The 113,522-nt window shown below is 71.6% G+C and carries 108 protein-coding genes, 2 tRNA genes, 1 pseudogene and 1 riboswitch (2 of these 112 cut by a window edge); of the genes and pseudogenes, 68 read left to right on the top strand and 43 right to left on the bottom strand.

Annotation, left to right across the window (positions count from 1 at the left end; translation table 11 throughout):
- The 4 genes from B2363_RS14805 to B2363_RS14820 all read left to right on the top strand — a co-directional run.
- Window positions 1–156: the 3' end of an enoyl-CoA hydratase/isomerase family protein gene (locus B2363_RS14805; protein ID WP_286931090.1), read on the top strand. Its footprint begins 654 nt before the window's first position; 156 of the gene's 810 nt are visible here — the last part of the coding sequence; its start codon lies beyond the left edge, outside the window; it ends in the stop codon at window positions 154–156.
- A gap of 41 nt (window positions 157–197) precedes the next feature.
- Window positions 198–998, top strand: coding sequence for a VOC family protein (locus B2363_RS14810; RefSeq protein WP_286931092.1), 801 nt, complete (start codon window positions 198–200; stop codon window positions 996–998).
- On the top strand, window positions 998–1,327 hold the full coding sequence (locus B2363_RS14815; protein ID WP_286931094.1) for a putative quinol monooxygenase: 330 nt from the start codon (window positions 998–1,000) through the stop codon (window positions 1,325–1,327). Before B2363_RS14810 ends, B2363_RS14815 begins: the two co-directional genes overlap by 1 nt.
- A 117-nt stretch (window positions 1,328–1,444) precedes the next feature.
- Window positions 1,445–2,152, top strand: coding sequence for a TetR/AcrR family transcriptional regulator (locus tag B2363_RS14820; protein ID WP_286931095.1), 708 nt, complete (start codon window positions 1,445–1,447; stop codon window positions 2,150–2,152).
- Between the two features lie 107 nt (window positions 2,153–2,259).
- On the opposite strand, the gene B2363_RS14825 is transcribed toward B2363_RS14820, so the two are convergent.
- Window positions 2,260–3,147 (bottom strand): A/G-specific adenine glycosylase, encoded by an 888-nt coding sequence (locus B2363_RS14825; RefSeq protein ID WP_286931096.1) that lies wholly within the window; start codon window positions 3,145–3,147, stop codon window positions 2,260–2,262.
- A gap of 46 nt (window positions 3,148–3,193) precedes the next feature.
- Between B2363_RS14825 and B2363_RS14830 the strand changes: the two genes are divergently transcribed.
- Window positions 3,194–3,916, top strand: a complete 723-nt coding sequence (locus tag B2363_RS14830; protein ID WP_286931097.1) for a hypothetical protein — start codon at window positions 3,194–3,196, stop codon at window positions 3,914–3,916.
- A gap of 25 nt (window positions 3,917–3,941) precedes the next feature.
- Here the strand turns inward: B2363_RS14830 and ispF are convergent, their stop codons facing one another.
- Together ispF and B2363_RS14840 are read right to left on the bottom strand one after the other, a co-directional pair.
- On the bottom strand, window positions 3,942–4,412 hold the full coding sequence (gene ispF, locus B2363_RS14835) for a 2-C-methyl-D-erythritol 2,4-cyclodiphosphate synthase (protein ID WP_286931098.1): 471 nt from the start codon (window positions 4,410–4,412) through the stop codon (window positions 3,942–3,944).
- Between the two features lie 19 nt (window positions 4,413–4,431).
- Complete coding sequence (locus B2363_RS14840; protein ID WP_286931099.1) at window positions 4,432–5,580, bottom strand: peptidase C39 family protein; 1,149 nt, start codon at window positions 5,578–5,580, stop codon at window positions 4,432–4,434.
- A 103-nt stretch (window positions 5,581–5,683) separates the two neighbouring features.
- On the opposite strand from B2363_RS14840, the gene cysS reads away from it, so the two are divergent.
- Window positions 5,684–7,090, top strand: coding sequence for a cysteine--tRNA ligase (gene cysS / locus B2363_RS14845; RefSeq protein ID WP_286931100.1), 1,407 nt, complete (start codon window positions 5,684–5,686; stop codon window positions 7,088–7,090).
- Window positions 7,090–8,034, top strand: coding sequence for a 23S rRNA (guanosine(2251)-2'-O)-methyltransferase RlmB (rlmB, locus tag B2363_RS14850; RefSeq protein WP_181752962.1), 945 nt, complete (start codon window positions 7,090–7,092; stop codon window positions 8,032–8,034). Before cysS ends, rlmB begins: the two co-directional genes overlap by 1 nt.
- A gap of 88 nt (window positions 8,035–8,122) precedes the next feature.
- On the opposite strand, the gene B2363_RS14855 is transcribed toward rlmB, so the two are convergent.
- Window positions 8,123–9,406 carry a D-arabinono-1,4-lactone oxidase gene (locus B2363_RS14855; RefSeq protein ID WP_286931101.1) on the bottom strand — a complete coding sequence of 428 codons (1,284 nt, stop codon included), beginning with the start codon at window positions 9,404–9,406 and terminating at the stop codon, window positions 8,123–8,125.
- The gene (locus B2363_RS14860; protein WP_286931102.1) at window positions 9,403–10,581 is read right to left on the bottom strand and encodes an amino acid deaminase/aldolase; all 1,179 of its coding nucleotides are present in this window, start codon (window positions 10,579–10,581) and stop codon (window positions 9,403–9,405) included. The genes B2363_RS14855 and B2363_RS14860 overlap by 4 nt, the downstream gene beginning before the upstream one ends.
- 24 nt (window positions 10,582–10,605) lie before the next feature.
- On the opposite strand from B2363_RS14860, the gene B2363_RS14865 reads away from it, so the two are divergent.
- Together B2363_RS14865 and B2363_RS14870 are read left to right on the top strand one after the other, a co-directional pair.
- Window positions 10,606–11,382, top strand: coding sequence for a hypothetical protein (locus B2363_RS14865; RefSeq protein ID WP_286931103.1), 777 nt, complete (start codon window positions 10,606–10,608; stop codon window positions 11,380–11,382).
- Window positions 11,383–11,418: 36 nt separating this feature from the next.
- Window positions 11,419–11,494, top strand: a tRNA-Thr gene (locus tag B2363_RS14870).
- 7 nt (window positions 11,495–11,501) lie between these two features.
- Here the strand turns inward: B2363_RS14870 and B2363_RS14875 are convergent.
- On the bottom strand, window positions 11,502–12,434 hold the full coding sequence (locus B2363_RS14875; protein WP_286931104.1) for an MBL fold metallo-hydrolase: 933 nt from the start codon (window positions 12,432–12,434) through the stop codon (window positions 11,502–11,504).
- 60 nt (window positions 12,435–12,494) lie between these two features.
- Between B2363_RS14875 and B2363_RS14880 the strand changes: the two genes are divergently transcribed.
- The 3 genes from B2363_RS14880 to purU are packed head-to-tail and all read left to right on the top strand — an operon-like array spanning window position 12,495 to window position 14,093.
- Window positions 12,495–12,833, top strand: a complete 339-nt coding sequence (locus tag B2363_RS14880) for a LuxR family transcriptional regulator (RefSeq protein WP_286931105.1) — start codon at window positions 12,495–12,497, stop codon at window positions 12,831–12,833.
- Window positions 12,830–13,174 (top strand): DUF488 domain-containing protein, encoded by a 345-nt coding sequence (locus B2363_RS14885; protein WP_286931106.1) that lies wholly within the window; start codon window positions 12,830–12,832, stop codon window positions 13,172–13,174. Before B2363_RS14880 ends, B2363_RS14885 begins: the two co-directional genes overlap by 4 nt.
- Window positions 13,175–13,226: 52 nt before the next feature.
- A complete protein-coding gene (gene purU / locus B2363_RS14890) occupies window positions 13,227–14,093 on the top strand; it encodes a formyltetrahydrofolate deformylase (RefSeq protein ID WP_181752948.1) in 867 nt (288 codons plus the stop codon).
- A gap of 24 nt (window positions 14,094–14,117) precedes the next feature.
- On the opposite strand, the gene B2363_RS14895 is transcribed toward purU, so the two are convergent.
- The 3 genes from B2363_RS14895 to B2363_RS14905 are packed head-to-tail and all read right to left on the bottom strand — an operon-like array spanning window position 14,118 to window position 17,107.
- Window positions 14,118–15,284, bottom strand: coding sequence for an AI-2E family transporter (locus B2363_RS14895; RefSeq protein ID WP_286931108.1), 1,167 nt, complete (start codon window positions 15,282–15,284; stop codon window positions 14,118–14,120).
- 9 nt (window positions 15,285–15,293) lie between these two features.
- Window positions 15,294–15,965, bottom strand: a complete 672-nt coding sequence (locus tag B2363_RS14900) for a uracil-DNA glycosylase (RefSeq protein ID WP_286931110.1) — start codon at window positions 15,963–15,965, stop codon at window positions 15,294–15,296.
- Window positions 15,962–17,107: an MFS transporter gene (locus B2363_RS14905; RefSeq protein WP_286931111.1), complete on the bottom strand. Its 1,146-nt coding sequence runs from the start codon at window positions 17,105–17,107 to the stop codon at window positions 15,962–15,964. The genes B2363_RS14900 and B2363_RS14905 overlap by 4 nt, the downstream gene beginning before the upstream one ends.
- Window positions 17,108–17,159: 52 nt before the next feature.
- Between B2363_RS14905 and B2363_RS14910 the strand changes: the two genes are divergently transcribed.
- A complete protein-coding gene (locus tag B2363_RS14910) occupies window positions 17,160–18,410 on the top strand; it encodes an MFS transporter (protein WP_181752944.1) in 1,251 nt (416 codons plus the stop codon).
- A gap of 1 nt (window position 18,411) precedes the next feature.
- Here the strand turns inward: B2363_RS14910 and B2363_RS14915 are convergent, their stop codons facing one another.
- The 4 genes from B2363_RS14915 to B2363_RS14930 are packed head-to-tail and all read right to left on the bottom strand — an operon-like array spanning window position 18,412 to window position 23,125.
- On the bottom strand, window positions 18,412–18,999 hold the full coding sequence (locus tag B2363_RS14915; protein ID WP_181752942.1) for a GNAT family N-acetyltransferase: 588 nt from the start codon (window positions 18,997–18,999) through the stop codon (window positions 18,412–18,414).
- On the bottom strand, window positions 18,999–20,408 hold the full coding sequence (locus tag B2363_RS14920; RefSeq protein ID WP_286931112.1) for a pyridoxal phosphate-dependent decarboxylase family protein: 1,410 nt from the start codon (window positions 20,406–20,408) through the stop codon (window positions 18,999–19,001). The genes B2363_RS14915 and B2363_RS14920 overlap by 1 nt, the downstream gene beginning before the upstream one ends.
- Window positions 20,398–21,711, bottom strand: coding sequence for an MFS transporter (locus B2363_RS14925; protein ID WP_286931114.1), 1,314 nt, complete (start codon window positions 21,709–21,711; stop codon window positions 20,398–20,400). Before B2363_RS14925 ends, B2363_RS14920 begins: the two co-directional genes overlap by 11 nt.
- Window positions 21,701–23,125, bottom strand: a complete 1,425-nt coding sequence (locus B2363_RS14930) for an alpha,alpha-trehalose-phosphate synthase (UDP-forming) (RefSeq protein ID WP_286931115.1) — start codon at window positions 23,123–23,125, stop codon at window positions 21,701–21,703. The genes B2363_RS14925 and B2363_RS14930 overlap by 11 nt, the downstream gene beginning before the upstream one ends.
- A gap of 111 nt (window positions 23,126–23,236) precedes the next feature.
- Between B2363_RS14930 and B2363_RS14935 the strand changes: the two genes are divergently transcribed.
- The 9 genes from B2363_RS14935 to B2363_RS14975 all read left to right on the top strand — a co-directional run bounded on the left by B2363_RS14935 (window position 23,237) and on the right by B2363_RS14975 (window position 31,379).
- Window positions 23,237–23,527 (top strand): DUF3263 domain-containing protein, encoded by a 291-nt coding sequence (locus B2363_RS14935; protein WP_078699991.1) that lies wholly within the window; start codon window positions 23,237–23,239, stop codon window positions 23,525–23,527.
- Window position 23,528: 1 nt separating this feature from the next.
- Window positions 23,529–24,095, top strand: a complete 567-nt coding sequence (locus tag B2363_RS14940) for a LytR C-terminal domain-containing protein (protein WP_181752934.1) — start codon at window positions 23,529–23,531, stop codon at window positions 24,093–24,095.
- Between the two features lie 30 nt (window positions 24,096–24,125).
- A complete protein-coding gene (gene otsB / locus B2363_RS14945) occupies window positions 24,126–24,899 on the top strand; it encodes a trehalose-phosphatase (RefSeq protein WP_286931117.1) in 774 nt (257 codons plus the stop codon).
- A gap of 68 nt (window positions 24,900–24,967) precedes the next feature.
- Window positions 24,968–25,080, top strand: a riboswitch (SAM riboswitch).
- A gap of 8 nt (window positions 25,081–25,088) precedes the next feature.
- Window positions 25,089–26,354, top strand: coding sequence for a threonine synthase (thrC, locus tag B2363_RS14950; RefSeq protein WP_376785979.1), 1,266 nt, complete (start codon window positions 25,089–25,091; stop codon window positions 26,352–26,354).
- A 32-nt stretch (window positions 26,355–26,386) separates the two neighbouring features.
- A complete protein-coding gene (locus B2363_RS14955; protein ID WP_181752928.1) occupies window positions 26,387–26,665 on the top strand; it encodes a ubiquitin-like small modifier protein 1 in 279 nt (92 codons plus the stop codon).
- A gap of 99 nt (window positions 26,666–26,764) precedes the next feature.
- Window positions 26,765–26,968 carry a cold-shock protein gene (locus B2363_RS14960; protein WP_181752926.1) on the top strand — a complete coding sequence of 68 codons (204 nt, stop codon included), beginning with the start codon at window positions 26,765–26,767 and terminating at the stop codon, window positions 26,966–26,968.
- Window positions 26,969–27,072: 104 nt separating this feature from the next.
- A complete protein-coding gene (gene groL, locus B2363_RS14965) occupies window positions 27,073–28,710 on the top strand; it encodes a chaperonin GroEL (RefSeq protein ID WP_181752924.1) in 1,638 nt (545 codons plus the stop codon).
- Window positions 28,711–28,778: 68 nt separating this feature from the next.
- Window positions 28,779–29,528, top strand: coding sequence for an acyltransferase (locus B2363_RS14970; RefSeq protein ID WP_181752922.1), 750 nt, complete (start codon window positions 28,779–28,781; stop codon window positions 29,526–29,528).
- 402 nt (window positions 29,529–29,930) lie between these two features.
- A complete protein-coding gene (locus tag B2363_RS14975) occupies window positions 29,931–31,379 on the top strand; it encodes a sugar transferase (RefSeq protein ID WP_181752920.1) in 1,449 nt (482 codons plus the stop codon).
- Window positions 31,380–31,457: 78 nt separating this feature from the next.
- Here B2363_RS14975 and cysN read toward each other — a convergent pair whose 3' ends face one another.
- Window positions 31,458–32,702, bottom strand: a complete 1,245-nt coding sequence (gene cysN / locus B2363_RS14980) for a sulfate adenylyltransferase subunit CysN (RefSeq protein WP_181752918.1) — start codon at window positions 32,700–32,702, stop codon at window positions 31,458–31,460.
- Entirely contained in the window at window positions 32,702–33,622 is a 921-nt protein-coding gene (cysD, locus tag B2363_RS14985; RefSeq protein ID WP_286931126.1) for a sulfate adenylyltransferase subunit CysD, read from the bottom strand. Before cysD ends, cysN begins: the two co-directional genes overlap by 1 nt.
- Before the next feature lie 157 nt (window positions 33,623–33,779).
- Here cysD and cysC point away from each other — a divergent pair, with 157 nt between their 5' ends.
- From cysC to B2363_RS15035, 10 genes are all read left to right on the top strand, one after another.
- Complete coding sequence (gene cysC / locus B2363_RS14990) at window positions 33,780–34,970, top strand: adenylyl-sulfate kinase (RefSeq protein ID WP_286931128.1); 1,191 nt, start codon at window positions 33,780–33,782, stop codon at window positions 34,968–34,970.
- 57 nt (window positions 34,971–35,027) lie between these two features.
- Complete coding sequence (locus B2363_RS14995; RefSeq protein WP_286931130.1) at window positions 35,028–36,326, top strand: GAF domain-containing protein; 1,299 nt, start codon at window positions 35,028–35,030, stop codon at window positions 36,324–36,326.
- 94 nt (window positions 36,327–36,420) lie between these two features.
- Window positions 36,421–37,944 (top strand): aldehyde dehydrogenase family protein, encoded by a 1,524-nt coding sequence (locus B2363_RS15000; RefSeq protein ID WP_286931132.1) that lies wholly within the window; start codon window positions 36,421–36,423, stop codon window positions 37,942–37,944.
- A 5-nt stretch (window positions 37,945–37,949) separates the two neighbouring features.
- The gene (locus B2363_RS15005; protein WP_181752911.1) at window positions 37,950–38,390 is read left to right on the top strand and encodes a DUF779 domain-containing protein; all 441 of its coding nucleotides are present in this window, start codon (window positions 37,950–37,952) and stop codon (window positions 38,388–38,390) included.
- 149 nt (window positions 38,391–38,539) lie between these two features.
- Window positions 38,540–40,144, top strand: a complete 1,605-nt coding sequence (locus tag B2363_RS15010) for an AMP-binding protein (protein ID WP_181752909.1) — start codon at window positions 38,540–38,542, stop codon at window positions 40,142–40,144.
- Between the two features lie 3 nt (window positions 40,145–40,147).
- The gene (locus B2363_RS15015; protein WP_286931135.1) at window positions 40,148–40,636 is read left to right on the top strand and encodes a type II toxin-antitoxin system PemK/MazF family toxin; all 489 of its coding nucleotides are present in this window, start codon (window positions 40,148–40,150) and stop codon (window positions 40,634–40,636) included.
- On the top strand, window positions 40,633–41,607 hold the full coding sequence (locus B2363_RS15020; RefSeq protein ID WP_286931137.1) for a YihY/virulence factor BrkB family protein: 975 nt from the start codon (window positions 40,633–40,635) through the stop codon (window positions 41,605–41,607). The genes B2363_RS15015 and B2363_RS15020 overlap by 4 nt, the downstream gene beginning before the upstream one ends.
- Before the next feature lie 75 nt (window positions 41,608–41,682).
- Entirely contained in the window at window positions 41,683–42,078 is a 396-nt protein-coding gene (locus B2363_RS15025) for a cold-shock protein (RefSeq protein ID WP_286931139.1), read from the top strand.
- A 3-nt stretch (window positions 42,079–42,081) separates the two neighbouring features.
- The gene (locus B2363_RS15030; protein ID WP_286931141.1) at window positions 42,082–42,999 is read left to right on the top strand and encodes an AEC family transporter; all 918 of its coding nucleotides are present in this window, start codon (window positions 42,082–42,084) and stop codon (window positions 42,997–42,999) included.
- A 68-nt stretch (window positions 43,000–43,067) separates the two neighbouring features.
- On the top strand, window positions 43,068–43,790 hold the full coding sequence (locus B2363_RS15035) for a DUF3027 domain-containing protein (protein ID WP_286931143.1): 723 nt from the start codon (window positions 43,068–43,070) through the stop codon (window positions 43,788–43,790).
- A 37-nt stretch (window positions 43,791–43,827) separates the two neighbouring features.
- On the opposite strand, the gene B2363_RS15040 is transcribed toward B2363_RS15035, so the two are convergent.
- Window positions 43,828–44,280 carry a hypothetical protein gene (locus B2363_RS15040; protein ID WP_286931146.1) on the bottom strand — a complete coding sequence of 151 codons (453 nt, stop codon included), beginning with the start codon at window positions 44,278–44,280 and terminating at the stop codon, window positions 43,828–43,830.
- A 41-nt stretch (window positions 44,281–44,321) separates the two neighbouring features.
- Here B2363_RS15040 and B2363_RS15045 point away from each other — a divergent pair, with 41 nt between their 5' ends.
- Complete coding sequence (locus tag B2363_RS15045) at window positions 44,322–45,377, top strand: hypothetical protein (RefSeq protein ID WP_286931148.1); 1,056 nt, start codon at window positions 44,322–44,324, stop codon at window positions 45,375–45,377.
- Window positions 45,378–45,381: 4 nt separating this feature from the next.
- Complete coding sequence (locus B2363_RS15050) at window positions 45,382–45,900, top strand: gamma carbonic anhydrase family protein (RefSeq protein WP_181752897.1); 519 nt, start codon at window positions 45,382–45,384, stop codon at window positions 45,898–45,900.
- 75 nt (window positions 45,901–45,975) lie between these two features.
- Here the strand turns inward: B2363_RS15050 and serC are convergent, their stop codons facing one another.
- Entirely contained in the window at window positions 45,976–47,091 is a 1,116-nt protein-coding gene (gene serC / locus B2363_RS15055) for a phosphoserine transaminase (protein ID WP_286931152.1), read from the bottom strand.
- A gap of 74 nt (window positions 47,092–47,165) precedes the next feature.
- On the opposite strand from serC, the gene B2363_RS15060 reads away from it, so the two are divergent.
- From B2363_RS15060 to B2363_RS15080, 5 genes and pseudogenes are all read left to right on the top strand, one after another.
- Complete coding sequence (locus B2363_RS15060; RefSeq protein WP_286931154.1) at window positions 47,166–48,950, top strand: methylmalonyl-CoA mutase family protein; 1,785 nt, start codon at window positions 47,166–47,168, stop codon at window positions 48,948–48,950.
- Window positions 48,951–48,973: 23 nt separating this feature from the next.
- Window positions 48,974–51,055: pseudogene (gene scpA / locus B2363_RS15065) on the top strand (methylmalonyl-CoA mutase); the annotation flags it as partial.
- Between the two features lie 68 nt (window positions 51,056–51,123).
- Window positions 51,124–52,512 carry a hypothetical protein gene (locus tag B2363_RS15070; protein ID WP_286931156.1) on the top strand — a complete coding sequence of 463 codons (1,389 nt, stop codon included), beginning with the start codon at window positions 51,124–51,126 and terminating at the stop codon, window positions 52,510–52,512.
- Window positions 52,513–52,578: 66 nt separating this feature from the next.
- Window positions 52,579–53,562: a methylmalonyl Co-A mutase-associated GTPase MeaB gene (gene meaB / locus B2363_RS15075; RefSeq protein WP_286931158.1), complete on the top strand. Its 984-nt coding sequence runs from the start codon at window positions 52,579–52,581 to the stop codon at window positions 53,560–53,562.
- Between the two features lie 45 nt (window positions 53,563–53,607).
- Window positions 53,608–54,402, top strand: coding sequence for a transglutaminase-like domain-containing protein (locus B2363_RS15080; protein WP_286931160.1), 795 nt, complete (start codon window positions 53,608–53,610; stop codon window positions 54,400–54,402).
- A 155-nt stretch (window positions 54,403–54,557) separates the two neighbouring features.
- Here B2363_RS15080 and B2363_RS15085 read toward each other — a convergent pair whose 3' ends face one another.
- Window positions 54,558–56,627 (bottom strand): acyltransferase family protein, encoded by a 2,070-nt coding sequence (locus tag B2363_RS15085; protein ID WP_286931162.1) that lies wholly within the window; start codon window positions 56,625–56,627, stop codon window positions 54,558–54,560.
- 140 nt (window positions 56,628–56,767) lie between these two features.
- On the opposite strand from B2363_RS15085, the gene B2363_RS15090 reads away from it, so the two are divergent.
- A complete protein-coding gene (locus B2363_RS15090) occupies window positions 56,768–60,097 on the top strand; it encodes a CDP-glycerol glycerophosphotransferase family protein (protein WP_286931164.1) in 3,330 nt (1,109 codons plus the stop codon).
- 109 nt (window positions 60,098–60,206) lie between these two features.
- On the opposite strand, the gene B2363_RS15095 is transcribed toward B2363_RS15090, so the two are convergent.
- Together B2363_RS15095 and B2363_RS15100 are read right to left on the bottom strand one after the other, a co-directional pair.
- Window positions 60,207–61,484 (bottom strand): HNH endonuclease signature motif containing protein, encoded by a 1,278-nt coding sequence (locus B2363_RS15095; RefSeq protein ID WP_286931166.1) that lies wholly within the window; start codon window positions 61,482–61,484, stop codon window positions 60,207–60,209.
- A gap of 142 nt (window positions 61,485–61,626) precedes the next feature.
- Complete coding sequence (locus tag B2363_RS15100) at window positions 61,627–62,742, bottom strand: citrate synthase 2 (RefSeq protein WP_181752881.1); 1,116 nt, start codon at window positions 62,740–62,742, stop codon at window positions 61,627–61,629.
- Window positions 62,743–62,839: 97 nt separating this feature from the next.
- Between B2363_RS15100 and pdxH the strand changes: the two genes are divergently transcribed.
- Together pdxH and B2363_RS15110 are read left to right on the top strand one after the other, a co-directional pair.
- Window positions 62,840–63,475, top strand: a complete 636-nt coding sequence (gene pdxH, locus B2363_RS15105; protein WP_286931169.1) for a pyridoxamine 5'-phosphate oxidase — start codon at window positions 62,840–62,842, stop codon at window positions 63,473–63,475.
- 47 nt (window positions 63,476–63,522) lie between these two features.
- Window positions 63,523–64,788: an MFS transporter gene (locus B2363_RS15110; RefSeq protein ID WP_286931171.1), complete on the top strand. Its 1,266-nt coding sequence runs from the start codon at window positions 63,523–63,525 to the stop codon at window positions 64,786–64,788.
- Between the two features lie 3 nt (window positions 64,789–64,791).
- Here B2363_RS15110 and B2363_RS15115 read toward each other — a convergent pair whose 3' ends face one another.
- Window positions 64,792–65,511 (bottom strand): hypothetical protein, encoded by a 720-nt coding sequence (locus B2363_RS15115; RefSeq protein ID WP_286931173.1) that lies wholly within the window; start codon window positions 65,509–65,511, stop codon window positions 64,792–64,794.
- A 9-nt stretch (window positions 65,512–65,520) separates the two neighbouring features.
- On the bottom strand, window positions 65,521–66,867 hold the full coding sequence (locus B2363_RS15120; protein WP_286931175.1) for a cryptochrome/photolyase family protein: 1,347 nt from the start codon (window positions 66,865–66,867) through the stop codon (window positions 65,521–65,523).
- Between the two features lie 117 nt (window positions 66,868–66,984).
- Between B2363_RS15120 and B2363_RS15125 the strand changes: the two genes are divergently transcribed.
- The 4 genes from B2363_RS15125 (at window position 66,985) to B2363_RS15140 (ending at window position 70,926) form a co-directional block, all read left to right on the top strand.
- Window positions 66,985–67,671 carry a metal-dependent transcriptional regulator gene (locus B2363_RS15125; protein WP_078700024.1) on the top strand — a complete coding sequence of 229 codons (687 nt, stop codon included), beginning with the start codon at window positions 66,985–66,987 and terminating at the stop codon, window positions 67,669–67,671.
- A 63-nt stretch (window positions 67,672–67,734) separates the two neighbouring features.
- On the top strand, window positions 67,735–68,178 hold the full coding sequence (locus tag B2363_RS15130; protein ID WP_286931178.1) for a PGPGW domain-containing protein: 444 nt from the start codon (window positions 67,735–67,737) through the stop codon (window positions 68,176–68,178).
- Between the two features lie 28 nt (window positions 68,179–68,206).
- The gene (locus B2363_RS15135) at window positions 68,207–69,253 is read left to right on the top strand and encodes an LLM class flavin-dependent oxidoreductase (RefSeq protein ID WP_286931180.1); all 1,047 of its coding nucleotides are present in this window, start codon (window positions 68,207–68,209) and stop codon (window positions 69,251–69,253) included.
- 23 nt (window positions 69,254–69,276) lie between these two features.
- On the top strand, window positions 69,277–70,926 hold the full coding sequence (locus B2363_RS15140; RefSeq protein WP_286931182.1) for a cation:proton antiporter: 1,650 nt from the start codon (window positions 69,277–69,279) through the stop codon (window positions 70,924–70,926).
- 3 nt (window positions 70,927–70,929) lie between these two features.
- Here B2363_RS15140 and B2363_RS15145 read toward each other — a convergent pair whose 3' ends face one another.
- The 4 genes from B2363_RS15145 to B2363_RS15160 form a co-directional block, all read right to left on the bottom strand.
- On the bottom strand, window positions 70,930–71,307 hold the full coding sequence (locus B2363_RS15145; RefSeq protein ID WP_286931184.1) for an SHOCT domain-containing protein: 378 nt from the start codon (window positions 71,305–71,307) through the stop codon (window positions 70,930–70,932).
- A gap of 347 nt (window positions 71,308–71,654) precedes the next feature.
- Window positions 71,655–72,314 (bottom strand): response regulator transcription factor, encoded by a 660-nt coding sequence (locus B2363_RS15150; RefSeq protein WP_181752866.1) that lies wholly within the window; start codon window positions 72,312–72,314, stop codon window positions 71,655–71,657.
- A complete protein-coding gene (locus tag B2363_RS15155; RefSeq protein WP_286931187.1) occupies window positions 72,311–74,356 on the bottom strand; it encodes a sensor histidine kinase in 2,046 nt (681 codons plus the stop codon). Before B2363_RS15155 ends, B2363_RS15150 begins: the two co-directional genes overlap by 4 nt.
- A gap of 68 nt (window positions 74,357–74,424) precedes the next feature.
- Window positions 74,425–75,126 carry a hypothetical protein gene (locus tag B2363_RS15160; RefSeq protein WP_286931189.1) on the bottom strand — a complete coding sequence of 234 codons (702 nt, stop codon included), beginning with the start codon at window positions 75,124–75,126 and terminating at the stop codon, window positions 74,425–74,427.
- Between the two features lie 230 nt (window positions 75,127–75,356).
- On the opposite strand from B2363_RS15160, the gene B2363_RS15165 reads away from it, so the two are divergent.
- Window positions 75,357–76,022, top strand: coding sequence for a GAP family protein (locus B2363_RS15165; protein WP_181752860.1), 666 nt, complete (start codon window positions 75,357–75,359; stop codon window positions 76,020–76,022).
- Between the two features lie 88 nt (window positions 76,023–76,110).
- Window positions 76,111–77,688 carry an MFS transporter gene (locus B2363_RS15170; protein ID WP_286931191.1) on the top strand — a complete coding sequence of 526 codons (1,578 nt, stop codon included), beginning with the start codon at window positions 76,111–76,113 and terminating at the stop codon, window positions 77,686–77,688.
- Between the two features lie 6 nt (window positions 77,689–77,694).
- On the opposite strand, the gene B2363_RS15175 is transcribed toward B2363_RS15170, so the two are convergent.
- A tRNA-Arg gene (locus B2363_RS15175) sits at window positions 77,695–77,770 on the bottom strand.
- 124 nt (window positions 77,771–77,894) lie between these two features.
- Between B2363_RS15175 and B2363_RS15180 the strand changes: the two genes are divergently transcribed.
- On the top strand, window positions 77,895–78,785 hold the full coding sequence (locus B2363_RS15180; RefSeq protein ID WP_286931193.1) for an NAD-dependent epimerase/dehydratase family protein: 891 nt from the start codon (window positions 77,895–77,897) through the stop codon (window positions 78,783–78,785).
- Window positions 78,778–78,966, top strand: coding sequence for a hypothetical protein (locus B2363_RS15185; protein ID WP_181752857.1), 189 nt, complete (start codon window positions 78,778–78,780; stop codon window positions 78,964–78,966). The genes B2363_RS15180 and B2363_RS15185 overlap by 8 nt, the downstream gene beginning before the upstream one ends.
- Window positions 78,967–78,969: 3 nt before the next feature.
- Here the strand turns inward: B2363_RS15185 and mscL are convergent, their stop codons facing one another.
- From mscL to B2363_RS15200, 3 genes are all read right to left on the bottom strand, one after another.
- A complete protein-coding gene (mscL, locus tag B2363_RS15190; protein ID WP_181752855.1) occupies window positions 78,970–79,395 on the bottom strand; it encodes a large conductance mechanosensitive channel protein MscL in 426 nt (141 codons plus the stop codon).
- A gap of 47 nt (window positions 79,396–79,442) precedes the next feature.
- The gene (locus B2363_RS15195; RefSeq protein ID WP_286931197.1) at window positions 79,443–80,030 is read right to left on the bottom strand and encodes an SAF domain-containing protein; all 588 of its coding nucleotides are present in this window, start codon (window positions 80,028–80,030) and stop codon (window positions 79,443–79,445) included.
- Between the two features lie 65 nt (window positions 80,031–80,095).
- Complete coding sequence (locus tag B2363_RS15200) at window positions 80,096–80,374, bottom strand: FmdB family zinc ribbon protein (RefSeq protein WP_078700037.1); 279 nt, start codon at window positions 80,372–80,374, stop codon at window positions 80,096–80,098.
- Between the two features lie 74 nt (window positions 80,375–80,448).
- Between B2363_RS15200 and B2363_RS15205 the strand changes: the two genes are divergently transcribed.
- The 9 genes from B2363_RS15205 to B2363_RS15245 all read left to right on the top strand — a co-directional run bounded on the left by B2363_RS15205 (window position 80,449) and on the right by B2363_RS15245 (window position 89,832).
- Window positions 80,449–81,810 carry a hemolysin family protein gene (locus tag B2363_RS15205; protein ID WP_286931200.1) on the top strand — a complete coding sequence of 454 codons (1,362 nt, stop codon included), beginning with the start codon at window positions 80,449–80,451 and terminating at the stop codon, window positions 81,808–81,810.
- Entirely contained in the window at window positions 81,807–82,838 is a 1,032-nt protein-coding gene (locus tag B2363_RS15210; protein WP_286931202.1) for a hemolysin family protein, read from the top strand. Before B2363_RS15205 ends, B2363_RS15210 begins: the two co-directional genes overlap by 4 nt.
- 125 nt (window positions 82,839–82,963) lie before the next feature.
- Window positions 82,964–84,550 (top strand): glutamine-hydrolyzing GMP synthase, encoded by a 1,587-nt coding sequence (gene guaA / locus B2363_RS15215; protein ID WP_286931204.1) that lies wholly within the window; start codon window positions 82,964–82,966, stop codon window positions 84,548–84,550.
- Between the two features lie 124 nt (window positions 84,551–84,674).
- The gene (locus tag B2363_RS15220; RefSeq protein WP_286931206.1) at window positions 84,675–85,106 is read left to right on the top strand and encodes a DoxX family protein; all 432 of its coding nucleotides are present in this window, start codon (window positions 84,675–84,677) and stop codon (window positions 85,104–85,106) included.
- Window positions 85,107–85,162: 56 nt separating this feature from the next.
- A complete protein-coding gene (locus tag B2363_RS15225; RefSeq protein ID WP_078700042.1) occupies window positions 85,163–85,531 on the top strand; it encodes a YciI family protein in 369 nt (122 codons plus the stop codon).
- A 4-nt stretch (window positions 85,532–85,535) separates the two neighbouring features.
- Entirely contained in the window at window positions 85,536–86,786 is a 1,251-nt protein-coding gene (locus tag B2363_RS15230; protein WP_286931209.1) for an RNA polymerase sigma factor, read from the top strand.
- Window positions 86,787–86,795: 9 nt separating this feature from the next.
- Complete coding sequence (locus tag B2363_RS15235; RefSeq protein ID WP_286931211.1) at window positions 86,796–87,443, top strand: hypothetical protein; 648 nt, start codon at window positions 86,796–86,798, stop codon at window positions 87,441–87,443.
- A 73-nt stretch (window positions 87,444–87,516) separates the two neighbouring features.
- Window positions 87,517–88,506 carry a malate dehydrogenase gene (locus tag B2363_RS15240; protein WP_181752835.1) on the top strand — a complete coding sequence of 330 codons (990 nt, stop codon included), beginning with the start codon at window positions 87,517–87,519 and terminating at the stop codon, window positions 88,504–88,506.
- A 168-nt stretch (window positions 88,507–88,674) separates the two neighbouring features.
- A complete protein-coding gene (locus tag B2363_RS15245) occupies window positions 88,675–89,832 on the top strand; it encodes a Fic family protein (protein WP_286931214.1) in 1,158 nt (385 codons plus the stop codon).
- 74 nt (window positions 89,833–89,906) lie between these two features.
- On the opposite strand, the gene B2363_RS15250 is transcribed toward B2363_RS15245, so the two are convergent.
- Both B2363_RS15250 and B2363_RS15255 read right to left on the bottom strand, forming a co-directional pair.
- A complete protein-coding gene (locus tag B2363_RS15250; RefSeq protein WP_181752833.1) occupies window positions 89,907–90,173 on the bottom strand; it encodes a DUF3017 domain-containing protein in 267 nt (88 codons plus the stop codon).
- Complete coding sequence (locus B2363_RS15255) at window positions 90,170–91,033, bottom strand: bifunctional methylenetetrahydrofolate dehydrogenase/methenyltetrahydrofolate cyclohydrolase (RefSeq protein ID WP_181752831.1); 864 nt, start codon at window positions 91,031–91,033, stop codon at window positions 90,170–90,172. Before B2363_RS15255 ends, B2363_RS15250 begins: the two co-directional genes overlap by 4 nt.
- Before the next feature lie 101 nt (window positions 91,034–91,134).
- Here B2363_RS15255 and B2363_RS15260 point away from each other — a divergent pair, with 101 nt between their 5' ends.
- Together B2363_RS15260 and B2363_RS15265 are read left to right on the top strand one after the other, a co-directional pair.
- On the top strand, window positions 91,135–91,749 hold the full coding sequence (locus tag B2363_RS15260; protein WP_286931217.1) for a hypothetical protein: 615 nt from the start codon (window positions 91,135–91,137) through the stop codon (window positions 91,747–91,749).
- A gap of 49 nt (window positions 91,750–91,798) precedes the next feature.
- A complete protein-coding gene (locus B2363_RS15265; protein WP_286931219.1) occupies window positions 91,799–92,479 on the top strand; it encodes a TetR/AcrR family transcriptional regulator in 681 nt (226 codons plus the stop codon).
- On the opposite strand, the gene purH is transcribed toward B2363_RS15265, so the two are convergent.
- The 3 genes from purH to B2363_RS15280 are packed head-to-tail and all read right to left on the bottom strand — an operon-like array spanning window position 92,451 to window position 95,747.
- Window positions 92,451–94,007: a bifunctional phosphoribosylaminoimidazolecarboxamide formyltransferase/IMP cyclohydrolase gene (purH, locus tag B2363_RS15270; protein ID WP_286931221.1), complete on the bottom strand. Its 1,557-nt coding sequence runs from the start codon at window positions 94,005–94,007 to the stop codon at window positions 92,451–92,453. The two genes, B2363_RS15265 and purH, sit on opposite strands and share 29 nt — an antisense overlap.
- Complete coding sequence (purN, locus tag B2363_RS15275) at window positions 94,004–94,648, bottom strand: phosphoribosylglycinamide formyltransferase (protein WP_376785982.1); 645 nt, start codon at window positions 94,646–94,648, stop codon at window positions 94,004–94,006. The genes purH and purN overlap by 4 nt, the downstream gene beginning before the upstream one ends.
- Complete coding sequence (locus B2363_RS15280) at window positions 94,623–95,747, bottom strand: DUF6350 family protein (protein WP_286931226.1); 1,125 nt, start codon at window positions 95,745–95,747, stop codon at window positions 94,623–94,625. The genes purN and B2363_RS15280 overlap by 26 nt, the downstream gene beginning before the upstream one ends.
- A 72-nt stretch (window positions 95,748–95,819) precedes the next feature.
- Here B2363_RS15280 and B2363_RS15285 point away from each other — a divergent pair, with 72 nt between their 5' ends.
- Entirely contained in the window at window positions 95,820–97,634 is a 1,815-nt protein-coding gene (locus B2363_RS15285; protein ID WP_286931228.1) for a hypothetical protein, read from the top strand.
- 88 nt (window positions 97,635–97,722) lie between these two features.
- On the opposite strand, the gene sucD is transcribed toward B2363_RS15285, so the two are convergent.
- Together sucD and sucC are read right to left on the bottom strand one after the other, a co-directional pair.
- The gene (sucD, locus tag B2363_RS15290) at window positions 97,723–98,619 is read right to left on the bottom strand and encodes a succinate--CoA ligase subunit alpha (protein ID WP_286931229.1); all 897 of its coding nucleotides are present in this window, start codon (window positions 98,617–98,619) and stop codon (window positions 97,723–97,725) included.
- A 9-nt stretch (window positions 98,620–98,628) separates the two neighbouring features.
- Window positions 98,629–99,792 (bottom strand): ADP-forming succinate--CoA ligase subunit beta, encoded by a 1,164-nt coding sequence (gene sucC / locus B2363_RS15295; RefSeq protein ID WP_286931231.1) that lies wholly within the window; start codon window positions 99,790–99,792, stop codon window positions 98,629–98,631.
- Window positions 99,793–100,071: 279 nt separating this feature from the next.
- Here sucC and B2363_RS15300 point away from each other — a divergent pair, with 279 nt between their 5' ends.
- The gene (locus B2363_RS15300; protein WP_206679944.1) at window positions 100,072–101,124 is read left to right on the top strand and encodes a M23 family metallopeptidase; all 1,053 of its coding nucleotides are present in this window, start codon (window positions 100,072–100,074) and stop codon (window positions 101,122–101,124) included.
- A gap of 12 nt (window positions 101,125–101,136) precedes the next feature.
- Here the strand turns inward: B2363_RS15300 and pcrA are convergent, their stop codons facing one another.
- The gene (gene pcrA / locus B2363_RS15305) at window positions 101,137–103,470 is read right to left on the bottom strand and encodes a DNA helicase PcrA (protein WP_286931234.1); all 2,334 of its coding nucleotides are present in this window, start codon (window positions 103,468–103,470) and stop codon (window positions 101,137–101,139) included.
- 92 nt (window positions 103,471–103,562) lie between these two features.
- Here pcrA and B2363_RS15310 point away from each other — a divergent pair, with 92 nt between their 5' ends.
- Window positions 103,563–105,698 carry a DUF4185 domain-containing protein gene (locus B2363_RS15310; protein ID WP_286931236.1) on the top strand — a complete coding sequence of 712 codons (2,136 nt, stop codon included), beginning with the start codon at window positions 103,563–103,565 and terminating at the stop codon, window positions 105,696–105,698.
- An 88-nt stretch (window positions 105,699–105,786) separates the two neighbouring features.
- Entirely contained in the window at window positions 105,787–106,980 is a 1,194-nt protein-coding gene (locus tag B2363_RS15315) for a N(5)-(carboxyethyl)ornithine synthase (protein ID WP_286931238.1), read from the top strand.
- Window positions 106,981–106,991: 11 nt separating this feature from the next.
- Here the strand turns inward: B2363_RS15315 and B2363_RS15320 are convergent, their stop codons facing one another.
- The 3 genes from B2363_RS15320 to B2363_RS15330 all read right to left on the bottom strand — a co-directional run bounded on the left by B2363_RS15320 (window position 106,992) and on the right by B2363_RS15330 (window position 109,300).
- On the bottom strand, window positions 106,992–107,243 hold the full coding sequence (locus B2363_RS15320) for an excalibur calcium-binding domain-containing protein (protein WP_206679943.1): 252 nt from the start codon (window positions 107,241–107,243) through the stop codon (window positions 106,992–106,994).
- Window positions 107,244–107,378: 135 nt separating this feature from the next.
- The gene (locus B2363_RS15325; protein WP_181752809.1) at window positions 107,379–108,023 is read right to left on the bottom strand and encodes a LuxR C-terminal-related transcriptional regulator; all 645 of its coding nucleotides are present in this window, start codon (window positions 108,021–108,023) and stop codon (window positions 107,379–107,381) included.
- Window positions 108,020–109,300 carry an ATP-binding protein gene (locus B2363_RS15330; RefSeq protein ID WP_286931242.1) on the bottom strand — a complete coding sequence of 427 codons (1,281 nt, stop codon included), beginning with the start codon at window positions 109,298–109,300 and terminating at the stop codon, window positions 108,020–108,022. Before B2363_RS15330 ends, B2363_RS15325 begins: the two co-directional genes overlap by 4 nt.
- 131 nt (window positions 109,301–109,431) lie before the next feature.
- On the opposite strand from B2363_RS15330, the gene B2363_RS15335 reads away from it, so the two are divergent.
- From B2363_RS15335 to B2363_RS15345, 3 genes are read left to right on the top strand one after another with little or no spacing between them, the layout of a single operon-like run.
- Window positions 109,432–110,709 (top strand): PspC domain-containing protein, encoded by a 1,278-nt coding sequence (locus tag B2363_RS15335; RefSeq protein WP_286931244.1) that lies wholly within the window; start codon window positions 109,432–109,434, stop codon window positions 110,707–110,709.
- The gene (locus B2363_RS15340) at window positions 110,706–110,891 is read left to right on the top strand and encodes a hypothetical protein (protein ID WP_181752804.1); all 186 of its coding nucleotides are present in this window, start codon (window positions 110,706–110,708) and stop codon (window positions 110,889–110,891) included. Before B2363_RS15335 ends, B2363_RS15340 begins: the two co-directional genes overlap by 4 nt.
- Window positions 110,888–111,154: a PspC domain-containing protein gene (locus tag B2363_RS15345; protein WP_181752802.1), complete on the top strand. Its 267-nt coding sequence runs from the start codon at window positions 110,888–110,890 to the stop codon at window positions 111,152–111,154. Before B2363_RS15340 ends, B2363_RS15345 begins: the two co-directional genes overlap by 4 nt.
- Here the strand turns inward: B2363_RS15345 and B2363_RS15350 are convergent.
- Together B2363_RS15350 and B2363_RS15355 are read right to left on the bottom strand one after the other, a co-directional pair.
- Entirely contained in the window at window positions 111,090–112,139 is a 1,050-nt protein-coding gene (locus tag B2363_RS15350; RefSeq protein WP_286931248.1) for a glycerophosphodiester phosphodiesterase, read from the bottom strand. The genes B2363_RS15345 and B2363_RS15350 overlap by 65 nt on opposite strands.
- A gap of 4 nt (window positions 112,140–112,143) precedes the next feature.
- A protein-coding gene (locus tag B2363_RS15355) for a gamma-glutamyltransferase (protein ID WP_286931250.1) crosses the window boundary here: on the bottom strand, window positions 112,144–113,522 show its 3' portion. It continues 97 nt past the right edge of the window; 1,379 of the gene's 1,476 nt are visible here — the last part of the coding sequence; the start codon falls outside the window, past its right edge; it ends in the stop codon at window positions 112,144–112,146.

The raw sequence follows: 113,522 nt of genomic DNA on the forward strand, positions 1-113,522 counted from the left end.
CTGAAGCAGAACTTCATCGACGCGGCGAACCTGACGTTCGCCGAGGCGAGCGCGATCGAGGCCCAGCGTCACGTCGACTGCTCGCGCACCACCGATCTGGTCGAGGCCGCGAACGCGTTCCTCGAGCGCCGGGAACCCCACTTCACCGGCTCCTGAGCTCCCCCACCGACCCAGCCCCCACACCGAAGGATTCGACCATGATTCGACTGCGGCAAGTGTGCATCGCCTCTCCCCAGATCACGGACGCCGACGAGCTCGCCGAGATCTTTGGCGTCAACGTCGCCTACCGCGACCCACTGATCATCGAGTTCGGTCTGGAGAACGCGCTCCTGGGCTTCGGCGGGACCTTCGTCGAGTTCATCGCGCCGTTGAAGGACGGCACCACGGCGACTCGCTTCCTGGCGAAGCACCCCGGTGGCGGCGGGTACATGGTCATCCACGACACCGACGAGTACGAGAAGATCCGCGAGCGGATCGACGCGCAGGGCGTCCGGGTCGCCTTCGAGAGCACCCCCGAGCTGCGTGGGGCCGAGAACAACCAGGCCGACTACGGCTACGACTCGTTCCGGCACGTGCAGCTCGATCCTCGCTCCGTCGGCGGAACCCTCATGGAGTTCAACCAGACGGACGGCAACGAGGACTACTTCGGCGCCTACGCCCCGGCCGGGACCCGCTGGCAGGAGCTGGTGCAGGGCGACGACCTGCCCAAGATCGTCGCGGCAGAGTGCACCAGCACCGATCCCGGCGCGATGGCCACGACGTGGGCGACCCTCATGGACAAGCCGGTCGAGTCCGAGAACGGCCAGGCGGTCATCAACCTCGATGGCGGGGCCGTCGACCGCTTCGTCGCCGGGTCGGCCAACGCCTTCACGCGGGTGTTCATCGAGGCGTCGGACCCCGAGCAGGTCCTCGAGCGGGCGCGCGCCGCCGGACACGAGGTCGCGAAATCGGAGTTCGAGTTCTGCGGCGTCCGGTTCGTCATCGTGCCGCGCGCCTGATGACGATCAACGCCACGGTCGGCTTCACGATCCAGGCGGGCACCAACGAGCAGTTCGAGGCGGCGTTCGCGCAGGCACGCGACGCGTTCCTCGCGGACGAGGGCTGCCTGCGCTACGACCTGCAGCGCGTGCGCGGCTCGGACGTCGACTACGTGCTGCTGGAGGCGTACGCGTCCGAGGACGCCGTCGAGGCGCACGGTGCGAATCCGGCACTGCGCACGCTCGGGCGCGCGTTGAAGGGCTCGCTGCTGTCGGGCCCCGACGTCGTGGTCCTGGACCCGGCCGGCGAGCAGGTCGAGCTCGTGTCCAGTTCGCGGCTGCGCTCGTAGTCCCGGCGCGTCGGGTGATCCCGACGGGTCGTTGGTCGAGCCTGACGTCGATCCCCGGGGCCGGACTCGTAGGATGTGAGCAGATTTCGCGCGCCAACCTGTGACGGGGAGGTCTCCATGGACGAGGACGCCGACGTCCTTGGAGACGGGTCCGAGCCTGCCGCCAACGCCCCCGACGAGCCGCTGCTCAAGCACCCGTCGGTGGTCAAGGAGGTCCCGACGACCGTGCGCGGTCGACGCACCCGCGACTCCCTGATCGCCGGCGCCAAGATCGTCTTCGCGCGCGACGGCTACATCGGGGCGCGGCTCACCGACATCACCGTCGAGGCCGGCTGCTCGACCGGCACGTTCTACACCTACTTCACCGGCAAGGAAGAGGTCATGGCGGCGGTCGTCAACGACGTCCTCGCCGACATGATGCGCCCGGGCGTCGGACGGCTGCGCGACGTCGAGACCGACCCGATCAGCACCATCCGCGCCGCCCACCAGGCGTACTTCGAGTCCTACCAGCGCAACGCGGGCCTGATGGTCGCCTTCGAGCAGGCGTCCACCGTCGACCCTCACTTCGCCGAGATGCGCGCCGTGCGCGGCGACCTCTTCGGCCGGCGCAACGCCCGACGGATCCGGGAGTTCCAGGAGCGCGGACTGGTGAATCCCGACCTGGATCCGTATCTCATCGCCCTGGCGCTGAACGCCATGGTCAGCCGGATGGCCCATCGCGCGATCGCCCTGAAGTCCGACATCGATCTCGACCAGCTGCTCGACGTCGTCACCGAGCTGTGGGCCAACGCGCTCGGACTGGCGCGCTACGAGGGCCCCGCCTGATCCTGACGCCGAGTGGCGCAAACCGGGGTCGCGAGTGGCGCAGAAGTGCCCGCCACTCGACGAGTGGCGGGCGAATTCGCGCCACTCGCGGTGGCGGACGGCGGGGATCAGGCAGGCAGGCTGAGGCGGCCGTCGTCGGTGAGGTCGAGCAGGCCGTCGTCGAGGAGTGAGTCCAGGCAGCGCTCGCGCTGGGCGGCGTCCGACCACGCCGCGGCGACGAGCTCGGGGGCGACGGGGCCGGCCGCGTCGCGGACCACGGCCATGAGGGCGCCGCGGCACTGGCGGTCGGTGCCGTGCCATGCCTGGCCACGCCGGGGCGGTCCGTCGTGCGGGGGATACCCGGCCGCGCGCCACCGGCACGCGTCGGCGATCGGGCACGCGTCGCAGCGGGGTGCCCGCGCCGTGCAGACGACCGCGCCGAGCTCCATCGTCGAGGCGGCCCAGGCGGCGGCGTCCGCATCGTCCTCCGGCAGCAGCGAGGTCGCCAGGTCGCGCTCGGCCCTCAGCACGCCCTGGGACGGGTACTGCACGCCGGACACGACGCGGGCGAACACGCGTCGCACGTTGGTGTCGAGCACCACGGCCCGCCGTCCGTAGGCGAACGACGCGATCGCGGCGGCGGTGTAGTCGCCGACGCCCGGGAGCGTCAGCAGCTCGTCGTAGGTGCCGGGAACCGCGCCACCGTGGCTCTCGACGATCGCCGTCGCGGCCGCGTGCAGGCGCAGCGCCCGGCGCGGGTAGCCGAGCCGGCCCCAGGCCCGTACAGCCTCACCCGCCGGGGACGCCGCCAGATCGGCCGGCGTGGGCCACCGCTCGAGCCACGCCTCGAAGACGGGCAGCACCCGCACGACGGGGGTCTGCTGCAGCATGAACTCCGAGACCATGACGCGCCAGGGATCGGGATCCTCGCGCCACGGCAGCGTGCGGCGATGCGCGTCGTACCAGTCGATGACGCGCCGGTGCAGCTCGGCGGGCGGGGGAGTGGTCGCAGGCATGGCGCGTCGATCCTTTCACGCGGCACCGTGCGGATAACGTGGAGCGGTGAGCAACGGGCGGGTCGGACGCGACGTCTACTGGCGGCGGAGGCTGCTCGTCCTCGCCGCTCTCCTCGCGATCGCGTGGGGCGTCGTCCAGCTCGTCGGCCTCACCCGTGGCGACGACGCGAAGCAGACCGCGGCCACCGAGCCCACACCCACCCCGACCGCGAGCACCGCACCGGCGACGGCCGCCCCCACCGACCAGGTGGCGGTGGCGATCGAGACCGACGCGAAGCCGTGCGAGCCCGACAACGTGAGGATCGTCCCGTCGATCCCCGCCGGCCAGTTTGCCGGTGGCCCAGTCAGGATCGACCTGATGCTGACGGCGCTCGACGGCACTGCCTGCACCTTCCGGCCCAGTGCCAGCGAGCTGCTCGCCGTGGTCGACACCCAGCGCGCGCCGATCTACGACTCGTCGGTGTGCCGGACCGCCTTCTTCGACGAGGCCGTCGCCGTGCCCGCCGGCTGGAGCACCGTCGCTCCCGTCGAGTGGAACGGTCGCGGATCGGGCTCCGGCTGCGGCAGCAGCGAGGGCTTCGCGCCCCCGGGCAGCTACACGCTGAAGATCGGCACCTACGGCGGCGAGCCCGGTGAGGTCACGTTCAAGCTCGCGCGCCGCGCGCCGGAGACGCCCGAGACCAAGGCCACCACGGCACCCACGAAGAAGCCGACGCCGAAGCCCACGCCGACGCGGCCCAAGGCCAGCTCGACGGCCGGCACCGACTGACCGGGCCTCCGGCGGACGCCGCTCGCTAGTGGACCAGGGCGACGGCGATGGCGGCGATACCCTCGCCGCGGCCGGTGAGGCCGAGGCCGTCGGTGGTGGTGCCCGAGAGCGAGACCGGGGCTCCGATGGCCTCCGAGAGGACCTGCGTGGCCTCGTCGCGGCGGCCGGAGAGGCGCGGCTCGTTGCCGATCAGCTGCACGCTCACGTTGCCGACGGACAGCCCGGCCTCGCGGACGAGGTCGGCCGTGGCGCGCAGGAACTCGGTGCCCGACGCTCCGGCGTAGCGCGGGTCGGCCGTGCCGAAGCGGCTGCCGATGTCGCCCAGCCCTGCGGCGGTCAGCACGGCGTCGACCATCGCGTGCGCGACGCAGTCGCCGTCGGAGTGGCCCTCCAGCCCGCGCGGGGCGTCGGGCCAGTGCAGACCGGCCACCCAGAGGGGCCGGCCGTCGACGAGCTGGTGGACGTCGGTTCCGATGCCGACCCGGGGAGCGCTCACGCCTGAACCCTAGTCGGGCTCAGAACGTGAGGCGCTTGTTCCGCGGCGCGATGACGTAGACGACGCCGCCGCTGCCCTTCAGCCACGCGCGCTCGAACTGCGCCCGGTCGTAGGTGCGGCGGACCTGCGAGTTCGTGCGGCCGGCGGGGTCGTTCACCAGGACGTCGCCGCCCTTCGTGAAGCCGCGCACGACCATGAGGTGGCCCGGCGTGGCGCTGATCGGCGAGCCGCTCAGCTGGCCGCGGCCGAACGCCACGGACGTCACGACCGGGACGCCCTTCTTGACGTAGGCCTCGATCTCGCGCAGGTTCACCAGGCGGTGGACCACGGCGTCGGTGCTGTACATCGACGCGTAGGCCGTGTTGAACGGCCAGGTGCCCGTGCCCTTGTAGGACGAGTCGTAGGAGTAGCGCGCGGCGTGGTCGACCCAGCGGTCGGCGCCGGACGCCCACGCGTAGTCGGCGGCCTTCGGGCCGAGGCCGTAGTAGCGCAGCACCATCGAGGTCGAGGTGGGCGAGCACCAGGCCTCGCCGCCGCCGCCGTACTGCGGGTAGTGGCCGGAGTGGATCATCTGCGACGACGCCGGGACCTTGAGGTCCACCGTGCTCGTCATGGTGGTCTTCGACGTGCCCGCGGTCTTGCTCACGTACGTCGACGAGACGCCGGCGACGGTGCGCACGATCGGAGTCTTGGTCTTGACGGTCCTGCGGCCGGCCGACACCTGCACCTGCCACTTCGTGAACGTCTTGCCGGTGACCGCGCGGACGACGTCGGTGTCGACGCGGGCCAGGCGATCGGCCTGCGCGCCGTACGTGCGGCGCTGGCCGCCCGCGAGGGCGTGGCGCCACTGGGCGACGGTCTTCCAGGACGACACGGTGGAGCCGCTGGACACGCGCACCTTGACCTTGATCCAGGTGCCGCTGGGCATGCGCGTGACGTTCCACGAGGGGATCAGCGCCGTGCTGGCCTGCGGGGTCGCGACCCACGGCGAGCGCCAGGACTTGGCCTTCGCGCCGGCGGGAATCGTCAGCTTCGGCGTGAACTGGGTCAGCTTCGGGCGCGGGTAGGAGGCGGCCTCGGCGGGCGCGGTGGCCAGGCCGGGCGCGATCAGGACGGACGTCAGCAGGGCCGTGAGCGCTGCCGCGACGGGGAAGAGTCGGCGGATCACCGGATCAGGCTAAGTGAAAACTGTGGCGGTTGGTAGCGAAGTGACGGCGCTGGTGCGGTTCGTCGCGGTCCGTGGGCCTGTCCGCGGCCGATACGCTGGGGGCGTGACGATGAGCCTCTACGACTCCGCCAGCCGCGAGCTGCGACCGCTCGACCCCGTCGTGCCCGGCCAGGTCGGCATCTACCACTGCGGGCTGACCGTGCAGGGTCCGCCGCACATCGGCCACATCCGCAAGGAGCTGGTCTTCGACGTGCTGCGCCGCTGGCTCGAGCACGCGGGCCTCCAGGTCACGATCATCGCCAACGTCACCGACATCGAGGACAAGATCCTCGCCAAGGGCCGTGAGCAGGGCAAGCCGTGGTTCGAGGTCGCCTACGAGAACGAGCGCGCGCTGCACGCCGCCTACGAGGTGCTGGGCTGCCGCCCGCCCACGTACGAGCCGCGCGCCACGGGCCACGTGCCCGAGATGATCGAGATGATCACCGAGCTCATCGACCGCGGCCACGCCTACCCGGCCACCGACGGATCGGGCGACGTGTACTTCGACGTCCGCTCCTGGCCCGACTACGGCCAGCTGTCCAACCAGCGCCTCGACGACATGCAGGCCGCGCCCGACGCCCCGCCCGAGGGCAAGCGCGACCCGCGCGACTTCGCGCTGTGGAAGGGCCGCAAGACCGACGAGCCCGAGTCCGCCTCGTGGCCCACACCGTGGGGTCGCGGCCGACCCGGCTGGCACCTCGAGTGCTCGGCGATGGCCGCGAAGTACCTCGGTCACGAGTTCGACATCCACGGCGGCGGCCTCGACCTGCGCTTCCCGCACCACGAGAACGAGCTGGCCCAGTCGCGCGCGGCCGGCCAGCGGTTCGCGCGGGTGTGGATGCACAACGCGATGCTCAACCTGGGCAACTCCAAGATGAGCAAGAGCGTCGGCAACACGCTCACGGTCGGGGAGGTCGTCAAGCGCGTCCCGGCGATCGCGGTGCGGTACTACCTCGTCGCCGCGCACTACCGCTCGATCATCGAGTTCAGCGAGCAGTCACTCGCCGAGGCGGCCACGGCGTTCGAGCGCATCGAGGGCTTCTGCGTGCGCGCCGCCGAGCTGGTGGGCGCCGGTGAGCCCGGCTCGGTGCCGGAGGCGTTCGCCGAGGCGATGGACGACGACCTCTCCGTGCCGGCCGCCCTCGCGGTGCTGCAGGCCACGATCGGCGAGGGCAACCGCCAGCTCACCGACGGCGACACCGCCCGGCTCGCCGAGACGCTGGCCTCCGTGCGCGCGATGCTCGACGTCCTGGGGCTCGACCCGCTGACGTGGGGCTCCCAGCGCGAGTCGGGGGCGGCCACCGAGGCGCTCGGCCAGCTCGTCGACGCGCTCGTCGCGGCGCGCGGCGAGGCGAAGGCGGCGAAGGACTGGGCTCGCGCCGACGAGCTCCGCGACCAACTGACTGCTGCGGGGATCGAACTCGAGGACACGCCCTCGGGGACCCGCTGGAACCTGAAGGGTGGCCACTGATGGCCGGCAACAGCAAGCGCAAGGGCGCGATCAAGAAGACCGGCAAGGGCAATCCCACCGCCGGCTCCGGCGGTCGGCGCCGGCAGGGACTCGAGGGCAAGGGCCCCACGCCCCGCGCCGAGGACCGTCCGAACCACAAGAAGTACAAGATGGCCAAGGCGGCCGACAAGCGCCAGTCCGGCCGGCCGAAGCGCCGCAACGACGACGGCCCCGAGCTCGTCGTCGGTCGCAACTCGGTGGTCGAGCTGCTGCGGGCGAACGTGCCCGTGCTGTCGCTGCAGGTGGCCGAGGGCATCGACCGCGACGACCGCGTGCGCGAGATCTTCCAGCTCGCGGCCGACCACCACGTGCCGCTGCTCGAGGTGGCGCGCGTCGAGCTCGACCGCATCACGTCGGGTGCGGTCCACCAGGGCATCGCGGCCAAGCTCGAGGCCTACGAGTACGCCGACCCCGACGAGCTGCTCGAGCTCGCGGCCGAGCGCGGTGAGAAGCCGCTGATCGTCATGCTCGACAGCATCACCGACCCGCGGAACCTGGGCGCGATCGTGCGCTCGGCAGCGGGCTTCGGCGTGCACGGCGTCGTGATCCCCGAGCGGCGCGCAGCGCAGATGACCGCGGCGGCGTGGAAGACCTCCGCCGGTGCGGCCGCACGGGTGCCGGTCGCCCGGGCCACCAACCTGACGCGCCAGATCAAGGCGTACCAGGAGGCTGGACTCATGGTCATCGGCCTGGCCGCCGACGGCGACGTGGCGCTGCCCGACATGGACCTCGGCAACGACCCGCTGGTGGTCGTCATCGGCAGCGAGGGCAAGGGCCTGTCCCGGCTCGTCGGCGAGACCGTCGACCAGCTGGTGTCGATCCCGATGTCGTCGACGCTCGAGTCGCTCAACGCGGGCGTCGCCGCCGGCATCACGCTCTACGCGATCAGCCAGACGCGCGCCTGAGAGCCTGAACCGCTGGCGGTGACGTTCGCGGGGTCGACACGCCGTGCGACACCCCGCGAACGTCACTGCCAGCGCTGCCTGCGCTTCCTCAGCCGCCCAGCACCTGCCGCAGATAGGCGTTGGTGAACTTCCGCTCGGGGTCGAGGCGGTCGCGCACGGCGACGAAGTCGTCGAACCGCGGGTAGACCTTGCGGAAGTGCTCGGCCCCGAGGGTGTGCATCTTGCCCCAGTGCGGCCGGCCCTCGTGCGCGGTGAAGATGTCCTGCATCGCGGCGAAGTACGCCGTGGGGTCGGTGCGGTGGTACTGGTGCACCGCGATGTAGACGTTGTCGCGCTCGTGCCCCGTCGACATCCAGATGTCGTCGGCCGCGGTGAAGCGGACCTCGACCGGGAACGACACGTACTGGTCGGTGCGGGCGTACCAGCGCTGCATCTCGGCGATCGCCTCGGCCGCCGCGGCGCGGGGCAGGGCGAACTCGGACTCGCGGAAGCGGACGCGGCGCGGCGAGATGAACACCTCGTGCGAGGCGTCGGTGTACTCACGCGCACCGAGCAGCGATCCCGACACGGTGTTGATCCTCGGGATCAGCGCGGGCCGTCGCGTGGAGAGGCGCTGGACCCGCTCGTAGACCGTGTTCGAGAGGAACTCGTCGTCGAGCGCGTGCCGCCAGCGCGACAGGGGCCGGGGCTCGGTGCCCTCGGCGACCCGGTTGTTGCGCTTCGTCAGCGCCTTGTCGGTGTGGGGGAAGAAGTAGAACTCGAAGTGGTCGTTGCCGTCGACGAGGGCGTCGAGGTCGGCCACCACGGCCGACAGCGGCATCGGCTCCTCGCGGGCGTGCAGCAGGAATGCCGGGACGCACTGCAGCGTCACCTCGGTGACGATCCCGAGGGCTCCCAGGCCCACGCGGGCGGCGTCGAACAGGTCGTGGCCGGCATCGATCTCGAGCACCTGCCCGTCGGCCGTGACCAGCTGCAGCGCGGTCACCGCGCGGGCGATGCCGAAGAGCCGCGCTCCGGTGCCGTGGGTGCCCGTGGACGTGGCGCCGGCGACCGACTGCGGGTCGACGTCGCCGAGGTTCGGCAGCGCCAGGCCCAACGCGTCGAGCCGGCGGTTCAGGTCGTGCAGCGAGATGCCCGCCTGCACGCGGACGAGGCCGCTCACGGTGTCGGCGTGCAGGACGCGGTTCATGCGGTCGAGCCGCAGCTGCACACCCTCGGGGGCCGCGATGGGGGTGAACGAGTGCCCGGCCCCGACCGCCTTGACCCGCGGGTGGGCGAGCACGAGCGCGACCACCTCGTCGGTGGAGGCGGGGTGCTCGATCGCGTCGGGGCTGGCCGTGACGTTCCCGGCCCAGTTGCTCCACGTGGTCATCCGAAGTTCTTCCCTTCGCCCCGGTAGGTGGGGGTGAGTGAGGCGTGCCCGGCGGCGTCGACGAGGGCCACTCGGTCGAACCGCTCGCACATCTCACCGGCCTTGGCGTGCCGGAAGAGCACGCGATCGCCAATCGAGAGCGTGCGCGCGACCTTCCCGCGCAGGGGCGACTGGACCTCGCCGGCGCCCTCGGACGGGTAGTACTCGAGTCCCTCGGGCCACACGGGCGTGGGCACGCGCGACTTCCCGGCCGGGCCGGAGGCGATGTAGCCCCCGCCGAAGCACGTGGCGGCGTCGCGGGAGGGCTTGCGCACCACCGACAGCGCGAAGAACGCTGCGGGGCGCGGCGTGAAGGCGCGGTAGTCGTCGAAGAGCGTGGGGACGAAGAGGCCCGAGCCGGCGGCCATCTCGGTCACCGAGGGGTCGTCGCGCCAGACGTCGAGGCTGCCCGTGCCGCCGGCGTTCACGATCTGCAGGTCGGTCATGCTCCGGACGGCCTTGACGATCTTGCGCCGGCGGCGGCGCAGCTCGGCGGCCGAGCGGCGCTTGACCAGCGCGATGGCGGGCCCGCCGTCGGGCAGGCCGGCGATCTGCGCGTCGTAGAACATCAGCCCGACGAGGTCGAAGCCCGGGCGGGCGGCGATCGCGGCCGCGACCCGCTTGGCCTCGCGTCCGGTGTGGACGGGGGAGCGGTGGGCGCCCAGGTGCGCCCCGAGCACGCGCAGGGACGAGTCCACGTCGAGGCACACCCGGATCGGCGGGTGGTCCTTCCCGACGACGGAGTCGATGAAGTCGAGGGCCTCCAACGAGTCGACCATCACGGTGATCGACGCGAGCCGGCGCTCGTCGGTGACGAGCTCGGCGTAGGCCTCGCGCTCGACGCTGGGGTACGCCAGCAGGATGTCGTCGACCCCCTGGTCGGCCAGCCAGATCGACTCGGACAGCGAGTAGGTCATGACGCCCCGGAACCCGTCGAGGGTCAGAGCGTTCTTGATGATCGAGCGCACCCGGATCGACTTGGTGGCCAGGCGGATCGGCACGCCACCGGCCCGTCGGACGAGGTCGCCGGCATTGGCCCACAGCGCCTCCTCGTCGATCAGCGCGAAGGGCGTGTCGAGCAGGCTCGTCGCGCGCAGCAGGCGGGGGTACGGGGGCGTCGGGTTGGGAGGGGCCACGGGGTCAGTATGCATACTGGACGGATGCGTCGTCCCGTCCTGCTGCTCGTGTTGGTGACGTTCATGCTGGCCGGTTGCACGGGCGGCTCCGGGGATCCCGAGCCGTCGGCCACGCCCGACCCCCAGCCGGCGCCCACGCAGCAGATCTCCCTCGACGACCTCGGCATCGCCGGCTGGCCCACGCCCGCCGGAGCCGTCCCCGAGCCGCCCCGGCGCCCCGACGGCGTCACGGCGCGGGAGTACGACGAGATGGTGACCGCGGTCCGCACGTGGGCCCTGCAGGCGGCCACCGATCCCGGGGCCGTCGGGAACGGCCTGCCGGCGTCCCTGGGGTCCGCGATCGAGGACGCCGCCGACGCCCAGACCGAGCCGGGCCTGGCCAGGGCGACGGCGCTGGATCCGGCCCTCGCCCCGCGCGACACCCGGATGACGGCGGTCTGGCAGGTCTCGGACGCCGACGGGGCGGTCAACGTGTCGCTGCAGACCCGCACCGCGCACGAGGTCACGACCGAGGACGGCCTTGTGCGCGTCATCGGTGTCCTGCGCACCCAGGGGGTCGTCGCCGGCGAGGGGACCGACGAGTGGGGCACCGTCACGGGCTGGCAGGAGTTCGGCGCCGCCGACTGCGCGATCGTGCTCGACGGGTTCCTCACCCCGGGCGGCGATGCCGACGACCAGGTCACGGACCTGACCCGGTTCGCCGAGATCGGCAACGGCGACGAGGCGATCACCCCGGCCCTCCCCGAGGAGGAGCAGGTCGACGAGGACTTCGCGGAAGCGTGCGAGGCCGGGCGGGTCTGACCGTCGTTAGGATGAGGCGGGCGGCCACACCGCCGCGCCCCTGTAGCTCAGTCGGTAGAGCGCTTCTCTTGTAAAGAAGATGTCGCGGGTTCGAATCCTGTCGGGGGCTCCACGAGGCGTCAGGCCGTCCACGGGTCCTCGCGCCGCCACAGCGTCGGGAAGTGCAGCGACACCCCGTCCCGGCCCGCCAGGTAGCGCAGCTCGCGCATCGTCACGTCGAGGTCGTCGCCCGCGTACGGCAGGGCGCGCAGCGGGCGGGTGAGCGGCCGGAAGAAGTCGTCCCAGTGCGTCACCACGACCCGACGCGCTCCGACCGCCGCGACGGTGTGGGTCCAGTAGTCCTCGACGTACTCCGCGCCGAGGAGCCCGAGCTGCCCGATCCCGAGGTACACCGCGTCGGCTCGCAGGCCCGCCAAAGCGCCGGGCCGGAACCCGGCGCTGCCCTGGACGAGCGTGGCGCCCGCGGACGGGTGCTCGACGAGCAGCGACCATGCCTCGCCGCAGCGGTAGGCGCTCGCTCGCGCCGGCGTCCGCAACGGCTCGTCGATCGTGCCGGGATACCGGTCGGGTGGGCAGTGCTCGGACGGCACGGCGGTGACGGTCCAGGGGCCCAACGCGGTCGGGACTCCCGGCTCGAGACGACGGCGCTGCGCGTCAGGGAGCCCGGCGCCGCGGCCGACGTTGAGCGTGGACGTCCCGCCGGCCAGCAGTGCCTCGGTCCGCCGCGCGACCTCGGCCGAGTCCATGACGTGGTCGAAGTGGCTGTGCACGGGCAGTACGGCCTCGACGCGCGATGCCCCGGCGCCGAGGAGGCCCAGCCGCCGGAGGCCGTCGCCGATCCGCTCGGGAACCGGCGCGATCCGGCCGAGGCCCACCTTGGCGAGGGACGGGCGGGAGAAGAAGCCGTCGACCAGCAGGGCCGAGCCGCTGCACTCGAATGACAGCGTGGATACACCGGCGAAGGTGACCGACGGGGCGTCCGGCGCGGCCGGGGGCAGGTCGAACAGGGCGTCGTACGTCGACAGGTTAGGTCGGCCGAGCTTCATGCGCATGGGTCGAGACTCTCCCACGCGAGCCGCCTTCGCGCACCCGCTTCGGGCTACGGTCGGGGCATGGAATCCACCGACCTGGCGACCCTCGCACACGACCACATCGAGACGGCCACGTCGGCGCCCAGCGGGCGCAGCGCGGTGGCCCTGCATCCGGGGCGCCACCACCGGCTGCGGCAGACGCTCATCGCCCTGGCGGCCGACCACCGCCTCGACGAGCACGACGCGCCCGCGGAGGCGACACTCTTCGTGCTCTCGGGGCGCGTGCGCCTGGCGGCCGGGGACGACGCCTGGGAGGGCGGGCCCGGCGAGCTGCTGGTGATCCCGGACCACCGCCACGACCTCCTCGCGATCGACGACGCCGCGGTGCTGCTGACCACCGTGGTCGACGGGAGCCGATGATCCGGGTCCGCCGCGTCCACGACGACCCGTCGCCCGACGACGGCCTGCGGGTCCTGGTGGACCGGCTCTGGCCGCGCGGCATGACGAAGGAGCGCGCCGCGGTCGACGTGTGGCTCAAGGAGGTCGCTCCCAGCACCGAACTGCGCCGCGCCTTCCACGGTGGGGACTTCGACTTCGTGGCCTTCCGCGACCGGTACGCCGCGGAGCTCGACACGAACCCGGCGCTCGACCGGCTGCTCGAGCTCGTCGACGAGCACGAGGTGGTCACCCTGCTGTTCGCCGCCAAGGACGAGGAGCACAACCACGCGCTCCTGCTGCGCGACCGGCTCGAGGAGTCCTGAGCTACTCCACCTGGGCGTCCTGCTCACGACGCGTACCTGAGACGATGCGTCCATGGAGAGCCCCCGGCCGCACAGCGACTTCATCCTGACCTTCGCCTGCCCCGACCGGGTCGGCATCGTGGCGGCGATCGCGTCCACGCTGGCGCAGGACGGCTGGACGATCACCGAGAGCCAGCAGTACGCCGACCCCGACACGCTGCACTTCTTCATGCGCGTGCGCTTCGCCGCCGACCGCGAGGTCGAGCTCGAGGACATGCGCGCGGCGCTCGCGCCGGTGCTCGAGCCGTTCGACATGGACTGGGACCTGCACGACGCCACCGCGCCCCTGCGCGTCGTGGTGATGGTGTCCAAACAGGGCCACGTCCTGAACAGCCTGCTCTTCCACGTGCGCCAGGGCCAGCTGCCCGTCGAGATCGTCGCGGTCGTGTCGAACCACCCCGACTGGCGCGACATCGTGGAGTGGCACGGCATCGAGTTCCACCAGATCCGGGTCACCCCCGAGACCAAGCGCGACACCGAGCAGTTCGTGATCGACCTGATGGAGAGCCGCGGCGCCGAGGCGCTCATCCTCGCGCGCTACATGCAGATCCTCACCGACCAGATGTGTCGCGACGTGCACGGCCGCGCCATCAACATCCACCACTCGCTGCTGCCCAGCTTCAAGGGCGCTCGCCCCTACGAGCAGGCCCACCGTCACGGCGTCAAGGTCATCGGCGCCACGGCGCACTACGTGACGGCCGACCTCGACGAGGGGCCGATCATCGAGCAGGACTTCCGCCGCGTCGACCACCGCTCGTCGGCGGCCGAGCTGGCGGCCATGGGCCAGGACCTCGAGGCCCGCGCGCTGGTGAGCGCGGTGCGCGCCCACGCCGAGCACCGGGTGCTGCTGAACGGCATGAAGACGGTCGTCTTCGACTGAGACCGGTCGCGGGGCCGGCCCCGCTCAGGTGTCGCGGCCCTGCGCCGCCGACGCGTCGGCGTCGACGTCCGCGACGGTGGGTGCCGTGAGCGCCGCCACGGGATCACCCCCGGCGGTCAGCGACGCGTCGATCCGCTCGTTGGCGTAGCGCAGGATCTCGGTGATCGTGGCGGTGACGGGCACCGCGAGGAACGCGCCCGTGATGCCGAAGATCGAGCCACCGGCGGTGACGGCCATCAGCACGACGGCCGGGTGCAGGTTCATGCTCTTGCCCTGCAGCATCGGCGAGAGCACGTTGCCCTCGAGCTGCTGCACGGCGACGATCACGGCCAGGATGATGAGGGCGTCCCGGGGGGAGTTGGTCACCAGGGTCACCAGCACCGCGATCGCGCCACTGGCGAACGCACCGACGATCGGGATGAACCCGCCGATGAAGGTGATGACGGCGAGCGGCACCCACAGCGGCTGGCCCACGATCGCCAGCGCGGCGCCGATCAGCACGGCGTCGATGAACGACACGAGCGCCTGGGTGCGGATGAAGCCGCCGAGGGTGTTCCAGGCCCGGTAGAGCATCTCGCGCAGGTGGCCGCCGACGCGGTGGCCGCCGAGGCGCTCGACCCACGGCAGGAAGCGGTGGCCGTCCTTGATGAACAGGAAGGTCAGGATCAACACGAGCACCGTGTTGAGGACCACGTTGGTGGCCACGCCGATCGTGGACAGCACGCCGCTGCTGATGTCGCCGGCGCTGTTGCGCAGCCAGTCCTCGACCGAGTTGAGGGCGTTCGAGATCTGTCCCGCCTCGATGGGCAGCGGCCCGTTGACGAGCCAGTCCTGGACCTCGCCGACGCCCTTGGCGGCACGATCGGCGATCTCGGGCGCCTCCTCCACCAGCTGGGGGATGAGGATCGAGAACAGGAAGCCGAGCGCCGCGAGGAACGCGAGCATCACGACGCCGGCCGCGGCGGCCGCGGGGACACCCTGGTCACGCAGGCGCTTGGTCGGCGGGCCGAGCACGGTGGCGAACAGGATCGCCAGCGAGACCGGGAACCAGATCATCCAGGTGCGGCCGACGCCCCAGCCGAGCACGTACAGCGCGGCCGCGACGACGATGATGCGCAGGCCCCAGCGCTGGAGCACGACGAAGCCCTGGTCGATCATCACGGCGCGGTCGCGGATGCGTGTCTCTGTCACTCCACAACCCTATCCGTGCAGTTCCCAATCCACCGGCTCCGCGCCCTGGGCGACCAGGGCCGCGTCGGCCCGGCTGAAGGGGCGCGAGCCGAAGAACCCGCGCGACGCCGACAGCGGACTGGGATGGGCGGACTCGATCCGGGGCACGTCGGCGAGGCGCGGCGCCAGCGACTGGGCGTCGCGGCCCCACAAGATCGCGACGAGCGGGCCGCCGCGCTCGACGAGAGCGGCGATCGCGCGGTCGGTGACCGCCTCCCACCCGCGGCCGCGGTGGCTGGCCGCCTCGCCGGGTCGCACGGTGAGGCAGCGGTTGAGCAGCATGACGCCCCGGTCGGCCCACGCCGACAGGTCGCCGTGCGGTGCGGGCGCGATGCCGAGGTCGGCCTCGAGCTCGCGGTAGATGTTGACCAGGCTCCGCGGCAGCGGTCGCACGTCCGGACGGACCGAGAACGACAGGCCCATCGGATGGCCCGGAGTGGGGTAGGGGTCCTGACCCGTGACGAGCACCCGCACCTGCGCCAGGGGAGTGCGGAAGGCGCGGAAGATCGCGTCCGGCTCGGGCAGGTAGGAGCGGCCGGCGGCGATCTCGGCGCGCAGGAAGTCGCCCATCTCCGCGATCTGCGGCGCGACGGGCTCCATCGCCTCGGCCCAGTCCGGGGCCATCAGGTGCTCGAGGCTCACTCGGGCTTCCTGAGGGCGGTGGGGGCGAGCGCGCTGGCGACCAGGCACAGCGCGAGGGGGACCAGGAAGGCCGTCGTGAGCGGGACCCAGTGGGTCAGCAGCCCGATGATCGAGGGTCCGCTGAGCAGTGCCACGTAGCCCATGCCGGTGACCCGGGCGATGATCGCCGCGCCGTGGCGAGGATCCACGTTGCCCGCCGCGCTGAAGAACTGGGGCACGCACCCGGCGAGGCCGATGCCCACCACGGCCCAGCCGAGGATGGCGACCGCCGGCGTGGGCGCCACGATCGCGATGCCGAGGCCGACCGCCCCGAGGATCGACGCCCAGCGCACGAACGGGCCCGGCCCCGTGACGACGACGATGCGGTCCACCAGGAGCCGGGTCACGAACATCGTCGCGCTGAAGGCGCCGTAGGCCACCGCGGCCACGGCCTCGGTCGTGCCGAGCTCGTCGCGCAGGTGGACGGTGCTCCAGTCGTAGGCCACGCCCTCGGCGAGCATCAGCGCGAACGCGAGCGCGCCGAGGAGCACGATCCGGGCGGTCCACGGCGGCCGCGCGAGACCCTCCTCGCGGTCCTGCACGTCGTGGTCGAGCAGGTGCGGCCGCACGAGGGCGACGAGCACGAGTCCGAGCACCGCGAACACCAGGAAGTCCAGGGGCACGGGCCACCCCAGCGCCAGCATCGTGCCGCCGAGGGCCGAGGCGATGAAGCCGCCTGCCGAGAACCAGGCGTGGAACGAGGACATCACGGGCCGGCCGTACGCCCGCTCGACGGTGACCGCCTGGGCGTTCTGGGCCACGTCGACGACACCGTTGGTGGCGCCGAGGAGGCCCAGCGCGGCGGCCAGCGTCCACACGTCGGTCGCGAGCCCCGGCAGCGGCAGGGACAGGCACATGAGCACCAGGGCGACCGTGACGGCGCGCGCGCTGCCGGTGCGGTCGACGAAGAAGCCGGCGGCCTGCATGCCCAGCCACGCGCAGGCGCCCATCCACAGCAGCAGCGTGCCGAGGGTGGCGGCTGAGATCCCGGTCCGGTCCATGACCACGGGGATGTGCACGATCCAGGCCCCGAGCAGGAAGCCGTTGGAGAACAGGAGGGTGGACGTGGCCACGCGTGCCCGCCCGATCGTCGCTTCCACCACGGCACGAGTGTAGGAGGGCTCCGGTGGGGCCGACCGGTAGCATGGGCGGGTTGTGTCTTCTGCCATCGCCGACTACCGCCGCCTCTGGGGCGCAGCTGGATTCTCCTTCGTCGCGGTGGCGTTCCTGGGGCGCATCCCGCTCGCGATGAGCCAGATGGGCGTACTGCTGCTCGTGGCCCAGTCCACCGGCAAGTACGGCATCGCCGGTGCCACCGCGGGCGCGCTCGCTGTCGCCAGCGCGATCGGCTCGCCGTTCTTCGGTGCCGCCGCCGACCGCGTCGGCCAGCGCCCCGTGGTGCTCACGCAGTCGATCCTCGGGTCGATCGGTCTCGTCGCGATCGTCGTCTGCTCCGACCGGGGCGTCTCCTCGGGCGCCCTCATCGCGGTCGCGGCAGTCACCGGCCTCGTGATGCCGCAGGTCGGGCCGCTGGCCCGCGTACGGTGGCGTCCGGTGCTGGCCAAGCGGGTCGACGAGGGTCGCATCCGCCAGTCCGAGGTGAACCGCTTCGTCGACCTGGCCTTCTCCTACGAGGGCGCGGGGGACGAGGCGTCCTTCGTGCTCGGCCCGGCGCTCGTCGGCATCCTCGGCGTGCTGGTCGGGGCCGACGGAGCGCTGCTGGCCGCCGCCGTGCTGCTCCTCGTCTTCGGCTCGTGGTTCGCCGTGCACCGCACCGCGGCGCTCGTGCCCCGCGGGAGCGAGCACGCGCCCACGCACGGTGTGAAGCTGTGGACCGCCGCGTTCATCGTGCTGGCGTTCGCCGTCTACCTCATGGGCACGTTCTTCGGCAGCATCCAGGCCGGCTCCACGGTCCTGGCCACCCAGCAGGGTCATCCTGACGTGGCCGGCCTCATCCACGCGGTCCTCGGCGTCGGCAGCATGATCGCGGCGCTGTCGCTCGCGGCCGTCCCGGTCAGCGTCCTCTACGCCACCCGCATGCTGTGGGCGTCCGGCGCGATGGTCGCGCTCTCCCTGCCGCTGCTGCTCGTGCAGACGATCCCGCAGGTCGTCGCCGTGATCGCCGTGCTGGGCTTCGCGGTGGCGCCCTACCTGATCAGCGCGTTCGCGCTGGCCGGCCTCATCGTGCCACCCGCGCGGATCGGCACGGCCATGACGTTCATGGCCGGCGCCACCGGACTGGGCTACGCCACCGGCGCGTCGCTCGCGGGACGTGCCGCCGACGGTGCGTTCGGTCCGTCGGGGCCCACGCCGGCCTTCGCCGTCACAATCGGCGCGATGGTCGTGGCGTTCGTGGTCTCGGTCGCCACCCAGCGCATCCTGCGCAACGCCCGCATCGTCTCCTGAGTCAGCGCCGCAGCGCGGCGGTCAGCCGGTCGCGGGCCTGCGGCCACTCGTCGTCGAGCATCGAGAACGTCACGGTGTCGCGCCACGACCCGTCGTCGCGCGGCTTGTGCTTGCGCAGCACGCCCTCGCGCTGGGCCCCGAGGCGGGTGATCGCCGCCTGCGAGCGCTCGTTGCGGATGTCGGTGTGCCACACGACGCGGACGCAGCCGAGGTCGTCGAAGGCGCGGGTGAGCAGCAGCAGCTTCGCCTCGGTGTTCAGGCCGTTGCGCCAGAAGCGGCGACCGATCCAGGTGTGGCCGATCGCCACCGTGCGCAGCTCGTCGTCGACGTCGTAGAAGCACGTCATCCCGGCCACCTCGCCGCTGCGCAGGTCGACCTGCGCCCACGGGACCAGCGACGGGTTGGCCAGGGTGCGCTCGATCCGCGCGGCGGCCACCTCGGGCGTCATGACGTCCCACCCGCGCAGGTGCTCGAAGACGGCGGGGTCGTCGCCGGCCCCGGCGAGGCCGGCGGCGTGCTCGGGACCGAGCGGCTCAAGGCGCACCAGCGTGCCGCTCAGCGTGACGGGCGTCCTCCAGGAATCGGTCATCAGCGGGTCAGCCGGTCGAGGAAGGCGATCATCAGCGCCTCGCGGACGCGCGGGGGAGCGACGTCGACCAGTGCGTTGACGGGGCCGAGGCGCTCGGGGACCGCCACCTGACCGCCCTCACCGGCGAGACCCGCCAGGGCGAGCAGGCCGTCGAACGCCTCGTCGTCGAGCGTGTCCGGGTCCAGGCCGGCCGCGGCCTCGGCCAGCAGCGGGTCGATCCGGATCGGGCCGGAGGCGGCCGCGGCTGCGACGGACTCGCGCAGGGCCTCCAGGAACTCGGGCACGGACGCGGCGGTGGCCGCCGAGATCGTCAGGTGCAGGTTCGCGGGCTCGTCGCCAAAGCGCATCTGCGGCTGGACGAACCAGCCACGGTCGAGCATCAGGTCGCTGATCGTGAACACGTCGACGGCGTCGTCGGTGCCCACCACGACGAGCGAGGTGTCGGGACGCTCCACGAGGTGCAGGTGGTCGATCGCCTCGATGCCCTCGGCTAGCCGCCGCGTGCCGTCGAGCGTGCGCCGGACGAGGTCGCGGTAGCCGTCGTCGCCAATCAGCTGCACCACGGCCCACGCGGCCGCGAGGGGCCCGCCCGACTTCGTGGACTGGGTCGTCGAGTTCAGCATCGTGTAGCCCGGCCAGTCGGCGTGCGCGAAGAACTGGGGGCGGCGCAGGGCGGCGTCGGCGTGCAGCAGCAGCGACACCCCCTTGGGCGTGTAGGCGTACTTGTGGAGGTCCACCGAGATGCTGGTGACGCCCGGCACGGCGAAGTCCCAGGCCGGGGCGTCCGGCGTCCACGGCAGGATCCAGCCGCCGATGCACGCGTCCACGTGGAACCGCAGGCCGCGTTCGCGGGTGACGGCGGCGAGGTCCTCGACGGGGTCGATCACGCCGTGGGCGTACGACGGCGTGGAGGCCGCCACCAGCACGACGCGGTCGCCGAGCCGGTCGATCGTCGCGGCCATCGCGGCGACGTCGGCGCGATGGCCCGGGCCCACGGGCACGGTCACGAGCTCGACGCCGAAGTAGTGCGCCGCCTTCGCGAACGCGGCGTGGATCGTGGTGGGCACCACCAGGGCCGGACGCTCGACCCCGGCCGCGTCGCGGGCGGTCTGCACGGCCAGCAGGATCGACTCGGTGCCCCCCGACGTGACGGTGCCGACCACCTCGTCACCGCCGTGCAGCGCCGACCGGGCGAAGCCGACGAGGTCGGACTCCATCGAGAGCAGACTCGGGAACGCCGTCGGGTCGAGACCGTTCGTGGCGGCGTACATCGCGATGGCCTGCCGGGCGACCTCGTCGGCCTCCTCGAGCCCGGAGTCGTAGACGTAGGCCAGGGTCCTGCCGCCGTGCGTGGGCAGGTCGCCCTGCCGTCGGGCGGCGAGCTCGGCGAGGATCTGGTCAGGTGACATCGAGGCTCCTGAGGCGGTCGTCGAGGCGGTAGCCGCGCAGCAGCACGAGGCTGAGCGCGGCCAGTGCGGCGGGCAGCACCGAGAACCCGAGGGCGATCGCGAGGCGTGCGCTGTCGGGCTGGGTCACCGTGACGTCGCCGGTGGACGACACGTAGCCGCCCGCGGTGAGCACGAGCGCGAAGATCCCGGGCCCGAGGGCCAGTCCCAGCGTCTCGCCGGCGGTCCACACGCCCGTGAAGACGCCGATGCGGTTCGAGCCGCTGCGCTGCGCGTCGTCGGCGGCGACGTCGGGCAGCATCGCCATGGGGAACACCTGGGCGCCGGCGTAGCCGATGCCCACGAGGGCGGCCGCGACGTAGGTCAGGCCCGTCCACCCGGCGTGGGCCGTCAGCAGGGCGGCCATGCCGACCACGAGGAATCCGGTGGCCAGGCCGTACCCCGACCGCTTGCCCCGCGTGGCGGCGTAGCGCTCCCACAGCGGCGTGACGAGCAGCGCCGGACCCACGAAGGCCACGAAGAGGAACGTGTTCGCGGCGGCGCTGTCGAGCAGGTCGTCGGCGACGTAGGCGACGCCGGCGAGCACCGTGCCGATGGCCGCCGCCTGCACGACGAAGGTCAGCAGGACCGCACGGAAGTCGGGGTTGGCGGCCACGAGCCGCAGTTGGTCGGCGAGGGTGCCGGCGGCGGTCTGGGTGGGGTGCTCGGGCGCGCCACGGGTGCCCCACCACGACCCGAGGACGCCGAGTGCGATGAGCACGCCCACGTAGACGCCCATCGCGGCGTGACCGAGCTGGTCGGCCACGATCGGCGCGGTGGCGCCCGACAGCAGGATCGCCAGCGCCAGCACCACCACGCGCCACGTCATGAGCCGCGTGCGCTCGGCGTAGTCCAGCGTCAGCTCGGCCGGCATCGCGACGTAGGGGACCTGGAAGAACGCGTACGCGCTGGCGCAGCCCAGGAACGCCACGGCCACCCACGCGGCGGCCAGCGCGCTCGGCTCGGAGGGGCCGGCGAACATCACGGCGAACAGCACCGCGAGGGTGAGGCCGGCGCGCACGAGGAAGGGCCGGCGGCGGCCCGAGGGATGGGTCGAGCGGTCGCTGATCCGCCCCGCGATCGGGTTGAGGACCACGTCCCACGCCTTCGGTGCGAAGACCAGAACCCCGGCCAGTGCCGCGCCGATGCCGATCTCGTCGGTCAGGTAGGGCAGCAGCAGGAGCCCGGGGACGGTGCCGAACGTCCCGGTCGCGACGCTGCCGAGTGCGTACCCGCGGCGGACCCGGGCGGGAAGCTCAGCCGTCACCGTCGGACGGCCCGATGTCGCGCACGGCCGCGAGCTCGGCCAGGAAGGTGTTGGCCCAGCGCTCGATGTCGTTCTCCATGACCTGCTTGCGCAGGGCGCGCATCCGCTTGCGCAGGTCGACCGGGTTGGCCTGCATCGCGCCGAGCAGCGCGTCCTTCATGCCGTTGATGTCGTGCGGGTTGACCTGGAACGCCTGCTTGAGCTCTCCGGCGGCACCGGCGAATTCGCTGAGCACGAGCGCACCGCGGTCGTCCCAGCGCGTGGCGATGTACTCCTTGGCCACGAGGTTCATGCCGTCGCGCAGGGGAGTGACGACCATGACGTCGGCGGCCCGGTACATCGCGGCCATCTCCTCGCGCGGGAACGACGCGTGCAGGTACTGCACCGGCTGCTGGCCGATGCGCCCCATGTCGCCGTTGATGCGCCCGACGAGGCGGTTGATGTCGTCGCGCAGGACCCGGTACTGGTGCACGCGCTCGCGAGACGGGGTGGCCACCTGGACGAAGACGGCGTCGTCCACGTCGATGACGCCGTCGCTGACGAGCTCGCCGAAGGCGCGCAGCCGCTGCGGCAGTCCCTTGGTGTAGTCGAGGCGGTCGATGCCGATGAGCACGTGGCGCGGATTGCCCAGGCTGTCGCGGATCTCCTGGGCGCGGGCCGTGACCTCGGGGGTGCGCGAGAGCTGCTCGAAGCCGCGGGCGTCGATCGAGATCGGGTAGGCCCGGGCGAGCACCTTGCGCCCGTCGGGCAGGAACACCGTGTCGCGCACCGTGCGGTGGCCGACGCGCTGGCGCACGAGACGGGCGAAGTTCTGCGCGCCGCCGGGCATCTGGAAGCCGACGAGGTCGGCGCCGAGCAGCCCCTCGAGGATCTGGCGCCGCCACGGCAGCTGCTGGAACAGCTCGGTGGGCGGGAAGGGGATGTGGAGGAAGAACCCGATGAGCAGGTCGGGACGCAGCTCTCGCAGCATCTGCGGCACCAGCTGGAGCTGGTAGTCCTGCACCCAGACCACGGCGCCCGGCGCGGCGAGCGTGGCGGCCTTCTCGGCGAAGCGGCGGTTCACCGTGACGTAGGAGTCCCACCACTCGCGGTGGTACTCCGGGGTGACGACGACGTCGTGGTAGAGCGGCCAGAGCGTGCCGTTGGAGAAGCCCTCGTAGTACTCCTCGACCTCCGCCTCCGACAGCGGCACGGGCACGAGGCGCAGTCCGTCGTGCTCGAACTCGTCGAGGTCCTCCTCGGCGGCGCCGTGCCAGCCGATCCACGCGCCGCCGCGCAGCTTCATGACGGGCTCGAGCGCGGTGACCAGTCCGCCGGGCGACGTGCGCCAGGAGATCTCGCCGTCGGCGTCGATCAGGCGGTCCACCGGCAGCCGGTTGGCGATCACGAGGAAGTCAGCTTGCTCCGGCGCCATGGGGCCACCCTAGGGGAGAACGGTGGCCTCCGCCCCGGAGCGGGCGTCCGGGTCCGCCCGATTCTCGCGGGGGAATGACAACCGTGTGATTCCGCCGGTACGATCAGGGGCATGGCAGCGGTGGAGAGTCACGACCAGGTGGTCAGCGCGGGCGCATTGTCCGACCGCGACCGCGAGATGCTCGAGCTCGAACGCCTGTGGTGGAAGTACGCCGGGGCCAAGGAGCAGGCGATCCGCGACAAGTTCGACATGACCTCGACGCGGTACTACCAGATCCTCAACGCGCTGATCGACTCCGAGGACGCCCTCGCGCACGACCCACTGCTGGTCAAGCGCCTGCGCCGCCTCCGCTCGCAGCGCCAGCGTCAGCGCCAGGCGCGACGCACCGGCTCCGATCGCTGAAGTGGACCAGCCTCCCCTCGAACCGCGTGACGACCGGCGTGACCCCGAACGGCGCGGCGCGGCCTGGACCGTGATCGTGCTGCCCGCGGTGTGGCTCGTCCTGGGCGTCGCCGGCGGGTGGGCCATCATCGAGGCCGTCCGCGACGACGAGGCGCCCGCGCGGTCCGCCGAGCGCACCACGACCGGCCCCACGCCCACCGCGAAGGCCACGGCGAAGAAGTCGGCCAAGCCGAAGCCGAAGAAGTCGGCGACGCCTAAGACGGAGCCGACGACGGAGCCCACCACCGAGCCCACGGCGACGCGCTCGATCGGCGTCTCGGTCTACAACCAGATCGGCATCGGCGGTCTCGCGGGGCGTGTGGCCGGCCAGGCGCAGGCGGCCGGGTGGACGATCGGGGCGATCGCCGACTGGCGCGGCAACGTGCCGCAGGACACGATCTACTTCCCGGCGGGCCGCCAGGGCGAGGCGGCGCTGCTCGGCGCCGACCTGGCGATCTCCCGTCTCATGCCCGCCACCGCGGGCATGTCCGGAACCAACCTCACGGTCGTGCTGGCCAGCCCCCGCTGAGTCCTCGTGCCCCCGCGCCATACTTTTCCCATGACCGACCCGGGGCGCACGCTGCTCGCGCTCGACTTCGACGGCACGCTCGCACCCATCGTCCAGGACCCCGCATCGGCCTGGATCCATCCCGACTCGCTGGCCGCCCTGCGCCGTTTGGGTCCGGTGCTCCGTGAGCTGACGATCATCACCGGCCGCCCCGTGGACCAGGTGCGGCGGCTCGGCCGCTTCGAGGACGGGCCGGGGCTCGACCGCATGGTGGTGTGTGGTCAGTACGGGGCCGAGCGCTGGGACGCCGCGAGCGGCGAGGTGCGCCAGCCGCACCGCCCCCAGGCGGTCTCCGACCTCGCCGCGCGGCTGCCGCAGTGGCTCGTGGAGCACGACGCGTCCCGGATCCGGATCGAGGACAAGGGGCTCGCGATCGCGCTGCACACGCGCGGCGTCGCGCCGGGCCTGCTGGACGAGCTGCGTCCCCAGATCGAGGCGCTGGCGGCCGAGGTCGGACTGCACCTCGAGCCGGGCCGCCAGGTGATCGAGCTGCGCTCCGCCGGCACCGACAAGGGTCAGACCCTGCGTCGCGTGGTCGGCCGCGTCGAGCCCGGTGCCGTGATCTACGCCGGCGACGACCTCGGTGACCTGCCGGCCTTCGAGGAGGGCATCGCCCTGCGCGAGCAGGGGATGGACGTCACGCTCGTGTGCTCGGCCTCCGACGAGCAGGACGCGCTGCTCGCGCTGGCCGACGTGGTGCTCGACGGCCCCGACGCCGTGGCCGCGTGGCTCGGCGATCTCGCCGACCGGTTCGCGCCCGCCTGACCCTCCGTTTGCCGTCTCGTCATCCGGACGGAGTGGACGTATCGTGAGACGGCCATTTAGTCTGAAGCCACTCATCCCGAGGGGCAGAGGGACACGGCCCGACGAAGCCCCAGCAACCAGCCGATCACCGGCCAGGTGCTAATTCCGTCCGCGGTCGAACGTCGACCCGGAGAGATGAATGGAGTCTTCGTGAGCGTCACGACCCCCGAGACCACCACCCTCCGCGAGGGTGCCTTCGGCCCCGCCACCGCCCTGAAGTGCCGCGAGTGCGGCGCCACGCGCGAGCTCGGTCCCCACTACGCCTGTTACGAGTGCTTCGGTCCGCTGGAGATCGCCTACGACTTCGGCGCGGTGACGCGCGAGCAGATCGAGGCGGGCCCGGCCAACATCTGGCGCTACAAGGCCCTGCTGCCGGTCCCCGACGACATCGAGAGCAGCCCGAACCTCGAGCCCGGCTTCACCCGGCTGCTCGACGCCCGCAACCTCGCCGCCGAGCTCGGCCTGGCGAAGCTGTGGGTCAAGGACGACAGCACCAACCCCACCAACTCCTTCAAGGACCGCGTCGTCGCGTGCGCGCTGAGCGCGGCCCGCGAGTTCGGCAGCAAGGTCTTCGCGTGCCCCTCCACCGGCAACCTCGCCAACGCGGTCGCCGCGGCCGGCGCGCGGGCCGGCATCCGCACGGTCGTGTTCATCCCGAGCAACCTCGAGACGCCCAAGCAGGTGAACTCGGCGATCTTCACCGAGAACCTCGTCGCGGTCGACGGCAACTACGACGACGTCAACAAGCTGGCCAGCGAGATCGCCGGCGAGGAGGACGGCTGGGCGTTCGTCAACGTGAACGTGCGCCCCTTCTACGCCGAGGGCTCCAAGACGCTCGGGTACGAGATCGCCGAGCAGCTCGGCTGGCGCCTGCCCGACCAGATCGTCATCCCCGTCGCCTCCGGCTCGCAGCTGACCAAGGTGCACAAGGCGTTCGGCGAGCTCATCGCGCTCGGCCTGGTCGAGGACAAGCCCTACCGGGTGTTCGGCGCGCAGGCCACGGGCTGCAACCCCGTCGCCACGGCGTACAAGGACGGCGTCGACGCGATCCGGCCCGTGCGGCCCGACACGATCGCCAAGTCGCTCGCGATCGGCAACCCGGCCGACGGCATCTACGTGCTCGACATCGCCCGCTCCACCGGCGGCGGCGTCGAGGAGGTCGACGACGACCAGATCCGCGACGGCATCGTGCTGCTGGCGCGCACCGAGGGCATCTTCACCGAGACCGCGGGCGGCACGACCGTCGCCGTGCTGAAGAAGCTCGTCGAGACCGGTCAGCTCGACCCCGAGCTGGAGACCGTGGTGATCAACACCGGTCACGGCCTCAAGACGCTCGACGCCGTCGCCGGATCCGTCGGCGCCCGCGCCACCATCGCCCCCACCTACGACGCCTTCACCGCGGCCGGCATCGCCTGAGCCGTCCGACCGAACCACCCGAGGAGACCCCCATGGCCGTGTCCGTCCGCATCCCCACGATCCTGCGCAGCTACACGAACGACGAGTCCCAGGTCAGCGCCGAGGGCGACCGCCTCAGCGACGTGCTGGAGTCGCTCGAGACGACCTACCCCGGCATCCGGGCGCGCATCGTCGATGAGGACGGCAAGCTGCGCCGCTTCGTGAACGTCTACGTGGCGGAGGAGGATGTCCGCTTCGCCGACGGCCTCGACACCCGGACCCCCGACGGCACCCAGATCTCGGTCATCCCGGCCGTTGCCGGCGGCTGCTGAGTCCCTCCCCGGCAATCCCGCGTAGGAGGATCGGGGCTGCTGCCGATACGCTGGCTCTGGTCCGGCCGCGGGCCTTTCCGCGCAGAACAAGGTGGTCTCATGGTGCATGGCACCGTCAAGTGGTTCAACTCCGACAAGGGTTACGGCTTCATCGCCGTCGAGGGCCAGGACGACGTCTTCGTCCACTGGTCCAAGATCGCGATCAACGGGTTCAAGACCCTCGAGGACGGCCAGAACGTCGAGCTGGAGGTCGTCGACGGCCCCAAGGGACGTGAGGCCGAGAACGTGCAGCCCCTGCACTAGCGCTTCGGGCGACCTCGGGTGCGGGGTCGCTTGAACGGTGGGGATTAGCACTCGTATAGTGAGAGTGCTAGTTCCACTTCTACTTATGTCGGAGACACGCACCCATGGCCAAGTCCATCGCATTCAACGAAGAAGCCCGGCGCGGGCTCGAGCGGGGCATGAACCAGCTCGCCGACGCCGTCAAGGTCACCCTCGGCCCCAAGGGCCGGAACGTCGTCCTGGAGAAGAAGTGGGGAGCCCCCACGATCACGAACGACGGCGTCTCCATCGCCAAGGAGATCGAGCTCGAGGATCCCTACGAGAAGATCGGTGCCGAGCTCGTCAAGGAGGTCGCCAAGAAGACCGACGACGTCGCGGGTGACGGCACCACCACCGCCACCGTCCTGGCCCAGGCGCTCGTGCGCGAGGGTCTGCGCAACGTCGCCGCCGGCGCCAACCCGATGGGCCTGAAGAAGGGCATCGAGATCGCCGTCGAGGCCATCAGCGAGCAGCTGCTCGCCATGGCGAAGGACGTCGAGACCAAGGAGCAGATCGCCTCCACCGCCTCCATCTCCGCCGCTGACACCACGGTCGGCGAGATCATCGCCGAGGCGATGGACAAGGTCGGCAAGGAAGGCGTCATCACCGTCGAGGAGTCGAACACGTTCGGCCTCGACCTCGAGCTGACCGAGGGCATGCGCTTCGACAAGGGTCACCTGTCGGGCTACATGGTCACCGACCCCGAGCGCATGGAGACCGTGCTCGAGGATCCGTACATCCTGATCGTCAACAGCAAGATCACCACCGTCAAGGACATGGTCCCGGTGCTGGAGAAGGTCATGCAGACCGGCAAGCCGCTGGCCATCATCGCCGAGGACGTCGAGGGCGAGGCGCTGGCCACCCTCATCGTCAACAAGCTGAAGGGCACCTTCAAGTCCGTCGCCATCAAGGCGCCCGGCTTCGGTGACCGTCGCAAGGCGATGCTGACCGACATCGCGATCCTCACCGGTGGCGAGGTCATCAGCGAGGAGGTCGGCCTCAAGCTCGAGAACGCCGACCTGACGCTGCTCGGCACCGCGCGCAAGGTCGTCACGACCAAGGACGAGACCACCATCGTCGAGGGTGGCGGCGACGAGGCCCAGATCCAGGGCCGCGTGGCGCAGATCAAGGCCGAGATCGAGAACAGCGACTCGGACTACGACCGCGAGAAGCTCCAGGAGCGCCTCGCCAAGCTGGCCGGCGGCGTGGCCGTCATCAAGGTCGGCGCGGCCACCGAGGTCGAGCTCAAGGAGCGCAAGCACCGCATCGAGGACGCCGTCCGCAACGCCAAGGCGGCCGTCGAGGAGGGCATCGTCCCCGGCGGCGGTGTCGCGCTCGTCCAGGCCAGCAAGGCCGCGTTCGAGAAGCTCGAGCTCGAGGGTGACGAGGCCACCGGCGCGAACATCGTCCGCGTCGCCACCTCGGCCCCGCTGAAGCAGATCGCCATCAACGCCGGCCTCGAGGGCGGCGTCGTGGCGGAGAAGGTCGCCAACCTCGAGCAGGGCCAGGGCCTCAACGCGGCCACCGGCGAGTACGTCGACATGATCGCGACCGGCATCATCGATCCGGCCAAGGTCACGCGCTCGGCGCTGCAGAACGCCGCGTCGATCGCCGCGCTGTTCCTGACCACCGAGGCCGTCGTGGCCGACAAGCCGGAGCCCGCGGGCGCGGCCGGCGCGCCCGACATGGGCGACATGGGTGGCATGGGCGGCATGGGCTTCTGATCCCAGCTGTTCCACGGGACCCCGGCACCTCACAGGTGCCGGGGTTCCGTGCGTCCGGGGGTGCGAGGATGTCCGGCGTGACCTCCTGGCTCGACCTGTCCCGGACCGACGACGCGATGACGCCCGACCACCGGGACCGGCTCGTGGCCGCCGGCGTGGACCCCGCCCGCCTCGACGCGCTCGACTGGCGGCGGATGGACGGGCCGCTGCCCTCCTGGTGGAACGACCTCGGCAACGCGCTGTACGCGGCGCCCGGGGCGCGGCTGCCCGACCACGTCGTCGCGGCGCTGACCACCTTCTACTTCCAGGACGCGCTGATCGTGGTCGGTGCGCCGATGGACCACCTGACGTCGCTGCTCGTCGGCGGGAACGAGGCGACCGTCTTCCTCGACGAGCGCGTCGTGCTCACGGCGGGGGAGCTGTACTGCGGTCCGGGCTCCTCGATCGTCCTGCACGGGCCCCTCGTGGCCACCCGGTCGCCCGTCGTCGACGCGCGCAACGGCGGCCGTGTCGTGGCCGCGGGCGACCAGCTGTGGGCGGCCGGGGTCTACATCGCCACCGACGACATGCACCGGCTCGAGGACGCGGTCACGGGGGAGCGGATCAACCCCTTCGGCGCCACGATCCGCATCGGTCACCACGTGTGGCTGTGCCGTGAGTCGGTCGTCTCGGGCCACGTCGAGATCGGCGACCACGTCTGCGTCGGTCTGAGGGCCGTCGTGCGGGGTCAGAAAGTGCCTCCGAACGTGGTGGTGGCGGGGTCACCGGGACGTGTGGTGCGTGAGGGAACCACGTGGTCGTTCGACGACGCCCCATGAGCCCAAAAAATCGCCTCTGATGCTGGAAACTTCAAGTTACCCCTGAGGCTTGTGCGCGAATCGATGCGTTCGCCTGCACGGATCGCGACAAACCGCAGTCTGGGGAAATGTGACGTGCGCTACATGCGGGAATTTGCAGAATGCCCTGACACACGTCCCGGCATGGCCTACTTTCGAGGGGAAAGACAGGGGCATCGCGTCATTCGGTGGCCGTCGGAGGGGGAATCCGGCGGAGGGAGACATCGGGTGCGGGGGAACCGGGCCGGGGGGCTGGCCTACGGGCTTGTATCGGCACCACTCAACGACGCTCTTGGCTGAGTACGCAGACACGACGGCACGTGTGCCGCGGTGAGGCGGAGGGGTCCGCAGCACGTCACCGCAGGTGCGCATTGGGGAGTTGGCATGACTTCAGCGATCGACGGGCGCGATGAAACCGTCCTTCCGCTGCGCCTGGTGGAGCCCATCACCAGCGACCCCGGCACCGGATCACCTTCGGTCCACCGGGAACTCACGGCGATGCCCACGGGGCGTTCGTCACTGGAAGCACTCGTCCGCCAGGGACTCGTCGGGCACCTCGTCGTGCTCGCGGGAACGATCGTCGCCGGCCTCGTCGTCGGCATGGCGCCCGGGGCCCTCACGGCCCTGTCCGCCGGCGTCGTCCTGTGGCTCGGCTTCAGCCTCGCCGCGCTGCCGGCCTACGAGCGGGCGGGTTCGCTGCGTCCGGCCAAGCGACTGATCGCGGTCCTCGCGCTCGGTGCGCTGGCCACCCTCGTCCTGTCCGACGTCGTCTCGGCCGAGCTGCGCGCCGCCGTGGTCGTCCTGAGCGTGACCGCCTCGCTGATCGTGGCCTCCGCGCTCGTGCACCGCACGGCGCTGCGCCGGGTGCCCACGCTGCTGGTGGGTCCCGCCGACGCGGTCAACCGGCTCGCGGCCCGCTGGGAGGACCGTCACGACCTCGTCGTCGTCGGGCGCTGCACGTGGGACTCCACGCAGCCGCTGGGCAGCGCCACGGTGAACTCCGTGGTCCGCGACGTCCCGAAGCTGCTGCGCACCGTCCACGGGGCGCGGGTGGTCATCACGGCCGACCAGGCCCTGGGCGACCCGTCGCTGCGTCACCTCGCGTGGGGCCTGCAGCGGGCCGAGATCGAGTGCCTCGTGCTGACCGACATGAACGACTACGTCGAGTTCGTGCGGCCCACCCGGGTCGGCGACCAGCTGGCGCTGGCCCTGGACCCGCCGAACAGCCACCTCGTGGGCCAGGCGATCAAGGCCTTCTTCGACCGTGCGTTCGCGGTGCTGGCGATCATGTTCGGCGCGCCGCTGATGGCGCTCATCGCGCTGGGCATCCGCCTGGACACGCGGGGGCCGATCATCTACCGGCAGGAGCGCACGGGCAAGGACGGCGTGCCGTTCACGATCTTCAAGTTCCGCACGATGGTGGTGGACGCCGACCAGCGGGTCGAGGACCTGCGTGAGCTCAACGAGGGTGCGGGCCCGTTGTTCAAGATGGCCCAGGACCCCCGGGTCACCCGGGTCGGCCGCATGCTGCGCCAGACGTCGCTCGACGAGCTGCCCCAGCTGTTCAACGTGCTGCTCGGCGACATGGCGCTGGTGGGCCCCCGCCCGGCCATCGAGAGCGAGACGTCGCAGTACAGCCAGTGGGTGTGGCGCCGGCTGCACGTCAAGCCCGGCATGACCGGCCTGTGGCAGGTCAGCGGCCGCTCGAACCTCTCGTGGGACGAGTCGATCCGTCTCGACCTGATGTACGTCAACAACTGGAACCTGCGGATGGACCTGACGATCCTGCTCAAGACCGTCGGCGTGGTCCTCGGTCGCAAGGGCGCCTGGTAGGACACGAGCCCCCCGGCAGAACGGCCGCCGCCCCTCGGGGCGACGGCCGTTCTTGTGCGTGCGGGGCGGGTGCGCCGGTCAGTGCTCGGTGATGGTGCCCGCGCCGACCGTGCGGTTCGTGGCCTCGTCGATGAGGATGAACGACCCCGACTGCCGGTTCCGCTGGTAGGGATCGACCATCAGCGGCTGCGTCGTGCGCAGCACCACGCGACCGATCGCGTTGAGCCCGAGGCTGCCCGGCGCCTGGTTGCGGTGCAGCGTGTTCACGTCGAGCTCGTACTTGATCTCCTTGACCAGCGCGCGGGCCGACCGGGTGGTGTGCTTGATCGCGTACTTGCCGCCGACGGTCATCGCGTCGCTGTCCATCCAGCAGACCATCGCGTCGAGATCCTGCGTGACGACCGGCTGGTTGTTGGGGCGCACGATCATGTCGCCGCGCGACACGTCGACCTCGTCCTCGAGGCGCACGGTGACCGACATCGGCGCGAACGCCTCGGCCAGCTCGCCCTGGGCGGTGTCGATCGCCTTGATCCGGCTGGGCAGCCCGCTGGGCAGCACCAGTACCTCGTCGCCGGGGCGCATGACGCCGCTGACGACCTGGCCCGCGAACGCGCGGTAGTCGCCCTGGCCGTTCTGGGGACGGATGACGTACTGCACCGGGAACCGCACGTCGACGAGGTTGCGGTCGCTCGCGATGTAGACGTTCTCCAGGTGGTGCAGCAGCGACGGCCCCTCGAACCAGTCCATCTCGGCCGAGCGCGAGACGACGTTGTCGCCCGTGAGCGCCGAGAGCGGGATCGTCGTGACGTCGGTGAACTCCAGGCGCGCGGCGAAGTCGACGAACTCGTCGCTGATGCGCTTGTAGACGTCCTCGGACCAGTCGACGAGGTCCATCTTGTTGATCGCCAGCACGACGTGCGGCACGCGCAGCAGCGACACGAGCGTGGCGTGGCGGCGGCTCTGCTCCTGCAGGCCCTTGCGGGCGTCCACGAGGATGATCGCGAGGTCGGCGGTGGAGGCGCCCGTCACCATGTTGCGCGTGTACTGGATGTGCCCGGGCGTGTCCGCGATGATGAACTTGCGCTTCGGCGTCGAGAAGTAGCGGTAGGCCACGTCGATCGTGATGCCCTGCTCGCGCTCGGCGCGCAGGCCGTCGGTGAGCAGCGCCAAGTCGGTGTACTCGTCGCCACGCTGGGCGCTCGTGGCCTCCACGGCCTCGAGCTGGTCGGTGAAGATCGACTTGCTGTCGAACAGCAGCCGGCCGATGAGGGTGCTCTTGCCGTCGTCGACCGAGCCGGCCGTGGCGAATCGCAGGATGTCCATCAGAAGTAGCCCTCCTTCTTGCGATCCTCCATCGCAGCCTCACTGACCTTGTCGTCGCCGCGGGTGGCGCCGCGCTCGGTGATGCGCGTGGCGGCGACCTCGGCCACCACCTCGTCCGGCGTGGTGGCGGTCGAGGGGACCGCCGCGGTCAGGGTGGCGTCGCCGACGGTGCGGTAGCGGACCGACTCGACGAACACCTCCTCGTCGTCGCGCGGCTGGCAGTGCTGGTTGATCGTGAAGTACATGCCGCCGCGCAGGAAGACCTCGCGCTTCTGGGCGTAGTAGATGTCGGGCAGCTCGATGTTCTCGCGGGCGATGTACTGCCAGATGTCCAGCTCGGTCCAGTTCGACAGCGGGAAGCAGCGGATGCTCTCGCCCGGATGGATGCGGCCGTTGTAGAGCGACCACAGCTCGGGGCGCTGGTTCTTGGGGTCCCACTGCCCGAAGTCGTCGCGGAAGGAGAACACGCGCTCCTTGGCGCGGGCCTTCTCCTCGTCGCGCCGGGCGCCGCCGAACAGGGCGCTGAGGCCGTGCTGCTCGGTGGTGCGGATCAGGACGGGCGTCTGGATGCGGTTGCGCGAGCCGTTCGGCTCCTCGCGCACGAAGCCCTCGTCGATCGCGTCCTGGACCGAGCCGACGATCAGCCGGACGCCGAGCTGCTCCACCACGCGGTCGCGGAACTCGAGGACCTCGTCGAAGTTGTGCCCGGTGTCGATGTGCACCACCGGGAACGGAATCGGGCCGGGCGCGAAGGCGCGCACCGCGAGGTTGAGCATCACGACCGAGTCCTTGCCGCCGGAGAACAGCAGGGCGGGCCGCTCGTTCTCCGCGACGAGCTCGCGGATGATGTAGATCGCCTCGGCCTCGAGATGGTCGAGCTGGCTCATGCCGTAGCGACGCGACTCACGCGTGTCGGTCATCGACGTGTTCCTCCCCATGGGGTCGAGCGGTGCTGCGGGGACGCGGCCGCTGGGCATTCTCGTGCGGCCGACAGCAGGCATCGGCTGTGCCACAATCGTCGCCCATGGACCCGTGGCTCCCCGGACGCGACCACTTCGTGGACAGTGCGGGCCCCGGGTGAGCGCCGACGCGGTGCTGCGAGGCCACCAGCTCGACGGGCTCGAGCTGATCCTCGGCGGGTTCCTCGACGCGGTCGACGGCTACTGCCTGCCCGGACGGGTCCCGGCGGACTGGCCGCTGGAGGCCAACCTCGCGGTCCCGGCCGACGCGGCCCGCGAGGCCGTGGCCCAGGGGTCGCTCACCCTGACCGATCCCGACAACACGCCGCTGGCAGTGCTCGTGCTGACCGACACGCGCCCCCGCGACGACGGCACCACGTGGGTGGCGGGCCGGCTGCGGGCCGTGCGGGCCGCCGAGCACCCTCCGGCCCGCGGGTCCCGCCTGGTCGTGCCGGTGAACCTGGGCGACCACGTCGTGGCGCTCTTCGGTGGGCGGGTCGGCGCTGCCGACGTGCTGCGCGCCGTGGACCTCGCGGCGGGCCGCCCGCTCGCCCTGGTCGGCGTCGGCGACGACGCCTGGGCCGGCGACATGGCCCTCATGGAGGAGCTGCGCCGCTGCGCCGAGCAGGTCCCGAACGCCGCGGCCTGGTACCTCCCGGCTCCCGCCGTCAGCGAGACCACGACCTCGCAGGAGGTGCTCGCGATCGCCCTGCGCTCCCTCGGGGTCCGGGACCCGCTGGACTTCCGCAGGCCCGGCGCGAGGGAGGCCCGCGGTGCCGTGCTGCTGCTCACGGGGCTGTCCGGCGCCGGCAAGTCGACCGTGGGGCGTGCCGTGGTGGAGGCGGTCATCGCCCGCGGCCTGGCGCCCGCGGTCCTGCTCGACGGCGACGACGTGCGTCGTGAGCTGTCCGACGGGCTCGGGTTCAGCCGCGAGGACCGCGCCAGGAACCTGACCCGGATCGCGTGGGTCGGTGCCCGGGTGGCCGAGGCCGGCGGCCTGGCCGTGTGCGCCCCCATCGCTCCCTTCGCCTCGGTGCGTCGGGCGATGCGCGAGCGCGTCGAGCCGCGCTCGCAGTTCCTGGTCGTCCACGTGGCCACGCCGCTGGTCGTCGCCGAGGCCCGCGATCGCAAGGGCCTCTACGCCAAGGCGCGCGCCGGCCTCATCCGCGACTTCACCGGGATCGACTCGCCGTACGAGCGCCCCCACGACGCAGACCTCACGATCGACACGTCGCTCATGGGGGTGGGGGAGTGCGTCGAGGCCGTGGTGGGCCTCTTGCGGGAGAGAGGCGTCGTCGCCGGGTCGTGACGGGGGTGGCGGCCGCTCCGTGTGACCTGGTTCACACCCCCCGCTAGGATTCACCCCATGCCGCCGGGGCCCACCGAATCGCCCTTCGCCGTACCGCCGGGAGTCGATCCCGACGCGTTGGCGCGGGCGCTGCACGACGCCCACGACTCCTTCCTGTCCACGGGAGCCGTCGACGGCCCTGTCCGGTCGGTGGTCAGCGAGTCGTGGCGGCGCAGCCTGCTCGGCGGGCTCGACCCCGAGCGCGCCCTCGCGGCGATCACGCTGGACTCCTCCCGGCTGGAGGAGATCCGTCGCGACCACCCGCTGGCCGCCGGGATGCCCGTCGTGCGGCGGCTGCTGGTCGAGAGTGCGGCCGACGCCGGCCTGCTGGTCGCCGTGAGCGACGCCGCGGGCCAGCTGCTGTGGGTCGAGGGGGCGGCGCAGCTGCGCCGGATGGCCGAGGAGATGAACTTCGTTCCGGGCGCCGACTGGAGCGAGGCCAGTGCCGGCACCAACGCCCCGGGCACGGCGCTCGCGCTCGATCGCGCCGTCTCGCTGCTGGGGCCCGAGCACCTCGCCCGTCAGGTCACGCCCTGGAGCTGCTCGGCCGCGCCGGTGCACGACCCCGACACGGGAGCCGTCCTCGGGGTCATCGACCTCACCGGGGGCGCCGAGGTCGCGAGCGCGACGAGCCTGGGACTGGTGCGCGCCACGGCGGCGGCGGTCGAGGCCGAGCTGCGCCTGGAACGGGTCCGCGGCGCGGCGGCGTCACGCACGAGTCCCAGCCCCGGCGCGAGGCGCCCGCGGATCGACGTGCTGGGCGTCCGTGGGGCGCTGCTGCACCACGGGACGACCACCACCCGGCTCAGCGCCCGCCACAGTGAGATCGCGCTGCTCGTGGCCGCGGCCGACCGCGGCCTGACCACCGCCGAGCTGGCGGTCGCGCTCAGCGACGACGAGCTGCCCGAGGTGACGATCCGCGCCGAGCTGTCCCGGCTGCGTCAGGTCCTCGGCGGCGTGCGCCTGGAGTCGCGGCCGTATCGGTTCGCCGGGGCGGTGGACACCGATGCCCAGCGGATCCGCGACGACCTCGCCGCCGGTCGGCTGCGCCAGGCCGTCGCGCGCTACCGCGGGCCGATCCTGCCCGACTCGCAGGCGCCCGCGGTGGTGGCGGCCCGCGACGACCTGCACCAGCTGGTGCGCTCGCACCTGCTCGTCTGCGACGACCCCGACGCGCTGCTCCCGTTCGCCGACACCGGGCACGGCCGTGACGACTTCGAGGTCTGGGAGCGCATCGCCCGCGTCCTGCCCGAGTCCTCACCCCGTTTCGCGCAGGTCGCCGACCACCTCGAGCGGCTCGACGCCGAGCTCGGCTGACCGGACGTACGTTCACGCAACGTTGCGCTGCCTACCGTCGGGCCATGCGGTGTGAGCCCCCTCACATCCGTCCCCCGACGAAGGAGTCATCACTATGGCCGTCTACGCAGCGCCCGGCACCGAGGGCAGCGTCGTCTCCTACAAGCCGCGCTACGACCACTGGATCGGCGGCGAGTACGTCGCCCCTGCCAAGGGCCAGTACTTCGAGAACGTCTCCCCGGTCAACGGCCAGGTGTTCTGCGAGGTCGCCCGAGGAACCGCCGAGGACATCGAGGCCGCGCTGGACGCCGCCCACGCGGCCGCGCCGGCATGGGGCAAGACGTCCACGACCGAGCGGGCGATCATCCTCAACAAGATCGCCGACCGCATCGAGGAGAACCTCGAGATGCTGGCCGTCGGCGAGACCTGGGACAACGGCAAGCCCGTCCGCGAGACGATGGCCGCCGACCTGCCGCTCGCGGTGGACCACTTCCGGTACTTCGCCGGCTGCATCCGCGCCCAGGAGGGCTCGATCAGCCAGATCGACGAGGACACGGTCGCGTACCACTTCCACGAGCCGCTCGGCGTCGTCGGCCAGATCATCCCGTGGAACTTCCCGCTGCTGATGGCCGTGTGGAAGCTCGCTCCGGCGCTCGCGGCCGGCAACGCGATCGTCCTCAAGCCCGCCGAGCAGACGCCGGCGTCCATCATGCTGCTGATGGAGCTGATCGCCGACCTGCTTCCCCCGGGCGTCCTCAACGTGGTCAACGGCTTCGGTGCCGAGGCCGGCGCCCCGCTGGCGGCCAGCAGCCGCATCCGCAAGATCGCGTTCACCGGCGAGACGACCACGGGCCGGCTCATCATGCAGAACGCGGCGCAGAACCTCATCCCCGTCACCCTCGAGCTGGGCGGCAAGAGCCCGAACATCTTCTTCGAGGACGTCGCGAGCGCGGACGACGCGTTCTACGACAAGGCGCTCGAGGGATTCACGATGTTCGCCCTCAACCAGGGCGAGGTCTGCACGTGCCCCAGCCGCGCGCTCGTCCAGAACTCGATCCTCGAGCAGTTCCTGCCCGCAGCGACCGAGCGCACCAAGGCGATCAAGCAGGGCAACCCGCTGGACACCGAGACGATGATCGGCGCGCAGGCGAGCAACGACCAGCTCGAGAAGATCCTGTCCTATATCCAGATCGGCGTGGAGGAGGGAGCCCGCATCATCACCGGCGGCGAGCGCGTCGACCTCGGCGGCGACCTGTCGGGCGGCTACTACGTGGCGCCGACGATCTTCCAGGGCCACAACAAGATGCGCATCTTCCAGGAGGAGATCTTCGGCCCGGTCGTCTCGGTGACCGGCTTCGACGACTTCGACGACGCGATGGGCATCGCCAACGACACCCTCTACGGTCTCGGCGCCGGCGTGTGGAGCCGCGACACCAGCACCGCCTACCGCGCGGGCCGGACGATCGAGGCCGGCCGCGTCTGGACGAACTGCTACCACCAGTACCCCGCGCACGCGGCGTTCGGCGGCTACAAGAACTCCGGGATCGGGCGCGAGAACCACCGCCAGATGCTCGACCACTACCAGCAGACGAAGAACCTCCTCGTCAGCTACTCGCCCAACGCTCTCGGCTTCTTCTGATCCCCATGGAGACCGAGATGTCACCCGAGCCCGTCGGGTCCTCCCTCCCGACGGCCCGGGTGGCCGTGACCCCGGAGGCGGCGGAGCTGCTCCGCCGCCTCCGGGCCGATCACGACCAGCCGTTGATGTTCCACCAGTCCGGCGGCTGCTGCGACGGGTCGGCGCCGATGTGCTACACCCAGGGCACGCTGCTGATCGGTGGTGCCGACGTGCTCCTGGGCGAGCTGGACGCGGGCACGCCCGAGCCGATCCCGGTGTGGATCTCGGCGGCGCAGTTCGCCTACTGGTCGCACACCCACATCACGATCGACGTCGTTCCCGGCCGCGGTGCCGGCTTCTCGATCGAGGGGCCGACGGGGCACCGCTTCATCATCCGGTCACGGGTGTTCACCGAGGGCGAGACGTCCCGGATGGTGCCGGTGGTCCGAGGTGATGCGACGGCCTGACACCAGCCCTCGCGGGGGACCCGACGGGACCATGAACGACCACCCGTTCGAGGCATCTTCCCCACTGGCCCCACGGGGCACACCGCTCCCACGACGAGAGCATGAGGAAACCCTCAGATGCACGGAATCTGACTGTTACGCTCTCCCGCATGGGTGACTTGGGTTACAAACTGAAGGTTCTGCGCCGCATTGGCGTCATCAAGGCGCTGCCGCCGCACAAGCTGATCGGTGCCGCGCGCGTGCTCAAGAAGTGGGGTCCGGGGCTGCCGTCCGGCATCAACGCCGCGGCCAAGCGCTACCCCAAGCAGATCGCGATCATCGACGACGCCGGCGAGATCACCTACGAGGACCTCGTCACGCAGGTCAACCAGTTCACCGAGGTGCTGCGCGAGCGCGGCATCGAGCCCGGTGACTCGGTCGCGGTCCTGTCGCGCAACCACCGCTACCTCGTCATCGCCCTCATCGCCGTCGTGCAGCTCGGCGGCCGCGTCCTGCTGCTCAACACGATGTCCAGCCGCGCCCAGCTGACCGACCTGGCCGAGCGCGAGGGCGCCGAGCTGCTCATCCTCGACCAGGAGTTCCTGCCTCTGGTCGAGGACGTCCGGCGCAGCCGCCTCATGCTGGCCTGGGCTGATGCCGACGCACCCTCGGACCTGCCCTCGATCGAGTCCTCCACGGTCGGCAAGCCGTCGGGCGACCAGCCCGTCCCCTCGCGTCACGGCGAGATGATCATCTTCACCTCCGGCACGACGGGCCTGCCCAAGGGCGCGAAGCGCAAGGAGCCCGAGGACCTCAAGCCGCTGCTGGCGTACTTCGGCGCGATCCCGTACCAGAGCAACTCGGTCGTCTCGATCGCCGCGCCGCTGTTCCACTCGTGGGGCCTGATCAACCTGGGCTTCGGCCTGTCGACGTGCCCCACGTTCGTCCTGCGCCGCAAGTTCATCCCCGAGCAGACCCTGCGCGACATCGAGAAGTACAAGGTCCGCGTCCTCGTGGTCGTGCCCCTCATGCTCCAGCGCATGGTCAAGGCCGACCCGCGGGTGGTCAAGGAGACCGACGTGTCCAGCCTGCAGATCACCGCCTCCAGCGGCTCGGCCCTGGCCGGCGACCTGGCGCTGCACTTCATGGACATGTACACCGACTCGATCTACAACTTCTACGGTGCCACCGAGACCAGCTGGATCACGATCGCCGACCCGAAGGACCTGCGCGCCGCGCCGGGCACCGCGGGCCGGGTCCCGTGGCGCACGACGGTCAAGATCCTCGACCACGACGGCAACGAGGTGCCCCAGGGCGACATCGGCGTCATCCACGTGGTCAACGACATGCCGTTCGGCGGCTACACCGACGGCCGCAACAAGTCGTTCCACTCGGGCCTGATGGACTCGGGCGACCTCGGCTACTTCGACGAGGAGGGTCGCCTCTTCGTCGCCGGCCGCGACGACGACATGATCATCTCCGGCGGTGAGAACGTCTTCCCGCGCGAGCTCGAGGACTGCCTCGTCGAGCACCCCGAGGTGGCCGACGTGGTCGTCACCGGCATCGCCGACCCCGAGTGGGGTCAGCGCCTGGCCGCCTACGTGGTGCGCAAGGAGGGCAGCGACGTCAGCGCCGACGAGCTGGTCGAATTCGCCAAGGACAACGTCGCCCGCTCCGCGGTGCCGCGCGGTGTCATGTTCCTCGACACCCTGCCGCGCAACCCCACGGGCAAGGTCATGAAGCGGCAGCTGCCCGCCTTCGAGACCACCGCCTGACCCGTGGCGCGATCGAGGCTTCCGGCCGTCCTGCGACGGCTGGTGGCGATCGGCCGTTCCGTCTCGTCCTCGTCGTCGCCGGCCGCGGGCACCTCGCGTGTCCCGGCCGGCCTCGACACGACGTGGTCCGGCAACCACGACGGCCGGCCCGATCCGGGTGAGATCGTCTGGACCTGGGTGCCCTACGAGGACGACCCGAGCCAGGGCAAGGACCGGCCCGTCCTGCTCATCGGACGCCGCGGCGACGGCACCCTCGTCGCCCTCCAGCTGACCTCGCGGGACCACGACCGCGACGCGGCGCAGGAGGCGCGCGCCGGCCGCTTCTGGATGGACATCGGGTCGGGCCCCTGGGACGCGCAGCGACGCCCCAGCGAGGTGCGGCTGAACCGGCTCATCCAGGTCCGCGAGCAGGACGTCCGGCGAGAAGGAGCGGTGCTTCCCCGCGAGGTGTACGAGCGCGTGTTGGGAGCTGCGCGACAATACCTGCCATGAACATCGTCGCCGGGATCGACCGCTTCCAGCGGCAGCACCCGGTCCTCGGGTTCCCGATCGCGGTGATCTACAAGTTCTTCGACGACCAGGGTCCGTACCTGGCGGCGATCATGACGTACTACTCGTTCATCGCGATCTTCCCGCTGCTGCTCATCGCCTCGTCGGTGCTGGGCTTCGTGCTGCAGGACGACCCCGACCTCCAGCAGCGCCTGCTCGACACGGCGCTCGCCCAGTTCCCGATCGTCGGCGACGAGCTCGGCCGCCCGGGCGGGCTCACCGGCAGCACCTCGGCGATCGTCGTGGGCTCGCTCGCCGCGCTCTACGGGGCGCTCGGCGTGGGCCAGTCCACCCAGAACGCGGCCAACGTGGCGTGGGGCGTGCCGCGCAACAGCCGCCCGAACCCGATCATGATGCGGCTGCGCAGCTTCGTCGTGCTCGGCATCGGCGGGCTGGGCATCGCCGTCGTCGCGATCCTGCAGTCGATCGTGGACAACCCGGAGGTCGTCGGGATCGACCACCTGCCCGACCTCGGCCTGGTCATGCGCGTGGTCGGCTTCCTCGTCTCGTGGGGCATCTTCATCACCGTGTTCAAGCTGGTGAGCCTGCGCCGCGCCTCCTGGCGGTCGGTGCTGCCGGGGTCCCTGTTCTGCGCCCTCGGCTGGCAGGTCCTGCAGTACGTCGGTGACGCCTACGTGCAGGGCGTCATCGCTCGGGCGACCTCGATGAACCAGACCTTCGCCCTCGTGCTCGGCCTCATCGCGCTGCTGTTCCTGCTGACCTCCACGATCGTGCTGGGCCTGCAGATCAACGTCGTGCGCCGCCGCCACCTCTACCCGCGAGCGCTGCTGACGCCGTTCACCGACAACGTGGTCCTGACGGCCGGCGACCGCCGCGCCTACGCGCAGTACGCCCGGATGCAGCGGCACAAGGGGTTCCAGACCATCTCGGTCGACTTCGACGACGAGGCCTGAGCGGCGCGACCGCCTCCGCGGCGGCGAGCCGACTAGACTGCAGGGGTCGCACTCCGAGAACGCAAAGGAACGGTCATGCCCACCGGCAAGGTCAAGTGGTACGACCCCGAGAAGGGGTTCGGTTTCCTCAGCCGCGAGGAAGGTGAGGACGTCTACGTCCGCTCCGACGCGCTGCCCGACGGCGTGACCACCTTGAAGGCCGGCACGCGCGTGGAGTTCGGCATCGCCGCCGGCCGCCGCGGCGACCAGGCCCTCCAGGTGCGCGTGCTCGATCCCACCCCCTCGGTCTCGCAGGCGCAGGCCCACGCGCGACGCAAGTCGCCCGAGGAGATGGTCGTCATCGTCGAGGACCTCGTGAACCTGCTCGACGGGCTCGGCGAGGGCTACCGTCACGGTCGCCACCCCGAGGGCAAGCGCGCCCGCCAGGTCGCGCAGCTGCTGCGCCGCCTCGCCGCGGACCTCGACGCCTGACGCGTGACTGGAGCTCTCGAGGGCTTCGCGGTCATCGGCGCGTTGATCGGTGTCGGGTACCTCCTCGCCGCGACGCGGGTGCTCGACGAGTCCAGCCAGGTGGTGCTCGCGCGACTCGTCTACTACGTCGCCACGCCCGCCCTGCTGATCGAGATCCTCGGCTCCACGGACCTGGCCACAGTCTTCGGGCCGTGGTTCCTCGTGGCCGCGATCGGCGTGGTGGCGGTGCTGCTGGTCTACGTGCCGTGGGCGCGGTGGCGGGGTCATTCCGGCAAGCACGTCGTGGTGGGCGGTCTCGCCTCCTCGTTCGCCAACTCGGGCTACCTGGGCCTGCCGATCGCGGCGTACGTCGCCGGTGACGTGGCCTTCGCGCTGCCCACGATCATGCTGCAGCTCATGGTCATGACGCCCGTGGCGGTCACGCTCCTCAGCATGGAGGAGGGGCGCCGGGTGACCCCGTGGGGGTTCGTGCGAGCGGGCCTGAGCAACCCCGTCTCGATCGCGGCGATCCTGGGCGTCGCCCTGTCGCTCGCCCACGTCGACCTGCCGCGGTTCGTCGACGAGCCCATCTCGCTGCTGGGTGCCATGGCGATCCCGTCCGCGGTCCTGGCGTTCGGCGTGGCGCTCCGGTTCGGTCCCAGGATCGGTCACGGCAACCGGAGCGAGGTCGCCTTCGTGACGGTCCTGAAGATCCTCTGGCAGCCTCTCGTCACGTATCTCGTGGCCCGGTACGGGCTGGGCCTGGACGCCTACGAGGTCGCCGGCGTCACCGTGATGGCGGCCCTCCCGACGGCCCAGAGCGTCTTCGTCTACGCCGCGCAGTTCGGTCGCGGCGAGGTGCTGGCCCGCGACAGCGTCGTCATCACGACGGTGGTCTCCCTGCCCGTGATGGTCCTGCTGGCGGCGGTCCTGGTCCCCTGAGGCGGACACCGGCGCGCGCGGCACGACCGGGGTTGGTCGGGTGTGGCGCGGTGGGGGACAATCGGACCATGAGCACGGCGACCTCTCCTGCACGCGCGGCCCTCGACGACAGTGTCGACGACGGCACGGTCGGCGACCACCTCGGCAGCACCGAGGAGGCGCCCGGTCTGGTGACCGAGCGATTCGCCTGCCTGCTGCCCGGCTATCGCGGCTGGTACTGGGCGGTCAGCGCCTCGGTGCTGGACGACCAGGTGACCATCAACGACATCGTGCTGCTGCCCGGTGACGAGGCCATCGTCGCGCCGGCGTGGACCCCCTACCGCGAGCGCGTCCGTCCCGGCGACCTCGGTCCCGGCGACGTGCTGCCGCCCGAGGAGGACGACATCCGCCTCGTGCCGGCGTGGTCCGACGGCGACGGCGACGAGACCGGTGTCGTCGACCGCCACTTCGCCCGCGAGATCGGCCTCGGCCGCGAGTGGGTGCTCTCGATCGAGGGCCGCGAGGATGCCGCGGAGCGCTGGTACGAGGGCGAGTCCGGTCCGGACACCCCGATCGCCAAGCAGGCGCCCGGCGTGTGCGGGACGTGCGGCTTCCTGGTCTCGCTGGCCGGCGACCTCTCCGACCGCTTCGGCGTGTGCGCGAACAAGATGGCCAACGCCGACGGCCGGGTCGTCGCCCTCACCCACGGCTGCGGTGCCCACTCGGGCACGCGCCCCAAGCGATCGGCGTCGGCGTCCAAGCTGCCCGACCCGGTGCTGGACTCGACCCGGGCCGAGCTCGAGGAGTTCTGAGCCCGTCGTGCGGGGTGTGATGCGAGGCCGGACGGCCTCAGCTCCGGCGACGGCGTCCGGTGGGGCGCTCCGGGGCAGGGTCCGTGGTCGCGGCCGGTGCGGCCTGCGGCTCGGCCGGCGCCGCCTCGGTCACGATCTCCTCGGGGAGCTCGTCGACGGGGATCACGGTCTGCAGCGGGGCGGTCGCCGCGCGCTCGGCGAGGGCGTCGCGACGGCGCTTGCAGAACTCGATGCCCATGAGGCCCAGGCCGAGTCCGGCGAACGCGGTCCACAGCCACCACGTGCGGCCCTGGTCCTGCAGGTTGCCCCAGAACGGCAGCAGCGCGAGCGCCACGACGCCCCAGGCGATCGTGCCGATGGTCATGGTGCGGACGCCGTCGACGTCCATGGGCTCGACCTCGGCGACACGGTGGGTCGTCCTGCCGAACTCCAGCTCCGTGACCTCGGGACGGCCCAGGTCGGGGATGCGGGAGCGCTTCTCACGGGCCATGACTCCACGATAACGCGAGCCGTCCAGCCGCAGGAGGCCCTGTGAACCCCCGTCGTCGCCGGCTGCTGATCCCGGGACTGCTCGTCGCGCTGATCGTGGTGGTCGTCGTGACCTCCTTGATCGACCGTGCCGACGCCGCCACCGACAAGCCAGTCGCCGTGCTGGGCGACGCCCGCATCACCGAGTCCAGCGGCCTCGCGGTCAGCTCGGCCCACGACGGACTGGCCTACACCGTCAACGACTCCGGCAACGCCCCCGAGGTGTTCGCCGTCGACCTCTCGAGCGGCGACGTGGTCGGCGTGACCACCGTGCGGGCCGACTTCCGCGACGTGGAGGCGCTGGCCCTGCGCGACGGCACGCTGTGGATCGGCGACGTGGGCGACAACCGCGCCGAGCGCGACGACCTCGCCCTGTACGCGATCGACGAGCCCGGTCGCGCGAGTGCCACGGTCGCTGCGCAGCGGTACCCGGTCGCGCTCGCCGGAGGCCCCGCCGACGTGGAGGCGCTCCTGGCGCCTCCGGACTCGGACCGCCTGCACGTCGTCACCAAAGCGGTCGGTGATGCCGCAGTGATGACGCTCGACACGGGCGACCTCGACACGAGGTCGACCACCGAGTTCGAGGCCACCGCCTCGGGCCTGCCCGCGCTGGTCACCGACGGCGCGTTCTCGCCCGACGGGAGCCGGGTGGCCCTGGTGTCCTACGGCTCGCTGTGGACGATCGATCCCGCCGACTGGTCCATCGTCGGGAGCGGCCCGCTTCCTCCGCTCGAGCAGGCCGAGACGGTCGCGTTCGTCGACGACGACGACGACGCCGTGCTCGTGGGCACGGAGGGAGCCGACTCGCCGCTGTACCGCCTGGACCTGCCGGTCGGCTCGGCCTCGGCCGGCGGACCCGCGACCGTGGCCACCTCGGTCCCCGAGCCGTCGGTGTCGCCCGCGTCGGCCGAGGTGGCCGCGGCGAGCAGCACGGGCGTCGCGGTCGACACCCGCACCGTCGTGCTCGGCGGTCTCGGTGTCGCTGCACTGGCCGTCCTGCTGGTCGTCGCGGTGCGGCGCCGGGGCCCGTCGGGAGGCGCACGCCGGGCGATACGGTGAGCGCATGAAGATCGCTCTCGGAGACAGGTCACCGCAGGTTCACGAGTCGGCGTTCGTCGCCCCGAACGCCACCCTGGTGGGATCGGTCGTCCTCGAGGAGGGCTCCAGCGTCTGGTACGGCGCGGTCCTGCGCGCCGACAACGAGCCGATCACCATCGGCCGCGGCAGCAACGTCCAGGACAACTGCGTCTTCCACGTCGACCAGGGCAAGCCGCTGACGCTCGGCGAGGGCGTCTCGGTGGGCCACGGCGCGATCATCCACGGCGCCACCGTCGGCGACCACGTGCTGGTGGGCATGGGCGCCACGATCCTCAACGGCGCCGAGATCGGCGACGAGTGCCTGATCGCCGCGAACGCCCTCGTGCCCCAAGGCGCCGTCATCCCGCCGCGCTCCCTGGTGGCCGGTGTCCCCGGCAAGGTGCGCCGCGAGCTCACCGACGACGAGGTCGCCACCCTGCACCTCAACGCCTCGATCTACGAGGAGCACCGCGAGCTGCACCGCGGCGCCACCGTCGTCGACTGAACGAGGTTCCCTGTCACTTCACGAGGATCGCGAACCTCGCGAAGTGACAGTTTCCCCGGTTAACCGGGGAAACCGTCAGCCCGCCGCGAGCCGCTCGACCACGTGGTCGATGCACCGCGTGAGGGCAGTGACGTCGTCGGGGTCGATGGCGGGGAACATCGCGATGCGCAGCTGGTTGCGGCCCAGGCCGCGGTAGCCGGCGACGTCGACGATGCCGTTCTCGCGCAGGGCCGCCACCACGTCGGCGGCGTCGACGCCCTCGAGGTCGATCGTGCCCACGACGAGCGAGCGGTCGGCCGGGTCGGGGACGAACGGGGTCGCGTACGAGCTCGCCTCGGCCCAGGCGTAGAGCCGCTGGGACGAGTCGGTCGTGCGCGAGACCGCCCAGTCGAGGCCGCCGTTCGCGTTGAGCCACTGCACCTGCTGGTCCATGAGGAAGAGCGTGGCGACGGCGGGGGTGTTGTAGGTCTGGTCCTTGAGCGAATTGTCGATCGCGACGGGCAGGTCGACGAAGCCGGGGATGTGGCGCCCCGACGCCTTGATGCGGCGGGCGCGCTCGATCGCGGCGGGGGACATGAGCGCGATCCACAGCCCGCCGTCGGACGCGAACCCCTTCTGCGGCGCGAAGTAGTAGACGTCGGACTCGGCCACGTCGACCGGCAGGCCGGCGGCGCCCGACGTGGCGTCGACCAGGACCAGCGCGCCCTCGTCGATGCCGACGGGGCGTCGCACCGAGGTCATGACGCCGGTCGAGGTCTCGTTGTGCGCCCACGCGTACGTGTCGACGCCGGCGGTGGCGTGCGGCTCGGGGTGGGTCGAGAAGTCCGACTCGATGATCTCGGGGTCGTCCAGGAAGGGTGCCGCGGCGACCGCCCGGGCGAACTTGGTCGTGAACTCACCGTGCACGAGGTGCTGGCTGCGTCGCTCGACGAGCCCGAACGTCGCGGCGTCGAAGAACGCGTGCGAGCCGCCCACGCCGAGCACGACCTCGTACCCGTCGGGCAGCGAGAACAGGTCGGCGAGACCGGAGCGGATGCTGCCCACGAGCGACTTCACCGGCGCGGCGCGGTGGGACGTGCCCAGCAGCGTGTCCCCGCTCGCGGCCAGGGCGGCGAGCGCCTCGGGTCGCACCTTCGAGGGACCGGAGCCGAAGCGCCCGTCGCGGGGCAGGAGTTCGTCGGGGATCTGCACGGCGCCATTCTCGCAGGAGTCCGTCGGACGATGCGTTGAACGGTCGCCCGAAGCAGGCGGCTACCATGCGACGCATGGCAGCAGACCAGCCCGTGGTGCCCCTGGCCGAGGGCATCGAGCACGACCTGTCGGAGTGGGAGAAGGCCACCGCGGCCGTCCTGCGCAAGACGCGTCGCCTCGCCGAGGACGCCCCCGACACCGACGTGTGGGAGGCGCTGACGACCACGACCCTCGACGGGCTCAGCATCACCCCGCTGGGCACGCGCGAGCTCGTCGCCGACGTCCCCGAGACCGGCCTCCCGGGCGAGGCGCCCTACACGCGCGGCTCCGGCACCGCCGATCCCGAGCTCGAGGGCTGGGACGTGCGCGGTTGGTTCACCGACCCCGACACCACCGCCGACCACCTCACCACCGAGCTGGAGAACGGCGGCAACTCGCTGTGGCTCACGGTGGGGGAGCGCGGCATCGCCGCCGATCGTCTCGCCGAGCTGCTGGAGCCGGTCTTCCTCGACCTGGCCCCCGTCGTGCTCGACGCCCCCGAGGACCCGGTCGCCGCGGCCGAGGCCTTCGTGGCGGTCTGCCGCGACAAGGGCGTCCAGCCGCACCCGCTGACCAACCTCGGCGGTGGCGGCCACGATCTCGACGTCCTCGTCCGCGTGGCCACGCTGGCGAAGGAGGCGGGCGTCCGCGGCGTCGTCGTCGACGCCAGTGCCCTGCACGACCAAGGCGCGTCGGAGGTCCAGGAGCTCGCCTGGTCGATGATGGTCGCGGTCACGTACCTGCGCGCCCTCGAGGCCGCCGGGTTCACCACCGACGAGGCCGCCGCCCAGCTGGAGTTCCGCTACGCGGCCACCGACGAGCAGTTCCCGACCATCGCCAAGCTCCGCGCCGCACGCACCCTGTGGAACCGGGTCGGCGAGCTGAGCGGCATCGGCGAGGCGGCCCGCGCCCAGCGCCAGCACGCGGTCACGTCGCGCCCGATGATGGCGCGCTACGACTCCTACACGAACATGCTGCGCACCACCGTCGCCGGCTTCGCCGCCGGCGTGGGCGGCGCGGACGCGGTCACGGTGCTGCCGTTCGACGAGCCGCTCGGCCTGCCCACCCCGTTCAGCCGCCGCATTGCGCGCAACACCTCGAGCCTGCTCATCCACGAGTCGCACGTGGCCAAGGTGGCCGATCCCGCCGGCGGCGCGTACGCCGTGGAGAAGTTCACCGACGACCTCGCGATGGCCGCGTGGGAGCTCTTCGCCGAGCTCGACGGCCTCGACGAGCTGGAGGGCGTCGCCGACCTCGACGCCGCCGCCGACCGCCTCGTGCCGCTGGTGCAGGCCGTGCGCGACGACCGCGCCCTGCAGATCGCGCGCCGCGAGCGCCCGATCACGGGCATCAGCGAGTTCCCGAACTCCGCCGAGACCCTCCCCGAGCGCCGGCCCTACCCGGTCGCTCCCGACGTGTTCCGGTACGCCGGCGAGTTCGAGCAGATGCGCGACGAGCCCGTGGCGCAGCCGGTCTTCCTCGCCACGATGGGCCCGATCTCCGCCCACACCGCCCGGGCCACGTTCGCCATCAACCTGCTGGCCGCCGGCGGCATCGGCATCGGCGCCGCGGGTGCCACCGCCGGGGTCGACGAGGCCGTCGACAAGTACCTCGAGGCCGGAGCGCCTCCCGTGGTCTGCCTCGCCGGCACGGATGCCGTGTACGGCGAGTGGGGTGCCGACCTGGTCGCCGCGCTGCGCGAGAACGGCGCCTCGTACGTCTTGGTCGCCGGCAAGACCGACCTCGGCCAGGACGCGTCGGCCGCCATGGGCCTCGACGCGCTGGCCTTCCTGCGACAGATGCGTGAGGTGCTCGCATGACCACACCGAAGTCCTTCGCCGGCGAGCCGTGGCAGAGCCCGGAGGGGATCCCCGTCAAGCGGCTCTACACGCCCGCCGACCTCGAGGGCCTCGACGCCCTCGACACCTACCCGGGCATGACGCCGTTCCTGCGCGGTCCGTACCCGGCGATGTACACGACCCAGCCGTGGACGATCCGCCAGTACGCGGGCTTCTCCACCGCCGAGGAGTCCAACGCGTTCTACCGCCGCAACCTGGCGGCGGGCCAGAAGGGCCTGTCGGTCGCGTTCGACCTGGCGACCCACCGCGGCTACGACTCCGACAACCCCCGCGTGGTGGGCGACGTCGGCATGGCCGGCGTGGCGATCGACTCGATCTACGACACGCGCACGCTGTTCGACGGCATCCCGCTCGACCAGATGAGCGTCTCGATGACCATGAACGGTGCCGTGCTGCCGGTGCTGGCGCTCTACATCGTGGCGGCCGAGGAGCAGGGCGTGAAGCCCGAGCAGCTGGCCGGGACCATCCAGAACGACATCCTCAAGGAGTTCATGGTCCGGAACACGTACATCTACCCGCCGGCGCCCTCGATGCGGATCATCTCCGACATCTTCGCGTACACGGCGGCGCGGATGCCGCGGTTCAACTCGATCTCGATCTCCGGGTACCACATCCAGGAGGCCGGGGCGACGAACGACCTCGAGCTGGCCTACACGCTGGCCGACGGCGTCGAGTACATCCGCTCGGGCCTCGACGTGGGCCTGGACATCGACGCCTTCGCTCCGCGCCTGAGCTTCTTCTGGGCGATCGGCATGAACTTCTTCATGGAGGTCGCCAAGCTGCGCGCCGCCCGTGCCCTGTGGGCCCGGCTCGTCAGCGACTTCGACCCGAAGAACCCCAAGTCGCTGAGCCTGCGCACCCACTCGCAGACCTCGGGCTGGAGCCTCACGGCGCAGGACGTCTACAACAACGTGCAGCGCACCGCGATCGAGGCGATGGCGGCCACGCAGGGCCACACCCAGAGCCTGCACACCAACGCCCTCGACGAAGCGATCGCCCTGCCCACCGACTTCAGTGCCCGCATCGCGCGCAACACCCAGCTGCTGCTGCAGCAGGAGTCGGGCACGACGCAGACGATCGACCCGTGGGCCGGCTCGTACTACGTCGAGAAGCTGACGCACGACCTCGCGAACCGCGCCTGGGCGCACATCCAGGAGGTCGAGGCGGCCGGCGGCATGGCGAAGGCCATCGACGAGGGCATCCCGAAGATGCGCATCGAGGAGGCCGCGGCCCGCACGCAGGCCCGCATCGACTCGGGCCAGCAGGTGGTGGTGGGCGTGAACACCTACCGCGTGCCCGACGAGGAGCCCTTCGACGTGCTCAAGGTCGACAACAAGGCCGTGCTCTCGTCGCAGATCGCCAAGCTCGAGCGCCTGCGCGCCGAGCGCAACGACGACGACGTGCAGTCCGCGCTCGACGCGCTGACGAACTCGGCCGAGCGCGGCGCGCGCCGCGACGGCTCGCTCGAGGGCAACCTGCTCGACCTGGCCGTCAACGCCGCGCGCGCGAAGGCCACGGTGGGCGAGATCAGCGACGCGCTGGAGAAGGTCTACGGGCGCCACCAGGCCGTGATCCGTACGATCTCGGGTGTGTACCGCAGCGAGGCCGGCCAGTCGGGCAACATCGCCCGGGTCATCGAGGCCACCGACGAGTTCGAGCGCGCCGAGGGCCGCCGCCCCCGCATCCTCGTGGCCAAGATGGGCCAGGACGGACACGACCGCGGCCAGAAGGTCATCGTCACGGCGTTCGCCGACATGGGCTTCGACGTCGACGTGGGCCCGCTGTTCTCCACGCCGGAGGAGGTCGCCCAGCAGGCGGTCGACGCCGACGTCCACGTCGTGGGGGTCTCGTCCCTCGCGGCGGGTCACCTCACCCTGCTGCCCGCGCTGAAGGCGGCGCTGGAGGAGCAGGGCCGTCCCGACATCATGGTCGTGATCGGTGGCGTGATCCCGCCCGACGACGTGCCCACGCTCAAGGAGATGGGTGCGGCCGAGGTCTTCCTGCCCGGCACGGTCATCGCCGACTCGGCACTCGACCTGCTGGAGAAGCTGCGCGCGCAGAGCTGATCCCTCGGGCGACCCGACGCCGGCTGTCGACGCTGGGCTGCAACTCCCAGTTGCACTAGTCTGTGGCGGTGGACACCCGCTCGGACACCCGGCTGGACACTCGCCTGGACACTCGTCTCGACTACATGGACCACGCCTCGTACCTGGCGTTCCGTGCCCTCGGTCATCACCCGACGCTGCACTACACGTGGGTCTACGACCGCGCGGTCGACCTCGACGCGCTGCGCCGCCTGTCCGACCGGCTCCACCAGGGGCGGTTCGCCCGCGTCGTCGAGGCGGCACCGGGGTGGGGCGGGCGGCCCCGCTGGGTCCGCCCCGACGCGCCCGTGCCGATCGAGGTCGAGCCCGCCATGCGGCCCCGGTCGCAGATCGAGCAGTGGTCGGTCGAGGTCTCGCGGCGGCCCATCGATCCGGGCGAGGGACCGCCGTGGCGCTTCGGCGTCCTCCGGCTCGACGACGGCGGCAGCGCGGTCGCGATCGTGGTGTCGCACACGGTCACCGACGGCGTGGGGGTGCTCCTGGGACTGCGTGAGGCCGTCGAAGGACTCGACCTCGGGCTGGCGTATCCGCGCCGCGGCGAGCGAGCCCGGAGCCGCCTGTCCCACTGGCGTGAGGTCATCGGGTCGCTCCCCGAGAAGGTGCGGGCCCTCCGTGCGGTCGTGCGTCAGATGCGTGCCGAGCGGAGCCTGCCGCACCGGGCCTCGGCGGCGGCGCTGCCCGTGGCCACACCCGTCGCGGAGTTCACCGCGCCCGATCCGCCGGTCCGCGACGGGGCCGCCCGCGTCGTGACCTTCGTGTCCGAGGCGTCGTGGGACGCGTGCGCGGAACGGCTCGGTGGCACCTCGAACGTGCTGGCCTCGGCGCTCGCCGCGCGGCTCGGGCTCGACCTGGGTCGGGTGCAGCGGAACGGCACGGTCAACCTGACGATCCCGGTCAGCGTGCGTGAGGGCGACGACGACCTGCGGGGCAACGCCCTGTCCTCCGTCGTCGTCACCCTCGACCCGGCCGAGGTGACGCACGACCTGCGCCCCGCGCGTGCGGCGATGAAGGCCGCGCTGAGCGCCCGGGACGCGAACCAGCTCCCGCTGCTGGCGGCCCTGCCGCTCGTCCCCTTCGTGCCGGTGTGGCTGCTGCGCCGCCTCGAGCGGTTCGCCCTGGGGGCCGACGTCAATGCCGTCGGCTGCTCCAACCTCGGGCGCGTGACCGGGCCCGTCGAGCTGATCGACGGGCGGCCGTGCCAGTACGCCTGGGGTCAGTTCAACGAGCCCGGCCGGCCCACGGCCGAGCTGGCCCGGATGGGTGGGCAGGGGTTCCTGGGCGTCACCTTCTCGGGCGGTCGCGTCGTCATCAACGCGGTGGCGTTCCGCCCCGGCGCGGACAACTCGGACGAGGCGCTGCTCGCGATCGTGCACGACGTCATCGCCGAGTTCGGTCTCGGCCCGCCCCTGCCGTGGTGACGGCCCCGCCCGGCGTCGTCGTGCTGGCGGCCGGGTCGGTGGAGGCCACGCCCTAGACTCGCACGCGTGGTTGACGTCGACAGGGTGGTGCAGGGCGTCCGCGCGGGCCGGCGGGCGGAAATCTCACGTGCGATCACGCTGGTCGAGTCGCGCCGAGCCGATCACCGGGCGGCCGCGCGCGAGGTGCTGGCCGAGCTGGCCGCGGCGCCCGACTCGAAGGTCGGGGGAGCGGTCCGCGTCGGCATCTCCGGCGTTCCGGGCGTGGGCAAGTCCACCTTCATCGAGGCCCTCGGCGTCCACCTCACCGAGCGCGGTCACAAGGTCGGCGTCCTCGCCGTGGACCCCTCGAGCGTGCGCACCCGCGGCTCGGTGCTCGGCGACAAGACCCGCATGGTGCGCCTCTCCACCGACCCGAACGCCTACATCCGCCCCTCGCCGAGCGCGGGCAGCCTCGGTGGCGTCGCCCGCGCCACCAGCCAGGCGCTGACGGTGCTGGAAGCGGGCGGCTACGACGTCGTGCTCGTCGAGACGGTCGGCGTCGGCCAGTCCGAGATCACCGTGGCCGGCATGGTCGACACGTTCCTCTTCCTCACCCTCGCGCGCACCGGCGACCAGCTGCAGGGCATCAAGAAGGGCATCCTCGAGATCGCCGACGTCATCACGGTCAACAAGGCCGACGGCGAGCGGGCCCGCGAGGCCGAGGGCACCGCGCGCGAGCTGGCCGGCGCGCTGCGCCTGGTCTACGCCGGCACGCAGGACTGGGTGCCGCCCGTCCTCACCTGCTCGGCGCTGGAGGGGACCGGCATCGACACCGTCTGGAGCCGCGTGCTGCGCCACCGTGAGTTCATGGGCCACCGGGGCGTCGCGGAGAAGCGCGCGCAGCAGCAGCTCGACTTCACGTGGGCGCTCGTGCGCGACGAGATCGAGCAGCGCCTCGCCACCGACGCGTCGGTGGCACAGGTCCGTGAGCGGGTGCGCGAGGAGGTCCTCGCCGGCACGCTCTCACCGGCCGCCGCCGCCGACGAGATCCTCGGCGCCTTCGACGCCTGACGTCGCCGGATCGCGGCGTCGGGGTGCCCGTGCCAGCATGGTGCGGTGAAGCGCACCGTCACGGCCCACCTCGAACTGCACGCGTTCGACCGCGCCGACCTCGTCCTCTCGATCGCCGTCGCGGCGAACGTGGCCACCTCGAGCGAGTCGTTGCGGGTGGTCCAGGACGGTGCCGAGCTCGAGGCCCGCGAGATCGCCGGCCGCCACGAGACCCGCCTGCACCGGATCGACGCGCCCGCGGGCCCCATCACGATCGACTACGAGGCGGTCGTCGACGGTCATGCCCGGCCGATCGCCACGGAGGAGCTCGACATCATCGAGTACCGGCGTCCCAGCCGGTACGCGCCCTCGGACTCGCTCTTCGCGATCGCGAAGGCCGAGTTCAAGGGCCTGTCCGGCAAGGACCTGCTCGACGCGGTGACCTCCTGGGTCGGCACCCACCTGTCCTACGTGCCCGGCAGCAGCCGACCCACCGACGGCGCCGTGCAGACGATGCTGAAGCGCCAGGGCGTGTGCCGCGACTACGCGCACCTGGTCATCGCCCTGCTGCGCGCGCACGACGTTCCCGCGCGCCTCGTCTCGGTCTACGCCCCGGGGCTGCAGCCGATGGACTTCCACGCGGTCGCCGAGGCCTACGTCGACGGTGAGTGGCACGTCGTGGACGCCACCGCGCTGGCCCCGCGCGAGACGATGGTCCGCATCGCCACCGGCATGGACGCCTCCGAGACGGCCTTCCTGTCGCAGCACCACGCCGCCGTGAACCTCAACAGCATCAACGTCACGGCGGTCGTGGACGAGCTGCCGCGCGACGACGTGACCGAGCTCGTCGCGCTCGGCTGAACCGAGAGGTGAACTCGCAGTGACACGCCGAAAAGAACCAGCGGACTAGTTACAAAGAACTAGCGGATGGGTTAGTCTTCCCTCAGCGACCGCCGCGTCGTCGCATCACCTCGGGGGGGTGATACGGCGCCGCGGCATCGTCATGTCAGGGGCCCTCACGAGGGACGCGGCAGGGCGTTCATGTCCACCAGTCGCCGGTACACGTACGGCGTCATCGTGCGCACGTACGTGACGCTCAGGTGGGTGATGTCGCGGTACACGTTCACGCCGCCGATGATCGACGGGCAGGTCTCGTCGTCGCAGTAGAGGTCGCTCAGGTCCAGCGTCTGCGCGCCCTCGACCTGGCGGCCGGCGGTCGCGAAGGCGTCGAAGTGCGACAAGGCCTCCTCGCGGCTGAACGCGCACGCGTCCGGCGTGATGCTCTCCAGCTGGGCGAGGCACTTCTGCGGGGCGCGCGGCAGGCGGGGGTTGTCGCGGATCGCGACCACTCGCACGCCCCGGTCCAGCACCGGACGCCACACGGCCTCCATGCTCTCGACGCGCTCCTCGTTCGACCCGCTGAGCATCCGGGCGTAGCCGGTGGTCAGGACCAGGTCGGTGGAGTCGGTGCGGTCGAGCAGCCACTCCTGGAGGTTCGCCTTGAACTCCTGGCAGGTGCTGACGCGCAGCGGGTCGTCGTGGTCGGGTTCGTCGCGGGTCCACGAGCAGCTGCTCCTCAGCTGGGCGGAGAGCGTGATGAGCTTCTGGTCGGCCATCCGGACCAGCGTGGGCAGGAACGACCGGGCGTGGGAGTCGCCCACGAGGGTCACGTGCGGCAGCGAGTCGTCGTCGAGGTCGCCGAAGGTGCAGTCGTTGAGCTCGGTGTCGTGCACACCCCCGAAGCAGTTCGGGTACTCCTTCTCGTAGTCGTTGACCACGGCCTCGGGCGACGGGATCAGCTGGTCGTCGAGCTCGGGGTTGTGGCACGGGTTCTCGGGATCGCGCGAGGCCGCGCCGAAGCAGTCGGGGGCGTCCTCGACCAGCTTCTCGGCGACGGCGACGGCGCGCTCCTGGGCCGCGGCGGCGGTCTGGTGCCCGGCCAGCGACGCCCCGACGAGCGCGGCCGCGCCGACCAGAGTGGCCAGTCCCGTGATGGCCGGCCGGCGCAGGCCGAAGCGGTGCGTGAAGCGGATGGGGTCCTCGACCCAGCGCTTGGTGGCCCAGGCGGCGACGATCGTGAACACGAGGATCCCGACGCGCGGGCCGAGCCCCAGCTCGTGGCCCAGCACGAACGGCAGGATCACGATCGGCGGCCAGTGCCACAGGTACATCGAGTAGGAGATCTCGCCGAGGGTGTGGGTGGGGCGCCACCGCATGACCGGAGTGGGGGACAGGACGCCGCGGGGCTCGCCCGCCCAGATCACCACGAGGGTGGCCACCACGGGGACGATCGCGGCGGTGCCCGGGAACGGCGTGGAGTCGTCGTACGTCAGGCCGCACCACGCCAGCGTCAGGAAGCCCGCCCACGACAGCAGGGCGGTGGGCGCTCCGCGGCGCACCGTGGCGCTGCCCATCGCGAGCGCCAGCAGGGCGCCGGCGCCGAACTGCCACGCCCGCGCCGGGGTGACGAAGTACGCGGCCGGCGGGTTGGCCTGGGTGATCCACAGCGAGTACGCCAGGCTCGCGACGGTCGCGGTGCCGAGCACGAGGGCGACCATGAGCTTGCGTGACCGACCCGTCCGCACCGCCAGGACGGTGGCCAGGATCACCAGCAGCGGCCACACGAGGTAGAACTGCTCCTCGATCGAGAGCGTCCAGTAGTGCTGCACGGTCGTCGGGTCGTTCTCGGCGGCGAGGTAGTTCACCGAGTCGGCCGCCAGGGCCCAGTTCTGCACGTACAGCGCCGAGGCGACGATCTCCTTGAAGTTCTGGCTCCAGGTGACCAGCGGCATCCACAGCCAGACGGCGAGCGCGGACACGGCGAGCACGAGGTACGCCGCCGGCAGCAGGCGCCGGGCGCGGCGCGCCCAGAACCGGGCCAGGTCGACCTTCCCGGTGTCGGCGGACTCGCGCAGCAGGTGCCCGGTGATCAGGAAGCCGGAGATGACGAAGAAGACGTCGACGCCGATGTAGCCGCCCGGGAGGCGCCCCGGCCAGAGGTGGTAGATGACCACGAGCAGCACGGCACAGGCGCGCAGGGCCGAGATCTCGGCCCTGAATCGGTCGCTGGGAGGACTGGCGGGCACCGCACCACGATACGAGGGCGGTCCCCATCGCGCCCACCGCGGCCCGCGGGTGACCCGTCGGGACGCGGCGTCCCCCTCTAGAATCGAGAATCGCGTGGTGGGGGCGTCCCGCCGTGAAGTCGACGGGAACCGAGGAGAGCATGCCTGACGTGGGTCGAGTACGGCGTCGGGTCGTCGCGATGGTGCCCGAGCGCGCGAAGGACCGCCTGCGCCGTGCCCTCGGCAAGGGTCCCGCGCCCCGGCCCCACGCCTCCCTCGTCGTGCGCCACGAGGCCGGCCTCGTCCACTACGCGGGCGCGTTCCGCGACCCGGTGCGCGTGGTGGCCTTGGTGGTTCGTCCCGCCAGCCGGCTCGGCCAGGTCAGCCTCCGCCTCGAGCAGGCCCCGTCCGCCACGTTCGCGTTCGCGCTCGATCCCGTGCAGCTCTGGGAGCTCGGCGGCCGCGCCGCCGGCCGCTTCGACCTGTTCGTCGAGGTCGAGGGGATGGGAAGGAAGCGCACCGAGCAGCGCCTGGGCCGCTTCGACCACACCGACACCTCGGCCGCGATGGCGTTCATCGAGATCGAGGGCGCCGCGTCCCCGTTCGGCGAGCAGGTGCACGCCTGGACCCACGTCACCGACCAGGGCAACGTCTCCGTGCGCTACGCCGCCGAGCCGATCCGTCGCTTCGAGGTGGAGGGCAAGCGGCTCGACGTCGGCCCGCGCGGGATCGCCGCGGACCTCGTCCTCAAGACCTTCTCGCGTCCGGCGAGCGACATCCGGCTGTCGCTGCAGTGGCGGTTCTCCGGGACCACCCAGGAGATCCCCGTGCGCGTCGAGCCGCTCGACGCCACCGCCGCCCACGGCCTGTACGACTACCGGATCAGCTTCGACATCACGCCCGACGCCGTGGACGACGCCGAGCGCGAGGGCATCATCGACCCCCACCTGATCATGGAGCTCGACGGGTTCGAGCTGCCGGTGCGGGTGCCGTTCGCGGAGAAGAGCTTCTCCCACTTCAGGCTCCGCGACCTGCCGGTGCCGACGCAGGGTGGTGCCCACGTCGACCAGTGGGTGCCCTACCTGACCTTCCGTGCCAAGCGGCTCGCGTTCTGGTCGGAGCGCTTCACCGTCGAGAACCACCGGTACCTGCGCCGGATCGAGCGGTGGGCGTGGCTGCTCGCGCCGCTGCGCCCGTTCTCAGGCATCTGGCTCGTGGGGGAGGTGCCCTACAAGGCGCAGGACAACGGCTTCGCGCTGTTCCGCTGGATCCGCCGCAACCACCCTGACCGTCGCGCCTACTACGTGATCGACGCCGACTCGCCCGACCGCGACAAGGTCGAGCCGTTCGGGAACGTCGTCACGGCCCGCTCGCGCGAGCACATCCGCTACACGGCCCTGGCGTCGCGCTTCGTCGGCAGCCACCACGCGGAGTACCTGCACGCCTCGCGGTCGCCCCGGCTGGCCCGGCACGCGCGCGGCCTGCGCGTGTTCCTCCAGCACGGCGTCACCGGCATGAAGAACGTGCGGCTCAACTACGGCCGCCTGCACATGCAGGAGATGCCGCCGGACCGGGTGGTCGTGAACTCGGCCGCCGAGCGCCAGATCTTCATCGAGGACCTCGACTTCTTCCCCTCGCAGGTCGAGGTGACCGGCTTCGCGCGGTACGACTCGCTCTTCGAGGGCGAGCCGCAGGTGCAGCGCCGGCTCCTCGTGATGCCCACGTGGCGCGACTGGCTGACCAGCCGCGAGAGCGTGCTCACCAGCACCTACCTGGCCAACTGGCTGGACTTCCTCAACGACCCCCAGCTGCAGGCGCTGCAGCGCGACGGCGTCGAGATCCTCATGGTGATGCACCCGAACCTGCGGGCGCTGGTGGACGACCTGCCGCTCGAGGGGATCTCGATCGCCCCCCGCGACGCCGACGTGCAGGAGCTCATCCGCACCAGCGCCGCCCTCGTGACCGACTACTCCAGCGTCGCGTGGGACGCGGCGTTCCTGCGGCGACCGGTGTTCTTCTTCCGCTTCGACGACGCGGTGCTCACCGGTGCCCGCACGCCGTTCATCGACGCCGCCACCGCCCTGCCCGGGCCGATCGCGCACCGCGCGGCCGACCTGGCCGGTGAGGTGGCCCGGTCGGCGGGCTCGGGCTTCACGATGGACGACGAGTACGCGCGTCGCGCCGCCGCCTTCCTCGAGCTCCCGACGTCGGGCTACGGGGAGCGCAACTACGAGATGGTGCGCACCGCCGACGGCCTCTCCACGCGGCTGCTGCGGCTGCGCAACGTGCGCGCCGTGCGCGACGCCTTCAAGCGCTTCCGCGCCGGGCCGCACTACTACCGCGTGATGTCGCTGATGTTCCGCTTCGGCAGCCTCCTGCCGCGCCGCGACATCGCCGTGTTCGAGAGCGACCGCGGCAGTGCCTACGGTGGCAGCCCGCGAGCTCTGTTCGAGCGCCTGCACGAGCGGGGGACCTCACTGGACCTCTGGTACGTCAACAACTCCACGCTGCGGGTGCCGCCGGACGCGCACAAGGTGTTCCGCCTGACGCCGCGTTACTTCTGGACGATGTCGCGGGCGCGCTACTGGGTGTTCAACCAGAACGTGCACGACCTGTGCCGCCGGCCGCGGGGCACCCACTACCTGCAGACGTGGCACGGCACCCCGCTCAAGCGGATGCAGAACGACGTGCCGGTCATGCACGGGCGCGCCGACGACTACCACCAGAAGGCGCAGGAGCTGGTGGATCGCTGGTCGAGCCTGGTCTCCCCGAGCCCGTACGCGACCGCGGCCTTCCGCAGCGCCTTCGGCTTCACCGGCCCGATCATCGAGTCCGGCTACCCCGGCAACGACGTGTTCCACACCGAGGTGGGCCGGCAGCGGGCGCGCGAGACCCGGCTGCGGCTGGGCCTGCCCGAGGACCGCACGGTGGTGCTCTACGCCCCCACCTTCCGCGACGACGGCCGCGCGGCCGGTGCGAAGGGCGCGTGGGCCCACGACATGGCCCTCGACCTCGGCCGCTTCGCCGAGCGCCTCGGCGAGAACGTGACCCTGCTGGTGCGCCTGCACCCGCTGGTGAAGTTCACCTGGCCGAAGGACCTCGACGCCAGCATCGTCAACGTCTCGAAGTACCCGGACACGCAGGACCTGCTGCTCGTGGCCGACGCGCTGATCACGGACTACTCGTCGATCATGTTCGACTACGCCCAGCGCGGCCGGCCGATCATCTCCTACGTCTACGACCTCGAGCACTACCGCGACGCCCTGCGCGGCTTCTACGTCGACCTCGAGGAGATCGCGCCCGGTCCCGTGGTGCGCACGAGCGACGAGGTCATCGACGCCGTCTCCCGGCTCGGCGAGGTCGAGGTCCAGTACGCCGACCGCCTGGCCGCCTTCCGCGAGCGCTTCGGAGGGCTGGAGGACGGTCACGCCTCCGACCGCGTCATCGACGCGGTGTTCACCGAGTCCGAGCGCGGCGCCGCCCCGAACTGACTCGCCGTCGATCGAAGTGCCGCTGTGTTCAGGGGGTCCCGCCGTCGATCGAGTGACGCCGAGCTTGCGAGGCGTGGGGGCACCTCCCGCTTGCGGGGGAGTACCGAGATCACGCTGACGCCGCGAGGGGTCGGTAGCGGTGGTTGCGTTGCCACTGGCCGCGCAGCTGGAATTCGGGTGTGCCGTCGTCGTTGAACCGGATGGGGATGTGGGCGTCGTGGACGCGGTGGTGATGGTGTGAGCAGAGCAGCACCCCGGTCTCGAGGTTGGTCTCGCCTCTCTGACTCCACGGGATCGCGTGGTGGGCTTCGGTCCAGCCCGGTGGCCGGTCGCATTGGGGGAACGCGCAGCCCTGGTCCCGTTGGGCGAGGGCGATCCGTTGGGCCGCCGTGTGATGGCGCTTGGCGCGCCCTTCGTCGAGGACCTGGCTCGACCCGTTCATCACGACGGGGAGGATCCCGGCGCCGCAGGCGAGCTTGCGAAGTTGGTTGGCCGACACCGGGGTGCCGAACTCGGTGACCCCGGCGCGGTCGGTCTCGCCACGCAGGGTCTTCTCGTCGACGGTGACCACGAGGGTGGCCGCGACGCCGCCGTGATTGCCGTAGCCCTCGCGCGGCAGGTGGCGCACGATCTCGGCGAACGCCTCACCGGCCTTCTCTCGCGGCTCGCGGCGCGCCTCGTCGGGGCTGCTCTCGGTGAGGGCGCGGCGGCGAGGGCTGGTCTTGGACTCGACCACGGCGCGCAGCATGTCGGCGGTGACGGCGTCGGTCTTGCCGCCGAACGGGACGAGTCCGGTGGTCTCGTCGGGCCGGCCGATCCAGAACTCGCGCAGCTGACCCCGCGCGGACTCCTCGCGGGTGAGCTGGTTGTTCTCGATCCGGTCGGCGCGGTCGGCGTCGACCACCTCGACCGCCCGGCGCGCCTTGCGGCGCAGCTGCTCGGCGGTCATGACCTGCGCCGCGGCCACCATGTCCTGCTCGACCCGGTCCCGCTGCTGTGCCGATAGTCCGACCGGGAGCGTGTCGAGCGCGTCGGTCACGATCGCGGCCTTGGCCGTGGACATGCCCGGCACCGCCAGCGCTTCCTTCACCCGCGGTGCGGCCTCGATTCGGTTCGCCAGACGGATTTGGTGGGCGGCGTCGCGCCGGGTCACACCGGCTTCGCTCGCAACCAACGCCGTCAGGTTCGGCGCATCAGTGGCACGGTGGGCATCGCTCCGGTCGGCGGCGGCCACCAGCGCGAGGCTCAGCGCGTCGGCCTCGCGACGCAGCGCCTGCACCGCGGCAACCTCAGCCGCGAGCTGCTCAGGGCCGAGCGATCCCAGGTCACGCGAGCGCGCGTCAGCCAGGAACCGCTGCCCCGACCTGAGCCCACCGACGACGTCCACGCATCCCCCGATCCGCTTCGAACTGATGTACCAAGACTAGTCCATTGGGCCCAATAAGACAAGGGATGAGTGCGAGGAGGAGGGAAGCAGAACGGGGCGCCGCCACAGTCGTGGCGACACCCCGTGCGGGTCGTGCGGTGGCTCAGGCCTTGGTCTCGGCCCAAGCCGGGTTCCAGCCGGGAACCTCGTCGGCGGTGCGCGAGGCCGGACCGGTGTAGATCGCCGAGGGGCGGATCAGGCGGCCGGTCTTGTACTGCTCGAGGATGTGGGCGCTCCAACCGGCGGTGCGCGCCGAAGTGAACATCGCGGTGAACATGTTCGCGGGGATCTCCGCGAAGTCCAGCACGATCGCGGCCCAGAACTCGACGTTCGTCTCCAGGACGCGGTCGGGGCGGCGCTCGCGCAGCTCCTTCAGGGCGGCCTGCTCGAGTGCCTCGGCGACCTCGGCGCGCGGGGCGGCGAGCTCCTTGGCGGTGCGACGCAGCGTGCGGGCGCGCGGGTCCTCGGCGCGGTAGACGCGGTGGCCGAAGCCCATGAGGCGCTCGCCGGAGTCGAGGAGGTTCTTGACGTACGCCTCGGCGTCGCCGGTCTTCTCGACCTGCTCGATCATGTGGAGCACGCGCGAGGGGGCGCCGCCGTGCAGCGGGCCCGACATCGCGCCCACTGCGCCGGAGAGGGCGGCGGCCACGTCGGCGCCGGTGGAGGAGATGACGCGAGCAGTGAACGTGGAGGCGTTCATGCCGTGCTCGGCGGCGGAGACGAGGTACGCGTCGATGGCCTTGGCGTGGTCCGGGTTGACCTCACCGCGCCAGCGGGTCAGCATCCGCTCGACGATCGTGTCGCACTTGTCGATCTCGCTCTGGGGGACCATCGGCTTGCCGAGGCCGCGGGCGGCCTGGGCGACGTACGACAGCACCATCACCGCGGTGCGGGCGAGGTCGTCGCGCACCTCTTCGGGGGTCTCGATGTCGTAGAGCTGACGCAGGCCCCACACGGGAGCCATCTGGGCGATCGCGCTCTGGACGTCGGCGCGGATGTCGCCGGAGTGCACGGGGATCGGGTACGGCTCGGCCGGAGGCAGGCCCGGGTCGTAGGAGCCGTCGACCAGCAGGCCCCAGATCTTCTCGAACGGCACGCGGCCGACGAGGTCATCGATGTCGACGCCGCGGTACCGGAGCGCGGAGCCTTCCTTGTCGGGCTCGGCGATCTCGCTCTCGAACGCTACGACGCCTTCCAGTCCGTGGTGTACTTGAGTCATGCCTCAATAGTGCCCTGTGGCCGTTCTGCGGCGTGCAGCACGGTCGATTCCCGGCTGCTTCGCCAGGTGCGGTCGTCAGCCCGGTTACCGTGGCGACATGAGCGACGACCTGGCCCGGATGCGGACCGAGTACGCGAAGGCCGGCCTGGACGAGGCCACCGCGGGGGACGACCCGATCGGGCTGGCGCAGGCCTGGATCGCCGAGGCGATCGCCGCGGGCGTCCACGAGCCGAACGCGATGGCGCTGGCCACCGCCACCCGCGATGGCGAGCCCTCGGTGCGCATCGTGCTGCTGAAGGGCTTCGACGCGACCGGCGCCGTCTTCTTCACGAACTACGACTCGCGCAAGGGTCGCGAGCTGGAGCAGAACCCCCGCGCGGCGGCCGTGCTGCTGTGGCACCCGCTGCACCGACAGCTGCGGATCGAGGGTGCGGTGACCCGCCTCGACCCGCACGAGTCGGACGCCTACTTCCTGGCCCGGCCGGAGGGAGCGCGGATCAGCGCGGCCTCGTCGCCGCAGTCGCAGGTCGTCGCCGGCCGCGAGGAGATCGAGCGCCGCTGGCACGAGGCCGAGGACCACCGGGCCGCCGAGCGGCGTCCCGAGGGATGGGGCGGCTACCGCATCGCGCCCGAGGTGCTGGAGTTCTGGCACGGCCGCGAGAACCGCCTCCACGACCGCATCCGGTTCACGCGCGTCGGGGGCGACTGGACGCGCGACCGGCTCGCGCCCTGATCGACGGCGCGGTCACCGGCACCGAGGCGCGCGCCTAGGCTGCTCCGGTGCGAAAGCTCCTCACCGACGTCCGCCCGCTGCGGGTGTCCCCGGCCTACCGCAGGCTGTGGATCGGGCAGGCCGTCTCGGGCTTCGGCCAGCAGATGTCGGTGGTCGCGGTCGCCTGGGAGGTCTGGACCCTCACCGAGTCGTCGTTCTCGGTGGGCCTGGTCGGCCTCGCGGGGCTGCTGCCGCTCATCGTCGGAGGACTCTACGGAGGTGCGCTCGTCGACGCCTTCGACCGCCGCACCGTGGCGCTGGCGTCGGCGATCGGCCTGTGGGTGTCGGCCATGGCACTGGTCGCGCACAGCGTGGCCGACGTGGAGTCCGTCGGGTTCCTCTACGCGGTGGTCGCCGTGCAGGCACTGTTCTTCGCCGTCAACAACCCGGCCCGCGCGGCGATGCTGCCGCAGCTGCTGCCCGGGCACCTGCTGCCGGCGGCGAACGCTCTCGGCATGGCCTCGACGAACCTGTCGTTCACGGTGGGTCCGCTCGTCGGTGGTGCGCTGATCGCGTGGCGGGGCGTGGAGGCGGCCTACGTGGTGGACGTGCTGCTCTACGTGGCGGCGCTGTACTCGGTGGTGCGACTCCCGGCCCTCCCTCCCGCCACGAAGATGCCGGTGCCGGGCATCAGGTCCGTCATCGACGGGCTGAGGTTCCTGCGGACCGCGCCCAACATCGCGATGTCGTTCGTCGTCGACCTGTGCGCGATGGTCTTCGCCCAGCCGCGCGCGCTGTTCCCCGCGCTGGCGGCCACCGTCTACGCCACGTCGGGCGGCGGCGACGCGGGCGCCTCCTCGCTGGGCCTGCTCCAGGCGTCGCCGGCGATCGGCTCGCTGCTGGCGTTCGTGGTGTCGGGCTGGGTCAGCCGGGTGCACCGGCACGGTGTCGCGATCGTCGTGGCGATCGTCGCCTACGGTGCGAGCGTCGCGGCGGTGGGCTTCTCGGCGATCGGGCTGCCTGGCCTGCTGTGGCTCGCCGTCACGTTCCTGGCGCTGTCCGGCGCCGCCGACATGATCAGCGCCGCCTACCGCTCGACGATCCTGCAGTCGGCCGCGCCCGACGAGATGCGCGGGCGCATGCACGGCCTGTTCATCGTCGTCGTCGCGGGCGGGCCGCGCCTGGGCGACTTCGTGATCGGCTCGGTCGCCTCACTCGTCGGCGAGCCGTGGGCGATGGTCATCGGCGGCGGGCTGTGCATCGCCGGCGTGCTCACCTCGGTCGCCCTGCGCCGCCGCTTCCTGGCCTACGACGGCCGCCACCCGACCCCCTAGCGGTCAGCTGCCGAAGGTGGCGATGTCGATCTCGATCCAGACCTGCTCGGCGCGGCCGACCAGCTCGCCGGCCGGCGTGTAGAGCGCCGTGCCGGTGAAGAACTTGCGGCCCTCGCGCGCAGCCAGCTGGCCCACCGCGTGATACGTCTCGCCGGCCACGGGGGCGGAGAGCACCTCGGCGGTCATCGTGCCGAGCACCATCGGCTGCACCGAGAAGTCAGCCGCCCACCCGCCGGGGCAGTCCAGGGCAGCCCACGCGACGGGCAGGCCCACCGTGCCGTCCGCCTCGGCGAACGAGGGATGCACGGTCCACGGGGCGGCCGTGAGGTCGTCGCCGACGGGGCCGCTGAAGATGCGGAGCCCGTCACCCTCACCGCGCGCGGTGCCGCACGTGAAGCACTGGTCGAACGGGTGCGTCGTGAAGCCCGGGTAGGCGGCCAGTCCGGCCTCGACGACGGACGCGTCCAGGAAGGGCGGCGGCTCCCGGGTGAAGGCGCCCGGGCCGGCGGTGCCGACGAGCGCTCCTCCGTGGGTCACGAGCCGGGTCTCGTCGGTGTCGTGCTCCCAGGCCAGCGGGGTGTCGAGCGGCGGCGGCATCCGCAGTCGCGACGTGACCGGGCGGGTGTGGTCCTGCGCGAGCCGCTCCTGGGCGACCAGGCCGCACACCCAGCCGCCGTTGCCGGAGTCGGGCGGACCGTTGAACTGACGAGGGATCGTGACCATGCCCCGACGCTATCCTCCGAGCGCGTCGTGGCGGCGCAGGGCCTCGAGGCGCTCCTGCGCGTGGTCGACCAGCGGGGGCGGGTAGTCGGCCGGTGGGTCCGGGAGGGTCCAGGGCTCGTGCACGCCGCGGCCTTCCACTCCGCGCAGCTCCGGCACCCAGCGCCGGATGTAGGCGCCGTCGGGGTCGAACCGGCGGCCCTGTCCCACGGGGTTGAAGACGCGGAAGTAGGGGGCGGCGTCGGTGCCGCACCCGGCCACCCACTGCCAGCCGTGCTGGTTGTTCGCGAGGTCGGCGTCGACGAGCCGCTCGCGGAACCAGCGCGCCCCGTGGGTCCACTCCAGGTGCAGGTCCTTCACGAGGAAGCTGGCGACCGCCATCCGCACACGGTTGTGCATCCAGCCCTGCGCGAGCAGCTGGCGCATCCCCGCGTCGATGAACGGGAAGCCGGTGCGCCCCTCCTTCCACGCCTCGAAGTCGCCGGCCGGCTCGTCGTACTGCATCTGCTCGTAGGCGCGGTTGTAGTAGCCGAACGCCGAGCCCGGCCACTCGTGCAGGACGTCGGCGTAGAACTCGCGGAACGCCAGCTGTCGCTCGTAGGCGCGGGCGCCGGCCGACGACCGCTCGGCGAGGTCGGCCAGCAGGGTGCGCGGGTGGATCGTGCCCCACTTCAGGTGCACCGACATCCGCGAGGTCGTGTCGAGGTCGGGGCGGTCGCGCTCGGTGTCGTAGTCGTCGACGTGCTCGTCGAGCCACCGTCGCCAGTGCGCCCGGGCAGCCTGCTCGCCCGCCGCGGGGAGGTCGACCCCGTCGGCCTCGCGCACGTCGGGCAGGGCCACCGATCCTCCCGGCCGGACCCACGGCACCGCGTGCGAGCGCACCGCCGTCACCGGCGGGTGTGCACCCTGCGACTGCCACGCGCGGAACCACGGGGTGAACACCTTGTAGGCCGACCCGTCGCCCTTGCGGACCGTTCCCGGCGCGACGGCGTACGACGAGTCCGCGGCCACGAGCGGCACGTCGCCGAGCGCCTCGCCGACCCGCGCGTCCCGGCGGAGGGCGTAGGGGGTGTGCCCAGCGGTCACGTGGACGCTCGCGGCGCCGGTCTCGCGGACCACCCGCGGCACCTCCACCTCGGGCCGGCCCCGCACCAGGTGCAGCCCTTCGATCCGCTCGTCGAAGTCGGCCAGCAGCCGAGCCAGGTACGCCGCCCGCACCGGCATGTTCTCGGCCGGAAAGTGGTCGTCGAGGACGAACAGCGGGACGACGCCGTCGGGCCCCGCCTCGAGCGCCGACCTCAGCGCGCCGTGGTCGTGCAGGCGCAGGTCGGCGCGGAACCACATCACGGAGACGGTCACCTCGGCATCGTCCCCTGCGCGAGCTTGGTCCGCACCCGGGCCGATCCGCCGGCGGCGGGAGGGCGGCCGATCGACGCACCGGGCCTGACCTGCGGCGTCACATGGAACAATGGCCGCGTGAGCGAGCTGATCGACACCACCGAGATGTACCTGAGGACCATCTTCGAGTTGGAGGAGGAGGGGATCATCCCGCTGCGGGCCAGGATCGCCGAGCGCCTCCACCAGAGTGGCCCGACGGTGAGCCAGACGGTGGCGCGCATGGAGCGCGACGGGCTGCTCACGGTCGAGGGCGACCGTCACCTCGAGCTGTCCGAGCGCGGCCGCTCGCTGGCCACCCGCGTGATGCGCAAGCACCGCCTGGCCGAGCGCCTGCTGACCGACGTGATCGGCCTCGAGATCGAGTACGTGCACGAAGAGGCCTGCCGCTGGGAGCACGTCATGTCCGAGCAGGTCGAGCGCCGTCTCGTCGCGCTGCTGGGCCACCCCACCGAGTCGCCCTACGGCAACCCGATCCCCGGACTCGGCGAGCTCGGCGAGGTCGTCCGCCCGGCCGAGTTCCTCGACGGCGTCGAGTCGCTGCTGACCGCCGCGGTCGGCACCGAGCCCGTGCGCGTGGTCGTGCGCCGCATCGCCGAGGAGCTCCAGAAGGACACCGAGGTCATGTCGGTCCTGCGGCGCGTGGGTGCGCTCCCGGGCAACGACGTCCTCGCCTCGCGCGGCCACGACGGACTCGTCGTCGCGCGCCAGTCCGAGACCGCCGAGATCGACGCCGAGGCAGCCGCCCACATCTTCGTCTCGCGCTGAGCCGTCCGTGCCGCCCGACCCGACGTCGGCGAGAGGTTGGCACGGGGCTGGCAGGATGTTCCCATGACCTTCGGTGCGCGCGTGCGTGGCTGGTTCCAACGCACGGGCTCCGAGGCGCTCGGCTGGACCCTCGTCGTGCTGGGCATCGTCATGCTGGTGATGCCCGGGCCGGGCCTGCTGGGCATGTTCGCCGGCATCGCGCTGCTGGCTCGCCACTACACGTGGGCCGACCGGCTCGTCGAACCGCTGGAGGAGAAGGCGATCGAGGCCGCGAAGTACGGCGTCGCCACGATCCCGCGCATCATCGTCAGCGTTCTGGGCATCCTCTGGGTCGCCGGCGTGGGCCTGGTCTGGTTCCTCTCGCCGACAATCCCCGAGTTCGAGATCCTCGGCGTCGGCTTCGGCCCCGAGCTGCCCGCCGCGGGCCTGGTGGGCGCGATCGGGATCTGGATCTCCGACCTGATCGCCATCGTGCTGCTCGTCTACAGCATCCGGCGCTGGCGCTGAGGTCGTCGGCCCCGTCTACGGTGGGGCCATGAGTGCGATCGATCCCGCCACCGTCGAGCTGGGCCTGGACACGTTCGGGGACGTCAGCCTCGGCGAGGACGGCGCCCCCGAGCACCACGCCGTCGTGCTGCGGAACGTCGTCGACCAGGCCGTGCTGGCCGACCAGGTGGGGCTGAGCTTCATCGGCCTGGGCGAGCACCACCGCGACGACTTCGCGATCACCGCCCCCGACGTCGTGCTGGCCGCGATCGCCTCGCGCACCGAGCGGATCCGCCTCGGCTCGGCGGTGACGGTGCTCAGCTCCGACGACCCCATCCGCGTGTTCGAGCGCTTCTCCACCCTCGACGCGCTCTCGAACGGCCGGGCCGAGGTCATCCTGGGCCGCGGGTCCTTCACCGAGTCCTTCCCGCTGTTCGGCTTCGAGCTGGAGGACTACGAGCGGCTCTTCTCCGAGAAGCTCGACCTGTTCGCGCAGATCCTCACCGAGGAGCCGGTCACGTGGTCGGGATCGATCCGGCCCCCGCTCACCGAGCAGGTCATCTACCCGCCCACCGAGTCGGGCCGCCTCAAGGTGTGGATCGGCGTGGGCGGCACCCCGCAGTCGGTCGTGCGCGCCGCGCACTACCGGCTGCCGCTCATGCTCGCGATCATCGGCGGACCGCCGGCGCAGTTCGTGCCGTTCGCGAACTACTACCGCGAGCTGCTCGCCGCCGACGGCGTCGATCCGCTGCCGGTCGGGATGCACTCGCCCGGCTACGTCGCCGACACCGACGAGCAGGCCCGCGACGAGCTCTTCACCCACTTCCAGGCGCAGCGCGACCGCATCGGGCGCGAGCGCGGCTGGCCGCCCACCACCCGGATCCAGTTCGAGCGTGACGCCAGCCCCGAGGGCGCCCTGCACGTCGGATCGCCCGAGACGGTGGCGCGCAAGATCGCCACGAACCTCAAGGCGCTGGGGATCAGCCGGTTCGACCTCAAGTACGCGAACGGCGCGATGCCCCACCACCAGCTGATGCGCTGCATCGAGCTGTACGGCACCCAGGTTGCGCCGCTCGTGCGCGACATGCTCGCCTGACGCCTGCCTCTACGCTGGCGGCCATGGAGTCGATCCTGATCGCGGTGCTCGTCGTGGCGGCTATCGTGGCCGCCTCCGTGGTGGCCCCGCGGATCGGTACCGCCGCCCCCTTGGTCCTGCTCGGCATCGGCCTGGTCGTGAGCCTGCTGCCGTTCACGCCGGAGTTCGTCATCGATCCCGAGCTGATCCTCGCGGGGCTGCTGCCGCCCCTGCTCTACTCGGCCGCGGTCAACATGCCGACGATGGACTTCCGGCGGGACTTCCGCACCATCAGCGGCCTCTCGGTACTGCTGGTCGTCGTGAGTGCCCTCGGGCTCGGCGTGGTCTTCACGCTGCTCATCCCCGGGATCGACTTCGCACTCGCCGTGGCGTTGGGGGCGATCGTCAGTCCCACCGACGCGGTGGCCACCTCGATCGCGAAGCGGCTCGGCGTCCCGTCACGCGTGATCACGGTGCTGGAGGGCGAGAGCCTGCTCAACGACGCGACCGCGCTGGTGCTGCTCCGCACGGCGGTGGCGGCCACGGCCGCGGGCGTGAGCTTCGGCGCGATCCTGGTCGAGTTCGTGTGGGCGGTCGTCGGGGCCGTCGCGATCGGGTGGGTCGTCGGCACGGTGGTGCTGCGCCTCCGCGCCCGGATCGAGGACGCGGCCGTCAGCACCGCGATCTCCTTCACGGTGCCGTTCGTCGCGTTCCTCCCGGCCGAGCACCTGGAGGCGTCCGGCCTTGTCGCCGCCGTCACGGCGGGGCTGGTCACGGGCCACGGCCAGGCGAGGCACCTCGGGCCGAAGCAGCGCCTCTCCGACCACCAGAACTGGCGCACGATCGAGGTGCTGCTCGAAGGGCTGGTCTTCCTCATCATGGGCCTGGAGGTCTCGGCGCTCGTCCGCGATGTCGAGGACACGACCGAGGGCGGCGTGGCGCGTGCCGCCGTGCTGGCGGCGATCGGTCTCGTCGTCGCGCTGGGGATCCGGGCGTTCTACACGCTCTCGATCGTGCTGATGGAGCGCCGCCGGATGCGACGGACGCCCCAACTGCGCGAGGCGATCGACGAGTGGACCACGAAGGTCGAGCACAGCGAGCACCCTCGAGCCGACCGGTTCCGCCGGCGACTGCGGCGCGCCTCGCACGACATCGACTTCTACGACGCCGCCCGGTTCGGTCGGCGCGAGGGCTTCATCCTCGTCTGGGCGGGCATGCGCGGCGCGGTCACGCTCGCGGCGGCCCAGACGCTGCCGACCGACACCGAGAACCGCTCGCTGCTCGTGCTCGTCGCCTTCTTCGTCGCACTGACCTCGCTCGTGGTGCAGGGCGGCACGCTGGGCTGGTTCGTCCGGCGCCTCGGCCTGGCCGGGCGGGCGCACGGCGCCGAGCAGGAGTGGACGCGACTCGACGACCGCATGCGCGACGCGGCGCGTGACGTGCTGGACGACGCCGAGCTGCCGCCCGAGCTGTCGGGTCTGCGCGAGCGGTTCACCCGGACGCTCGACGACGACACCTACGACCCGAGTGTCCTGAGCGACGTGCGGCTGCGGGTGATCGAGCGCCAGCGGGAGGTGCTGCTCCAGGAGCGGGCCGAGGGCACGTTCAGCAGCGAGGTCCTCACCCGGATGCTGGCGAAGCTCGATGCCGATCAGATCAGCATCGAGCTCCGCCGCACGGGCGACGAGGTCTGACCGTCAGGCCAGCGCCTTCGCCTTGAGCTGCTCGTACTCCGCGGCGGAGATGGCGCCGGAGTCCAGCAGCGCCTTCGCCGAGGCGATCTGGTCGGCCGGGGCGGACCCGGCGACGTCACGGATGTAGGCGTCGTTCTGCTCCCGCAGCGCCATCATCTTGGCGCGCTGACGGTCGGCCATGCCGCCGCCCCGCGCGATGAGGTAGACCAGCGCGGTGAGGGCCGGCACGAAGATCAGGAAGAAGACCCAGATGGCCTTCGTCCAGCCCGAGGCCTCGCGATCGCTGAAGAGGTCGGCGATGACGTTGAACAGGACCATCAGGTACGCCATGAAGAAGAACACCGAGATCGTCAACCACAAGAAGTCCCAGAAGCTGTCCATTGAGATGTGTCCTTCGCTCTCCCGGGCCCACGGCCCCTGTGACGACTGTCGTCACGCCCTCATCATGGCGGGACGCGAGTCCCGCCGGGTCATCCATCAGGGGTGACTCGCCGAACGGGAATGTGGGCAACACGACGCATGCCTTACTTGTGTTGAAGATGGGACTCGTGTGACTGTTGAGGCGTCGTGACGTCCGGTCGGCCCCACTTCTTCCCAGGGGCCGGTGGGTCGGGCGCACGGGGGGTGTGTCTGCACCCGGACCACGCCGATTCTTCCCCCAAACTCGGCGTGCAGGTGCCGCGCCGGAGGTCCCGTTCCCCATGGGCGCTCCGGCGCGGCATTCCCCTTCAGGGCTGGTCGCGCCCGAGTCCCGCCTCGCGTGCCCGGATGATCGCCTCGGCCCGGTCGGCGGCGTGCAGCTTCGCGTAGATCGAGGAGACGGCGTTCCGCACGGTCTTGTTGGAGACGAACAGCTCGGCCGCGATCGCGTCGTTGCTGCGTCCCGCGGCCAGCAGGTCGAGCACGGCTCGCTCCCGTTCGGACAGGTCGGGGAACGGGTGCTCGGGGCGGTGCCGGGTGCGTCCGGCGAAGAGCCCCGCGACCCGGGCCGCGACCGACGCACCGAACACCATCCCGCCGCCGGCGGTGGCCAGGATCGCGCGATGGACCTCGGCCGCGTCGGCGCCCTTCAGCAGGTACCCCGAGGCACCGGCGCGCAGCGAGCTCAGGATCGTGTCGTCGTCCTCGTTCATCGTCAGCATCAGCACGCGGACGCCGTCGTGCCGCCCGGTGATGTGGCGCGTCGCCTCGATCCCGTCGAGCACGGGCATCTGGATGTCCATCACCACGACGTCCGGCGGGTCGGCGTCGACCACGTGGATGGCCTCGCGACCGTCGCCGGCGGTGCCCGTGACGGCGATCCCGTCGATCGCGCCGAGCAGGGCAACCAGTCCCTCGCGCAGGATGCGGTGGTCGTCCACGACCACCACGCGCACCGGCTCGCTCATGGCTCCATCCTTCCGTGCAGGGGCAGTCGCGCGGTGACGATCGTGCCGCCGGAGTCGGGACAGCGCAGCTCCACGCTGCCGCCGAGCTCGGCCGCCCGCTCCCGCAGGGAGACCAGGCCGATCCCGGGACGGGCGTCGGCCGCGATGCCGACGCCGTCGTCGGCCACCTCCACCACGAGCTCGTGGGGGTCGGCGCTCAGCGAGACCGAGCAGGTCCGGGCGTGCGCGTGCCGAAGGGTGTTGTTCATGGCCTCCGAGGCGATCCGGAAGGCTGCCACCTCCACGGCGGCCGGCAGCCCGCCGTCGATCGAGGCCGTCACGCGTACGTCGACGGCCGCGTCGGCGTGCTCGGCCAGCTGGGTCAGAGCGCCCACGAGACCCCGGTCGTCGAGCGCGGGCGGTCGCAGGTCGTGCACGAGGCGGCGTACGTCCTTGATGATCTCTTGCACGACGTCGCGGGTCTCGGCCAGCTGCTCGTCGGCGGATGCCGGGTCGGACGCCACCGTCAGCCGCGCCGACTCCAGCCGGAAGACCACGGCCGAGAGGGAGGGACCGAGGCCGTCGTGGAGGTCGCGCCGGATCCTGCGCCGCTCCTCCTCGCGGGCCAGGACGAGTCCCTCGCGACTGCGCTGCAGCTCGTCGCTGAGCTGGCTGGAGCGGATGGCGGCCGCCGCCTGGCGGACGACGTCGGCCAGCAGGACCTCGTCGCGCGCCGTGAGGTGGTTGCGCACGCCGTGTGCCGGCAGGGTGAGCCGTCCGATCGTGCGCGACCGGTAGGCGATGGGGAACGACCGCACGTGGTCGGGGCGCTCGCCCCGCGACGCGACGAGGCGCTCGCCGGCCGAGCGGTCGACCTCGACCTGCACGAACGACAGGCCGAACGCCGTGGAGACCGCCTCGACGACCGCGCCCAGCTGGGCGCCGTCATCGTCGGAGCGCTCGAGCGTCGACGCGAGGCTGGAGACGACGGCGTACGGGTCGCGCCGGTCGCCCAGCACGGCACGCCGGACCCAGCCCTCGATCCGCAGGCGCATCGGGCCGTAGAGGATCGCCGCGAGCAGCAGCACGAGCAGGACGACTTGGCGCTCGCCGAAGGCGTCCCCGAGGGTGGCCGAGATGATCGCCAGCGCGAGCAGGTCCACCAGCACGATGACGACGCTGATGCCGCCGTAGACCAGGGTGCGGACCAGCAGGTTCTCCACCGAGACGATGTCGGGTCGCACGATCGCGATGACCATGGCGACCGGCCCCACCAGCAGCGCGGCGCCGAGGAAGAACGAGTTGAGCACCGTGACGTCCACGAGCAGGCTCGTGGCGATCAGCAGGACCATCACCAGGACGGCCCACGCGAGCCACCGCATCCGCTCGCGCTCGGCATCGCGGGACGCGCGGTACCGCGCCATCACGGTGACCAGGGCGAGCACGAATCCGACGCTGCCGAGGACCCACGAGGCGGTCACGACGTGCTCTGCCACGGGGCGCAGCGCCTCGATGGACGTGGGGTCGGTGTCGACCCCGGGAACGAGCGCCGCCAGTGACGCGTCGATCTCGCCCTGGGTGCTTGGCACGACGACGAACAGGACCAGGCCGGCTCCCATGAGGGCCAGGCTCACCCATCCCGCGGCGCGCCAGCGGCCGCGCGGAAGGCCGTCGGGGAACAGCAGGAGGACGGCCGCGGCGTTCATGGGCAGCACGGCGGTGAAGCGGAAGAGGAACCACAGCACCCAGGTCAGGCCCGGCAGCGCCTCCTGCTCGTGGACCGCGAGCCTCACGTAGGACTGCGCCAGTCCGTCGAGGATCCACAGGAAGCCGAGGCCCACGAGCGCCCAGCCGATGGGGTGGTGGCGACGGTGCCACAGCACGACGACGCCGAGCCCGGCCTGGATGAGCCCCATGGCGGCGAACGTCCAGCCGGGCTCCTCGGTCCACTCCGGGATCGGGGCGTCGCCGACACGCAGGTCCAGCGCGACGGCGCCGGCGAAGAGCGCCGTGCCGACGCCGAGTGCGGCGAGCCCGCCGACCGGGACCTGCGTGGACCTCATGCGTAGATCATGGCGGCGGTTCGCGTCCGAGGGGAGCGAACCGCCGCCTTGGCGACCGAGGAGCGACGTCACCGGCTGCCGCGGTCCCCGAAGGCGAACCCGAGGGCGACGAGGACGACCATGACCGAGCCGGTCCAGCCCGCCATGTACTGCAGGGGTGCGACGGTCAGCAGCAGCGAGAGCGTGCCCAGGATGCCGGCCGCGATGCCCATCCAGGCGCGGACGGCGCCTTGACGCCAGGCCCGGAACAGGGCCCAGCCCGTCAGGCCGGTGAGTCCCCAGACCCACGGCACGGTGGCGATCCAGTGGTTGTACACGGTGGCGGCCTCGGGCACGGCCAGGGGCGTGTCCCCAGCGACCCCGAAGATGAACTCCGTGTTGAGCACGGTGCCCATCAGCACGACGATTGCCGTCCCGAGGATGCCGAACGAGGCCGTTCCCGGCACGAGGCTCTCGCGGCCGAGCCCGGCACGCAGCCGCCGGTGCAGGCCGAGACCGAACGGCACGAGCGCCAGGACGGTGAGCGTCGCCACGACGTGGAACGTGATCAGCTGCGGGACGTGGCCGTTCAGCGAGGCGATGACGCCATCGGCCTCCTGCACCTTCCCGTCGACGTAGGCGGCGCCGGCCTCCGCGCTGAGCATCGTCGTCGCGAACCCGCCGATGCCGGCGGCGACGCCCGAGAGGGCCCAGGCGCGGCCGGGGCGGGTGGCGGCGTCCTGCGGGAGGTCGTCCCGGACTCGCTGCTCGGTGGTGATGTGAGTGGTCATCGTGATTCCTTCCAGGGGGGTGATGGAACCACCGTGGAGGGCGAGGAGTCCCGCGCGACAGGGACAGCGCGGCACGATGTGCGGGACATCGGGGGAGGGTGCCTCATCCGGCTGGGGTGATGCCTTGCCTGCGGCGGAACGCCATGTTGGGCAGAACGCATCGGCTCGTGTCCCCCTCCGTACGCAGGTGGCGGGTCGCTGCCCGACCAGACGGGGCCCGGGACGCCGACATGGGACTGATCCTCTCGATCTTGATGCTGGGCCTGATGGCGAGCCTGTCCCCGGCCACCATCGTGGTGTTCATCGTGGTGCTCGGCACGGCCAGGCCCCGGGCCAACGCTGCGGGGTTCCTCCTGGGCTGGGCGACCTCGCTGACCGTCGTCTTCACGCTCAGCTACCTCGTCGGCTCGTCGCGGAGCGTCCAGCACGGCGGCGGCCGGACCGGCGTGATGGTCTTCCAGGTCCTGGTGGGATGCGCGCTGCTCGTGGTGAGCGCCCGCCAGTGGCGGCGTCGAGGGGTGGTCTCCCGTGCCGTTCCCACCGCGGGCTCGCAGAAGATGCTCGGTCGCCTCCGCGACCTCCGACCGGGCGGCGCGCTGCTGCTCGGGGTGCTCAAGCAGCCGTGGGCGATCACGACGGCCGCGGCCGTGTTCGTCGTCCATCACCACACGCAGGCCCTCGTCACGCTCATCGCCTTCGCGTGCTTCACGGTGGCGTCCACCGCCAGCGTGGGCCTGATGTACGTCTACTACGCCCGGCGCCCCGTCGAGGCCGAGGCGTACCTGAACCGGCTTCGCAGCCGAGCGATCGCCTCCGGGCCGGTCGTGTTCGCCGTCGCAGCGCTGCTGCTCGGGACCCTCCTGGTGCTCGACGGTCTCCTCGGGCTCGCCGGCTAGGCGAGTCATCCCACGAGGGTGAGTCCCGACGGCCGCGTGGTGCCTAGCGTGGGGGAGGCCGGTGACCAGGACGACCTCGGAGGCAACGATGTCCGAAGCCCCGATGGCGCGTCGGGACTCCCCCGAGCGAGCGCCCCTGGTGCTCGCCGCCCTGATCGTGGTCGCTGGCGTGGCCAACCTGAACCTCTCCGTGGCCAACGTCGCCCTCCCGTCCATCGGCAAGGCCTTCGACAGCTCGCAGACGACGCTCAACCTGGTCGCCGTCGGCTACTCCCTCGGCCTCGCCGCATCCGTGCTCTACCTGGGAGCGGTGGGTGACAGGTACGGACGCAAGCTGATGCTCCTGCTCGGCATCGTGCTGTCGGTCCCGGCCTGCCTCCTCGCTGCCTTCGCGTGGGACGACTGGGTGCTGGTGGTGGCCCGGATCCTGGGCGGGCTCTCCGCCGGCATGGCGTACCCCACGACGCTGGCTCTCATCGCCGCGCTGTGGTCCGGACCCGGACGCACCAGGTCCATCGCCCTGTGGTCGGCGCTGGGCGGGGCCATCGCCGCACTGGGCCCGCTCGTCGCCGGGTGGCTGCTCCAGCACTTCTGGTGGGGATCGGTCTTCCTGATCACCCTGCCGCTCGCGGTCGTGGCGCTGGTGATGGCCTGGGTGCTGGTTCCCTCCCACGTCAACGAGTCGAGCGAGCCCGTCGACAACCTCGGGGGGATCCTGTCGGTCGTTCTCGTCGCCGCCCTGGTGCTGTCGATCAACTTCGCGCCGGTACCCGGCAAGGGCGCCCTCGTCGCTGGCCTCGGGCTGATCGCCGTCGCGGCGACGGTGGCGTTCGTGTGGCGGCAGCGCCGCGCAGCCAATCCCCTCTACGACCTGGACATCGCGAGTAGGCGTGTCTTCTGGGTCGCCGCGTGCGCGGGGATCATCGTCTTCGGGTCGCTGATGGGCGCGATGTTCATCAGCCAGCAGTACCTGCAGAACGTCGTCGGCTACGACACCGTGGAGGCGGGTGCGGCCTTCCTCCCGGCCGTCGTCTTCATGGTCCTGGTCGCGCCACGATCGGCGAAGCTCGTGGAGGCGCGCGGGGCGCGGACGACCCTGCTCACGGGCTACGTCTTCCTGTTCCTCGGCTTCGTGTCCATGCTGCTGCTGTGGGAGGAGAACACCCCCTACTGGCAGATCGCCCTCGCCTACGCCTGCCTGGGGATCGGCGTCGGACTGGCCGGGACCCCTGCGTCCCACTCGCTGACCGGTTCCGTGCCGGTCCACCGAGCGGGCATGGCCTCCGGGACCGCCGACCTGCAGCGCGACCTCGGGGGCGCGATCATGCAGTCGCTCTTCGGCGCTCTGCTGACCGCGGGATACGCGAGCTCCTTCAGTCAGGCCATCGCGGCGTCTCCTTCGGGGAAGCAGGCCTCGTCCGACGTGCAGTCCGAGCTCACGAAGTCCTTCGCGAGTGCCGAGCAGATCGCGCAGCAGCACCCGACCTACGCCGACCAGATCACGGCTGCGGCGAGAACGGCGTTCCTGCAGGGTGACGACTGGGCCTATGCGGCCGGTGCGTGCGCGGTGCTGATCGGGGCCGCGCTCGTCTTCCTCGCGTTCCCGCGCCACGAGGCCGAGAAGGAGCTGCTGCGCCGCTACGAGGCCGAGGACGCGGCCGTCTGATCCTGGTGGTGCCCCCGAGAGGATTCGAACCTCCGACCTGCGGTTTAGGAAACCGTTGCTCTATCCCCTGAGCTACGGGGGCGCACCGGTCCATCTTTCCACGAGTCAGGAGACGGATGCGTCGTGCGGGTCCGCTCACGGCCCCTGTGGCGCACGGGGCACCCATACCCGTCTCACGATGCGGATCGCCGCCGTAGACTCGGTGGGTGCGGATCCTGCTGACCGGCGCCAACGGCGTCATGGGACGAGCGACGATCCCGGCACTTCAGAATGCCGGACACCAGGTCGTCGGGCTCGTGCGTTCACCATCGGCCGCTCGCCTCGTGCAGACGGCCGGGGCCACGGCAATCCACGGCGACGTGCTCGATCGCGATTCCCTGATGAAGGCGATGCGCGGTTGCGACGCGGTGATCAACTTCGCCACCCAGGTTCCGGTGGGCGCCCGCGCGATGCTCCCGGGGTCGCTCACCCGCATCAACCGGATCCGCACGGTCGGAGCCGGCGTCGTGGCCGATGCCGCGATCGAGTCCGGGGTCGGGCTGATGGTCCAGCAGAGCCTCAGCCACATCTACGTGGCCCGCGGGGACGAGTGGATCGACGAGTCCACGCCGATCGACGTCACGATGGTGACCGAGCCGCTCACCGTGGCCGAGCAGCACGCGCAGCGCGTGGAGCAGGCCGGGGGAGTCACGGTGCGCCTGCGCTACGGGCTGATCTGCGGCGACGACCCCAACTCCCAGTTCCTCGTGCGGCGGGCGCGCAAGCGGCGTCCCATCGGGCTGGGCGATCCCGACTCCTGGATGCACGTCGTGCACCCGCTCGACGTCGGGACCTCCGCCGTCGCCGCACTCGGGGCACCCAGCGGCGCCTACAACGTCGGGGCCGAGCCGCTCAAGCGCGTGGACTACGTCAACGCGATCGCCCGCGCGGCGGGCCACAGCGAGGGCCGGTTCTTCCGCCGCTGGCTGTTCAGCGTCACCGCCGACAAGCTCGAGCTGCTGGCCCGCTCGCAGCGGGTGACGTCGCAGCGCTTCATGGACCTGGCCGGGTGGAAGCCCGTGCGTCCCGTCCTGACCCCGGAGTGGTTCCGTGGCTGAGCGCTCCGAGACCGAGGCCGAGCGGCGCGTCCGGATCGAGCGTGCGGCCCGCCTGCTCGGGGACCTCATGCCCTCGACCACACGGGACGAGAGCCCCGAGGGCTGGGGCGACGACGCGAAGGGCACGTCGCGCGATGACGAGCTGCTGCGCGACGTGCCCCCTCACCACGGCAAGGACTGAGTCCTAGAGCGTCGGGTCGCCACCGGGCTGGCGCTGGAAGGTGCCGCCACCGAGCGCGTCGCGGATCTCGCGCAGCAGCAGGATGTCCTCGCTGGGACCCGCCGGCTCCTCCTCCTCGCCCTTCGCCAGGCGCTCCATCAGGTGCTTGGACGGCACGACGAAGACGAAGTAGACGACCGCGGCGGTGATGATGAACGTGATGATCGCGTTGATGAGCGCGGCCAGGTCGATGATCGTCTTCGGGTTGCCGTCGACGATCTGGTACGAGAGCCCCTTGACGCTGGTGCCGCCGAGGGAGTTGATGATCGGCTCGATGATGGCGCCGGTGAAGGTGGCCACCAGCGCGGTGAACGCGGTGCCGATGACGACCGCGACGGCGAGGTCGACGATGTTGCCGCGGAACAGGAAGTCCTTGAAGCCCTGGAGCATGGCTCTCCTCATGGGTCGGTGGAGTGGTCTCCTCCGACACTAGGGCGTCAGCGCTTCCGATGACGACCCACCACGACGGCGGTGAGGCGCGACGTCACCGAGGCCCGCGCGACCTCCGTCGCCACGCGAGGCGGTGCCGCCACGCCCAACACGGCCGTCTCGCGGTCGGGATCCGACCGCACCGTGATCACCTCGACCGCCTCGGCCACCGGGACGGCGCGCCCCTCGTCGCCCACGGCGAGCAGGTCGACCGCGTCGCCGGACCTGAGCAGGCTCCCGGTGGCGGAGGGCACCTCGACAGTGGCCAGGACCCGGCCCTCGCCGAGGTCGCGCGGGTCGACGACGCGCCGGTCGGTGAGGACCTCGCCCGCGCGCATGGGGCCCGCGAGTGCGCGGCCGATCGCGGCGGGCCGGTCGATCGAGCCCGCGGGGACGGCGTCGAGCGGGAGGCGCTGGGTCCGCAGGTCGGCAGGGCCGACGGCGGATCCGCCGGCCAGGTCACGAGCGGCGACGAGCACCTCGCGGGTGTCGGGGGAGCGGGTGACGGCGCCGATGGCCGCCCACACGGCCAGCCCGGCCAGGGTGGCGGCGAGCACGCGCCGGTGGATCAGGACGAAGCGGGCGGCCGATTCCATGCGGCGAGGCTAGACAGGATCGCGCGGTGCCGGCGCGGGCCGTCCACAGCCTCGGCAAGGGAGGGTCAGGCGGCGCCGGAGCCGGTGGAGCCGCTCGACGAGCTCGAGGAGGACGAGCCGGAGCTGGAGGAGGACGACGACGAGGAGCCGGAGGAGGAGCCGCCACCCGAGCGGCTGTCGGTGCGGTAGAAGCCCGAGCCCTTGAACACCACGCCCGCGGCCCCGAACACCTTGCGGAGGTCTCCGCCGCAGGAGGGGCACGTCGTCAGCGCGGCGTCGGAGAAGCTCTGCTTGATCTCGAGCTCTTCGGCACAGTCGGCGCAACGGTACTGGTAGGTGGGCACGACGAGAAGGATACCGTTCACCTCCCACCGCTATCGTTGAGCATCCACGTTCCCGACCTGAGGACCCACCCACTGTGACCGAATGGCTTCTGCTGTTCACGTCGTTCCTGCTGATGCTCGCCTGCGGTGTCTTCGTCGCCGCCGAGTTCTCCTTCGTCACCGTCGACCGCGCCACGATCGAGCGCGACGCAGCGGCCGGCGACCGCGGTGCCGAGGGGACCCTCAAGGCGCTGCGCACCCTCTCCACGCAGCTGAGCGGTGCCCAGCTGGGCATCACCATCACGAACCTGGCGATCGGCTTCCTGGCCGAGCCCGCGATCGGCCGGCTCCTGCACGACCCGCTGACCGCCATCGGTCTGTCCGGTGGTGGGCTGAGCGTCGCCTCCTACGGCATCGCGCTGGTGCTCAGCACCATCGTCACGATGCTGGTCGGTGAGCTCATCCCGAAGAACCTGGCCCTCTCCCTGCCGCAGCGCACCGCCGCGGCGACGCAGTGGCCCCAGCGCGCGTTCACGCACGCGATGGCGTGGCCCATCCGCGGTCTCAACGCGATGGCCAACCGCACCCTGGAGTGGCTCGGGGTCGAGCCCCAGGAGGAGCTGCGCTCGGCGCGCTCGCCGCTGGAGCTGCGGTCCCTCGTCCTGCGCTCGGCGCAGGAGGGTGCCATCGACGACGAGACGGCCGAGCTCGTGGCGCGCAGCATCGCCTTCGGCGACCGCACCGCCGCCGATGTCCGCACGCCGCGCGTCCGGGTGCACTTCCTCGAGGAGCGCGACACCGCGATGGACCTCATCGAGGCCGCGCGCCAGACCGGCCACTCGAAGTTCCCCGTGATCGGCCGCTCGGCTGACGACGTCGTCGGCGTCGTGCACGTGAAGCAGGCCGTCGCGGTCGACCCCGACCGGCGCCGCTCGGTTCGACTGTCGGAGATCGCCGAGGCCGCCGCCACGGTGCCCGACACGCTCGAGCTCGATCCGCTGCTGGTCCAGCTGCGCGACCAGAACAACCAGATGGCGATCGTGGTCGACGAGTACGGCGGCACCGACGGCATCGTCACGCTGGAGGACCTGGTCGAGGAGATCGTGGGCGACATCGCCGACGAGCACGACCGGCTCTCCGAGCGCAGCCGTCACCGCCGCGACGGCACGTGGTCGCTGTCAGGTCTGCTGCGCCCCGACGAGGTCTTCGAGCAGACCGGGGTGATGCTGCCCGAGCACGAGGACTACGAGACGATCGCCGGCCTCGTGCTGGAGCGCCTCGGCCGGCTCGCCGTGCGCGGCGACGTCGTGACCCTCCAGGTCGACTCCACCCCCGAGAACGACGAGGACGACGCGGAGCCGCTGACGGTCCACCTCACGGTCGAGCGGCTGGAGGGCCGGCGGATCGACCGCCTCGCCCTCACGATCGACTCCGACACCGAGGAGGCCGGCCGATGAGCGGATGGCCCGCGCTGGCACTCACCCTGCTGCTGCTGATCCTCAACGCCCTGTTCGTGGCGGCCGAGTTCGCCCTGATCTCGGCCCGTCGCACGCAGCTCGAGCCGGAGGCCCAGGCCGGCAAGCGCTCGGCCAAGCTGGCGCTGAAGGCGATGGAGAACGTCACGCTCGCGATGGCCGCGGCGCAGCTCGGCATCACGATCTGCTCGCTGGGCCTCGGCGCCATCAGCGAGCCCGCGATCGCCCACCTGCTGGAGCCTCTCTTCGAATACCTGGGGGTGCCGCACGGGTTCGTCCACCCGATCTCGTTCGCGATCGCGCTGACACTCGTGGTGTTCCTGCACGTCGTCTACGGCGAGATGGTGCCGAAGAACATCGCGCTGGCGGCACCCGACCGCGCCGCGCTCATCCTCGGTCCGTTCATGCTCGCGGTGATCGCGGTCCTCAAGCCGCTGGTGGTGGCGCTGAACGCGATCGCCAACGCGGCGGTGCGGCTCGTGGGCATCGAGCCCAAGGACGAGGTCGCCTCCACCTTCACCCACGACGAGGTCGCCGGGCTGGTGGAGGAGTCGCGCCGTGAGGGCCTGCTCGACGAGGACGAGTACGGTCTCGTGAGCGGCGCCCTGGACTTCCACGAGGGCACCGTCGCGCAGGTGCTGCTGCCGCGCGACGGCCTGGTGACGATCGCCCCGGGATCGACCCCGGTCGACGTCGAGGACGCGTGCGCCCGCACCGGCTACTCGCGGTTCCCGGTGGCCCGGGAGGACGGCGAGCTGACGGGCTACCTGCACATCAAGGACGTGCTGGAGACCGACGACACCTCACGCGTGCGCCCGATCGCGGACAAGTGGCTCCGCCCCCTGTCCACCGTGGCGGTCGGCAGCGGCCTGTACGACGCGCTGCGCACCATGCAGGCCAAGGGCTCGCACATGGCGCGCGTGGCCGACGCGAGCGGCGTCGTCATCGGCGTCGTCATGCTCGAGGACGTCCTGGAGGAGCTCGTCGGCGAGATTCGCGAGCAGGTCTGAATCCCCCTGATCGCTGGCAGTGACGTTCCGGGGGTCGACACGCCGTGTTCCACCCCGCGAACGTCACTCCCAGCGCTGCCCGCACCGCTCGCGGCGGGGTCGGCGGACGGCCCTAGGATTGGTCCGTGGCCCCCGAGACCCCTGAATCCGTAGCCGAGACCAACCACGACACCGTCATCGTCGTCGACTTCGGCGCGCAGTACGCCCAGTTGATCGCGCGGCGCGTGCGCGAGGCGAAGGTCTTCTCCGAGATCATGCCGCACACCGCGACGTCCGAGGAGATCCTGGCCAAGAACCCGAAGGCCGTGATCCTCTCGGGCGGGCCGTCGTCGGTGTACGAGGAGGGTGCGCCGCAGCTGCCCGTCGGCCTGGTCGACTCGGGCACCGCCGTCTTCGGCATCTGCTACGGCTTCATGGCGATGGCGCAGGCGCTCGGTGGCCAGGTCGCCCGCACGGGCCAGCGCGAGTACGGCCGCACCAACGTCTCGGTGCTCGAGCCGGGCACGCTGCTCAACGGCCTGCCGGCCCAGCTCGTCAGCTGGATGTCCCACGGCGACGAGGTCGTGCGCGAGCCCGAGGGCTTCACCCTCAGCGCCAGGAGCGACCGGGCCACGGTGGCGGCGTTCGAGAACACCGACCGCCGGCTCGCGGGCGTGCAGTGGCACCCCGAGGTCATGCACTCGGAGTTCGGCGAGAAGATCCTCGAGCACTTCCTGTTCGACATCGCGGGGTGCTCGCCCACGTGGACCAGCGCGAACATCGTCGACGAGCAGGTCGAGCTCATCCGCCAGCAGGTGGGCGACGCGCGCGTCATCTCGGCGCTCTCGGGCGGCGTCGACTCGGCCGTCTCGACCGCGCTCGTGCAGAAGGCGATCGGCGACCAGCTGACCGCCGTCTTCGTCGACCACGGCCTGCTGCGCCAGGGCGAGGCCGAGCAGGTGCGCCAGGACTACGTCGCCGCGACCGGCGTCGACCTGAAGGTCGTCGACGCGAAGGACCAGTTCCTGGGCTTCCTCGAGGGCGTCACCGACCCCGAGGAGAAGCGCAAGATCATCGGCCGCGAGTTCATCCGCACGTTCGAGGCCGCCGAGCGCGAGGTCCTCGCGACCCCGGGCGCGCCGGTCAGGTTCCTGGTGCAGGGCACGCTCTACCCCGACGTCGTCGAGTCCGGCGGCGGCGAGGGCGCGGCCAACATCAAGAGCCACCACAACGTGGGCGGCCTGCCCGAGGACCTGGAGTTCTCGCTCATCGAGCCGCTGCGCACGCTGTTCAAGGACGAGGTGCGCCAGGTCGGCCGCCAGCTCGGCATCCCCGAGGCGATCGTCTCGCGTCATCCGTTCCCGGGCCCGGGCCTGGCGATCCGCATCGTCGGCGCGGTGAGCGAGGAGCGCCTCGAGATCCTGCGCCGTGCCGACGCGATCGTCCGCGAGGAGACCACGGCCGCGGGTCTGGACTCCGAGATCTGGCAGTTCCCGGTGGTCCTGCTGGCCGACGTCCGCTCGGTCGGCGTGCAGGGCGACGGACGCACGTACGGCCACCCGATCGTGCTGCGTCCCGTCTCCAGCGAGGACGCGATGACCGCCGACTGGAGCCGCCTGCCGTACGAGCTCCTCGAGCGGATCTCCACGCGCATCACGAACGAGGTCGACGAGGTCAATCGCGTCGTCCTCGACGTCACCAGCAAGCCCCCGGGAACCATCGAGTGGGAGTGACGGAGCCGGGCGCACGCGCCTGATCCGGCTCTCCGGAGAAAAGTTCCGGAGCCCATGTCAAGAACGTCCCCGTTCGCGCGACGTACGGGTGAGAGACCACCTCACCCAGCGAACGGAGACCGACATGACCACCCACACCCACACCCACACCCGGCCCGCCACCGGACCCACCTCCGGCACGGCGTTCGGCCCGCGGGCGCAGCGCGCCGGCTGGGTCGTGACGGCACTCGTCACGGCGTTCCTCGGCTTCGACGCCGTCACCCACCTGCTGCAGGTCGAGCAGGTGCGCGAGGCGAGCGCCGGACTCGGCATCCCCGACCACGTGATCGTGATCTGCGGCGCCGTGCTCGGCAGCCTCGTCATCGGCTACCTGGTCCCCGCCACCCGCGCGATGGCCGTCGTCCTCATCACGGCGTACCTCGGCGGTGCGGTCGCGGTGAACCTGATCGCCGAGCAGCCCGCGCTCAACTCGGTCTTCGCGATCCTCGCCGCCGTCCTCGTGTGGGCCGGCGCGTGGCCGCGGGACGCCCGCCTGCGCGGCCTGCTGCGCGCCTGACCCTTGCCCGACCTCACCCCGTCCGGAACGATCACACCCGAAACAAGGAGCACACCATGAAGTTCATGACCATGGTCCACGAGACCCACCGCCCCACCGACGAGCCGCCGATCGAGCTGTTCGCCGCCATCGGAGAGCTGCAGGCCAAGGCCACGGCCGAGGGCACGTTCGTCCAGGCCGGAGGTCTGGCCCCGATGGAGATGCAGGGAGCGATCGTCAGCCTCAGCGGCGGCTCGATCACCACGACGGACGGTCCGTACGTGGAGGTGAAGGAGCTCGTCGGCGGCTACGCCGTCTACGACGTGCCCGACCTCGACACGGCGGTCCGGAAGGCGCAGGGATTCCTGCAGGTCCACCAGAACGCCTGGCCGGGCTGGGAGGGCTGGGTCGAGGTGCGCCCGATCTTCGAGGCACCCCCGGCCTGATCCCATGGACGAGGCGCGCGTGGTCGAGCAGGTGTGGCGGCAGGAGTCGTCACGCCTGCTCGGCGCGTTGCTGCGCATCACCCGCAGCGTCGACCGGGCCGAGGACCTGGCGCAGGAGGCCCTGGCGCAGGCCCTGGAGTCCTGGCCCCGCACGGGGGTCCCGGACCACCCGGCCGCGTGGCTGATGAGCACGGCCAAGCGCCGCGCGATCGACCAGTTCCGGGCGGGGGAGCGGCAGCTCCGTGCCTACGCCGAGGTCGGCGCCGGCACCCGTGATGCGTACGAGGCCGAGTTCGACCAGGCGCTGACCGACGAGCACGTGCGCGACGACGTCCTGCGGCTCATGTTCACCTGCTGCCACCCGGCGCTCACGCCCGAGAGCCGCACCGTGCTGACGCTGCGCCTCGTCGCCGGCCTCAGCACCCGCGAGATCGCGCGCGCGTTCCTGTCGTCGGAGTCCACCGTCGCCTCGCGGATCTCGAGGGCGAAGCGCACCCTCGCCGAGGCGCGTGCCCCGATGGAGGAGCCGGTGGGGCAGGAGCGGTCCGAGCGGCTCGACTCGGTGATGTCCGCGGTGTACCTCGTGTTCAACGAGGGCCACACGGCCACCGAGGGCGAGGACTGGACGCGTCCCGACCTGTGTCGCGAGGCTGTCAGGCTGGCCGCGATCCTGGCGTCCGTCACGCCGTCCGAGCCCGAGGCGCACGCGCTGCTGGCGCTGCTGGAGCTGCAGTCGTCACGGCTCGCGGCACGCGTCGGCCCGAACGGCGAGCCGGTGCTGCTGGCCGACCAGGACCGGTCGCGCTGGGACGCCGAGGCGATCTCCCGAGGGATGGCGGCGCTCGACGTCGCGGTACGGCTCGGCGGCGACGGCCCGTACGTCCTCCAGGCGGCGATCGCGGCGGAGCACGCCCGCGCCGCGTCGGTCGAGACCACCGACTGGGAGCGGATCGCGGGGCTCTACGCCCGGCTGGCGCGGGCGACGGGCTCCCTCGTCGTGGAGCTGAACCGCGCGGTCGCGCTGGCCCGGGCGCGAGGCCCCGAGGCCGGGCTCGCGGTGGTCGACGACCTCATGACGGCTCCCGCCCTGGCGCGGTACCACCTGCTGCCCAGCGTGCGGGGCGACCTGCTGGAGCAGCTCGGGCGTCACGACGAGGCGGCGACCGAGTTCCGCCGCGCGGCCGGTCTCGCCTCGAACGACCGCGAGCGCGCGCTGCTGCGGGCGCGGGCCGAGGCGCAGGGGACCAGCAGTTAGGCTGGACCGATGAGTTGGCGAGGTGCACGTCCTGTCCTGCTGGTGCTGGCCGTCGTGGCCACCCTCGGCGCGTTCGGGTGGTCGCTGCTGTCCTCCGGCGGCTCCGACGACGAGGCGAAGGGTCCGGCCACCACGCCCACGCCCACCGCGCCGGTCCTCTCGGTCGATCCCAGCCGCGACGCCCCGGCTCCGGCTCCCACCACCGAGCCGACCGCGGCACCCACCGCGGGCGAGTGCGAGGACGACAACACCCGGTTCAACGCCGACGGCACCCAGGGCGACAGCCTGCTGCCCGACTGCGGCCAGACCCCGGTCAGCAAGGAGCAGCAGGCGACCGACGGCCTGTCCCTGGCCTGCGGCGGCGACTACCCCGTGATCCTCTACAAGTCGACCACGTCGGGCGCCAAGACCTCCGTGTGCGGCAAGGACGCCGTCGGCGACCGGTTCCGCGTCGTGATCCGTCCCGACGGCGGCGACACGCTCGACCTGTCCGGCAGCTACGACTGGCGCAACGACGTCTACGTCGCCGAGGGTGACGGCACCCGCTACGAGCTGCACGCGGTCGACGGCTCGCTGCACGTGACGCAGGGCGGACAGACGCGTGTGCAGGACTCCAAGGACTGGATCTCGCTCGACAACGAGATCGACGACCTCTGACCGGGCGGTGATGGGGCCGGAATCGTCCTGCGCTAGTTTCGAGGCAGACACCCCACACAAGGAGCACATCGACGTGAGCACCTCTCCTGTCAAGGTGGCCGTCACCGGCGCCGCCGGCCAGATCGGCTACAGCCTTCTCTTCCGTCTCGCGAGCGGCTCGCTGCTCGGCCCGGACACCCCGATCCAGCTCCGACTCCTCGAGATCACCCCGGCGCTCAAGGCGCTCGAGGGTGTCGTGATGGAGCTCGACGACTGCGCGTTCCCCACGCTGGACTCGGTCGAGATCGGTGACGACCCGAACCACATCTTCGACGGCGTCAACCTCGCCCTGCTCGTCGGTGCGCGCCCGCGCACCAAGGGCATGGAGCGTGGCGACCTGCTCGAGGCCAACGGCGCGATCTTCACCGCCCAGGGCAAGGCCCTCAACGAGGTCGCCGCCGACGACGTGCGCATCGGCGTCACCGGCAACCCGGCGAACACCAACGCGCTCATCGCGATGAAGAACGCGCCGAACATCCCGGCCGAGCGCTTCACCGCGCTGACCCGCCTCGACCACAACCGCGCGATCAGCCAGCTGGCCGCGAAGACCGGCGCCAAGGTCGCGGACATCAGCAAGATGACGATCTGGGGCAACCACTCGGCCACCCAGTACCCCGACATCTTCCACGCCGAGATCGCCGGCCGGAACGCCGCCGAGGTCGTGGGCGACCAGGGCTGGATCGAGAACGACTTCATCCCCACCGTCGCCAAGCGCGGCGCGGCCATCATCGAGGCCCGTGGCGCGTCCAGCGCCGCCTCGGCCGCCTCGGCCACGATCGACGCGGCCCGCGACTGGCTGCGCGGCTCGGCCGAGAACGACTGGGTCTCAATGGCCGTGGCCTCCGACGGCTCCTACGGTGTGCCCGAGGGCCTCATCAGCTCGTTCCCCGTCACCACGAACAACGGTGACTGGGAGATCGTCCAGGGCTTGGAGATCGACGAGTTCAGCCGGGCGCGCATCGACGCCAGCGTGGCCGAGCTCGCCGAGGAGCGCGACGCCGTCACGCAGCTGGGCCTGATCTGATCCACGCACCACGACAGCAGGGCCGCCCCACCGGGGCGGCCCTGCTGTCGTTTGAGGGGGTTCGCCCTGCGGAGGGCAGATGCGTACCGCCGCAGGGCTTTGGCGCTAATTAAGTGACAAAACGTCACCGTCGGCCTAAGGTCGTCACTTAATAAAGGACATACGGACATGCCACTTCTTTTCACCACCCCGGACCCAGACCTCGGGGACCAGCAGGTCATAGCCGAGATCCACGCCTTCCGCGTCTCTCTCGCGGACTACCTTCGCGCGCCCAAGCGTTGGAACGGCCTCCTCCGTCGCACGACCACGGCCCGAGCGATCCAAGGCTCGAACACGATTGAGGGCTACACAGTGAGCGACGAGGATGCCGTCGCTGCGGTTGACGACGAGCCGCCGATCAGCGCAGACGACGCCACCTGGCTGGAGATCCTGGCGTACCGGCGGGTGCTGACGTACGTGCTCAACGTGGCCACCGAGCCCGGCTTCGTGATCGACGAGGCGGTCCTTCGATCGATGCACTTCATGCTGCTCGACCACGACCTGTCCAAGGCGCCTGGGCGGTATCGCGCCACAGAGATCTTTGTGCGCGACGACCGGCGGGGCGTGAACGTCTACCAAGGTCCTGACGCCGATGCGGTACCCGAGTTGATGCGGGCCCTGTCTCAGTCGCTCGTCGCGCCGAGCCCTGACGACCCGTTGGTGCGGGCTGCCATCGCGCACCTGAACCTCGTGATGATCCACCCGTTCCGTGACGGAAACGGGCGCATGGCTCGAGCGCTCCAGACGATGGTCCTCGCACAGGACCGAGTTGTCGAGCCGACGTTCTCCAGCATCGAGGAGTGGCTGGGTAACAACACGCAGGAGTACTACGACGTCCTGGCCGCCACGGGTCGCGGGGCGTGGCGCCCGGAGGGTGATGCGACGCTGTGGGTGAAGTTCAATCTTCGGGCGCACCACATGCAGGCTCAAACGGTGCGGCGCCGATTCGACGAAGCCGAGATTCAGTGGCACAGGCTCGATGAGCTCATCGCCGAGCACCGACTGAATGACCGGATCGGTGCCGCTCTCTTCGATGCCCTGCTCGGACTGCGGGTGACAAGGCCGTCGTACGTGAAACTCACCGAACTCGACGAACGCACTGCGACCAGAGATCTCGTGAAGGCTGCTGACCTTGGGCTCTTGGACGCTCGAGGGGAGCGTCGGGGGCGCCACTACGTCGCTGGTGCACCGCTGCGACAGATTCAGAGTCGACTACGCGGGGAGAGGAAGCCGCTCGAGGACCCATATCCGACCTTGCTCGGAGAGATCCGACGGGCGCTGCCATGAGCACCGAGCCGTGAAACGGTGGGACCGCCCCTTTCAGCCGACCAATCCCATGCGTCCTGCGGGTTTGCGCTCGATCAGCTGGGGACGATGAGCGCCAGCAGCACGAGCGAGGTGCCGAGGAAGCCCATCCACAGCACGTCGAACAGCTTGCCGCGGACGCGCAGCATGCCGGTGTGGTCGAGCGGCACCACCATCCGGAAGGCCGCCGCGACCAGGAACGAGACGCCGATCACCACGACGCCGAGGCGCCACGGACCCACCGCGATGAGGCCCAGGCCCACGGCCACCGCCACGAGGTGCAGCAGGTAGATCCGCGACCCGTAGCTGCGGGGGAGCTTCACCCCGCGTCCTCGGCGACGGCCTCGCTGAAGTCGACCACGTTGCTGAGCAGCATCGCGCGGGTCATCGGTCCGACGCCGCCGGGGTTGGGCGTGACCCAGCCGGCGGTCTCCCACACGTCCGGGGCGAGGTCGCCCACGATCTTGCCGGCCTCGTCGCGGCTGACGCCGACGTCCAGCAGGGCGGCGCCCGGCTTGACCATGTCGCCGGTGATGATGCCCGGCACGCCGGCGGCGGCGATGACGATGTCGGCGCGGCGCACCTCCGCGGCCAGGTCCTGCGTGCCGGTGTGGCACAGCGTGACGGTGGCGTTCTCGCTGCGACGGGTCAGCAGCAGGCCCATCGGCCGGCCCACGGTGATGCCGCGGCCGACGACGACCGCGTGCCGGCCGGCGATCTCGACGTCGTGACGGCGCAGCAGCTCGAGGATGCCGCGCGGCGTGCAGGGCAGCGGAGCGGGCTTGCCGAGCACGAGCCAGCCGAGGTTGGTCGGGTGCAGGCCGTCGGCATCCTTCGCCGGGTCGATGCGGCCGATCACGGCGTTCTCGTCGAGGCCCTTCGGCAGGGGCAGCTGCACGATGTAGAGGGTGCAGGCCGGGTCGTCGTTGAGCTGGTCGACGGCCGCCTCGACCTCGGCCTGGCTGGCGTCGGCGGGCAGGTCGATGCGGATCGACTCGATCCCGATCTCGGCGCAGTCCTTGTGCTTGGCGCCGACGTACCAGCGGCTGGCCGGGTCGTCGCCGACGAGGATCGTCCCGAGCCCGGGGGTGATGCCGCGCGCACGCAGCGCGTCGACCCGCTCGCGGAGCTCGGACTTGATGGTGGCGGCGACGGCCTTGCCGTCGAGGGTCTGGGCAGTCACGGACCCGAGTCTTTCATGCGCGGCCGTCGCGACGGGCGCCCCCTGTGCGGGAGCGGTGCCGGACATACTGGGGTGACGCCGACGTGAGGGGGGACGCCGACATGGGACGCAAGCGCGCGAACGAGCCCGGGGACGACCGGCCGCTGCCGCCGTACTCGCGGCTCCAGGTCGCGAACCGCAGCCTGCTGGGTCTCACCCACGCCGGTCACACGTACGCCGTCGACTACGACTTCTTCGACTGGGACGACAAGGTGTCGCTCTATGCCGACGGCCGCCGGACGGCCGTGGCGAAGGCGCCGGCGGCGTTCCCCGTGCCCGACGGCCGCATCGAGTTCGCCACCACGTTCTACGGGGTGAAGCGAGCGCACCTCGTGCTGGCGACCGGGGCCGAGCTGCCCCTGAGCCCGCACCCGAAGATGCTGGAGGCATGGCGGCAGCGCCTCGCCCAGCGACGACCCGTGCTGAGCGCGCTCATGGCCCGGGCGGCCGTGGTGGTCCTGGTCGTGGGGCTCGTGGTCGCCGCGATGAGCCTGCTGGACACCGTCACGCACGGGGCGGAGGTGGCCGAGTGGCTGGGCTGGAGCTTCGACTCGCCGGTCGAGCTCGGCGGGACGGGAGCGACGGTGCTCACGCTCGCGGGCATCGCCGCGATCGTCGAGCGCGCCCTGTCGATGCGGCACCACTGGCTGCTCGACGCCGACACCTGGTGGGCCTGACTGCCCGAGTCGGCCATCCTGGCCGTCACGTCGGCCCTAGACTGCGTGAATGGCACCCAGGGCCCAGCTGTCGCAGGAGCGGAGCCGGCAGCGTCGCGAGGCCCTGCTGGAGGCCGCGGTCGATCTCTTCGTGGAGGGCGGCTCACGCGCTGTCACGCACCGGGCGGTGGCCGCGGCGGCCGGACTGCCGGCAGCCACCACGACCTACTACTTCGCCACGATCGACGACCTGCTGCGCGAGGCACTGAACCACCACATCGAGCGCTGGCTGGAGACGGTCGGGAAGCTCGCCGACATCGACGTCGCCGGGCTGATGTCCCTCATCACCCGCGACACGTCGGTGGAGTTCGCCTCCACCGTCCTGGCCAAGCGCACGCCCGCGAACTCCACCCGCGAGCTCGCGGTCATCCTGGGTGCCGCTCGCGACCCCCAGCTGCGCGAGGCGGCCGTGAGGGCGTTGACCACCGGGCAGCACCTGCTCGAGGACTTCCTCCACAAGGCCGGGATCGCCGATGCCGAGGGTCTGGCCGAGGACATGGTCGCCCTCATCGCCGGGATCGCACTGCGCCGGTCGGCCGGCGTCAATCCCGAGACCGAGGAGCCCGCCAAGGTCGTCCGGGCGCTGCGCAACCTCATCATCGGCCACCTCGTCGAGGACGAGACCGGCACGCAGATGCTGCAGGACCTGCGCGACCGCGGCCTCAGTGGAAGAAGTGACGCGTCCCCGTGACGTACATCGTGACGCCGGCGGCCGCGGCCGCGGCCACGGTCTCGGCGTCACGCACCGACCCGCCCGGCTGCACGATCGCGCGAACCCCCGCGTCGATGAGGATCTGAGGTCCGTCGGAGAACGGGAAGAAGGCGTCCGACGCGGCGACCGCACCACGCGCCCGCTCCTCGCCGGCCCGCTCCACCGCGAGGCGGCACGAGTCGACCCGGTTGACCTGGCCCATGCCGACGCCCACCGAGGCCCCGTCCTTGGCCAACAGGATCGCGTTGGACTTCACGGCCTTGCACGCGCGCCACGCGAAGACGAGGTCGGCGAAGGTGTCGGCGTCGGCCGGCTCGCCCGCGGCGAGGGTCCACGTCGTCGGGTCGTCGCCGTGGGCGTCGACGCGGTCGCGCTCCTGCAGGAGCAGGCCGCCGCTGACGGGCCGGAACTCGACCGGGATCTCGTGGGTGGGAGCCGGGCAGCGCAGGATGCGAATGTTCTTCTTGCCCTGCAGCACCTCGACGGCGCCGTCCTCGTAGTCGGGGGCGACGATGACCTCGGTGAACACCTCGGCCACCTGCTGGGCCATCGCGACCGTGACCGGACGGTTGGCGGCGATCACGCCGCCGAACGCGGAGACCGGGTCGCAGGCGTGCGCGCGGGCGTGGGCCTGGGCGACGTCGGTGCCCACGGCGATGCCGCAGGGGTTGGCGTGCTTGATGATCGCCACGGCGGGCTTGTCGTGCGTGAAGGCGGCGCGGCGCGCCGCGTCGGTGTCGAGGTAGTTGTTGAACGACATCTCCTTGCCGTGCAGCTGTTCAGCTCCGGCGAGGCCGGGCTGGTCGCCGGTGTAGAGCGCGGCGGGCTGGTGCGGGTTCTCGCCGTAGCGCAGCACCGCCGAGCGCTCCCACGTGGCGCCGAGGAATGCCGGGAACTGCTCGTCGTCGGCGGGGGCGTAGGACGAGGAGAACCACGAGGCGACGGCGACGTCGTAGGCCGCCGTGTGCGCGAACGCCTGCCCGGCGAGGCGCTTGCGCTGCTCGAGCGTGAAGCCGCCCGCGGAGACCGCGTCGGTGACCTCGCCGTAGGCGGCGGGGGAGACGACCACCGCGACGGAGGGGTGGTTCTTCGCCGCGGCGCGGACCATGGACGGACCGCCGATGTCGATCTGCTCGACGACCTCGTCGGGCGTCGCACCCGAGGCGACGGTCTCGCGGAACGGGTAGAGGTTCACCACGACGAGGTCGAAGGGCTCGATCTCGAGCTCGCGCAGCTGGCGCTCGTGGTCGGGCAGGCGCAGGTCGGCGAGGATGCCGGCGTGGACGCGCGGGTGCAGGGTCTTGACCCGGCCGTCGAGGCACTCGGGGAAGCCGGTGAGCTCCTCGACCGGGGTCACGGGGACGCCCGCGGCCTCGATCGTCTTCGCGGTGGACCCCGTGGACACGATCGAGACGCCCGCGGCGTGCAGGGCGGTGGCCAGCTCGGCCAGCCCGGTCTTGTCGTAGACCGAGACGAGGGCGCGCTTGATGGGACGGGTGTCAGTCATGACTGTTCCTTCGGGTGGAAGCGGATGCGTCGGCCGTCGATCGAGTGGGGCTCGCGGGCGAGGCGCCCGACCCACTCCACCAGCATGGCTCGCTCGGAGGTCTTGATGCGCTCGTGCAGGGACTCGACGTCGTCGTCGTCCTCGACCGGGACGGCCACCTGGGCCACGATCGGACCGGTGTCGACGCCGGCGTCCACCACGAAGAGCGTGGCCCCGGTGACCTTGACGCCGTGGGCGAGTGCGTCGCGCGGGCCGTGCATGCCCGGGAACGACGGCGACAGGGCGGGGTGGGTGTTGACGGTGCGGCCGCCGAAGCGGTCGAGGAACGCCGGGCCCGTGAGCTTCATGAAGCCGGCCAGGACCACGAGGTCCGGCTCGTACGCCGCCACCGTCTCGGCGAGGGACGCGTCCCACGCCGCACGGTCGGGGTGGTCGGACACGCGGTCGACGAAGGTGGGGATGCCGTGCCGCTGCGCCCGCGCGAGACCCTCGATGCCGTCGCGATCGGCGCCGACCGCGACGATCCGGGCGCCGTACGCCGGGTCGGCGGAGGCGTCGATCAGGGCCTGCAGGTTGGTGCCGGATCCGGAGACCAGCACCACGAGCCGGGAGGGCTCAGGACGAGGCTCGGTCACGTGCAGAACGATAGTGGGCGCCGATCGCGCCGAGGGCGCCGCCCGCCGCGAGCAGCGGAACCGCGACGAGCAGGCTCTGCCAGGCCGGCGGACCGGCGGACTGCAGCAGACCCGGGCCCATGCCGCCGCGCGCCGTCTCGACGAGGAGCCCGATCACGGCGCCGGCCACCGCTCCGGCCAGGGCGCCGTCGCCGGCGGCCCGGCCCCACGTGCTCTCCTTCGCGGGCATGCGAGTGTGGGCGACGAGCCCGGCCGCCACGCCTGCCGCGAGGGGGATCAGGGTCAGCACGACGACCCAGCCGCCGAAGGGACCGGGGTCCGGCAGCGCCGCTAGGGGCGGGAAGCCGGGCACGGCGCCGAGCGACGAGCCGGCGAGGTCGACCGAGGTGTCCGGACCCAGCGTGAAGCCGGGGCCGAGCAGGACCGAGGCGGTCCACAGCACGAGCGTGGGCAGCGCCAGCAGGCACAGGACGCCCAGCAGCACCGGGCCACCGGGATCGAGCGTGGCCCACAGGTCGGAGGCCCGGTCGAGGTGCAGCACGAGCATGACGAAGGTGAGCACGGTGGCTCCGCCGAGCAGGCCGATCACGCCGGTGACGGCACCGTCGGCGACCGGGACCCAGCGTGGTGCCAGGCCGAGCCACGCGACGCCCGCCTGGCGCGAGGCGCCCCACGCCGCGGGCAGCCCGACGACGACGAACGCGCCGAACGCGGCGCGGACGAACGACGTGCTGGTCGCGTCGGTGGTGGTGGCGGCCGAGCAGATGCCGGCGAGGACACCGGCCACGCCACCGGTCATCGCCCCGAAGGCGCCGGGGTCGGCGACAGGGGTTCGCAGGAACAGGCGGGTGAGCACGAGCACCAGCACGATCACGACGATCGTGGCGCCGATCGGCACCAGGTCGAGCCGCTGCTCGCCCGCGGTGAGCGTGGCACCCACGGAGACCAGCCACGTGCGGATCGCGGACCGGACGAGGTCGGCCGTGGAGCCCGCGACCGCCGTCGACGAGGCCGCGGCACCGGCGATCAGGACGCTCAGGACCGCCGTTCCGACGGCGGTGAGGATCGCCGGGCGCCACTGATCGGCAGCACGGGACTCGGGCACCTCACCATCCAACCGGTATCGTGGGGACGATTCCGACAGCACACGCCGGGGCCGATCGAAGGAGGAAGGTAGATGACTCGGGTCGACGAGTTCGATGCCTTCTACTCCTCGACGCAGCGCGTGACCCTCGTCACCACGTACGCGAAGTGCGGTGATCGGGAGGTCGCTCGCGAGGCGACGATCGAGGCCTACCGCCATGCCTGGCGGCAGTGGTCGCGCGTGTCGTCCGGCGATCCTGCGTCGTTCGCTCGGGCCGAGGCCTGGAAGGGCACGGCCCTGAGCCGCGGCACCCACCCGTGGCGCCGGAAGCGCACCCACGACACCGACACGGCGCTGCTGGCCCAGCTGGCCGACCTCGACCAGCCGTCGCGGCGGCTCATCAGCCTGATGACGATCGCCGACGTCGACCTCGACGAGGCCGCGCGTGAGGTGGGCGTCGACGACGAGGCAGCCCTGGAGCTGGCCTCCCGCGGCTTCAGCCGGATCGAGGAGGGCCTCGGAGCGACCATCGACGAGGTCGTCGAGCGGATGCGGGCCCTGGCGGTCGTCACCGCCGGCCTCGACCTGCCCACGGCCGCCGAGGTGCGCCGCTCCGCCACCCGGGGCGCCCGCCGCAACGCCGTCCTTCTGGTGGCCGCCGCGCTCGCGCTGGTGCTCTTCGGTGGCGCGTTCGTCGCCCAGGGCGATGCCACGGCCCGCCAGTCGGCCCTGCCCGACCGCGAGAAGATCGGCGCGGAGTCGCGCGACGTCGTCCTGGACTCCCACAACATCGGCACCGACGACCTGCTGTCGTCGGGCGAGGTCGCGGCCCTGCGTCCCGACTCGTCGTGGACGGTCGAGGCGACCGACACCGACCCGGCCAACCAGACCCCCTACGCGACGTGCCCCACCACGCGCTTCGCCGATCCCGACCCGCTCAAGGTGTTCGTCCGCGCCTTCACCGACGACACCGACGACCGCGTGGCCCAGGCCCTCGAGGTCTCGCGCTCGCAGGAGGCCTCCGAGGCCGCGTTCGACCGCCTCGTGTCCTTCTACGCGGGCTGTGAGCACCCGCGCACGCGCCTCGTCGACGCCTACCGCGTCGAGCGGCCGTTCGGCGACTTCCAGATCCTCCGCCTGCAGTCGTACCGCTCGCCGAGCCGGTTCATCACGGTGGGCCTCGCGCAGTCGGGCACCCTGACCAGCACGCTCGTGCACGAGTCGCCCGGCACCAAGCGCACGGACGTCCGGCAGTTCGCGCGCGTCCTGAACGAGTCCATCAGCCGCGTCTGCGCCGACTCCGGCGGCGACTGCTCCACCCGCTTCACCGTGACGCCCACGGTGCCGCCCGCCGTGGGCAAGAACCCCGAGTTCCTCGGCGTCGTCGACCTGCCGCCGGTCCGGACGATCGACAGCGTCTGGAGCGCCAGCGCGCCGATGCCGGTCACCGACCAGAACCCCACCGCCACGGTGTGCGACGACACGAAGTTCACCGATCCGTCCGTCGTCTCGGCCCAGTCGCGGGTCTTCGCGATCCCCGAGACGACGAAGCTGCCCGACCAGTTCGCGCTCACCCAGACCGTGGCGCGGCTGGAGTCGCCCAAGGACGCCAAGAAGCTCGTCGACGGCGTCACCAAGCGCCTCGAGGAGTGCGCCGACGGCGACATCCCGGCCGAGGTCAGCGACGTCAAGCGCGTCCGTGGCGAGGACTTCACCGGCACCTCGTGGCGCGTCGGCCTCGAGGTCGGCAAGGACAAGGTCGTCAACTACCGCATGGGCATCGTGCGCCGCGGCTCCGACGTCACCCAGGTCCTCTTCCCGCCCGCCGGCAAGTACGCGATCTCCGGTGGTGAGTTCCGCGCCGTCCTCAAGCGCGCGGGCGAGCGTCTCGCGCACGCGCCGGAGTGACGGACTTCTCGCCTGACGGGGAGCCCGCCCCCAGCAACGACGAAGCCCCCGCGACCGTAAGGTCGCGGGGGCTTCGTGCTGAGCTGGCTCAGAGATCCTTGAGGATCTCCCGCATCAGGGCGGCGGTCTCGGACGGCGTCTTGCCGACCTTGACCCCGGCGGCCTCGAGGGCCTCCTTCTTCGCCTGGGCGGTGCCCGACGAGCCCGACACGATGGCGCCGGCGTGGCCCATGGTCTTGCCCTCGGGGGCGGTGAAGCCCGCCACGTAGCCGACGACCGGCTTGGTGACGTGCGCCTTGATGTACTCGGCCGCACGCTCCTCGGCGTCGCCGCCGATCTCGCCGATCATCACGATCGCCTTGGTCTCGGGGTCGTTCTCGAACGCCTCGAGCGCGTCGATGTGCGTCGTGCCGATGACCGGGTCGCCGCCGATGCCGATGGCGGTGGTGAAACCGAAGTCACGCAGCTCGAACATCATCTGGTAGGTCAGCGTGCCCGACTTGGACACGAGGCCTACCGGGCCGGGGCCCGCGATGGTCGCCGGCGTGATGCCGGCGAGCGCCTGCCCGGGGCTGATGATGCCCGGGCAGTTCGGGCCGATGACGCGCGTCTTCTTGCCCTGGGCGTAGGCCCAGAACTCCGCGGTGTCCTGGACCGGCACGCCCTCGGTGATGACCACCAGCAGGCCGATCTCCGCGTCGATCGCCTCGACGACGGCGTCCTTCGTGAACGCCGGCGGGACGAACGCGACCGACACGTCGGCGCCGGTCTTCTCGATCGCCTCGGCGACCGAGGCGAAGACAGGCAGCTCGACGTCGTTGCCGTCGGCATCGACGTGCTTGACCGTGGTGCCGGCCTTGCGCGCGTTGACACCGCCGACGACGTTCGTGCCGGACTTCAGCATCAGTGCGGTGTGCTTGGTGCCCTCGCCGCCGGTGATGCCCTGGACGATGACCTTGGATTCAGAGGTGAGATAGATCGCCATGTTTCGTCCTTATGCGTTCGCGAGCTCGGCGGCCTTGTCGGCGGCACCGTCCATGGTGTCGACGAGGGTGACCAGCGGGTGGTTCAGTTCGTTCAGGATCGCCCGGCCTTCCTCGACCTTGTTGCCGTCGAGGCGCACGACGAGCGGCTTCTTCGCCTCGTCGCCGAGGATCTCCAGCGCGCCCTTGATGCCGTTCGCGACCGCGTCACACGAGGTGATGCCGCCGAAGACGTTCACGAACACGCTCTTGACCTGCTCGTCGTGAAGGATGACGTCCAGGCCGTCAGCCATGACCTGCGCCGAGGCGCCGCCGCCGATGTCCAGGAAGTTGGCCGGCTTGACGCCGCCGTGGGCCTCACCGGCGTACGCGACGACGTCGAGCGTGCTCATGACGAGCCCGGCGCCGTTGCCGATGATGCCGACCTGGCCGTCGAGCTTGACGTAGTTCAGGCCCTTCGACTTGGCCTTGACCTCGAGCGGGTCGGTGGCGTCGTTGTCCACGAACGCCTCGTGCTCGGGGTGGCGGAAGTCGGCGTTCTCGTCGAGCGAGACCTTGCCGTCGAGGGCCTCCAGCTTGTCGCCCTCCAGGCGCGCCAAGGGGTTGACCTCGACCAGCGTGGCGTCCTCCTCGACGAAGACCTTCCACAGGGACTGGATCATCTCGACGGCCTGCTCGGCCAGCTCGGCCGGGAACTTGGCGTCGGCGACGATCTCACGGGCCTTGGCCTCGTCGACGCCGGTGCCGGCGTCCACGGGGATCTGGCGCACGGCCTCGGGGTTGGTCTTGGCGACCTCCTCGATCTCGACGCCGCCCTCGACGCTGGCGATGCAGAGGTAGCTGCGGTTCGCGCGGTCGAGCAGGAACGAGAAGTAGTACTCCTCGACGGGGGGCGTGGCCGGCGTGACGAGCACGCGGTTGACCGTGAGGCCCTTGATCTCCATGCCGAGGATGTTCGAGGCGTGCTCGAAGGCCTCATCGGCGGTCTTGGCGATCTTGACGCCGCCGGCCTTGCCGCGGCCGCCGGCCTTGACCTGCGCCTTGATGACGGTGACGCCACCCGTCTGTTCGGCGGCGGCCTTGGCCTCCTCGGCCGTGGTGACCACGGTGCCGAGGGTCGTCGCAACGTTGTGCTTGGCGAAGAGCTCCTTCGCCTGATATTCCATCAGATCCACGGTGACGTCCTTAATGGTGGGATTCGCTGTGGTTCGGCGGGCGCCGTGGACGCGACGTCGCCGAAGCCCTCGCGACTCTACCCGTCGTTCACCGCACGTTTCCTCGTGGGTTTGTAAACGTGAGTTGAAACACCGTCCCACTTCGTGGACGTGCGGCTTCGACTTTCCTCTGGTATCCGTGTCCTAACGGTGGGTCACTTCGACAAAGGGTTGGAATTCGCGGCGCCGGGTCCCCTAGACTCGGCGAGTCCGTTTGCCTGACCCCCCGGAGGCTCCCGTATGGCCGAATTCGATCGCTCCCGAGCGAGCGGTCGGTCGACCCCGGATGCCAATGAAGCACCCCGGAACGTCGGCTCGCGGCGCGCCTCGCGCCCCGTCGAGCAGGACTCCGACTCGACCGTCGTCATGAAGGCCCTGAGCCCTCAGTCGACCACCCAGACCTACAGCGTCGGCCGTCGCGCCAAGCAGCCCACTCCGGTGGCCGGCTCCCGCCGCGCGCACGCCCCCGTCGCGGCCGAGCCCGCCACCGCGCTCCCCGAGCCCGTGGCCACCGTGCCGGCCGAGGACACCCTCACCTTCCCCGCGATCGGCTCGATCCCCGAGGGCCGCATCCCCGGCGCCCGCCGTGCGCGCCGCGCCGCGGCCGCCACTGGCCGCACCCGGCTGCTCGCCGGTGTCGCCGCCGTCGTGATCGCGGCGGTCGGCTCGATCAGCGTCACCTCGCCCGGCCTGCTCGCCGGTGCCGACGCGGCGCTGGCCAAGAACTACGTCGGCGCGAACGCCACCAACGCGGTGGACGTCTCCCGCAGCTACGACCGCGAGCTCGCCATCCAGAAGCCGCTGCAGGCCCAGCAGGTCCAGAAGGCCCTTGCGCAGCAGAAGGCCGGCTACGAGAAGGCCGCCGAGAAGCGCCAGGACGAGATCATCCGCAACCAGTGGGTCATCCCCGTGGTCGGCTACCGACTCACGGCGCGCTTCGGCCAGGGCGGCGGCTACTGGAGCAGCGGTCGCCACACCGGCCTGGACTTCGCCGGCCCGTCGGGCTCGACGATCGTCTCGATGGCGGCCGGCACCGTCACCTCGGCGGGCTACGAGGGGGCCTACGGCAACCGCACGATCGTCACCCTCGCCGACGGCACGGAGATCTGGTACTGCCACCAGAGCTCGATCTCGGTCAGCGTGGGCCAGCAGGTCGCGCCCGGTGACGTCATCGGTGCCACGGGAGCCACCGGCAACGTGACCGGCCCGCACCTGCACCTCGAGGTGCGCCCCGGCGGCGGCGACCCGGTCGACCCGTACGCGGCTCTCGCCGCGCACGGCGTCACCCCCTGACCGCCGCGCGGCTCAGAGCTTCTCGAGCGGGGCGTAGCGCAGCAAGAGCCGCTTGACCCCGGCCGAGCCGAAGTCGACGCTGGCGACCGAGTTCTGGCCCGTGCCCTCCACCGTGACGACCGTGCCGAGCCCGAAGCTGTCGTGCGTGACGCGATCGCCGGGTGACAGGGACATGACCTCGCCCGAGGTCTTCTTCTTCGAGCGCGCGGCCACGGTGGACGACCGGAACGACGCCGCGGGCGTGCGTGGGGCCCACTGGGTGGGGGCGCTGGCCTCGCGCTTCCAGTCGATCAGGGTGGCCGGGATCTCGTCGAGGAACCGCGACGCCGGGTTGTACGACGGGGCGCCCCAGGCCGAGCGCACGGTGGCGCGGGTGAGGTAGAGCCGCTCGCGCGCCCGGGTGATGCCCACGTACGCCAGTCGGCGCTCCTCCTGCAGCTCGGCCGGGTCGCCGAGCGAACGCAGGTGCGGGAACACGCCGTCCTCGAGGCCGGTGAGGAACACCACCGGGAACTCCAGGCCCTTGGCCGTGTGCAGGGTCATGAGGGTGACGACGCCGTCCTTCGCGTCGGGCAGCGAGTCGGCGTCGGCCACGAGCGCCACCTGCTCGAGGAACGCGTCGAGGGAACCGGCGGCCAGGGTGACGTCGGGGTCGGGCTCCTCGCCCTCCTCGAGGGTGGCGGCGGAGGCGACGAACTCGCGGGCGACCGCGACGAGCTCGGCGAGGTTCTCCACGCGGGTCTCGTCCTGCGGATCAGTGCTGTTCTCGAGCACGGTGAGGTAGCCCGACTTCGTCAGCGCCGCCTCCAGCACGGCGTCGGCCGGGGCGCCGGAGGCGGCCAGGTCCATCAGCTCGGACATCGTCGTGGCGAACGCGGACACGGCCGAGCGGGAGCGGGTGGCGAGCTCGTCGATCTCGTCGACGCGGGTCATGGCCTCCCAGAAGCTGACGTCGTGGCGGGAGGCGAAGCGCTCGAGCGCGCCCTCGGCCCGGTCGCCGATGCCGCGCTTGGGCTCGTTGAGCACGCGGCGCATCGAGACGGCGTCGCGGGGGTTCACCAGGACGCGCAGGTAGGCCAGGGCGTCCTTGACCTCCTTGCGCTCGTAGAAGCGGACACCGCCGACGACCCGGTAGGGCAGCCCCACGCGGATGAACACCTCCTCGAACACACGGCTCTGCGCGTTGGTGCGGTAGAACACCGCCACGTCGCGGGCGGCGGCGATGCCGGCGTCGGAGAGCCGGTCGATCTCGTCGGCGATGAACTGCGCCTCGTCGCGCTCGTCGTCGCCGACGTAGCCGACCAGCATCTCGCCGTCGCCCTCGGCGGACCACAGCTTCTTGTCCTGGCGGCCGGAGTTGCGCGAGATCACGCCGTTGGCCGCGGCCAGGATGTTCTGCGTGGAGCGGTAGTTCTGCTCCAGCAGCACCGTGTCGGCGTTGGGGTAGTCGTCCTCGAACTCGAGGATGTTGCGGATCGTGGCGCCGCGGAAGGCGTAGATCGACTGGTCGGAGTCGCCCACGACCATGAGGTCGGACTCCTCGTCGCAGAGCTCCTTGATCAGCGTGTACTGGGCGTGGTTCGTGTCCTGGTACTCGTCGACGAGCACGTGGCGGAACCGGCGGCGGTAGGTGTCGCGGACCTCGGGGAACGCCTGGAACAGGTGGACGGTGTTCATGATGATGTCGTCGAAGTCCATGGCGTTCGCCGCGCGGAGCCGGCGCTGGTACTCCGCGTAGCACTGCGCGTAGGTCTCGTCGGTGCCGTTGGAGGCGCGGCGCCCGGCCTCCTCGTGGTCGACCAGCTCGTTCTTGTGGTTCGACACCCAGTTGAGGACGGCGCGCGGGTTGACCTTCTTGGGGTCCAGGTCGAGGTCCTTGACGACGAGGGTCATCAGGCGGCGCGAGTCGGCGGCGTCGTAGATGCTGAACGACGACGTGTAGCTGAACTTGTCGGCCTCGCGGCGCAGGATCCGCACGCAGGCGGAGTGGAACGTGGAGACCCACATCATCCGCGCGCGGCCGCCCACGAGCTCGGCGACCCGCTCGCGCATCTCGGCGGCGGCCTTGTTGGTGAAGGTGATCGCCAGGATCGAGCCGGGATGGGCACCGCGGGCGGCGATCAGCCAGGCGATGCGGCGGGTGAGCACCCGGGTCTTGCCCGAGCCGGCGCCGGCCACCACCAGCAGGGGGCCGCCGGTGTGCGAGACGGCGGTCCGCTGGGCGTCGTTGAGTCCTTCGAGCAGCTCGTCGGACCGGGCGGTGCGGCGCTTCGCCGGGGGTGCGTCGGCATCGGCCGGGCCGGGAGCGGACGGGCGGGCGGAGGGCACGGGGAATGGCAGGGTCATCGCAGGATCCAGCGTAGTCGCGATCCCCGACAGCCCGGCGGCCAGAGGCGCAGGACCACGGGAGCGCCGAACGCCCCGCTACGGTGAACGACATGCGCCAGCACGGAGTGGGGCTGACGGCGGCCGGGTTCGTCGTCGCGATGCTCCTCACCGCGGTCCTGGTGTGGCTCGACCCGGCGTCCGAGCTGCCCGGCCTGAACCAAGCGGCCCCGCGCGAGATCCCGGTCGCGGTCGTCGGTCCCGATCCTGACGCCTCGACGATGCGCGACGCCCTCAACGGGCCCAGCGAGCACGAGGTCGCCGCCCGGGTCAGCCCGTCGAAGGAGGCGGCCCAGAAGAGCCTGGCGAAACGGTCCGTGAGCGGCGTCGTGGTGATGGGGAAGAAGGACGAGCACGTCCTGTGGGTGGCCAGCGCCGACGGCACTGCCGAGGCCGCGAAGGTCCGCGAGGTCGTCTCGAGCATCCTGGCCGCCAGCGGGCAGAGCGTGAAGGTGGAGGACAGGATCCCCACGGCCGAGCGCGATCCCGAGGGCGTCGGGCCGTTCCGGCTCGGCATCGCGTGGGCGATCCTCGGCGTGGCCTTCGCCGCCCTGCTCGGCCTGGTGTTCGGCGCCAGGTCGCCGTCGGCGTCCCTCGTCGTGCTGAGGTTCGCGGGCCTCGCGGCCGGGGCGGTCGTGGCCGGGCTCGGGGGCGCGTTCCTGAGCGAGGTCGTCATCCGGCGCCTCGACGCGCCGTTCCTCGCGCTCGCGGGTCTCGGGGCGATCGTCGTGCTGGGAGTGGGCTCGGTGACGCTGGCGCTGATCGCCTGGTTCGGTCGCCTGGGGCTCGGCCTCGCCGTCCTCGGCCTGGTGCTGGGGATCCCGGGCGCGATCGGCGCGTGGCCACTGACGCCGGTGCCGGTCGTGTGGCCCACCCTGCTGGCCTGGCTGCCGCCGGGAGCGGCGACGTCGGCCGTGCGCGGCCTGGCCTACTTCGGCGGCGAGGGGGTCGAGCAGGTCGTGGTGATGATGGCGCTGTGGACCCTGCTCGGGCTCACCGCGGCCACCGTCGCGGCCACGGCTGCCGAGCCGCGACATGCCCGGCGGGACCTCCATCCGTCGCTGCGCCGGCATCCCGTCGCCGCCACGGCCGGCGCGCTCGTGATGACCGGCCTGCTCGTCGTGACCCCCGCAGTGCCCGCCTTCACCACCACCGACCTGGACCCTCCCGTCACCGTGACCTGCAAGAAGGTCAGCCCGCCGACCAGCGTCGAGGAGCTCAACGAGCGGATCGAGACGGTCAGCGACGTCGAGGGATTCGTGGGAGGCGATGTCGGGGCCAGCACGCAGCTGGCCGACGGCCGTGGGCTGTTCGTGTTCGGCGACACGATCCGGCGGCCGGACTACGCCAGCCAGACGATGGTGCGCAACTCGATGCTGCTCTTCGACGACACGTGCGTCGGGCTCGTGCAGCGGAAGGATCGCAGCGCCGTGATCCCCGACCGTGCGGACGGGGTGGGCTACTGGCCCATGTCGGTCGCCGCCGTCGACCTGGGTCGCGACCTCGTGGGTGTCATGGCGCAGCGCGTGCGGCAGACGGGCGACGAGCTGTTTGGCTTCGAGAACCTGGGACCTGCGGTGGCGATCTTCCGGGTCGAGCCGGGACGCGCGCCCGTGCTGCAGCGGGTGGTCGACCTGGGCGAGGACGACCCCGACACCTCCCGGCCCACGTGGGGCGCCGCCGCGACGGTCGTCGGCGACTCGGTCTACCTCTACGGCACGAGCCGCACGAGCGACGCCGGGTTCGGCTGGGCCGTGTCGGTGGCCCGCGCGAAGCTGGCCGACGTCACCGACCAGTCGAAGTGGCGGTACTGGGACGGGAAGAAGTGGCAGCGCGACGCCGACGGCGCGGCCACCGTGATCGAGCAGGACAACGGGGTCTCCCAGACGTTCTCGGTCTTCCGCGAGGGCAAGCGCTGGTACGCGCTGAGCAAGCGCGCGGACTTCGTCGGCACCGACCTGGTGGTCTGGACGGCTCCCGGCCCGACCGGCCCGTTCGTGGCGGCCCCGCCGGTCGCGAAGATCCCGTCGACCGCGTCGGCGCTGCGCTACATGCCGCTCGCGCACCCCGAGCTGTTCCCGCAGGAGGGCACGATGGTGGTGTCGGTCAGCCGCAACACGAAGGACGGCGACGTCCAGGCCGACCCGAGCCTCTACCGCCCGGAGTTCCTGAGGATCGACCTGCCCTGACCCGGGAGCTCGCGTGGTTCGCGACCGGTCCCGCAGGGCTTACCGTGAGGGGTCGGGACCTCTCAGGTCCTCCAGCAAGGGAACCCCTATGGCCGATTCGGCCGCCGCATCGCCCCGCACGCCCACCACGCCCCTTCTCATCGGCCTGCTGGCCCGTTCCCGCAAGGAGAACGAGCACCGGCTCCCGGTCCATCCTCGACACCTGGAGGACATCGCTCCGGAGCTGCGCCGGTTCGTGCGGCTCGAGCAGGGGTACGGGAAGGATTTCGGGCTCACCGACGCGGAGCTGGCGCCCCTCGTCGGGCGGATCGCCTCCCGCGAGGAGCTGATCGCCGACTGCGACGTCATCGTGCTGCCCAAGGTCCAGGCCGAGGACCTGGTGCAGATGCGCGAGGGGCAGACCGTCTGGGGCTGGCCGCACTGCGTGCAGGACGCCGCGCTGACCCAGGTGGCGATCGACCGTCGGCTGACGCTCATCGCCTTCGAGGCGATGAACCACTGGACCGAGGACGGCCGCTTCGCGCTGCACGTCTTCCACAAGAACAACGAGCTGGCCGGCTACTGCTCGGTGCTGCACGCGCTGCAGCTCGCCGGCCGCACGGGCGACTACGGGCGCCGGATGAAGGCCACGGTCATCGGCTTCGGTGCCACGGCGCGTGGTGCCGTCACGGCCCTCAACGCGCACGGCATCAGCGAGGTCCACGTGCTGACGAACCGTGACGTCGCCGCGGTCGGCTCACCGATCCACGGCACACAGATCGTGCAGCTCGAGCGCGGGGGCGAGGGTGACGACCCGGAGGACCTCTGGGCCCAGACGCCGGACGGCATGGTGCCGGTGGCCGAGTTCCTGGCCGACAACGACATCATCGTGAACTGCGTCCTGCAGAATCCCGACGCGCCGCTGACCTTCCTCGACGAGGGAGACCTCGCCTCGATCGCGTCCGGAACGATCGTGGTCGACGTGTCGTGCGACGAGGCGATGGGCTTCAGCTGGGCCAGGCCCACCACGTTCGACGAGCCGACGTTCACCGTGGGCGACAACGTCCTCTACTACGCCGTCGACCACAGCCCCTCGCTGCTGTGGGACTCCGCCACGTGGGAGATCAGCGCGGCGCTGCTGCCCCACCTGGAGACGGTCATGGCGGGCCCCGCAGGCTGGGACGCCGCGACGGTCGTCTCGCGGGCGATCGAGATCCGCGACGGCGTCGTGGTGAACCCGGCGATCCTGTCGTTCCAGCACCGCGCCGAGGAGTACCCGCACCCGGCGCTCGCCGCCGGCTGAGCGGGGAAGGCTCACCGCTTCTCGCAGGCGATCCTGTCCTTGTCGCGGTCCTTGGTCTTGTTGGCCTTGTAGAGGGCCTTGCTGCGCTTGAAGCTCGTGACGGGCTTGCCCGACGTCTTGTCCTTGGCGCCGGGCATGCCCACGCCGTGCGGGTACTTCTTGTTGAGGGCCGTGCAGTTCTTGAACTTCGTGGCGGCCTCGGCCGGCGCGGACGCCAGCACGAGAGAGCTCGTCATCAGGACCGCGACCAGGATCTTGCGCACCAGGACTCCTTGCGTGGGGGACGTCCGGTCACCCTACGGTCGAGAGGGCCGCCCCGTCCCACTTTTGGAACGGGATGCACGCGATGCGCGCCGGCGGGGGTGCATCCCGTTCCAAAAGTGGAGGAGGGGCGCGGCTCAGATCAGCCGGCGGTCGTTCGCCCAGCGGGTGAGCTCGTGGCGGCTCGAGAGCTGGAGCTTGCGCAGGACGCTGGAGACGTGGGTCTCGACGGTCTTGACGGAGATGAACAGCTCCTTCGCGACCTCCTTGTAGGCGTAGCCGCGCGCGATCAGGCGCATGACCTCGCGCTCGCGCTCGGTGAGCCGGTCGAGGTCCTCGTCGACCTGGGCCACCGCGATGGTCCCGGCGAACGCGTCGAGCACGAAGCCCGCCAGACGGGGGCTGAACACGGCGTCGCCGCCGGCCACCCGGTCGATCGCGTCGAGCAGCTCGGGCGCCGAGATGTTCTTGGTGACGTAGCCGCGGGCGCCGGCGCGGATGACGCCGATGACGTCCTCGGCGGCGTCGCTGACGGAGAGGGCCAGGAACGTCACGGTCGCGCCCGCGCGACGGATGACCTCCGGGCCGCCGCCCCCGGGCAGGTGCACGTCGAGGAGCACCACGTCGGGGCGCAGGGCAGAGATGGCGGCGACGGCGGTGTCGACGTCCTCGGCCTCGCCGACGACCTCCACACGGCCGCTGCCGAGCCGCTCCAGCTCGGCGCGGACGCCGGTGCGGAACATCGCGTGGTCGTCGACGACCAGCACGGACAGGACACTCATGACTTCTCCTTGTCGCCGTTCGAGACCGGCATGGTCAGGGCGACCTCGGTGCCGGTCTCGGGGGTGCTGCGGACGCGGGCGGTGCCACCGTGGCGCTCCGCACGGCCGATGATCGAGCCGCGCACGCCGAGCCGGTCGTCGGGCACCGCGGCGGGGTCGAAGCCCGTGCCGCGGTCGCGGACGAACACCTCGATGAGGTCGCCGTGCTCCCCGGTGACGCGCTCGGCGTAGACGTCGACCCGGTCGGCGCCCGAGTGCTTGGCGGCGTTGACGACCGCCTCGCCGGTGGCGGCGAGCAGGGCACGCAGGCCGTCGTCGGGGAGCGCGTCGCCCACCGTGACGACCTCCACGGGGACGCGGTGGTTCGTCTCCACCTCGGCGGCGAGGTCGCGCAGGGCGGTGGCGAAGGTGGCGGTCTCGTCCTGGCGGCCGTAGAGCCAGTCGCGGAGCTCCCGCTCCTGCCGCCGCGCGAGGGTGGCGACGGCGGCCGGGTCGTCGGCGTTCTTCTGGAGCAGGGCGAGAGTCTGCAGCACGGAGTCGTGCAGGTGGGCGGCGACGTCGGCCCGCTCCTGCGAGCGGATGCGCTCGCGTCGCTCCTCGCCCAGATCGGTCCAGAGGCCGAGGATCCACGGTCCGAGGATCAGCACGAGGCCGACCACCGCGATCGCCAGCGCGGCGGCGAAGTCGACGGCCGCCGACCAGCCGCGGTTCACGGTGAGGACGTAGATCGCGCCCAGGCCGATGAGCGACACGCCCACGAGCAGGCGCACGGCGAACGCGGGACCGCGCGTCTGGCGCAGCCACGAGTTCCAGGTCGCGTCGTCGAAGATCCGCCAGACCAGCGCCACGCCGGTGACGACGAGCAGCAGCGGCAGCATCCAGCCCTGGAGCCAACCGCCGGCCAGCGCCATCAGGCCGAGGATGCCGAGCCCGACCGCACCGATCGCGACGCTCTGGACGACCTCGCGCCGTGACGGCCCGCCCGCCGCGCCCCGCAGTCCGCGCCGCCGGGCCGAGGCCAGGCCGGGGGAGTCGTCGACCGGGGCCTGGAGGGGCAGGAACCACCACAGCAGGAGGTAGGCCAGGAGGCCCGTGCCGTGGACGAACGTCGCCACGACGAAGCCGACGCGCACCCACACCACGGGCAGGCCGAGGTGCTCGGCCAGGCCCGCACTGACACCCGCCACGATGCGCGCGTCCGCGGGGCGGTACGCCCGGCGGTAGCCGTCACCCGGGCGCCGGCCGGTGCCGGCGGCGTCGGAGGCGGCGGTCGTCATGACCCCACCCTCACACGCGGGCGCGCGTGGACGCCATCAGGTGCGACCCCGGTTCGGTGCCGACCCGTCTCGGGGGAGGACCAGGGGATCACCCGATGGTGCACGTCGCCGCCGGTCGGCAGGCTGGTGCCATGAGTTCTCCCACCCACGGCTCGCAGCTGGATGCCCTGCGACGCTCGACCGGCGACAAGCTGCTCGGCGGCGTCTCGGGCGGCGTCGCGCGAGCCCTCAACATCGACCCCGTCATCGTGCGGATCGGCTTCGTGGTCCTGACCGTCGCCGGGTTCGCCGGACCGATCCTCTACGCGGCCTGCTGGCTGCTCATCCCCGCCGAGGGCTCCGAGCGCAGCGTGCTGGGGGAGGCCTTCGACCTCAAGTCCGACTCGCAGCTGCGGTCCGTCGGACTGATCGTCGCCGGCATCATCGCCCTCGCCGCGATCCTCGGAGACACCGCGTGGGGCCTCGGCGGCTGGTTCTGGTGGCCGGTCTGGGCCCTGGTGTGGCTCGCCGTCCCGGTCGCCATCGTCGTCCTCGTGTGGCGACTCGTGACCCGGTCGCGCCAGCAGGGTCCCCCGCCGCAGTTCGCACCGCCCCCGCCGTACCAGCCGGGGCAGTCCGCCCAGGCCTTCGCCGGCTCCGACGAGCCGACCACCACGTCCCTGACAGGAGACGACGAGATGACCACCCCCCTCATGCCCGACGCGTCGGACACCGACGAGCGCCCGGGCGAGCACACCGCCGTGCTGCACGAGCCGGGCCCTCCCGGGCAGCCTCCGGGCCCGCCGCCCACCCCGGTGATGCCGCCCGCCCGTCCGCGCCAGCGCTGGTCGCCGGCCCTCCTGCTCCTGACCCTGTCGGCGATCATCGCCGCCATGGGCGCCCTCGGCCTCTGGTCGATCGTCCAGGAGCCGCTCGACGCCGCGATCTACCCGGCCGTCGCGCTGGGCATCGTCGCCGCCGGCCTGTTCGTCGGCACGAGGATCGGCCACCCGGGTGCTCTCGTGCCGCTCGGCCTGCTGGCGATCCCCGTCCTGGCGGTCGCCTCGGTGGCACCCAACCTCTCGGCCGGTGACATCGACCTGCGGCCCACCACGGCCGCCGCGATCGCCGAGCCCATCGAGCAGGGCTTCGGTCGGGTCCAGGTGGACCTCACCTCCATCCAGGACCCGCAGACGCTCACCGGGCGGACGCTCGAGATCGACAACGGCGTCGGCGAGACCCTCGTGGTGGTGCCCGAAGGCCTGGACGTCGCGGTCGAGGCCCGGCTCTCCGCCGGAGGACGCATCGAGGTCTTCGACCGCGTCGCCGACGGGCAGAACCCCTCACTCGACAGGCCTTCCGACGCCCCCGGGGCCTATCGCATCGAGATCAACGGCACGGCGGGCGAGATCCAGGTGGTCCGTCGATGAACACCCATCCGATGCGCTGGGACGCGCTGGTCTTCGGCGTCCTGTTCACCCTCACGCTCGTGGGGTGGGCGCTGCTCCACTACGACCTCGCGAGCGCCGACGGCCTGGCCGTCGCCGGACTCGTCACCCTCATCCTTGCCGGAGTCGCCGGCATCGCCCTGACCCTCAGGAGGAAGTCATGAACCCCACCCCCGCGCCCAAGAAGCTCACCCGCAGCGCCACCGACAAGTGGCTCGGCGGCGTGTGCGGCGGACTGGCCGAGTACACCGGCGTCGACGCCACGCTGATTCGCGTCATCACCGTGGTGCTCATCGTCGTCGGCATCGGCACGACGGTCCTGGTCTACCTCGCCGCCTGGCTGCTGATGCCGCAGGCGCAGGTCACCCAGGTGTGGGGCCCGCCGACGACCGATGGGCCGACCGCGCCGCCACCGCCGTCTGCGTGAAGTCCGAGAACACCCCGTCGACCCCGGCGGCGTAGAAGGCCAGCAGCTCGGCCGTCGCGTCACCGGGGTCGGCCTTCGTCCCGCCGGTGCGCATCTGCTTCGGCAGGAAGTTGTTCTCGTTGCGCATCGTCCAGATGTGGACGAACAGACCGGCCTCGTGCGCATCTCGCACGAGGCCGGTCTCGTCGAGCAGCGTGTGGTCGCGGGCGCGCGCGATGACCAGGCTCTTGTTCGGGCCGATGCCCTGGGCGTACTCCGCGATCCTCGCGAGCTCGGCCGGGGCGGTGAGCGCGGCGTAGTCGCGCGGGTCGTAGGTGGACGCGAGGTCGTAGGGGGCGCCCAGGCGCTCCATGAGCTGCACGAGCGGCAGGGGCGTCCGGCGGCTCAGGTCCTTGAGGTTCGCCGTCTCCATCGACTGGATGACGACCTTCGCGCCCTCGTGGTTGAGCCCGCGCCGGTCGAGCACCTCGAGCAGCCGGTCGTTGAGGTCCAGCCCGATCGACCGGAAGTACGTGGGGTGCTTGGTCTCGATGTAGACGCCGATCGGTGCGACGTCCGATCCGCGGCGCGCGTTCTCCGCCTCGGCGATGTCGATCACCTCGTCGAGGGTCAGGATCGGCTCGGTGCCCTGGAGGGGCAGGTTCTGCGGGCGCAGCTGGGGCAGGCGCTCGCGGGTGGTCAGGGTCTTGATCTCCTCGAGGGTGAAGTCCTCCGTGAACCAGCCCGTCAGCGGCATCCCGTCGATGAACTTCGTCGTGCGCAGGTGCGCGAACTCGGCGCGACCCGCGACGTCGGTGGTGCCGCCGATCTCGTTCTCGTGGCGGACGACGAGGACGCCGTCCTTCGTGGCCACGACGTCGGGCTCGATGTAGTCGGCACCCTGCTCGATCCCCAGCAGGTAGGACGGCCGGGTGTGCTCGAGACGCGATCCCGGGACGCCGCGGTGGGCGATGACGACGGGCTCTGGGACGAGCGAGGCGGTCATCGGGTCAGCGTAGGCGACCGACGACCCGGGTGGCACCGTCGCGACGCGGGTCCGCGGCCGCGACGAGCGTGCCGTCGGCGGTGGACATGGCGCCCGAGACCCCGCCGAAGTACATCGACAGGTGGTCGGGGTCCTCGACCTTGATCTCCTCGTCCACCGTCGCGGCTCGGTGCACGTGCAGACGCGGGTGGTCGATGGCCTCCTGCAGGGTCAGTCCGTCCTCGACGAGCCCGGTCAGCGCCTGCAGGATCGCGGTCGTGATGCGGTCGGCGCCGGGCGACCCGATGGACAGGACGCCGCCGTCGACGTGACGGCCGACGGTGGGCGCCATGTTCGACAGCAGGCGCGACCCGGGCGGCAGGCCGTGCAGGCCGCGCGGGTTCAGCTCCTGCTCGCCGAGGCAGTTGTTGAGCCAGATCCCGGTCTCGCGGGCGATCATCCCGGAGCTGTAGCCCGACGAGATCGTCACCGAGCACGCCGTGCCCTCGGCGTCGGCGGTGGAGACGTGCGCCGTGGAGCCGGACTCGAGGGCGGCGATCCCGTCACGATCGATCAGGTCGAGGAACGCCGCGGCGTCACGGTCGAGGTCGTCGGTGTGGTCGAAGGTCCGCAGCCGCTCGCCCAGCACCCGGCGCTGGACGCGCAGGAGGTGCTCGGTGTCGGTCAGGCCGTGCCCCGCCATGAGACGCAGCATCGCGGCGACGCTCACGCCGCCCACGGCCGGCGGCGGGTTGGTGCCGAGCGTCCAGCCCTCCATGCGCGCGGTGAGCGCGGGGCGCACGACGGGCTCGTAGGCCGCGAGGTCGTCGGGGCCGAGGAGGCCGCCACGGGACAGCACGTCCTCGGCGACCGCACGACCGAGCTCGCCGGTGTAGAGCTCGGCCGGGCCGTGGCGCGCGATGCGCTCGAACGAGTCCGCGAGGTGCGGCACGACGAGGTGGTCCTCGGCGACGCGACCCTGGGCGTCGTGCACGGCGGCGCGGCTCGCCTCGTCCCAGCCGAAGATCGTGTCGTGCACGTAGGAGAGGTAGTAGCGCGAGGCGGCGCTGAGCCGGAACCCGCCGCGGGCCACGTCGATCGCCGGGGCGAGCAGCTCGGACCAGGGCAGGTGGCCCCAGCGGCGGTGGGCCTCGCCGAACGCCGCGATCGCGCCGTGCGTGGCGACCGAGCCCGGGCCGACGGTGATCGTGACGCCGCCGCCGTACTCGGTGAGGACGTCCCACGTGCCCTCGCCTCGCCGGTCGGGGCAGTCGCGCCCCGGCATGTCCATCCAGCCGTCGATCGTGACCGGCTTCGAGCCGTCGGGCGGCTGGATCGTCAGGAACCCGCCCGCGCTCGCCGACACGAGGCCGACCTCGTTCACCATCGCGACGAACGCGGCCG

Origin of the sequence: Aeromicrobium sp. UBA7512 (genome assembly GCF_002476985.1) — a bacterium.
In the GTDB taxonomy this organism is placed as follows: Bacteria; Actinomycetota; Actinomycetes; order Propionibacteriales; family Nocardioidaceae; genus Aeromicrobium; species Aeromicrobium phoceense.

Bases quoted from the DNA above. Each gene is read 5' to 3' on its own strand.
- B2363_RS14810 (WP_286931092.1), top strand. From the start codon at position 198: ATGATTCGACTGCGGCAAGTGTGCATCGCCTCTCCCCAGATCACGGAC.
- B2363_RS14815 (WP_286931094.1), top strand. From the start codon at position 998: ATGACGATCAACGCCACGGTCGGCTTCACGATCCAGGCGGGCACCAAC.
- B2363_RS14820 (WP_286931095.1), top strand. From the start codon at position 1,445: ATGGACGAGGACGCCGACGTCCTTGGAGACGGGTCCGAGCCTGCCGCC.
- B2363_RS14825 (WP_286931096.1), bottom strand. From the start codon at position 3,147: ATGCCTGCGACCACTCCCCCGCCCGCCGAGCTGCACCGGCGCGTCATC.
- rlmB (WP_181752962.1), top strand. From the start codon at position 7,090: ATGGCCGGCAACAGCAAGCGCAAGGGCGCGATCAAGAAGACCGGCAAG.
- B2363_RS14855 (WP_286931101.1), bottom strand. From the start codon at position 9,406: ATGACCACGTGGAGCAACTGGGCCGGGAACGTCACGGCCAGCCCCGAC.
- B2363_RS14865 (WP_286931103.1), top strand. From the start codon at position 10,606: ATGCGTCGTCCCGTCCTGCTGCTCGTGTTGGTGACGTTCATGCTGGCC.
- B2363_RS14875 (WP_286931104.1), bottom strand. From the start codon at position 12,434: ATGCGCATGAAGCTCGGCCGACCTAACCTGTCGACGTACGACGCCCTG.
- B2363_RS14880 (WP_286931105.1), top strand. From the start codon at position 12,495: ATGGAATCCACCGACCTGGCGACCCTCGCACACGACCACATCGAGACG.
- B2363_RS14885 (WP_286931106.1), top strand. From the start codon at position 12,830: ATGATCCGGGTCCGCCGCGTCCACGACGACCCGTCGCCCGACGACGGC.
- purU (WP_181752948.1), top strand. From the start codon at position 13,227: ATGGAGAGCCCCCGGCCGCACAGCGACTTCATCCTGACCTTCGCCTGC.
- B2363_RS14915 (WP_181752942.1), bottom strand. From the start codon at position 18,999: ATGACCGATTCCTGGAGGACGCCCGTCACGCTGAGCGGCACGCTGGTG.
- B2363_RS14920 (WP_286931112.1), bottom strand. From the start codon at position 20,408: ATGTCACCTGACCAGATCCTCGCCGAGCTCGCCGCCCGACGGCAGGGC.
- B2363_RS14930 (WP_286931115.1), bottom strand. From the start codon at position 23,125: ATGGCGCCGGAGCAAGCTGACTTCCTCGTGATCGCCAACCGGCTGCCG.
- B2363_RS14935 (WP_078699991.1), top strand. From the start codon at position 23,237: ATGGCAGCGGTGGAGAGTCACGACCAGGTGGTCAGCGCGGGCGCATTG.
- otsB (WP_286931117.1), top strand. From the start codon at position 24,126: ATGACCGACCCGGGGCGCACGCTGCTCGCGCTCGACTTCGACGGCACG.
- B2363_RS14955 (WP_181752928.1), top strand. From the start codon at position 26,387: ATGGCCGTGTCCGTCCGCATCCCCACGATCCTGCGCAGCTACACGAAC.
- B2363_RS14960 (WP_181752926.1), top strand. From the start codon at position 26,765: ATGGTGCATGGCACCGTCAAGTGGTTCAACTCCGACAAGGGTTACGGC.
- groL (WP_181752924.1), top strand. From the start codon at position 27,073: ATGGCCAAGTCCATCGCATTCAACGAAGAAGCCCGGCGCGGGCTCGAG.
- B2363_RS14970 (WP_181752922.1), top strand. From the start codon at position 28,779: ATGTCCGGCGTGACCTCCTGGCTCGACCTGTCCCGGACCGACGACGCG.
- B2363_RS14975 (WP_181752920.1), top strand. From the start codon at position 29,931: ATGACTTCAGCGATCGACGGGCGCGATGAAACCGTCCTTCCGCTGCGC.
- cysN (WP_181752918.1), bottom strand. From the start codon at position 32,702: ATGGACATCCTGCGATTCGCCACGGCCGGCTCGGTCGACGACGGCAAG.
- cysD (WP_286931126.1), bottom strand. From the start codon at position 33,622: ATGACCGACACGCGTGAGTCGCGTCGCTACGGCATGAGCCAGCTCGAC.
- B2363_RS14995 (WP_286931130.1), top strand. From the start codon at position 35,028: ATGCCGCCGGGGCCCACCGAATCGCCCTTCGCCGTACCGCCGGGAGTC.
- B2363_RS15000 (WP_286931132.1), top strand. From the start codon at position 36,421: ATGGCCGTCTACGCAGCGCCCGGCACCGAGGGCAGCGTCGTCTCCTAC.
- B2363_RS15005 (WP_181752911.1), top strand. From the start codon at position 37,950: ATGGAGACCGAGATGTCACCCGAGCCCGTCGGGTCCTCCCTCCCGACG.
- B2363_RS15010 (WP_181752909.1), top strand. From the start codon at position 38,540: ATGGGTGACTTGGGTTACAAACTGAAGGTTCTGCGCCGCATTGGCGTC.
- B2363_RS15020 (WP_286931137.1), top strand. From the start codon at position 40,633: ATGAACATCGTCGCCGGGATCGACCGCTTCCAGCGGCAGCACCCGGTC.
- B2363_RS15025 (WP_286931139.1), top strand. From the start codon at position 41,683: ATGCCCACCGGCAAGGTCAAGTGGTACGACCCCGAGAAGGGGTTCGGT.
- B2363_RS15035 (WP_286931143.1), top strand. From the start codon at position 43,068: ATGAGCACGGCGACCTCTCCTGCACGCGCGGCCCTCGACGACAGTGTC.
- B2363_RS15040 (WP_286931146.1), bottom strand. From the start codon at position 44,280: ATGGCCCGTGAGAAGCGCTCCCGCATCCCCGACCTGGGCCGTCCCGAG.
- B2363_RS15050 (WP_181752897.1), top strand. From the start codon at position 45,382: ATGAAGATCGCTCTCGGAGACAGGTCACCGCAGGTTCACGAGTCGGCG.
- B2363_RS15060 (WP_286931154.1), top strand. From the start codon at position 47,166: ATGGCAGCAGACCAGCCCGTGGTGCCCCTGGCCGAGGGCATCGAGCAC.
- B2363_RS15090 (WP_286931164.1), top strand. From the start codon at position 56,768: ATGCCTGACGTGGGTCGAGTACGGCGTCGGGTCGTCGCGATGGTGCCC.
- B2363_RS15100 (WP_181752881.1), bottom strand. From the start codon at position 62,742: ATGACTCAAGTACACCACGGACTGGAAGGCGTCGTAGCGTTCGAGAGC.
- pdxH (WP_286931169.1), top strand. From the start codon at position 62,840: ATGAGCGACGACCTGGCCCGGATGCGGACCGAGTACGCGAAGGCCGGC.
- B2363_RS15115 (WP_286931173.1), bottom strand. From the start codon at position 65,511: ATGGTCACGATCCCTCGTCAGTTCAACGGTCCGCCCGACTCCGGCAAC.
- B2363_RS15130 (WP_286931178.1), top strand. From the start codon at position 67,735: ATGACCTTCGGTGCGCGCGTGCGTGGCTGGTTCCAACGCACGGGCTCC.
- B2363_RS15135 (WP_286931180.1), top strand. From the start codon at position 68,207: ATGAGTGCGATCGATCCCGCCACCGTCGAGCTGGGCCTGGACACGTTC.
- B2363_RS15140 (WP_286931182.1), top strand. From the start codon at position 69,277: ATGGAGTCGATCCTGATCGCGGTGCTCGTCGTGGCGGCTATCGTGGCC.
- B2363_RS15145 (WP_286931184.1), bottom strand. From the start codon at position 71,307: ATGGACAGCTTCTGGGACTTCTTGTGGTTGACGATCTCGGTGTTCTTC.
- B2363_RS15150 (WP_181752866.1), bottom strand. From the start codon at position 72,314: ATGAGCGAGCCGGTGCGCGTGGTGGTCGTGGACGACCACCGCATCCTG.
- B2363_RS15155 (WP_286931187.1), bottom strand. From the start codon at position 74,356: ATGAGGTCCACGCAGGTCCCGGTCGGCGGGCTCGCCGCACTCGGCGTC.
- B2363_RS15160 (WP_286931189.1), bottom strand. From the start codon at position 75,126: ATGACCACTCACATCACCACCGAGCAGCGAGTCCGGGACGACCTCCCG.
- B2363_RS15165 (WP_181752860.1), top strand. From the start codon at position 75,357: ATGGGACTGATCCTCTCGATCTTGATGCTGGGCCTGATGGCGAGCCTG.
- B2363_RS15170 (WP_286931191.1), top strand. From the start codon at position 76,111: ATGTCCGAAGCCCCGATGGCGCGTCGGGACTCCCCCGAGCGAGCGCCC.
- mscL (WP_181752855.1), bottom strand. From the start codon at position 79,395: ATGCTCCAGGGCTTCAAGGACTTCCTGTTCCGCGGCAACATCGTCGAC.
- B2363_RS15195 (WP_286931197.1), bottom strand. From the start codon at position 80,030: ATGGAATCGGCCGCCCGCTTCGTCCTGATCCACCGGCGCGTGCTCGCC.
- B2363_RS15210 (WP_286931202.1), top strand. From the start codon at position 81,807: ATGAGCGGATGGCCCGCGCTGGCACTCACCCTGCTGCTGCTGATCCTC.
- B2363_RS15220 (WP_286931206.1), top strand. From the start codon at position 84,675: ATGACCACCCACACCCACACCCACACCCGGCCCGCCACCGGACCCACC.
- B2363_RS15225 (WP_078700042.1), top strand. From the start codon at position 85,163: ATGAAGTTCATGACCATGGTCCACGAGACCCACCGCCCCACCGACGAG.
- B2363_RS15230 (WP_286931209.1), top strand. From the start codon at position 85,536: ATGGACGAGGCGCGCGTGGTCGAGCAGGTGTGGCGGCAGGAGTCGTCA.
- B2363_RS15235 (WP_286931211.1), top strand. From the start codon at position 86,796: ATGAGTTGGCGAGGTGCACGTCCTGTCCTGCTGGTGCTGGCCGTCGTG.
- B2363_RS15245 (WP_286931214.1), top strand. From the start codon at position 88,675: ATGCCACTTCTTTTCACCACCCCGGACCCAGACCTCGGGGACCAGCAG.
- B2363_RS15260 (WP_286931217.1), top strand. From the start codon at position 91,135: ATGGGACGCAAGCGCGCGAACGAGCCCGGGGACGACCGGCCGCTGCCG.
- B2363_RS15265 (WP_286931219.1), top strand. From the start codon at position 91,799: ATGGCACCCAGGGCCCAGCTGTCGCAGGAGCGGAGCCGGCAGCGTCGC.
- purH (WP_286931221.1), bottom strand. From the start codon at position 94,007: ATGACTGACACCCGTCCCATCAAGCGCGCCCTCGTCTCGGTCTACGAC.
- B2363_RS15285 (WP_286931228.1), top strand. From the start codon at position 95,820: ATGACTCGGGTCGACGAGTTCGATGCCTTCTACTCCTCGACGCAGCGC.
- sucD (WP_286931229.1), bottom strand. From the start codon at position 98,619: ATGGCGATCTATCTCACCTCTGAATCCAAGGTCATCGTCCAGGGCATC.
- B2363_RS15300 (WP_206679944.1), top strand. From the start codon at position 100,072: ATGGCCGAATTCGATCGCTCCCGAGCGAGCGGTCGGTCGACCCCGGAT.
- pcrA (WP_286931234.1), bottom strand. From the start codon at position 103,470: ATGACCCTGCCATTCCCCGTGCCCTCCGCCCGCCCGTCCGCTCCCGGC.
- B2363_RS15310 (WP_286931236.1), top strand. From the start codon at position 103,563: ATGCGCCAGCACGGAGTGGGGCTGACGGCGGCCGGGTTCGTCGTCGCG.
- B2363_RS15315 (WP_286931238.1), top strand. From the start codon at position 105,787: ATGGCCGATTCGGCCGCCGCATCGCCCCGCACGCCCACCACGCCCCTT.
- B2363_RS15325 (WP_181752809.1), bottom strand. From the start codon at position 108,023: ATGAGTGTCCTGTCCGTGCTGGTCGTCGACGACCACGCGATGTTCCGC.
- B2363_RS15330 (WP_286931242.1), bottom strand. From the start codon at position 109,300: ATGACGACCGCCGCCTCCGACGCCGCCGGCACCGGCCGGCGCCCGGGT.
- B2363_RS15335 (WP_286931244.1), top strand. From the start codon at position 109,432: ATGAGTTCTCCCACCCACGGCTCGCAGCTGGATGCCCTGCGACGCTCG.
- B2363_RS15340 (WP_181752804.1), top strand. From the start codon at position 110,706: ATGAACACCCATCCGATGCGCTGGGACGCGCTGGTCTTCGGCGTCCTG.
- B2363_RS15345 (WP_181752802.1), top strand. From the start codon at position 110,888: ATGAACCCCACCCCCGCGCCCAAGAAGCTCACCCGCAGCGCCACCGAC.
- B2363_RS15350 (WP_286931248.1), bottom strand. From the start codon at position 112,139: ATGACCGCCTCGCTCGTCCCAGAGCCCGTCGTCATCGCCCACCGCGGC.